Origin of the sequence: Fictibacillus enclensis (assembly GCF_001457035.1) — a bacterium.
In the GTDB taxonomy this organism is placed as follows: Bacteria; Bacillota; Bacilli; order Bacillales; family Fictibacillaceae; genus Fictibacillus_C; species Fictibacillus_C enclensis.
Genome location: NZ_KQ758617.1, coordinates 338,182 through 453,524 on the forward strand (window position 1 = coordinate 338,182; position 115,343 = coordinate 453,524).

Here is a 115,343-nt window from a genome sequence, read left to right on the forward strand (position 1 = left end):
CAACGACAAGCATGGCAAACAGGACAAAGATTGCTCCGGTTACAAAAGGAACATGAGGCGAATACGTTTCTGCCAATTTGTTTGCCAGCCATGGGCCGAAGGCTCCTCCAATAAATCGGACAAAGCTGTACGCTGCTGAAGCGGTTGCCCGTTCAACAGGTGCTACCTGCATCACAGCTGTTGTAATTAATGTGTTATTTGTACCGAGGAACAAGCCGGCCACAATAACAGCAATGATTACCACAATGGCATGATCTGTCCAAATCCCCATGGAAAGCAGGGTCAAAGCAAACAATACAAGCATGGCACACATGGATTTAACAGTACCAAATCTAGCTTGAATCTTCGGTGCTACAAATACAGAAGTAATCGCAAGGCAAAGTCCCCATCCAAGGAAAACGTAACCTAAGCCGTGTTCATCCAAATTCATAACAAATGGAGAATAAGCCATCAAAGTGAAGAATCCGATATTATAGAGAAAAGCCGTAAGTCCTAGTCTGAACAACCCTGGATATTTTAAGGCTTTAATCGGATCAAGGATTGAACTTTTCACTTTTGGTTTCGGTACCTGAGGCATTTTAATCAGTAAAGCAAAAAAGGCGATGACCATCAAGACACTGACACCGTAGAAAGGTCCGCGCCAGGAAATGGAACCGAGTTCCCCTCCAAGAAGAGGCCCGACGGAAATTCCCAACCCAATCGCGGCTTCATAAAGAATGATGGCTTTTGCTGTTCCGCCGATGGATAATCCAACAATGGCTGACAGGGCGGTAGCAATAAACAGGGAGTTTCCAAGGCCCCAACCGCCACGGAATCCAACAATTTGAGAAATCGCGTTGGATGAACCTGCTAATGCTGAAAAGACAATAATAAGTAAAATACCCGTTAATAACGTCCATTTAACGCCAACCCGGCTGGAAACCACACCAGTAATCAGCATTGCAACACCGGTAATCAGGTTATAACTTGAAAATAACAACGAAACCTGGCTCGGAGTTGCGTTAAGCTGCTTGGCGATAGCAGGGAGAATCGGGTCGACCAATCCTAATCCCATAAACGAAATAATCGTGGCAAAAAAGATGACCCAGATGACCAGTGGCTGTTTGTCTGACTGATCCTGGATCTCTAGCGTTTCTTGACGCATGCTGTAAAACCCCTTTTTATCAAATTTAGTTAATAAAGTTAAATGTAGTGCACGCAAAATAAAATCAATACTCACAAATTATAATATAGGTTAACCTTTACGTCAACGTAACTATTTCCTTTTTTATATTGATTTATGTTATTTTAAATATAGAGTTTTGGAATACAACGTTTTTTTAAAGGGAGATTTTTGAAATGACGGGTTTAAAAATAGATGAAGTAGCAAAACAAAGCGGGCTGACAAAACGGACCATCCGTTACTACGAACAGATCGGGCTGCTGTCTTCACCGCCCCGCAGTGAGGGAGGGTTCAGGCTATATTCACAAGACCATGTTAATTTTTTGAAGAAGATTACAAACGCCAAAGAAGTGATGGGTTTTTCTCTGGCTGAACTTCAGGAATTTATTAAGCTCAGCGACATGCTCGAACATCAGCGGCATGACTACAGACAGGTAAAGGGTACAGAATTGCAAAAAGAAAAGCTTGAAAAGGTTCTTCATACTGTAGAAGAGCAGTTAAAGCTTTTGGAGCAGAAAAAGAAGACTATCTTAAAGGTTGAAGGTGATCTGGTTTCTCTCAGGGACCGTGCAAAAGCAGCACTTATTCGTTTTGAAGAGGAAAAATAAAAAAGCCAGCAGACAGGCCGGCTGATGAAACAATTCGTTTAATGGGTTTGTTGGATGACATTTCCCTCTGACGGAATGGGATTTTCCCTGAGTAATCGAGCAAAGTGATACAGGTTGTACCCCATAATTTCGGCATGCTGCAGGGTAAATTCATTTTCATATCCTTTTGCTTCAATATAAGAAGGTCCAGGGCCGGCTTCTCCTACCCAATAGGTGTCAACATTCGGGGGGATAGTAAAGCCGATGTGTGAGAGTGCATAGATCACGGAGCGGCTCACATGTTTTGCCCCGTCCTCATTGCCCGTGACTACAACTCCGCCTACTTTATTATAGAAGATATATTGACCTTGGTCGTTGGTTTCGCTGCTTGCTCCGTAAAGACGTTCGATCAAAACGGTGGTCAGACTGCTTTGCTGACCAAGCCAGATCGGAGAACCAATAACCAAAATATCGGCTTCTTTTACTTTTTCATAAATGACAGGCCATTCATCCTGATCGCTGATCGCCTCTCCCGTAACGCCATATTCGATATTATAATCAGCAAGTGTAACAATTTCTGTTACCATTTCTTTTTTATCAAAAATTTTCACCACTTCATCAATTAAAGCCCGGGTATTTGACGGTTGATTGCTTTTATTTAATGTACAATTAATCACTAGTGCCTTCAAAGTCATTCTGAGTTCACTCCTTGTCCTCCATTTTTACTTCTATATCTGTACCCGTTTTTGTTTTATAAAAACATCGAGCCGTTTTATACAAAACATCAACACAAACAAACCGCAGGCTTCCAATAGGCCGCCTGCGATGGGATATCATTTTTATTTAATTTACGCCAACATTGTTCCAGGCTGTTTTTACTGCATTGTATTCCGTGCTGGTGCTTCCGTATAAATCCGTTGTTGCACTAAGTAATGCGGCACGTGCACTACTGAAATTGGTCGATGGTGTCATGTAGCGGGTCAGTGCTCTGTAATAAATTTTCTCGGCTTTCGCTTTTCCAATAGCAGTAATCGTATTGTAGGCGGCTTTGTTAGGAATTCCGCTGTTCGTATGCACCCCGCCATTGTCGCTTGACGTGTTCACATAACCGCTCATGTGGTCAGGCTGTCCGTAAAGTTTTGGATTGGATAAACTGCGCAGACCGTCTCCTGCTGTGCCTGGTGTATAAACATCTTCTCCCATCAGCCAGTCGTTTGGATCAAGGAAATAGCCGAACACATCGGACATGGATTCATTCAGCGCCCCGGACTGATAAGAGTAATTGAGTCCGGCTGTACGTTCTGTTACCGCATGCGTTAACTCATGTGCTACAACATCAAGAGCTCCTGATAGTGGACGGAAGACCTGTCCATCTCCATCCCCATAAACCATCTGTGAACCATTCCAGAACGCATTGTTATAGCCGGAGCTATAGTGAACAGTAGACCTTATGGTAGAGCCTGCATTGTCAAAGCTGTTGCGGCCATGCGTATTTTTATAATAATCATATACTTTGCCGGCATAGTAGTTGGCATCTACATCCGCGCCCTGGTTGGAGGCGGTCCAAGCGTTGTTTGTATCTGTTGAATAAACACCGGGAAGGCTTGATCCGTTTCTTGCTGTATACGTCTCAATCACACCAGACATGGCTTTAGTAGTGTCATACAAATAGTAGGTGCCGCCAGACAGGTAGGTGTTCAGCGTTTTATTGTCGCCAAGAACACCGTAGCCTGAACCGGTCGTAGGTCCGTCACTATTCACGGCGTTAAAGCTTTTCAGGACTTTGCCGCTGTTCGCATCTACATATACCTGCCAGTTTGCAGGATAAGGATCAATGAATTGAAGCGCCACCCGGTAGGCGAGCTTGAATTGATTTTGGTCCTTGAAGATGATCAGTTTTGACTTTTCGACCGTGTCGCTGAGCTTTGCCCCTTTAAAAGCAAGCGGTTTGTTTTTCTCTTTTTTCGGCTGTTCCCCGATATGTTTCCAGGCAGCATTTATCGCGTTGGTTTTGGTGAGTTTTTTGATTGATTCTATATTTTCAGGAAGGTTGGCATGAACATCTCCATTAATCGCCGTGATTTTTCCTTGTTGATCGGTATGGACCATGAACACTGCTCCATCAACAGGTACTCCATTGATGGATTGGTTGAACACATAATGGGTCATGCCCAGGTTGTCCTTTTCTTTCGAAATGAAATTAAGATGATGAGTTGCATTGAATTGAAATAATTGTTTATTGCTGTCAATAAAGGCGAGGACGTCTTTCTCGGTATGGTATGTACCTTTTGAAAGTTTCCCTGCAATAAAGGAAGGAATGGCTTTGTCCTTGGATGTGGTGACTTGGACTTGAGGAGTAAGGGTTTTGCTATTCTCATGAAGAACAAGTTTTTGTGATTTTGTTCCAGGTTCGTTGGCTGCTGCTGCCTGATAGGCGGAACTGAACAACAGACCGGCAGATAGTAAAGCAATGAAACCTTTTTTCATAAAATACCCTCCTAATGTTCTTTATAGGGGGCGCCCTTACTCACATCATAGCACAGGTGAATATTTACGGTATTGGGAAATAAAGTACGATTTTCTATTAAATTCCTATATCTCCGGCAGGTTGTTTTCCCAAGTGTCAAGACACCAAAAATAGAGTATAATTTTTTGTCATATTTCATCATAAATATTGGTTTGTCGGAAGCCGTTGGAGGAGAATGGTAGAGCGAAGAGGATGAAGAAGATTATGCCAGGAGAGAGGAAGTTCTTCTTGGATTTTAAAAAAAGCTATTAGCCATAGATAAAGGATTTTAAGCGACAGTACGCCGTAATTGGGCAATGCTGTTTTTTTATAATCATGACTTTTTTCCTAAAAATAATATAAAGATATAATTATTCCCATAATCTCTTTAAACGAAACCCGAAATATGTTATAATTTAAATAATCAATAATAAATATTTGGGTTTTTTCGCTTTTAGCCCCTCATATTGGAAAGGGGATTGATGACCATGAATCAATCTAAAATTCAAGAGATGTTGGTCGATTTAAAAGCAAAACAGTACATTGAATCAGAAATAACCCACACACTAAGTCAAAATAAAATTCCTTTACTTTCAATCAGCTACAGCAAAAAAGAACATGTTTTTCAACTAAAATATACCGACAATCAAGAAATCGTTTCATTTGCAAACGTAAGTGCCGCAATGGATGCGATAACCGCAGAATTTTGCAGACATAAATGAACACCGTGCTTTCACGGTGTTTTTTTTTGGATAATAGGCGGGATTATATTACTAGTCTCGGGTTATGGTATAATCAGGCGAAATTAATTATAGAAAGAGGCAAAGCATGCTATCATTCGAAGAAAAAATAGAACTTATTGAAACCCACTTTCCACAATTGACCAGGAAAAATATTTCACTCGGACGAGTCAATTACCACTTGGAAGAAAGTAAAAGAGATAAGAAAATAGTCGTACAGCAGCTGCATCCGAACGGAAATGGCTTTGTTTATGCAGGCCATCTCGACCGCCGGCAAAAGAATGACAAGGAATTGGTTAATATTCGCGACTACAGCTCAGAGGACCTTATTTCACTCATTTCAAATTCTATAGACTATTTAAGCAGCGAAAAACCAGTGGCTGCAACTGAACCGGAAATCCCTGTAAAAGAAACATGGACAGGCGGCGCCGACAATGAAAGGCTTCTTCTCGTACATGAGGATGAACTATGGAATATTTATGCAGGCCTGAATCTTGAAGCGGCGTTTGAATCGTATATAGAAGCACATGATTATCTTGTAGAAGAAGGATTTGAAAAAGTTTCAAGCACCTCCCGCTAGATATCCTTTAATAGGGGAAACTTTTTATAGAGAGATATTTCATTTTACAAGGAGTAATTTAATGAATAAAAATCAAGAATTACATCAATTTCTTTTAAAAAGGGCCAGGAATCTGACCGAGGAATGGTATAATTCTCTCGATAAAACCAGCACTTCCGGCGTGTATACTTCCAATGATCCAACAGTGATAGAAACGCTGAAAGAACAAAATTATGAATTTCATATTCATTTATGCGAGGTTCTTGTAAAGCCTGAGGAGATTTTCTTTAAAGAGTTTGAAGAGTGGATCATAAAAATTGCCAAGGACAATGAGCATCTGCGAACACCTATCCATTTGATCATTAAAGAGTTCATGAGGGTCCGCCAGCAATATTTTGATTATATCAGTGAGTTTGCCGCATTAAACAGGGATACATTGCATCAAGAGGAAATTGATGAATGGAACCGTTTGATGATTAAGGTGTTTGATTCTGTCATGCTGCAATTTATCGAGGAAACCCATAAATATTCCATCGATCGGCTGCGTGCCCAGCAGGAACTGTTAAATGAATTAAGTTCTCCCGTGATTTCATTGAATAATGATACAGCATTGCTGCCTCTTGTTGGGGATGTTGACACAGCGAGAGCCAAATTTATTCTAGAAAATACATTGAACCAGTGTGTACAAAAGCGGATCCACCATTTGTTTATCGATTTATCAGGGGTAGTCATGATCGATACGATGGTAGCTCACGAACTGTTTCAGCTGATCGATGCCCTGGATCTTGTTGGTGTAAAGACAACATTGTCCGGAATCCGACCGGAGATCGCTACAACTGCGGTTCAACTAGGACTGTCCTTTGACCGTGTATCGGTAACCTCAACGCTGGCCCAGGCGATTGATATTAAAAACCAGGGAAAATGAATACTTAATCACATATAACAACAGCATTTACATTTCGTAATGCTGTTTTTTTGAATTTATAAACCAAGAGGGTATGATATACATAAAGAAAAAATTCAGGCTTTATAAGGAGGAACTATGGAATTAAAAGGGATACACCACGTTTCTGCGATTACGGCAAAGGCAGGAAAAAATTACGACTTTTACACAAAGGTACTGGGCATGCGCCTGATTAAGAAAACAGTGAACCAGGATGATACCTCTGTTTACCATTTGTTTTATGGCGATGAAAAGGGCAATGCCGGAACCGAATTAACATTCTTTGAAATTCCGATGGCAGGAAGAAACCATGATGGTGCCAACAGCATTTCGGAAATTTCGCTTCGGGTAAAAAATGATGAAGCTTTGAACTATTGGAAGAACAGATTTGAAAAAATAAACGTGGTACATGAGGGGCCTTCAGATCGATTTGGCCGTCTCTCCCTCGCCTTTAAGGACGATGAAGGACAGCGTCTTTTACTTGTATCAGACGAAACCAATACAGGAGTTTCTGCCGGTGTGCCCTGGGACAAAAGCCCGATTCCAAATGAATACGGCATCACCGGTCTTGGACCCGTCAGGCTGACTGTACGCACGAAAGAGCTTACAGAGGAAGTCATTACGGAACTTTTGGGATTCCGCAAAAAAGGAGAATACCAGTCGTTTCAACCCGGCCAGCCGGATGTTGTGGTATATGAAACAGGCGAAGGAGGCACAGGAGCAGAGCTTCATATCGAAGAACGGAAGGACTTGGCCCCTGAACGCCTTGGAAGAGGCGGGGTGCACCATGTTGCTTTCCGCGTCCATGATGAGGAAGAGCTAAAAAAATGGATAGAGAAAGTCCAGAATGCCAAGTTTCCAAATTCAGGATTTGTTGATCGGTTCTACTTTAAGTCGCTTTACTTCAGGGAATTAAATGGAATTTTGTTTGAACTGGCCACAGACGGTCCTGGATTTGCGACGGATGAAGATCTGGAGCATCTTGGGGAATCACTGGCCCTGCCCCCATTTCTTGAACCCAAACGTCAAGAGATTGAGGCCAGGTTGAAACCGCTGGATACAAAATTAACATAAATTCACGGTATGTGTTTCCTTTCTTTGTATCATATTAACTCTATACAAATGATAAAGGAAGGGATAACGATATGACGACTATATTATATATTACGGCACATCCCCATGATGACACACAATCCTTCAGTATGGCGGTTGGAAAAGCATTTATTGAATCTTACAAACAGGCCAATCCTTCTGATCAAGTTGTTCATCTGGATCTGTATAAAGAAAATATTCCCCACATTGATGTGGATGTGTTCAGCGGCTGGGGAAAGCTTAGAACGGGTTCTACCTTTGATCAGCTATCACAAGATGAAAAGACAAAAGTACAGCGGCTTTCCGAACTGACCGATCAGTTTGTTGCTGCAGATAAATACATTTTTGTAACGCCTCTGTGGAATTTTTCATTTCCTCCCGTTATGAAAGCCTATATTGATTCTATTTGTACGGCAGGAAAGACCTTTAGATATACGGAACAGGGACCTGTTGGACTGCTTACAGACAAGAAGGCACTGCATATCCAAGCCCGCGGAGGCGTCTATTCGGAAGGGCCTGCGGCAGGACTCGAGATGGGCCACCGTTACATCAGTGTGATCATGAACTTTTTTGGCATTCCTTCGTTTGAAGGCTTGTTTGTGGAAGGACACAATCAATTTCCCGAACGGGCAGAAGAGATTAAGCAACAGGCCATCAATAAAGCAAAAGAAATGGCACAAACCTTTTAACTTCATCAAAAATGCGAAGGCGTATTCTGCCTTCGCTTTTTATTTAGGTGGAGAACCATTCTCCTTTTAATGCTTTAATATATCTTTTGGCAGATCGTTGGACCGATTGAGAGGCATTTTCCGCCACAACTCTGTGGAACGCGTTGTATAACCGGTTAAAAGGTATGGACTGTGCAGTGCTGGCCATGCGCTCCACGGTGGAAGCCGGAAGTGGAATCAAGTTTGGATAACTGTACATGAAACTAACCCAATTTCTGTCTGCTGCCACCTGGATGATGTCTCCGGTCAGAAGGACTCCTTTTCCTTCATTTCCTTGAGACCAGTGGACGATTGCTCCACCTTTATAATGGCCGCCCAGCCTGTACAGGGTAAGCCCATCACTCAGCTCGAGCGTTTCGCCGGACCAAAATTTTATCATTGGGCTTGAACGTGTGACCCACTCTTTGTCATCTTCATGGATATAAATGGGTGCTTCAAATGCTTCCGCCCATTCCACCTGGGTGGAATAATAATGAGGATGAGAAAGAGCGATGGCATCAATCCCTCCTAATTGCTTGAGGTACGCTATCGTGTCGTGATCAAGATAGGTCAAACAGTCCCACAACAGGTTGAAATGATTACCCTGTATAAGGTAGGCTGTTTGCGAAATCGCATAAGCCGGTTCGGTATGTATGCTGTACAGGCGTGGTTCATCTTCTTGTATGGTATTTTTAAAATTACGCTCTCTCATCTCTTGCAACGTGATCCATGACTGCCCCTGGGGTGAAACATATTGTCGTTCCTCTGTGCAGATGGTGCAGATTTCAGGAGGGTGTTCTGTTGGCGGATATTGGACCCCGCAGGTGCTGCAAATATACGGCTTCATTCGATCATCCCCTTTTTTTATTTCTGTCTGCTTTGATTATAAAGTAAAAAACCTGTATTGATAAGCAATTACTGGCAATGGGAGCATTACATATTCCACCCCAATATACAAAAACTAACGACAGAACAGGGGTGGTTTGATGAGTCAGACAAAATGCAGCTCTCCCTCCGGCCAAAACAGCCGAGGCGGGAATTTAACATGGTGGCAGCTGTCGTTAATGGGGATCGGATGTACCATAGGAACAGGGTATTTTTTAGGATCTTCAATCGGCATTATGATGACCGGTCCATCCATTGTCATTTCTTTTGTCCTTGCTGCACTTGGCACGTATATTGTTTTTAATGTATTGGCAAAGATGACAGCAGAAGATCCGCAAAAAGGATCCTTTTGCGCCTATGCAAAAAAGGCATTTGGCCATTGGGCTGGGTTCAGCTGCGGCTGGAACTACTGGCTCTCCAATATCCTGGTCATGGGCAGCCAGTTGACGGCACTTTCCATCTTGTCGCGCTTTTGGTTTGAACAAGTACCTTTGTGGGTTTTTGCCTCAGGGTATGCGATTCTTGCTATCATCGTTGTATTAACCGGGACCAATGGCTTTGACAAAGTTGAGAATATCCTTGCCGTTGTAAAAGTGGCGGCTATTTTAATGTTCATTATTATAGCAGGGGCAACGCTTCTTGGCTGGCTGGATGGCGATGTCAAAAAGCCAGGTCTTCCTGACAGCCCAAGCGATTTTTTTCATGATGGATTTCCGGGGTTTTGGTCTTCGCTGATCTACGCATTTTATGCGTTTGGCGGCATTGAGGTCATCGGGCTGATGGCCATGCAGTTGAAAAAGAAAGAAGACGGACCCAAAGCTGGTAAAGTCATGATGTTCGTTTTGGCTGCGATTTATGTGGTGTCCATGGGGCTGGCAGTCACCATGGTTTTTCAAGGGGCGTTTGACGATAAGGAAAGTCCGTTTGTGACCGCTCTTGACGATTACCATCTTGCCTTTTTTCCGCATGTATTTAATGGAGCGATCATTATAGCAGGTTTTTCCACCATGACTGCTTCCCTTTTTGGTGTGACCAACCTTCTTTGTACAATGTCAGAAGATGGTGATGCTCCGTCACTGTTCAGCAAGAAAATTAAAAAATTGAAGGATTTGCCGTTAGCCTCTCTGGGACTTGGGGCCGCAGGTCTCCTTGCTTCCATCATCACCGCATTGTTAATGCCGGGAAAGATTTATGAATACATCACGACTGCAGCAGGAATCCTGCTTCTTTATAACTGGCTGTTCATTATTCTTTCTTCCATGAAAATGTTAAAGCAGAAGATGTGGAGCAAAGTGTTTTCTGTTGTGGGGCTTCTTTTAATTTTGGCGAGCATCAGCGGAACCCTAGCTGAAAAATCGATCCGTCCAGGGTTTTATGTCAGCATCCTGCTTGCCGGCATTATTGGAATCGTGGCTTTTTTTATGCGGAAGGTATGGAAGAGAACCGAAACAAGCTAAATAATCCGGCATAACTGATCTTTTCCTTTGATACATATGAAAGAGGTGCAAAGGAGGAGATGAAGGTGGACCGGCAAACATGGGAAAAAAGCGCAAGGTTTGAGCATCAGTTTTGGCTCCAGGTACTGGGGGATCATGCGCGTTTCTTTTTGGATACCCTGGCTTCGAAGGAAACAAAAGAAATTGAAGCGGCCAAACGATATAAGGAAGGTTTCGACGGACTGCTTCAGCAGGCAAGAGGAAACGCGGATCTCACAAAGCTAACTGCTGCAGCGGAAGAAATGGCGACATCAATCAGGGATTTTAAGCTTCACATGATCAGGAGGCACCTGACAGGAAAAATAAGCATTCATCTTTCACCAACCTTTCTTAATCATATGGTGAATGAGGTGGAAGAGTATTTAGAAATCCTTAAGTATTTAAAAACGGAACAAATGCCGCCGCTCTACCATGAGCTCCATTATCATATGGTATGGCTTCCCGATGCTGCAGGACATGCAGGAGCCATATCCGATACGATGGATGCGGTAGAAAAAGATATAAAAGCGCGAAGCAAGGAATACAGCGTTCATTTTGAACAATTTTATATCAAGGCGGTAGAACTTGCGGGCTATTTAAGGACAAACCTGAAAGAATTTCCGGCCTTGAAGCGCATGAATCAAGAAGTGAAGATGGAGATTATGTTGTTCCGGAAATTTTTAAAAGAAATCGAGGAACTGGAACTTTCGCATGAGGTGCTCGGTACGTTTTCTGCTCTCATGGCCGATCATATGGCAAGAGAAGAATGCTATTATCTCACGAAGGTGGCCATGGCCTCGCAAACGAAAGAACCGGGCTGCAATCCTGCAAAACCAAGGGTGGAAGAAAATTGAAAACCTCCTAAGTGGGGGCTTTTTTTTTATGTTCATGCTATGTTGATCGTATTGAATGTATTATTTTCGCCTAATACAAAATAAAGGAAAAGAAATTGAAATAAGAATGAACTTATTTCATCATTTGGCGTCTTTTTAACTAGAAACCATTTTTCATTAAGGCAGTCTGTCCAGAAACGGGTGAAAAAAATGTGGACCAAGAACTTCAGCAATTAATCGTAAAAGCTAAGAAGGGAGACCAGGATTCCTTTTCTGAACTTATTCAAAGATATAAAGGAAAAGTGTTCCGGCATGCTTTTGCGATGGTCCATGATCAGATGGAAGCTGAAGATATTACTCAAGAAGCTTTCGTCAAAGCCTATTTTTCAATGGATCAATTGAAAGAAGAGTATGCCTTTTCCTCCTGGCTTACAAGAATTGTTACCAACCTTTGTTATGACCGGATAAAGAAGAGGGAGAAACGGCCACAGTTGCAAATCGATCCAGAACAAACAGAGTTAATGGCGGATACCCACTCGGAAGTTGAAAACCTGCAGTTGAGGATCAATTTGCAGCTTGCCATGCAGAAGCTTACACCGGAGCATCGCACAGTGATTGTTTTAAGGGACATCCAGGGATTTTCTTATCAAGAGATTGCAGAAATACTGGAAATACCAGAGGGAACGGTTAAATCCAGAATTAATATAGCCCGCAAAGAACTGAGAAAAGAATTGTTGAGAGGGTGATCGGGATGCATGAAGAAATACATGAACTTCTATCCGCTTATGTCGATGATGAGTTAGGGAAGAAGCAACGACAAGAAGTGGAAAGGCATATGAGTGACTGCGGGGAATGTAGGGAAGAAGTGGCTCATCTATTGGAATTAAAGGCTTTACTGTCATCTGCTTATGAGGAGTTTGATATGAAAAACAGCAACATGGAGCAAACGGTGATGGCCAGGATCCGTTTTGAATCTACACCTGAGACGCTTCTTTCCCGGGGAGGTATGGCTGCAGCTATTGCGGGGGCCATTGTTATGGCCGCTTTTCTATGGTTCGCCTCATCGGTTATTACGAAAGGGATTCATGTGGGGGTTACTCTTACTTCGATTTCCTTTAGTTTAATACGTTCAGCCTTTACCGTGGCGGGGGCTTTGCCAAATCTGCTTGAAGTTTTCTTAGTGCTGGCGCTAATCGTGCTGATAGCATCAGGATGGTCTGTGCGAAGACTACTGGATACAAAGTCAACAGGGTGAGGAGGGCAGCGATGAAAAAGCACCGTATTTTATTAAGCATAACGATTGTTTTCATGATGGCCCTCACACTTGCAGCTCCAACCGTTTATGGTGCTGAAAAGAATGTGATCAAACAAAAAGAAGTGATGGTGCCCGCAAAGCAAAGTGTTGAAAATGTCATTGTTTTTGGACACGATGCGATCGTAAAGGGAAAGGTGAAAACTGCTGTCATTGTTATTAATGGAAATGTAGACATCAAGAAAAAAGCAAAAGTAAAGGAACTGGTCCTTGTCATTGGTGGACATGTCAAACAAGAAGCAGGTTCGAAGGTGACCGATAATATCATCGCCATGAATCTGAACAGTCCATCACAAAACAGCCTTTTTCTTGGGGGGCTGGTCCTGATCAGCGGCTGGCTGCTCAGGCTTATTGCAAGCATTGTGCTGGTTTTCTTAACGGTACTTGCCGGCGTGTCGCTTCACAAACGAACAAACAGCCTGGCAGAAGTAACAAAGGGACAGGCTCCACGTCTGATTTTATCAGGAGCTATTATCAGTGCCGCACTGTTGGTTGTAGGTGTATTGCTCGGTATTACGGTCATTGGAATTCCTGTCTCCATTCTGCTTTTACTTTTACCGGTACTGATATTTATTACGGGGCTGGCCGTCTATAGCCATGAAATAGCGGCCCGATTTTCCGGCTTGGAGAATAAAGCTCCATGGCTTCGATATTTGACTGGTTCTTTTTTGCTGGTGTCCTTGTTCAACTTTCCGATTATCGGCAGTATTTTCTTCTTTCTTCTCTTTTTTCTATCATTGGGAGGAGCATTTAAATTCCTGTTTGAACGCTTTCGAGCTCGTAAATAAGTAAGTTTAAGTCCCTGGCAGGATTTGCCGGGACTTTTTTTAATTTGTAATGAACTTTTTGGACGAACTTCCGTCTTTTTAAGTGTACAAGATTCATTAAATGAAATTTTATTTATAAAATAGGTGATGAAGAATGAGGAAAATATTATTTTTGCCGTTTTTACAGATGCCATCCGGCCATCATCAGGCCGCAGAGGCATTAATCGACATGCTGAAAATCAGAGAGAAGGATATTGTTTTAAAAAAAGTGGACTTGTTAAGCTATATGAATGCTTCCCTTGAAAAGATGGTGACTAAGACCTACTTGAAATGGATTAAACATTTGCCAGGTACCTATGAACTTATATATAAGAACTTTACGTATTCCACTATTCGAAGAGAGTCCTTTAAAGGATACGATCTGTTGTTTTTAAAGGCTATGCACAAGCTTTTGGAGGATGAACAGCCTGATGTGATTATATGCACGCACAGCATCCCGTCCTATCTCGTGAATGAGCTAAAACGAAAAGGGAAATGCCATATCCCTGTAATGAATGTTTATACTGATTTTTTCATTAATGACGTATGGGGAAGACAAGAGATTGATTACCACTTCGTACCCAATCAGGATATGAAAACAATGCTCATGGATGAACACCATATCCCTCAAGATAAAATCATTGTCTCTGGGATTCCGGTTCATGAGCAGTTCAAAAGAAAAGCAACGATTTTATCAAAGGGCAGCAGGAGGAAAGTATTAATCTCCGGAGGGAGCAGCGGATTGGGTGATATTTATGAATTGATTACTGCCGCTCGTTCTTCCAACGCCTTTGATTATTATGTCTTGTGCGGAAAAAACAAAAAACTATATGAAAAGATCCGATCACTGGGTATGGCAAATATACATCCGCTGCCTTATATTTCATCAAGGAGCGAAATGAATGAATGGTATGACAGAGTAGATGCCATCGTTACAAAGCCCGGCGGAATTACGGTGAGTGAAGCACTAAGGAAAAACTTGCCGATATTTGTACATTCCGTACTCCCGGGACAAGAAGAAATAAATCTCGAGTACCTGGAGGAAAAGAATTTGGTCTTCCGGATCGATAAATCATTGCCGCTGGAATTTCAATTGAAACGGGTACTCCGAAATCAACCTGCCATGAAAAATTGGCAAGCTGCCAAAAATGCTTATGAGAAAGGGCTTGAAATGTTATCGCCTGATCAAATTACAAAATTTATCCAATCTTTGCTGGAGCCGGCTTTTACCTTGAGCCGTCAGGCTTAAAATCATTACATCAAGGCAGGAGTATATCGTATGTTCAGATGGAATCAACTAAAGGAAACCCAATATTTAACTGCGGCAGTAATTGTCCTTCTGATCTATCTTTCACCCCTGTTTATTCTTGGGGAAAATGCTCATATCCGCGTCCATGATAATATGGACTCCAATATCACGTGGTACAAGGAACTAAAGGAGAGTGGCCAGCTGCTTGGACCTCTGAATGCTGTCATTCCACAAGTGATCAATGGTGTGCCAAGAGATGCGTTTGATTCGGAATTCAGTGGCATTGTCTGGCTTCATACCCTCTTTCCATCGATGCTCGCTTATGCTTTTTCGCAGGCTATTACGCGGGTGATCGCGTTCATTGGAATGTACTTGCTTTTAAGGAAGCATTTCATAAAGGAAGAGGGATTAGCCGTTTTACGGGTAGGTGCATCCCTGGCTTTTGCACTTACCCCGTTTTGGCCATCGGGTATGCTCAGCACTCTCGGTATGCCGCTTGCATTATGGGCGTTTTTAAATATTCGAAACCGTACCTCCGGGTCGAAAGAGTGGCTGGTTCTTTTTTGTCTTCCTTTCTATTCGAGTTTTGTATTAGGTTTTGTCTTTTTTCTGGCTTTTATGGCTCTTTTATGGATGATTGACGTATATCGCAGCCGGCAGTGGAATGGGAGATTCCTGTTAAGCATCATTTTTATGGCAGGAATGTATTTGCTCACTGAATACAGGCTTGTCTTTTCCCTGTTATTGCCTCAGCCGCCGACCAACAGAAATGAATTTGATGAATCTGTTCTTGATGGGCCTTCATCCATGAAGCTTATGCTGAAAAATTTTCTTTTGGGCCATACCCATGTCATGACCATTCATACGTATTTTATCCTGCCACTGTTGATCATGGTCCTATGGAATTTGATAAAAGAAAACAAGTGGCGGAATGAGAAAACATTCGTTTACCTTATGATCTTAAATGTACTGCTTTCTGTATGGTATGGTTTTTGGTTTTACAAGGGATGGGAGCCGATTAAAGCCCATATTTCGCTTCTGCGGACATTTAACTTTTCACGTTTTCACTTTTTACATCCATTACTATGGTATCTCTTGTTTGCCATAGGGCTGAGAATTTTCTGGAAGGGTGGAGGGAAAGGGAAAAAAGCTGCTGTTGTATTCCTGATCCTCCAGCTGACTCTGCTTTTTACCTTGAACGAAGAAGTGCGGTATCGTATCGCTGGATATCCCTCGTTTAAAGAATTCTACTCTGTGCAGCTGTTTAAAAAAATTGATACGTATATTGGAAAATCAAAAAGTTCCTACCGGGTGGCAAGTCTGGGGCTTCACCCCGCCATCGCGCAATACAATGGTTTTTACACAGTGGATACGTATAACAATTTTTATCCACTTTCCTATAAACATCGGTTCCGTTCCATTATTGCTAAGGAATTGGACAAAAGTCCAAAGCTCAAAAGCTACTTTGATCACTGGGGAGGCCGCTGTTATTTGTATTCAGCGGAACTGGGAGAACATTATGATTATGAGAAAACATCCACAAAACAAATTCATCAGCTTCAATTAAATATCCAAGCCTTTAAGAAGCTGGGAGGCCGGTATATTTTTTCAGCTGTACCTGTTAAGAATGCCAAGCAAGATCACTTGGTATTGAAAAAAGTGTTCACCGATCCACATTCGGTATGGAAAATTTATCTTTACCAGACGAGATGATTGCAGCACGAGCGAAAGGGAGTGGAACTGATGAATCAACCGGTTGTTACCATTGTTGTTCCCTGCTATAACGAAGAAGAAGTCCTGGGTGAAACAACAAAGCAATTAACCTATTTGCTGGAAGATCTGGAAACAGAGAAATGGATTCATCCTCAAAGCAGAATCTTGTTTGTTGATGATGGGAGCAAAGACGGAACATGGGAATTGATTGAAAAAGAAAGTTTAGTGAATGGGTTTGTTACAGGATTGAAATTGTCCCGTAATGCCGGTCATCAGAATGCGTTGTTAGCCGGACTCATGGAGGCGAAGGAAATCTCCGACTGTGTGATATCGATTGATGCAGATTTGCAGGATGATATCCTGGTGATCCGTGATTTTATTTTAAAATATAAGGAAGGATGCGAAATTGTTTACGGCGTTCGTAAAAAACGGGACACTGATACCTTTTTCAAACGGGTAACCGCTAATGGATTTTACGGTTTCATGAATAAAATAGGCATTGATCTTATTCCCAACCATGCAGACTTCCGGCTGATGAGCAAACGGGCACTTGACGAGCTATGCCGCTATGAAGAAAGCAACCTCTTTTTAAGAGGGATTATTCCGCTGATTGGGATGAAAACAGCCAAAGTTTATTATGACCGGAAAGAACGCCTGGCAGGGGAGACGAAGTACCCGTTAAAAAAGATGCTGGCATTTGCTGCCGATGGAATCACCTCGTTCAGTATCACGCCCATTCGTTTTGTTACCGTGAGTGGCTTTATGGCGGTTTGTCTCAGTATGCTTACAGGAGCATACACATTGGTGCATAAAGTAATGGGGAATGCAGCAGCCGGATGGTCTTCACTAATGATCTCCATCTGGCTCATTGGCGGTCTGCAGCTGATGGGAATTGGGGTTATCGGTGAGTATATCGGGAAAATCTTTACTGAAGTAAAAAGGCGTCCGAAATATTCAATTGAAACAAGTCTCAATTTGAATAATGTAGGAAATCAACCGAAAGAAAGGGAAAAAAATGAACTACCAGTGGTTTCAAGATATTAATAATTTGTCCGTTTCTCATCCTGTATTGGATAGTTTTATGATTTTTTTAAGCCAAAAGGCGCTTTATCTCTATGCCCTTGTTCTTTTGGTCCTGTGGTTTACAAATGATTCATATAAAAGATTAGCAATCTATTCAGGAATAACTGGAATTTTGGGGCTGATCGCAAACTATATCATCACACTTTTTTATTATGAACCAAGGCCATTTGTCAGCCATCATGTGCATTTGCTGTTCAAACATGCGGCGGATGCTTCGTTTCCGAGTGACCATACCACAGGTGCGTTTGCTTTATCGTTTGCCGTATTCTTAAGCCACAAAAAGCTTGGAAGTGCAATGCTGGCGGTAGCGGCGTTAACAGGATTATCACGTGTTTGGACAGGACAGCATTATCCTTTTGATGTTGCTGGAAGTATAGTAGTCGCGGGAATCATCAGTATCCTTGTTTATCTGCTGTCCCCTGTTTTTGATCCGTTTGTAAACGTCATTCTTCGTAAATACAATCAAGTTCAATCTACAGTAAAGCAGGCCATTTGGAGCAAATAGCCTGCCGAATACCCTTTCCTTCCTATGGATGAATCGCTAAAATAGGAAAGAAAGGGTTTTTTTAGTATTCAAGAAAGGGAAATTAAGTGTAGGTAAAGATCAGAGCGGGTAGAATGAAAATGAAATCTATACATAACGCATGACACTTTTGATGAGAGAGAGGATCCAATGGGAAGGTTATTCAAATTATTAAAAAACGGTAACAAATCTGCTTTTTTGGCGGCGATTGTGAACACCATTATTGCGATTATAAAAGGCGGCACCTATATTTACACTGGGAACGTAGCCATGTTTGCTGAAACTATGCACAGCCTGGGGGATGCGGCCAATCAATTTTTTGTATTTATTGGTTCTGCATTAAGCAAAAGAGGTGCGACGAACCGCTTTCCAAATGGATTTGGCAGACTGGTTCATCTGGTTCTGCTTGGAGCCGTTATTATTGTAGGCATTATGTCTTTTGAAACGATCAAGGAAGGTTTTTCACATATTTTTCACCCGACAGAATCCACCGGTTTTGTGATAAATGTTGCCGTACTTTGTGCTGCTGTTGTGCTTGAGGGATTTGTTCTCTTTAAGGCCATGAGGGAGATTATGCATGACGTTGGCGACACAACAAGCGGTTTTGCGGTGTTCTTTAAAAGCTTCGGTCACCTGCCAAAAGCCAAACCGGCCACCAAGCTTGTCTTTATGGAAGATCTTGTTGCGACAGCGGGAGGGATCCTGGCAATCGTCGCCATCGTTATTTCCCATTTTACCCCCTTTCATCAGGCGGAAGGAATTGCTTCTATTATTATTGGTCTCATGATGTTCTTTGTTGTAGGCAAAGTGTTTCTCGATAATGCGGCAGGTGTCCTTGGGGAAGCCGATGAAGAGATGGAAGACAAAATCGGGGAACTCGTTTTGCGTGACCCTGAAGTAAAAGATGTGGTGGAAGTCGTAGTTATCAAAGAAGGTGAGGAACTCCACGTAGAGCTTGAAGTAGAAGTGGATCCTGCACTGACCGTTGCCCAGGCCGACGATATTAAAGATCGGCTGGAAGAAAAGATCCTGCAGGAAAAAGGCGTCACCGATGTCACCATCGAATTTGATGAAGATGACGGCGTACAGCGGTGGGAAAAGCAAAACCCTACAGAGAAATCGGAAGAATAAGCTTCATTTTATTAAAAACAAGGGAATTCCGCAGAGGAAATTCCCTTGTTTTATATGTTTACAGAGAAATACAGGCCATAAGCGGAAGTTACTGTCCAGAATCGTCAGGTACTGGCCGGTTTTAAACATTTACTGTCCGGCAGGCTTAAAACATGCCAGGCGGGTAGTAGTAAGGATAAAACACCTGTTGAGCTTGCTGTCCTTGTTGCTGTTGACCACCGGGCATACCGGGGAAAAGTCCAGGGAATTGAGGCATCTGCTGCTGTCCGCTCTGCCCCTGCTGTGATTGTCCGCCTTGCTGTCCTTGTTGCTGTTGACCACCGGGCATACCGGGGAAAAGTCCAGGGAATTGAGGCATCTGCTGCTGTCCGCTCTGCCCCTGCTGTGATTGTCCGCCTTGCTGTCCTTGTTGCTGTTGACCACCGGGCATACCGGGGAAAAGTCCAGGGAATTGAGGCATCTGCTGCTGCCCGCCCTGTCCCTGCTGTGATTGTCCGCCTTGCTGCCCCTGCTGCTGTCCCTGTTGCTGTTGACCGCCGGGCATACCGGGGAAGAGCCCAGGGAATTGAGGCATCTGTTGCTGCCCGCCCTGTCCCTGCTGTGATTGTCCGCCTTGCTGTCCCTGTTGCTGTTGACCGCCGGGCATACCGGGGAAGAGCCCAGGGAATTGAGGCATCTGCTGCTGCCCGCCCTGTCCCTGCTGTGATTGTCCGCCTTGCTGTCCCTGTTGCTGTTGACCACCAGGCATACCGGGGAAAAGCCCAGGAAGCTGAGGCATCTGCTGCTGCCCGCCCTGTCCCTGCGGGAGAAAGCCATGAAAACCAGGTGCCTGCTGGCCTCCGCCCTGGCCTGGGAGTTGAGGAAACATTCGTGGGTTCGAATGCTGCCCATAATATTCATTCATCCAAAAACCTCCTTATTTGCATACAAAATATCCTATTCTTCCTTGTCACACTTGGACACTGATTCCAAAGGCACAGAAGAAAACAGGGCATTGGTCTCAAGAAAGAAAGGGTTCAATTTACGAAAAGGGGGAATTTTCAGAAAGAGGGGAAATTTGTAAGGGGTTTGCACTAGTTAATAAAAGGGAGATGGCATTGTGAAGAAAATAGTAGCCAGTATGGTAATTGTTCTTTTGGCCTGGGGAATTTCCTTTTCTACCGCATCTGCCTCAGCACCCGGGTTTCATCATCCGTCAGACTGGGATAAAAACTCGATTTTACGTAAAGATGCCCGTGGTGTTGAAGTTAAAAACATGCAGTACATCATTAATGTTCTTCGATTTTACACTGACTCCTCCGTCATTGATTCGGATGGAATCTTCGGTCCGAAAACCGAAGCTGCCGTAAAAAAATATCAAAAAACGCATAACTTAATGGTTGACGGCGTTGTGGGTCCTAGAACGTGGGACAGCTTCTCTCAATTTATTGAAAAAAGAGGAACCAACACGTACGGAGCAGGCGGTTATATGGCGCTAAGGATTCATTGGAAGTACGACAGCAGCAATTTCTATGCCCCATCTAAGGCATACATTTATGGTAACGGCGATACATTAACCGATTCGTATCGCTTATATGCCAATTAAGGGAAGGGTACATCCCCGACATATTTTCCTTCACTTTAGAGATCTATGACTCTACAAGGTGTTATCTATAAAAAGAGCTCTTCTTTCCCATTCGAAGGAATGGCTCTTATTCTTTTTTTACTAGCGTGAGGGGCTTCACAATTTTTCAAATGTTCATGTAAGGTTTGCACGTTACATACCTCCAGTAAAACAATCTGCACGGTAATTGAAAGCTATGATGTCTCTATTTGTAGAGCGCCCATTTGGTGCTTTTACAAAAAATAGCCACCTCCAGCATCTCATGCTAAAGGCGGCTCAGTTCATTTCTCTTCCTCGTTTTCCGTTACAATTCCAAGTTCTTCTGCATCCTCAATCCGGTAACTGAGCAAAACGTACTGATAGGTACCAACTTTGTTCGCTTCTTCTTCAGAAGAATAAGAGCGTTCCGGCCAGTCATAGTCTTTTTTATCCTTTTTACCAAGTGCTTTCATGATGACAGGAAAGGATTCACGCCACTCTTTGGCGGTCATGCGGTCACTGGAGGAATTGATGGTAACATGATACGGCATTTCATTGCGTACTACGCCATGTTTCTTTTCTTCCCTCAGCTTGGCAAGCGATTTTTCATATAACTTCAATGCCGGTTCGATGAGCCGGTACGTAAGGGAAAGAGCGACTTCAGGCTGTTCAGCCTGGGCCTGCAGATCTCCACGGTATAATACATCATTCATATTGATAGTTTGATAATATTTTTCTACCAGATTCCCCAGTTGCTTTGTTTCAGCCACTTCCAAAAGCTCGGCATCCTCAAGCTTTTTTACATGGTAATAAAGCCTTGAAGGATGTTCGTTCAACTCAGCAGCCATCTGTTTAACGGTAATCGGCTGTTCGGAAGCGAGATGAAGGATTCTCAGGCGTCTTGGATCAGAAAACATTTTCATTAAATCGATTGACTGTGTTTTCCATTGTGCCACGTTGTATCCCACCTAAACATTGTGTTACTAAAAAGAATACCACAATTTAAGGGATGTACGTGATTAATCGATGGTGCGGATGGTTTTGCTTCTCCAAAGAACAGTGAGGACAAACACGGTAAGGGCAATGCTTGAGTACAAAATAATCATGTCGATTGGAAGTCCGCTAGAGAGCAGAGCAGAAACAAGGGCAAAGGAAAGCGGTATAAATCCCATGGAGGCAGTTGACATCAAACTCTGAACTCTTCCCATCATCCGTTTCTCTGTCATTTCCTGAACCAGAGAAGGAGCAATAATATTGGAAGTGGACAAGCAGACGCCGGCAAGTGACAAAAGAATAATTCCATGCCAAAGGGCGGTCATCTGGCTCAGAAAGATATTTAAGAAAGAAAGGACGGCAATCAGTGAAAGGCTGATGATTGGCCGTTTTCTTTTGATATTCAAGATCCCGGTAAGAAAGGCACCAGCGACCATTCCAAGAGCGAGCGAGCTTTCCAAATAGCTGAGAGACAGAACATCCCCTTTCAAATGCTGATCCACCATCAAAGGAAGACCGATATTCAGAGGCCCGACAAGAAGCAAATTAACGAAAATGGAGGTGGCCATGGTGAGCAGCAGGTAGGGTACTGTCTTGACGTAAACAATTCCTTCCTTAAGCTGCCGGAACACCGGTTCTTTCTGCTTATTGTCAGTTGATGGATGATCAGGATAACGGATTTGTCCGATTAGAATGCTGCTGCAGAAAAGTAAAACAGAAGTACAAACAAAGACACCGAAAAACGAGCCGAACTTAATCATAAAACCTGCAATGACCGGCCCAGTCAATAATGAAAGCTGATTGGTCGTTTGCACAAGAGAGTTGGCACGGACGATCTGTTCTTTTTTTACAAGGGTGGGAAGCATAGACTGGTTAGCCGGCCAGAAAAAAGCGTCGAGAACTCCAAAAAGAAGAGCAAAAACACCAAGGAGATAGAGGTTCATACTGCTGTTCAGGATGAGCAGGGCCAATCCAAGGACCAAAAGTCCCCTGGTTGAATTTGTGATCATAATCACGTGAGAACGTTTTAATCTGTCAGCCATTACTCCTCCAACCGACATGAGCAAAACGCGGGGTATGGTGGTTAGCATCATAATAATCCCAAGCTTGGAAGGAGCTTTTAGTGCCTGAAGAACAAACCATGTTTCTGAGATTAAGTAGATCGAGAAGGACAACCCTGTAAATGTACTGGCTATCCATAAAAATAAAAATTGCCGGTTGGAGAGAAGGCCTCCAAATTTATGTTTTCTTAACGTCTTTGGTTCATGTGCCAAACTGGTCCCCATCATAATTCTCCTTCCAATAAAAATAACATTTATCGTTAAAATTTATTTTAATGGTAAAAAACATTTTAGTGAAGGAAAATCGTTCGACAAAATTTAGAAAGGAATTCAGTGAGGGAACAGAGAAGTTGCTTTTGTAATGAAATACCAGAGAACAGAGGGAAAGCAAATGAAGAACTGGAAAACAATCATGGTCCCCACAGAGCGGGGCGTATTTGAAGTGTTCAGTAAGGGGAGGGGCGCGCCGCTTTGTGTGTCCCATCTTTATTCGGAATTCAATGAAACGGGAGACCGTTTTGCGGACATGTTCACAGAGTCGCATCAGGTATTTTTGATTAACTTAAGAGAAGCGGGAAGGTCTGAAAAGGCGCACGAACCGCATCAGCTAAGCATGATCGAAACGGTGCTTGATCTTGAAGCTGTAAGAGACGAACTCGGGTATCCGACATGGCATTTTGCCGGACATTCTACAGGGGGGATGCTAGGACTCGTGTATGGGATACGACATTCCAAATCCCTTGAATCCTTGATCATAGCCAGTGCTGCAGCAAGAGAGTATGCGTCCTCCTCCCCTTTTTGCATTTATCATCCAGACCATCCGAAATTTGAAAACATGCAGTCGCTAATCGAGCAGTTAAAAACAAATCTATCTGCGGAAGAAAGAAACGATATATCCAGGGAACGGGCAAAATTATCACTACATGAGCCTGGAAGACATGATGAGTATTTTGCAGGGGAAGTCCATAAATCCATGGCCGCGCGCCGGATGGAGTTTTTCTCAAGGGAGATTCTCCTTTTTGATGTAACAAGGCAGCTGCATAAAATCAGTACCCGAACGCTTATCGCATGCGGACAGCACGATGTTCAGTGTCCGATCGGTTTTTCTGAAGAAATGGCGGAACTTATTCCCGATGTGCAGCTGGCTGCTTTTGATAACAGCAATCATTATCCTTTTTTGGAGGAGAAAAAAGCCTTCCAAAACGTGATCAGCAAGTTCTATCAACAAATGACAGTGGGGGAAGACAGATGAAAGTGATTGACGGAACCCCTGAATATATTCTTATTGAACCGACAGAAGGGATGTTGGACATTAACGAGTGGAAAAAGGGCATCTCAACCATCATCCGAAAAGCTGAAAAAGGGAAAGTCAAAAGAGTAGGCGTAACGCTTCACCGTAACCGAGACCATTATGAATCTTGCTCCGATTACTTGATTTCTTCGGGTTTTGAGCATTATGCATCCAAAGTGAATGTATATCGGGACTTGAAAGAAATGGAAAGCTTTCATCCCTACACCTGGAGAACGCTTGAGGACAGGGGGACGACAGAGAAGGCGTTTATGGAGGTGTGGAGAATGTGCAGGCAGGGATCGGATAATGCAGCATCAACCTTGTCGATGGAGCAGCATCTTCAGTCAGTTAAGCAGGAGCTTGGCAGCGGATGGAAATATTCCTGCAGGATTTTTTATAAAGACCATCAGCCAATCGGAATCGCCATTCCCCATATTGAACCGGGTACAACAAATGAAGGGCGGTTGTTTTACTTTGGGGTCTTTCCCAGTGCCCGGTCAAAAGGAACAGGAAGCACACTGCACAGGCAGGTGCTGGGATGCCTAAAAGAAATGGGTGCAGAATATTATATCGGAAGCACTCATCTCAACAATGAAAAAATGCAACGCGTGTTTGAAAAAAACGGCTGTCACATACATGCCTATACGGAAAGCTATTATAAATATTTTTAAAAAACAGCCCTCCATAAAAGGTGGGCTGCTGTATGTTAGTCGGCAGGGTGGCTTTTTAACTGGATACCTTTGATTGTGTTCAGGGCAGCAAGGCCATTGCTTGGACAACCGCTTGACTGTTCCATCGGCATCAGAGAAAAGAATACATAATAAAACGAGAAGTACGGGAATTGGTAAAAGAAAAGATTCGCCTCGAAGATGTCTTTCTGTAAAGCCAAACAAAGCTGCCATCTCCCTTATCATGTTACATGTTTTAACTTTTTTCCTAAAATGGTTCATAGCAAACATGTTATTTCATCCATATGAAAAAAGCCCGGCAGAACAGCTGCCGGGCTTTTGCACATTTATTAACCTTGGAATAGTGCCGAATGAAGAACTTCATTGGCAGCCGAAATAATATTGAACATAAATGCGCCCCACCAAAGCATGCGGCCGCGGGAGGATACTTTGTTCCATCTTGCACCATTGCCATGCTCTTTAAAGTAAATAAGGGCTGCTACTGCCGTAATATTAAAGAAAATCATGCTCCACCGGGCAACAGCCATGTACGCCGGGCTGACCAATCCGCCAGCAAGAAGCAATCCGTTGATTAGAAACAGCATATAGAAAAATGGAAGACTTTTCATGTCATCACTCTCTCCAATTGATGATCAAATCCTCATTTATTCTATCATCCTTACCTTCAATTTGGAACGGGTTTGTGCAATGGTTAACAATGTTGACACAATTAATGGAGAGAGGGAGTATTTACCTTTTTTTCTGAGGAAGATTGATCACATCGGAAGAGGAAACCATGACCATAATGCTTCCACCGTATGCTTTTGCACGGATCAGGATGGGCTGATTATAACGGTTCTGAAAACGGAAGTCAGGACCGTACCAGCTTACCGTTGCATCCCGTCCTTTAGGAACATAGGGAACTCTGCGGGTATGGGAATACCGTTGAACAATGTGGAGTCCGGCACGGTCCACAGCATTAAAAAGGGTAGAAGAAACCTGGCAGATGCCGCCGCCTACTCCTTCCGACAGTTCGCCCCGGATAATCACCGGTGCACGCATATACCCTTTTTCCTTTGTTCGGTTTCCAACAACCCTATTAAAAGAAAAGGTTTCCCCGGGAAAAACAACATGATTATCAATGGCGTTGGCGGCCAATGAAATATTATGAATCCGTGAGGTATTGGAGCGGTTAAAGTAGGTCACATACTGGCCGAGGTGATTGGTTCTTATGTTTCCGAGCAGCTCACTATCCACTCGTGGATGGACCGTCAAGCTTGGAATTTCTATCTTTGAGGGTCCTTTACTAAAGAACTTTGCATAAAATTTTTCCTTGAATGCCTCCCGATAAAGCTTCGAACCATTTTGCCCAGAAGATATTCCACCAGTATCATTGATCCGTGCATTGATAGGCGGCCGGTACACCTGTCCTTCCAGCTTGTCCGTAAAGACCTTAAGCTTTTCGGTATCAAGAACAGGGGTCCCAGGAAGCGGCACCGTGAAATCCTTGCGCTGTATGATGGCGATTGTCTGGCCTTGCTGAACGAGTGAGATGCTGTCCGGCGTGTTGACAGGAACCGGCTGCACAAGCAGAAGCATACCCGTTAACCAAGAAAGTAACATAGTCGAAAACCTCCCACCAATTAGTATGATAAGGGCAACTTTTATTTATGTAAGAGATAAACAGAAGGAAGAAATTGAAAGTAGGAAAATTATCATTTTAAAAAGTTTTAATCTGTTTTTTCAGAAAGTTGTTGACATTCAAATGCATACCTGTTTTAATTACAAGTAATCCGATAAGGATTCCCTTTTATCAAAAACTACATACTCTATCTTATTAAGAGAGGTGGAGGGAATTGGCCCTATGAAACCTCGGCAGCGGACTCTTTTCAATTGAAGAGAACTGTGCCAAATCCAACAAGCCGCAAGCTTGGATGATAAGAGAAGCATGAACCGTACTTCTTCTTTACGTCCTTCTGGCACGTTGGAAGGAGTTTTTTTATGTTTTTTCTATAAAGGGAATTGAACTACTGTACAGATTCTCTAATAAAGTCGACCGGACAACCGGAGACCATTTTGTTTATTAAAATGGCTCCGGTTGTTTTTATTTTTAACAGCTTTATTTAAAAGAGGAGGATGGGGCGAGTGGCATTATTACAGGTCAATGAGGTTGAAAAAAGCTTTGAAACCGTCAATGGCAAGGTTAAAGCGCTGGAAAAAATCCAGCTTGATGTGGAGAAAGGGGAATTTATTACGGTAATCGGGCCGAGCGGGTGCGGGAAAAGCACCCTTTTAAAAATCGTGGCTGGGCTGGATATGGCCCATGAAGGTTCAGTTTTGCTGGATAACCGGAAAGTGACTGGACCGAGCATTGAAAAGGGATTTATTTTTCAGGAACCGCGGCTGTTTCCCTGGCTCACCGCTGAGAAAAATATAGCCGCCAATTTGCCAGTTAAGAACAAGGAGACAAAGGAAAGCGTAAAACAGCTCATCGAACTGGTCCGTTTGAAAGGGTTTGAAAACGCCTATCCAAAAGAGCTCTCCGGCGGGATGGCACAGCGGGTAGCCATTGCAAGAGCCCTTCTTCGAAATCCGAAGGTGCTACTGCTTGATGAACCGTTCGGAGCGCTTGATGCATTTACCCGCTCTCATATGCAAGAGGTCCTGCTCGATATTTGGCAGAACAACCGTACGACCATGCTTTTTGTAACCCATGATATTGACGAAGCGATCTACCTGGCGACCAGGGTTGTCATCATGAATCCAAGGCCGGGGACCATCCGGGAAGTGATTCCGGTTGACCTTCCATATCCGAGAAAGAAAACTGATGCGTCTTTTCAGGAAATCCGCCAGCGTGTGCTGAGTGAATTTGAAAAAGTAGAAGAACACCAGGCAGCAGCGATTTGATTTAAAAGGAGATGAAAAAATGAGCAATCAAACTGGAGTATTAACGCGATCAGGTGTTGAACACCCCCCATCGGTAAAAGAAACCACTGGTAAAAGAAATCGTAAAAAGTTACCTTTGTTCAATTGGATGCGGGGGCTTGCACTTCCTGTTCTTGTCGTTCTGATTTGGGAAGCAGCTGGTGCCTATGGATTGATTTCGGCTACATTGCTTCCAAGGCCCAGCGAAATCCTGGTGGCATTTAAAGATTTAATCGTTTCGGGCGAATTATACGCTCACTTTAAAATCAGTCTTTTCCGGGCGATTCTGGGATTCTTGCTCGGCGGCGGGCTGGGACTTCTTGCAGGGCTGGCTGTAGGTTTTTCAAGCAAAACCGAACTAACATTGGATCCCACGCTGCAGATGATCAGAACCATCCCCTCCTTGGCGGTGATCCCATTGTTTATCCTTTGGTTTGGCTTTGGCGAATTATCCAAAATCCTTCTCATTTCAAAAGCTGCCTTTTTCCCTTTGTATGTTAACGCGTTTCTTGGAATTCGAGGCGTGGATTCAAAACTGTTTGATGTTGCAAAAGTGCTCGAGTTCAGTAAATGGAAGCAGATTACAACGCTTATCCTGCCAGCCGCCTTGCCAAACATTCTTCTTGGCCTGAGGCTGTCATTAGGAGCCGCCTGGCTGGCATTGGTAGCGGCTGAGCTTATGGGTTCCAGTGAAGGGATCGGCTACTTGATCATGGATGCGCGCCAGTTTTCCCAGACGTCCATTGTTTTTGTAGGGATTATTATTTTCGCTGTATTTGGCAAAGCATCGGATTCATTGGTGAGATATTTCGAGAAGAGACTTCTGAAATGGCGTGACAGCTTTATCGGATGATTTGAAAAATAGTGATGGAGGTGCTTTAACATGGTTCAAACAAAAAGACAGCTGCATCTTAATTTATTCCTGACAGGAATGGGACATCATGAGGCTTCCTGGAGACATCCCGGTTCAGAAACAGGCAATAACCTAAAGCTTTCCCATTATGTAAAATTTGCTAAAAAAGCAGAGGAAGCCAAATTCGATTCATTATTTCTGGCAGATCGATATGCGGTATCACGACAAGGCGCTAAATACGGTCTGCAGGGAGGCATCGAACCGCTTACACTGCTGTCTGCCCTCGCCGCTGTAACAGAAAACATTGGATTAATCGCCACAGTTTCAACCAGCTTTAATGAACCTTATAACGTGGCCAGACGATTTGCTTCACTCGATCATATCAGCAATGGCAGGGCGGGATGGAATATCATCACCTCTGGAACAGATGGAGAAGCCCAGAATTTCCATTTCAAAAAGATTCCTTCCCATGGTCTCCGATATGAAAAGGCCCGTGAGTTTCTGGAAGTCACAAGCAAGTTATGGGACAGCTGGGAGGATGACGCAATAATTGCAGATCAGGAAGCAGGAATTTTTGCGGATGATCAAAAAGTTCATGAAATCCACCATAAGGGGAAATTTTTCGCTGTTCGCGGCCCGCTGAATATCCCTCGTTCGCCACAAGGAAGGCCGGTCCTTGTCCAGGCAGGATCTTCAGCCGATGGGATTGATTTTGCAGGACAGTATGCCGAGGTAGTGTTCACAGCCCAGCAAACATTGGAGGATGCACAGCGCTTTTACCAGGAAATAAAAGCCCGTGCCACTGCATTTGGACGGTCGCCTGAATCGGTCAAGGTCCTGCCGGGAATATGCCCGATCATAGGAAAAACAGAAGAAGAGGCCAGAGAAAAAGAAGCACAGCTTCATCATTATACCAATACAGAGTTCAGTCTTCATCAACTGTCAAACCGAGTCGGCGTGGATCTATCAGCCTATCCGCTGGATGGACCGCTGCCTCCGCTTCCTGCAACGGATGGGCATCAAAGCAGAACAAAGCTGATTCAGGAGCTCGCACTTCGTGAAAATCTTTCGATCAAACAGCTTCTGCTTCGTCTGGCTGGTGGAAGGGGCCACTACACCATTGCGGGCACACCAACCCAAGTCGCCGATCTATTGGAGAAATGGTTCGAAAACAAAGCAGCAGACGGATTTAATATTATGCCGCAATTAATGAGAGAAGGGCTTGATGACTTTATCACCTATGTCATTCCGATCCTTCAGGAAAGAGGTTTGTTTCGAAAAGAATACGCCGGAACACTCTTAAGGGAACACCTCGGGCTGAAACGGCCGGATACAGATACGATCAATCTTTCGGCACATGCATGACAAAAAGTGGGATAGGGAGAGGAGAAAAAAGAATGAAACTCAAAAAGAAAACGATAGCAGCAGGACTTATGGCGCTTTTAACGATGATGATTGTGCTTTCAGGATGCAGCAGTGAGAAAAAAACGAACGCCGAACAAAAAGGGGATGTAACGGTTAATATCGGTGTGCAGGGCAGTACGGGGGTACTGCCTTATGCAAGGGAGACCAAAGCCTTTGAGAAAGCCTTTGAAAAAGAGGGTGTGAAAGTCAAATGGAGCGAGTTTGCGAGCGGACCGCCGCACTTTGAAGCACTGGCTTCCGGACGGCTGGACTTTGGTGCCACAGGTGGAACCCCATTGATCGCCGGACAGTCGGGCAATGTGGATTTTAAAGCGATCGCCGTAACCACGGATGGAAAAAAGGGAAATTCGATCATCATTCCTAAAGGAAGCAAAATCAAAGAGCTAAAGGATTTAAAAGGCAAGAAGATAGCCGTCGCGAAAGGAAGCAGCGCCTATAATTTCCTTTATATGGCACTCGACCAGGCGGGACTGTCCGACAAAGATATTAAAGTTGTTCAGCTGCAGCCCGATGAAGCACGACCCGCGCTTGATAATGGTTCAGTCGATGCCTGGTCCACTTGGGAACCTTATGCCACAACAGCCATTTTTCAAACGGGCGCAAAATCCCTGGCTGACGGAGAGGACCTGAATATTAATGCGCCGAGCTTTCTTGTTGCCAGAACCCAATTTACAAAAGACCACCCGGACTTAACGGTGTTGTTTTTGAAAACCTATGAGAGAGTTATGAAGCAATTTATTGATCATCCGGACAAAGTATCTTCCGATATTGCCAAAAAGGAAAAACTTGACCCCAAGATCGTCAGTACCGTTTTAAAGCGGTCAAACTTAATCCTTTCTCCAACAACTCCGGAGTTTGCGAAAGCCCATCAGGAACAGGCAGATTTCCTTTATAAAGCAGGAGGGATAAAGACAAAGCTTGATACTTCAAAAGTCATTGAAAACAAGTTTATTGAAAAAGCGTTAGAGAATAAATAACCACAACAGTTATCGGAGGGATAAAAATGGGTGAAGCATCATTAAAAGAATGGCATAAACCACAAAATTTTTTAGCGTCAGCTACCAAAGAACAGCTGTATCTTGTCAATTTGACCGACCTGGAGTTCAGCGGGGTCTGCAGAGAACGGTACGGTGTGAATAAAGGGCTGTATAACACGATAGAGGACTACTTTTCAAAGCAGGGAATCCGCAATATCCTCTACAGGAGGCTGTATATACTGGAATTTTTAAATGATGTCCAAAGCAGGTATACCGAAGGCAAACGTTCGCATCTGACATTTGGCACAGGAGGGCTTGCCAGAGCGCTGCAAACCTTTTTTATCAACAGGCAAAGAAATGCTTCACTAAAACCACTGAAGAAAAAGGAGGAGTTGTAATGGCTGATATTGTTACGATTTCAGGAAGTCCATCGGTAACGTCAAGGACGGGGATTGTCCTTCACCATTTAAGTGAGCTGGCGCATAATGCGGGCTTGGAAACTGAATCCTATTCAGTGCTGGATATTCCTCCGGAGGATCTGGTGCTGGGGAACTTTAACAGCCCGGCCCTTAAGGCAATAGAAAAGAGTGTAAAGCAGGCAAAAGCGGTGATTATCGGAACACCGGTTTATAAGGCCGCCTATTCCGGAGTTCTCAAATCCCTTTTGGATTTGCTGCCGCGTGACATTCTTTCCGGCAAAAGCGTGCTGCCTATCGCCACCGGCGGGTCGGCTGCCCATTTGCTCAGCATTGATTATGCGCTTAAACCGGTTCTGTATGCAATCGGTGCAAGAAACATATTAAACGGTGTCTATTTAATCGATCAGCAGCTGCAACACAACATTGGGTCAGATGTCAGATTTGATCCCGAAATCGAAAACCGGCTCTTTGTGTCGCTGAATGAGCTGATTGATGAGGTCAAGAAAGACATCTATATTAGAGAATTGGAACTCGATCCCGCTAAAGGCAGGGGGACAGGTGCATGAACGTTTACTGGTTTTTGCCCACACATGGAGACAGCAGGTATTTAGGAACATCAAAGGGAGGGAGGCCGATTACGCTTTCCTATCTCCGCCAGATTGCGCAAGCAGTGGATGGCCTGGGATTTAAGGGGGCGCTTCTTCCTACCGGACATTCATGCGAAGATGCCTGGATCACCGCCTCTTCATTAATACAGGCAACAGATAAAATGAAGTTTCTGGTGGCTGTAAGACCAGGATTGATTTCTCCTTCATTGGCAGCCCGGATGACTTCTACGTTTGACAGATTATCAAATGGCAGACTATTGATCAACGTGGTGACAGGCGGTGATCCGGTGGAGCTTGCAGGCGACGGGCTCCATTTGTCCCATAGCGACCGCTACCGGCTGACCGATGAGTTTCTGGAGGTCTGGAGAAAAGAGCTGGCTGGTGAAAAGGTCGACTTTGAGGGGGAACATCTGAAAATTAAAGGAGCCAAGGTGTTACTGCCTTCGCAGCAAAAACCATATCCCCCGCTTTATTTTGGCGGTTCATCGGATGCGGCGCTGGAAGTAGCGGCTAAGCATATTGATGTCTATCTGACATGGGGCGAGCCTCCTGAGCAGGTGAAAGAGAAGGTTGAGAGAGTCAGAAAACTCGCAGCAGCTCAGGGCAGGACTGTCAGCTTCGGAATCCGTCTTCATGTCATTGTAAGAGAAACTGTGGAAGAAGCCTGGGCAGCTGCAGACTCATTGATTCAATATGTGGATGAGGAAACGATTGCCGCCTCGCAAAAAATATTTTCAAGGTATGATTCCGTAGGGCAAAAGCGAATGGCATCGCTTCATAACGGAAAAATTGAATCTCTGGAGATTAGCCCCAATCTCTGGGCCGGAATCGGTCTGGTTCGGGGAGGAGCAGGTACCGCCCTTGTCGGTGATCCGGATACTGTTGCCGAACGAATGAAAGAATACCAGTCCCTTGGTATCGATCATTTCATTTTTTCCGGATACCCTCATTTGGAAGAAGCCTATCGGGTAGCGGAACTGCTGTTTCCCAGATTGCCTCTCAACCATGGAGAACAACAAGAAAACACCGCTGCTCACCCGGTTGGAGAATTTGTCGCCAACACTTATTTGCCGTTAAAAAGCAAAGCAGAATGACAAGTTAGATAAGCAGAAACAGAACTCAGACAAAAACTCATATTCTTTATGAGTTTTTGCTGCTTACATAAACATGACAACGTTTTTTAATTAATATTGACTTGGAAGGTCTATTTCTATATATTATTTTTAATCATTTAAATTTTCTGTCTCCTAAGGTATCACAACCTCTTCCTATTCGCAAAAAGCTGTAGGAAGAGGTTTTTATTCAAAAATAAATCCGAGTAAACCGATAAGAGATAAACAATAACGTAAACTGCCCATTGGAAAACCGAAGGCACCCTGTCCAAACCAATACATGATTGGAAATGAAGAAGGGAGTAGGTTTTGATGTCAGCATTATTGATTGTAGGCGGAGATCATCTTGGCAAAATAAAAAAGAGGCTCGAGCACGAAGGTGTAGAGGAAATTATACATGTAAGCGGGAGAAAGGCAAGAATGTCACAAAAGGAAATACCAAGCCATGTGGATCTTGTGTTGGTACTGACGGACTATATTAATCATGAATTTTCGACGGCCATCAAGAAAAAAGCGAATAAGCAAGCAATTCCGGTATGCTATTCGAAACGAGCATGGTGTTCGATCCATCAGTCTCTCGAGAAAGCCGATCTTCTTAAACATAAAAAAAAGACTAGAATAAAAATAGCCTGCCAATAAGGCAGGCTGTTAGTCAGTTGAATCTATTTTCACAATCTCAAGCTGGAAGGGGACACATTCTTCCAGCTGTTCTTTGATACGCTCTGCTTCTTCCCAGGATAAAGGCTCATCGCTGTCCGGCAGTGTATCAAGACTGAACGTCCAGCGTCCGCTGGTTTCGATAATTTTATACTCTTTCATTGAATTTTCCCCTTTCTATTTTATAATTCAGTCCGTAAACTAATAATGGGTCTATGTATTATTTCTACATACCCTCTTTATTCCCCTTTTAGTATTGATTTGAAAGATTTGTCATAAGGGGATAATATTAGTTTATATTACATATACATCAATGATGCATCTCGATGGGAAACTCTGGGGATGGGGAGGATGTATATGGCTGTCAGACCACCAATTCTGCAAAGAGGGGACACCATCGGAATTGTGACGCTTGGAAGCCCGTTGGAGCCTGCAAGAATAAATGAAGGCATAAAAACCCTTCGGGGCCTTGGATTCAATACAGTGCTTGGCAAAAACGTGTATACGAGCACGGGCTTTTTGGCAGGAACCGACCAGCAGCGAGCTGCTGATTTGATGGCGATGTTTTCCAATAAAAACGTGAAAATGATTCTCCCTACACGTGGAGGGGTGGGAGTAGCGGGGATCCTTCCGTATTTGAACTTTAATGTCATTCGTCAAAATCCCAAGATTGTATCTGGATACAGCGATATCACGATCCTGCTCAATGTTCTGTACCAGTACGCGGATTTGATTTCTTTCCAAAGCCTGTTGCTCCTCGACTTTAATCTGGAAACTCCGCCATATAATTATAATCAGTTTTTTTTGGCAACCTCCACCTTTCAATCTCCCCGGCAGATTATAAATCCCCCTGGTATCCCTCAAATCAGCCGAGTGCGCGGAAATGTGACCGGAGAGGTGGTTGGGGGCAATCTGACTTCGTTTGTTGATAATTTGGGAACACCCTTTGAGATTGATACAACAGGGAAGATTCTAATCATTGAAGAAACTCATGAGCCGATCAATACCGTTTACCGGTATTTGAACCACCTTAAAATCGCCGGTAAATTTGCAGATTGTGCGGGAATTGTGATGGGGGAATGCACCTCATGTGAACCTGCTTATGGAGTCACCTATGAGCAGTTAATCCGAGAGGTAATGATTCCCCTTGGAAAGCCTCTCATGACTAATGTAACAACCGCCCATGGTTACTATAAAGCAGCGATTCCGATTGGTGCCAGAGCCAATCTGGATACGGTGAACAACAGGTTTACCATTCTTGAGCCTTCAGTTGGCAATGCGTAAAGAAAAAACCAACCGCTGATACCGTTAAAATCAACGGTATCAGCGGTTGGTTTTTAGTTTTGGGAGCCATTCCTTAAGGTCCCATATGTTGAAAATCTTTTTCATGCCCGGTTGATTTGGCGATTTCATAAAGGAGGTTGTTAAATTTTTCGCAATCAAGTCCAAATAGAAAATCCTTTTCATACCCTTTAGTCGTATAAACTGCAAATTCCCATATCGCATCATAATCTCTTGGATTGGCTGATTTAGCAATCAAATCAAGCACATTTAAAATTTGGATTCCGACAATCACGTTATCCTCGGAATAATGACGGATGTATCCAAGGCCGTTATACAGATAATAGCTAAAATCTTTTTCTTGAAGAATGACGCGTAAGTGTCCGTCCACATCCACCAGATAAGGATTCAGATTACCTACACAGGAAATGTAGGATAGCAGTTCTCCAAGTTGATTGATGGCATTAGAGGCAGTCTTTGGGTCATAATTTCCTACAGAACGGATGGCAACCTCAACCAGTTTATTAATGCTAAACTCCATGTCCTGCACTTCCGTCTGCCGTTTTCCAAAGCTGAAAAGTGCCAAATATTTGGGTATGTCAATCTCCGCATCTTCTTTCGACCAGTATGAAAGAATGGGGGTGGAGCTAAAAACATAATCTCCAATGGTATATTCCAGTTTGATGATGATGTCATCTTTTTTTGCTTCTTCCATGATTTCAACAAAGTCAATCAACTGTATATAACCGGATCTGTTAGATGAGATCTGCTTTCCTTCCCGTTTTGTCAGCCGTTCAACATATTCCTTAAGTGGCGCTGTATCTTTTACCTTATAAGGATCAATCTCATTCTGAAGCGACCCCTTCACGATGGACATGGATTCTTTTTTCATTTCGTATGTCATTTTGTTCACCTGAAGCCAGGCTACTGCATGATTGATGAAAAAGATAAACGTTCCCATGGACAAGGAGGCGAGTAGAACCGCCACCAGCGGGACGGTGAAAAAGTGATGAGCAAAGTGTTTGTTTAAAACCAGAAAGGAAAACAGCATGTAGAAAAAGCTGCCCGTGAATATTCCCAGGATCCGTTGTGTAGCTTTGCTCGCTATAAAGTTTTTTAATATCCTCGGTGAAAATTGGCCGGAAAAGGTTGTAAATACGACAAGAATCAAGTTGAAGGTAAATGTAGTCAATGTCAGGGTTGCAGCAGTTAGTGTACTGACCAGTGCTTGTGTAAGATCATAATCTACTGCGAAGACATCCCACATTCTTTCGCCAGTTTGAAATTTATAATCTGCCGTGTAGGAAAGGGCGAGCAATACAAACGAGAAGACGATATACAAAACGGGTGTGAACCATAAGTTCGTCTGGAGCTGGTGGGACAATTCCCTCTCTGAAAGCTGGGTGTATCTTCTTAAGTATTTATCAAGTAACCTGAACCTTGCCATTCAACACACTCCTACGGGAAAAATGTCCCGGTTTTCTTTTGTAATCGATACGGAAACGAAAAAACTATGTCTTTCGTTATGTATAGCAGCTATTGAACCCTAGTACACTTTTACCTTTATCGATAGTTTTTACACTCCCAATTTATGTAATGCACACTTGGTATTTTGGCATGATGGCTATTAAAGGGTAAAATAGAGGGTGTAAGAAAACTGTATTTTATTTTTAATGAGTTAGCTTGAGAGCAGGAGAGAAGGGAGAGAAGGGAAAGGAAAAAGAATTGCCTACCCCCTGTAAAAGGGTAAACCCCTAGAAAGAAAGGGAAGCAATCGATATTTATGTATGTAGGAGCACATCTCAATGTGTACATTTTACTATTTCTTACAAACAACACACGTTTAGAAAGGACTACACTATGAATAAAAAGTTATCATCTTTTCTTGGGCGAAGCGGTGAAGCTTCAAAAAAGAGTGATCAAATTCAGAACCGGGAAAGCTGGTTGAAGGTTATTGTAATCGGAGCTTTTGCACTTTTACTTTTTTATAAGATTGCAACCTCGCCTTTCGTTTTCCGCTTCTCAGACTTTATCTCTCTGTTTGCTTCACTTTTTGCGTTAACCATTTCCGTTATGTACTATAAAAAATTCAACGATCTTGTCCGGAAGCTTGAAGAACGTACGACTGATACGGAACCAATGGAAGAACCAGCAGTGGCAGCTCTTCCTGAAGGTATTGTAAACAAAAACGAGGAAGAACCGGCTGTAGAAACTGTTTTTCTGGAAGAAGGAGAACAACTTCCACAAAAAGACGATGAAGCTGAAGATCCTCCCACGGATAATAAACAATCGGTGGAGGTTCAGGCGGAGCAAGCAGAAGAAAGACAGGAAGCCCTTCACAACCCGGAAGGCGACGCTTCGGATGCCGAGAAGGAAACTCTTGAATCCATTGAAAAAGCAGACGCTCAGCCTGTAGCGGAACCTGAACCATTATTCGAAACAAATGAACCGGATGCCGAGGAAGTAAAAGAAAATTCAGCGGTCAATCGCACTGAGCAAGAAGATTCGGTCAATGACTGGACGTATTATGAGCCAAGTGAAGAAGATATGAAAACACAGATGTTGAAAGAAGAAGAATTGAAACAAATCGAGATGGACAAGACCCAGATTTATCAGCAACTGTACACGAGGGCCAATCTGAATGAAGAGGAAAGAAAGTTCTATCAGGAACAGCTTCAGGAAAAAGAAAAACAGGCTACCAATCTGAAGCAGGAATTGATTCAGTTCACGAACCGGATTTCTCAGGCCATCAACCGTACACCGCAGCTCTTCCAAAAACGGGATTCACGAATCGAAGGTATTGTACGCCTCCTGACTCCCGAATTTGTCAGCGATTCTTCGTTGGGAGAAATCAATGATAAGCTTGATGAATTGGCAGCTACTATTCCCGAAGAAACACTGAGTTCCCTTCAGCGTGAGGGTTATCTGGATGATCGTTATCACTTTACACGGTCAGGATACAGGGAAGCCATTAACGCCAGCAAATTAATTTAAGGATCAAAAAAGAAGTATCCATTTTCCGGATACTTCTTTTTTCTTTGATTTTTAGTTGGTGGTTCGCATAAAACCAAGGTGCTGCAAAGCGAGATGAAGGCTTGAAAAGGTCTTGATGCCCCTAAACTCGACACCGAGAGCGGTCATTGTAAGGGCAAGCTCTGGGCGCAAACCGCTGATTTTGGTTTCAACACCAATAAGCTCCAATGCCTGAATCACCTGATAAATCTTTTGTGCCACCATCGTATCAATGATCGGTACTCCTGATAAATCCAGAATAAGGTTGTTCAATCCAAGGTCCACCGAACTTTTTAAGGCATTGTCCATGAGGATCTGTGCACGGTTTGTATCAATATCCCCAATCATGGGTAAGATGCCTATTCCGTCCCCAAGAAGAACCACTGGAACGGACAACTCATCAATCTCCTTCTCCGCAGTTCTCAAGTTGGAGATGTATTTTTCCATATAAGACGTACTTACCATTTGTACCGCAGTATCCACAACCAGATCAAATCCGGAAATTAGCTCATAAAACATATCGAGATCCAAGTTTTCGTATTTAGCGGCTTTTTTTATAATCAAACCGATTTCGTTTCGGTAAAAATGAACCTCTTCAATCGCATGATCAAGAGGAATATTCAATGAAACAAAAATATCCGCATAATCCTTGCCCCAGTCTTTCAGTTTTTTAGCTGTAATACTCAAAGGAAGCGGGATGGTTTCCCCATATAATTGGATTAGCTGCAACCGCAAGTGCTGAAGTCGGTCTTTATTATTTCCTGCATGCTTATAGTTAAAATGCTCATCCTCGAGAATGGAATTGGATAATGTTTCTTTTTGTTCTAATATCAGCTCACTGATCTCTTGAAGATAAGTAGTTGGTTCATTTTTGATCATTTTTGACATAACAGACTCCTCCTAAAACCTACGCATAGTCTACCCTATATTGTTCGATCATTTTCCGTTTTTTGTAACGTATTGATGAATGACGCTGTTGGTATGTCTAAACAAGGAGAAAACCCTGAGGACAGAAGTTCTATAAATTATATCAACATTCATATACAATTCATGGTTTCACCTCTTTTTTCCTACAGTTTATCCCTCAAAAGCCCCCATTTTTATCGGGTCTCACACATTGGCCCCCAAAATGCAGTATATCCCTTATACCAATGGTCATGACTGATTAGAAATGCCTCTCACTATTGTCATAAATTGTGTATTTTTTCTCAAAGATTGCGCTTTCATACAAAATTTCCTTAATTAAACTGTAAACGTACAGTGATACGTTACACTGTATAATGAGCCCATCAAATAAAAAGGGAGAGAACAACATGTCAACTATTTCTAAGATTATGGAGCACAATCAAACCTTTGTAAAAGATGAAGTGTACAGAGATTTTGAAACAACAAAATTTCCGGATAAGAAGATGGTCATCTTAACGTGTATGGATACAAGGCTCACAGAACTACTGCCTAAGGCGATCGGATTTTGCAATGGTGATGCCAAAATTATAAAGAATGCCGGAGCTCTTATTTCTCACCCCTTTGGAAGCGTAATGAGGAGTATCCTGGTCGCTATCTATGAACTTGGGGCTGAAGAAGTATGTGTAATCGGCCACAAAGATTGCGGCATGTCCGGGCTCCGCCACGATTCCTTTCTTGATAAGGTAAAGGAAAAGGGAATTGATCAAAACCAGCTGGATTTCTTAAGAAGTGCAGGAATAGACCTTGAAAAGTGGCTGACTGGCTTTGACCGTGTGGAAGATAGTGTGGCACACAGTGTGGCGTTGGTTAGAAATCATCCGCTTCTTCCTGAAGGAATAAAAGTACACGGGCTTGTGATTGACCCTCACACAGGTGGATTGACCACTGTTGAAATACAAGAATCTATAACTGTACAGCATTAGAAAAATAGAGATAAGAGAAGAGAGGGAGAGATTGAATGGGTCTTGTTAACCGTTTTAAAAGCTATACACTGGCTGATTTAAGAAAGGATCTGGTGGCCGGTTTTATTGTAGGGATTGTGGCCATCCCCCTGGGAATGGCATTCGCCATCGCATCAGGCGTTCGTCCGGAAAATGGATTGTATACTGTTATCATCGCAGGTATATTGATCTCGCTTCTCGGCGGTTCCCGCTATCAAATCGGGGGTCCAACCGGCGCGTTTGTTCCGATACTGCTCGGGATCGTGATGCAATATGGTTTTCAAAACCTCATGATTGCCGGTTTTATGGCCGGAATCATGCTCGTCATCATGGGGCTTTTAAAATGGGGTTCACTCATCAAATATATACCCAGGCCGGTCATTATTGGCTTTACGGCTGGGATTGCTGTCATCATTTTCTCAGGGCAAATTTCTAATTTCCTCGGTCTGAAAGATGTGGAAAAGCATGAAGAATTTCATCTCAACATGATGGCGATCTGGGATAAGATTTCAACATTTAATGGGAAAAGTGTCCTTGTCGCCCTTGTTTGCCTTGCCTTGTTGATTGCTGTTCCAAAAATCACGAGCAAGATCCCGCCGGCCCTTATCGGACTTCTTGGATCGACCTTAATCGGATTTTTGTTTTTTCAGGGTCAGATTCCGACAATTGGTACTGCCTTTGGTGATATTCCAAACAAGCTGCCAGAATTTGAGTTCTTTGATTTATCGCTTGAAAAGATTATCTATCTTCTTCCTCCTGCGATTGCCATCGCCCTTCTTGGCGGGATTGAATCGCTGTTGTCAGCTATGGTGGCAGACGGCATGAAACAAGGCTACAAACATGACAGCAACAAAGAACTGGTGGGACAAGGTATTGCAAATATGGTTGCTCCGCTGTTTGGGGGGATCCCGGCAACAGGTGCCATTGCAAGAACCGCCACTAACATTAGAAACGGAGCAATTTCCAAAGTCTCGGGCGTTTTTCACGGGGTTGTGGTGCTCCTCGTACTGCTGCTATTTGCGCCTTATGCTTCACTAATTCCTCTCGCGAGCATGGCTCCCATCTTAATGGTTGTCGCCTGGAATATGAGTGAAAAAAAGCAGTTCATGCATGTGCTGAAAACAAAAACAATGGATTCCGTCATTTTGCTGACCACCTTTTTGCTGACGGTATTCACCGACCTGGCTACAGCGGTTATTGCAGGATTGCTTCTTGCTTTTGTCATTTTTATTACGCGGATGAGCCGTGCTCTTCACATTAAGAAGGGAAAAACAGCACTTACCCACTTGTCGGAGGATGAGAAGGAAGGTATTGAAGTTATTACACTGAATGGACCGCTCTTTTTTGGTTCAACCGATGTGCTTGAAGAATCAGTCAGTGCGAAACAAAAAGAAAAGGTTGTCATCCTTAAGCTGCAGGATGTACCCTATATCGATACCAGTGCCGAGGCTGCCTTGTTGAACATCGTGAAGAAGGTGAACAGACAGAATGGAGAGCTGCTGATTGTGGGACTTCAGCCTGAGCCGAAGCAATTGCTGGAGAGGACAGGACTGACGCACGAAATCGGGCACCACCGGTTCTTTGAACGGATGGAAGAGGCACTGGGCACCGCAAAACAACTGATGAAAACAAAAGTATCTAGCCAAATCTCCTGACAGTTCACCGTCTTTTCCACTGATATGGAAAAGGCGGTTTTCTTTTTGGTTTAGTCTTAAGCCATAAAGATAATATTAAAACAATAGTTATTTCTTTTTATACATGGTAAAGTTCCATGTAGTATTATTAATTTTTATACATAATCGTTGAAAAAGAAGGGTTGCGCATGGTATTAGGTAACAAAATGGTCAGAATTGGTATTGAAGTTATATGCATTATTTTTGGAAGCATGCTGGTCGCGGTAGGGTCGAATACCCTTCTTTTGCCCGCCCATTTGCTTTCAGGTGGCCTCATGGGGATTTGTATGATTATTTACAATGTGACGGGCTGGTCGGTAGGAACCCAATATTTTCTCTACAATATTCCATTGCTGATATTGGCTTATATCCACCTGGGCAGGAAATTTATCGTGTATACCCTGCTTGCGGTAGGCTTTGACTCTTTGTTCTTGCATTTGGTCCCGATTAAAATGATGTGGACCCAGAACATTATCCTTGCAGCAATTTTCGGAGGGGTGGTTTCCTTCGCCGGAGGTGCGATCATGCTTCGTGCTGGCGGTTCAAATGGCGGTCTGGACGTATTGGGCAGGGTGATTGCCAAATACAAAAACTTGTCGATTGCACGGTTCGGTCTGATCATGAATTTTATCATCATTACGATATCGGCTGTGATCTTCAACGTACAAGCAGCCATGTTCACCATTCTTTCCATGTATGTTGGCGCCAAAACGTATGATACGATTCTTACGGTTGCGGAGAGAAGTTCTGTCATTATTGTTACGGACAAAGGAAGTGAAGTGTCCGCCGCGCTGAACGAGGCATTTAACCGGGGAGTTACGTTTTGGGATGGTGAAGGTGCCTATTCACATACGAATAAACAAGTCGTGTTTTGCGTTATTGTGAATATTCAATGGTCCGATCTTGTGGATCTTGTGAAAGAAGTGGATGAAACAGCGTTCATAACTGCTGTTCCGGCTCATAAAATCGTAGGTAACTTTAAAAATATATGGTAAAAAAACCCGCTGGGCTGATTTATTGCGCAATGCTTGCAATAAAACGGCTGGCGGGTTTTAATTTTCTTTTCTTTCGGCAAGATGCTTCAACATCGACATTTTATTTTGCCAGAACTGCTCAAAGTAGGAGAGCCATTGCTCCAGCTCTGAGAGTGGTTCGGCCTGAAGGGTATACCGCTTTTCTCTGCCTGTTTTCCTGCTTTGGACCAAACCTGCTTCATCCAAAATAAGCAGATGCTTAGAAACAGCTGTCCGGCTCATAGGGAACCTTTCAGCAATTTCGGTAACGGCAAGTTCCCGTCCGGCCAGCAGTTTTAAAATTTCCCTTCTTGTGGGATCAGCGATGGCCTGGAAGACATCATGCTTTTTCGGTGAGGTGCTCATTTCTTTTCGGCAGTATCTTTCAAGGTCTGCATGATCTTTGCCCAGCCACCGCTCATATTGTCACGGACAGCAGAAACTTTTTGCTGTGCCTTTGGCAGTATGGCATCCGGATGACCCCAGCCAGAATGGGTAAGGGTAAAATGAGTTTTTCCTTCTTCTTTTTCTTTCAGCTCAAATGTAACGACCCAGCCAAATTGATCCCATGCGAAAGAAAGTTTATTTGGCGGCTCCACCAGGAGAACCTTGCAAGGTGAAGGACCGAATGGTGACTGGATATGAAATTCATGGCCGACATGGGGCTCAAAATCATTTGGCATAAACCAGCTGGAAATGCCCTCTGCTGTGGCTGCCAAGTTCCATACTTTTTCAATGGGAGCATCAATTACTTCTTCATACCGTATATCTTTTGTGCGTTCGATTGATTCTGACATCGTGATTCTCTCCTTTTGGTTTTGAATATGAAACCGATTGGTTGTATAAAGTATATACAACCAATCGGTTTCATGTCAATGCGTTTTAATTTTTTACAAAAATTTCATGGTATTGTTTTTCCCGGAAGAGAGAGAATTTAAATATACCAATTGAGGAGGTGAAAACACATGGCTCAACAAGGTGGAAACAACAACGAACTATTGGTTCAAGGTGCTCAACAAGCTATCGACCAAATGAAGTACGAAATCGCTTCTGAATTTGGTGTACAACTTGGTGCTGACCAAACTGCTCGTGCTAACGGATCTGTTGGTGGAGAAATCACTAAACGTCTAGTTGCTCAAGCTCAATCTCAACTTTCTGGATTTGGTGGACAACGCTAATTTTAGCGAAGACGACAAAACAGAATACTCAATGGACAAGGGCTGCCTATCATCATAGGCAGCTCTTATTTATTTCCAGTATGCTGTCATGGCTTATGTTGCATAATACAGTTGTGGAGAAGTTTACAATCGGAGGTTCAAACAACATGTGGTCACAGCAGAAAATGAATCATTTTAAAAATGTGTTGCTTCAAATGAAGGAGAGCCTGAACAACAGGCTGAATGACAATCGTCATTACGGATCAGAATTAGAGCTGATCAAGGAATCGGTCAGTGAACTTTCCAACTATGACAACCATCCCGGTGATACGGGAACCGAATTATTTGAGCGGCAAAAAGACATTGCGTTAAATGATCTGAATGAAACGGAGCTAAAGTCCATAAACGAAGCGCTCAAACGGATTGACAACGGTGAGTACGGTTATTGTAAAACGTGCGGCCAGCCCATAGCTGCAGAGCGCCTGGAAGCTTTGCCTGCAACCGCGTATTGCAAAGAACACAGCCTTGAGCAGACAGGCTCTTACCGCCGGCCGATTGAAGAAGAAGTATTGATGCCTCCTTATGGGAAATTTGATAATGATGATAAGGATGCAACATTCTATGATGCCGAAGATTCTTGGCAGGATGTAGCGGTTTATGGAACAAGTGAAACACCATCCGATTTCTCCGAGAACGGAATGCTCAATTACAATGAGATGTTTGTAGAATCGGAAGAGAATGTCGGATATGTGGAAGACATTGAAGGGTTTATCGCGACCGACATGGATGGAAGTAATACCCGGATCATACCCAATAAGATGCATAAGGATTATGAACGGTTTTTAATGGATCAAGAACAAACCGATGAAGACTCTGATTATGTATAAAACATGAAACAAACTCCTTATCCTCCATTTAGAGGAAAGGAGTTTTTTATCAATGTGCCAGTTTTTTTATTTGATCGATCTCCTCAGCATGAAGGATGCCTGCATCTGACGGTGTTTCAAGAAGGAGAGGAATCTCTTGTAATATGGGGGAACGGATGAAGGATTGAAACTGTTCGCTGGAGATATACCCATTTTTAAAAATATTCGCATGACGGTCTTTGCCTTCCGCGTAAGGATATTTGGAGTTATTAAGATGAATGGCTGTCAGGTGCTGAATATAACCGAGCTGTTCACCATGTTGCACAATTTCTTCCCAGTTGTCGCCGTTCCAAAGACCGCTGGCAAAAGCATGGCATGTGTCAAAGCAAAAGCCAATTTTTTCAGGATAATGCGTCAAATTGCGAACTTGAACGAGTTCCTCCAGTGTAGTGCCCATTGAACCAGGCCGTCCTGCGTTGTTTTCAAGTAAAACCTTACAGCTTCCTTCCCAATCGTTAAGGACTTCGTTCAGCATAGAAATCATGGTTTGGTATGCAGCAAGAGGATCACTGCTAATCGCGCGGTTTCCAAAATGAACGACAACCCCTACGGCACCACAGGCCTCTGAAATTTCAAGGTCATTGGCAAGGGAGCGGATGATGAGATCTTTTTTGTCAGGATGAGGAGTAAGGCTTGTCGGGTACGGAGTATGGGCGATGGAGATGACATTATGCTGATGGCAAAATTTTTTACATTGCTCGGCGTCATCCCGGTTAAATTCTTTTATTGAAAGACTTCTGGGATTCTTCGGAAAAAATTGAAAGGCATTTGCCCCGATCGAAGCAGCGTGTTTGGCAGCCCCGTAATACCCGTTTCGTATACTTACATGACAGCCTAATCTCATGAGGATTACCAGCCTTTCAATCGTTTTTATTAGCGTAAACTACAGGTGATATTTCATTCTGTTTCAAGTTAATTTCATAATATTTCCTCTATGAAGATACCCTCACGCATATCGGGTTCAGCCTGATTCCGAACCAGATGTAAGTCCAACCAGAAAGTAAGAATGAACCTCCTTTTTTTGTTGCAAACTAGGAACAGAAAAAAGGAGGTTTTTAAAGTGGAACAAGCGAAAGTGATTTTACTTAAATTTATTGTTTGCCTCATTGCATTTTCAATTGGATTGGATTTGTTCTTTGATGCAACACTGACCGATATTATTTCCTTTAGTGTCACGACCACGGTGGCTACCTATATCCTCGCTGACCGCATTCTTTTGCCGCGGATCGGCCAAGGAAATACCCTGATGGCTGAATTTTTGCTGACGTACACCATTGTCTGGCTGTTTGGGTCCATCCTTCTGCATGGTTATCTTCAAATCGCATGGGGAAGTGCCATTTCAGCAGTCATCATCACGGCAGGAGAGGTCTATATTCATAAGTTTTTAGCAAAACATTTGCCAAGCGCTAGCAACAGGGAAGGTGTGCCGTCGCATCCGGGCACAACACCTAAACTTCGGTTTGTTACAGAGTTTGCAGAAGACGAAGATCCAACAAAAAGGAAGTAGAATTAAGTGAGTAATTTGGAAGAGGAGCTGTGACAGGCTCTTCTTTTTCTATGTGAATCGGCACATATATCTGGTGAATAACTGGTAGATATGGCATAATTGGAAACTGTTGTAATAGTAGTATAGGGGAGGGAGAAACATGAAAGTACTGATTGGTTCGATCATTGTGGTTCTGGTGATCTGTTTTGGAGTATGGCTCATTTTGTCTCCTTCATTTAAAAAAGTGGGCAATACGGCTCACAAGCTCAGAGAGAATGTACAGGGGGAAGAAAATGGAGAAGAAAAGCAAGAAAGGCCATAACCGCAAAGTACTTGGGGGAATTATCATTGGAGTTGCTTTAATCCTGGCAGTTGGCATTACTTCGTTGTTCATAGAGAAAGTACCCAATGGCTATGTAGGGGTCGTGTACAGCCCGAATGGCGGGGTTCAAGATGATACGTTAGGACAGGGATGGCACTTGGTCGGCTTGTTTGACAAGGTGACGATTTATCCGGTTCGCATGCAGACCGTTAATTACAGCAATATTCAAGTGGCAACATCCGATGGAAAAAGTGTAACCATTGATTTTGCTTACAATTACAGCATCCAGCCTGATAAAGTGGTACAGGTGTTCAATAAGTTCGGTCCGGTGGAAATTGAAGAAATAGAAGGATCTTATTTGCGGACACGGCTGTGGGATGCCGGGCGAAAGGCCATCGCAAAATATTCGGTTATTGATACATACGGTGAGAAATCATCAGAAGCGGCAACTAACGTGCAGAAAATCTTTGCCGAGGATGTTCGTCAGCTGGGCTTTAACGTGAATAATTTGACACTTGGGGTGCCAAAGCCGGATAAATCCACTCAGGCCGCGATTGATAAAAGAGTGGAAGCAGCTCAAGAGTTGGAACGAAAACAAATCGAGCTGAAAATCGCAAAAGCTGAGGCTGAAAAGAAGCAAATTGAAGCCAAAGGGATTGCTGATTATAACGCAATCATCAAGAAATCGATCTCCAAAGAAGTTATTCAAAACAAGTGGATCGAAAAATGGGATGGAAAGATGCCAAAAGCGACCGGAACGAATTCTTTGATTCAGATACCCGTTGACGAAAAATAAGGCAGCACATAATAAAACAAGCCATTCGCTTAAAAGCGAATGGCTTGTTGTTTGATCAACCTGTGTTTCGGAGCCCTGCCGCAATGCCATTGATGGTAAGCAATGCTTCTCTCAGGAGCTCTTCATCGATTTGTTCATTCTCCCGCAGTTTTGAAATTAGCTCAACCTGAAGGAAGCTGAGCGGATCGACATACGGATTTCGAAGACGGATCGATTCTTTAATATTAGGAACATGGTCCATGAGCTGTTCCTGTCGAGTGATAAGCAAAATCGCATCTTTTGTGCGGTTATACTCATTTTCAATTTCCGAGAAAATGCGCTGGGCCATATTCTGGTCATCCACCATTGCGGTATACTCCCTGGCAGCGGTCAAATCCGCTTTCATTAAGGCCATTTGGAGGTTATCGATGGTAGAACGGAAGAACGGCCATTCTTGATACATTTGCTGTAGCAGACGAAGCTGTTCTTCTGTTTCTGTAAAACGCTGAAGTCCTGTCCCCGCCGCATACCAGGCAGGCAGCAGCTGGCGGCTCTGTGTCCAAGCGAATACCCAAGGGATTGCCCGCAAGTCCTCAAAACGTTCGCTTCCCTTACGGCTCATCGGACGTGAACCGATGTTCAGGGAACCAAGCTCTGGAAGAGGAGTTGCTTGTTTAAAATATGTCAAGAAGTCGGGATCATTAAAGACAAGCTCCTGATATTTTTTAAGAGCGGCGGCAGACATCTCGTCCATCATCTTCTCCCATTCCTTGGTGCGGATGTTATTTTGTTCTGCTTCCGATGATATATTAGCGGCGGCCGAAAGAAGGGTGGACGTGGCCTGTTCAAGGCTTCGATAAGAAATGTCATACAGGGAATAGCGTGAGGATAAAACCTCACCCTGCTCCGTAATTTTAAAGCCGTCACCAAGGGTCTCGGCTGGCTGAGAAAGTATGCTTCGATACAATGGTCCGCCACCGCGTCCGAGTGAGCCGCCGCGCCCGTGGAAGAACTTAAGTCTCACACCATATTTTTCGGCGACTTCATGGATTTCCTGCTGAGCTTTATATAATTTCCAGTTGGCTGTCAATGTGCCGCCATCTTTGCTTCCATCGGAATATCCCAGCATGATTTCCTGAACATTGCCGTGCTTCTCAAGCTGTTTGCGATAGAAATCCATAGAAAACAGCTTTTCCATAATGGCGGGGCCTGCAATCAGATCATCAATTGTTTCCAACAGCGGAGCAACGTTTAACTTGCTTTCGATACGGCCGTCCGCGTGAAGCCGGTATACCCCTGCTTCTTTGGCGAGAACAAGCACTTCAAGGAGATCGCTTACGGATTCCGCCATACTGACAAGATAGACTTCAATCGCACGGTCCCCAAACTCTCTGTGGGCTTCCTTGATCATTGTAAATACGTCAATCATTTGCCGGGTTTCTTTTGAATAATCTTCAGTGAAAGGAAGCAGAAGAGGACGGGGATCTTCGAGTACCCCGGTCAGTAATGCTACTTTTTCTTCTTCCTCCAAAGCAGAATAATCATCTGCCAGGCTCACCGAACGGAAGATCTCCGTAATGGCTGCTTCATGCTCGCCGCTATGATTGCGAATATCAAGTGTCGCCAAATGGAATCCGAAAAGCTCTACCTGACGGATCAGCTGGTCAAGATTTTTTAATCGGCTGCCAGCCGGGGAATGCTGCTCAAAGCTTCGCTTGATTTGCAGCAAATCTTCCCTAAATTCATTGGCATGCTGATAGCCTTGCGAATCTTTGCCAACAAGCTTTAACTTTTTCAGCATGATGGCGATTTTCACACGATAAGCCTCATGTTCAACTTTCCATTTTTCATCCTCTTGAAGGAATGCAGCGTCTTTTTTGTTAGCTCCTACAAGTTCTTCAGAAATCTGTACGTGCTTTGTGGACTGGCTCATCTGTTTCATGAGGCTGGTCAGCGCCTGGTGATATTTTCGCAAAGCCAGTTTCCGGTGCTTCGTCAACGTCTCCCAAGTGAGGGAAGGGGTAACATTTGGATTTCCGTCACGGTCTCCGCCAATCCATGAACCAAAACGAAGAATGTTCGGTACATGCCACTCTTCAGATGAATAATGCTTCTGTAGCGTTTCCTGGAGCTCCTCATGAATTTGCGGTAGCACCTCAAAGAGTGTCTCATCAAAATAATAAAGGCCATTCGCCACCTCATCCATAACAGTTGGCTTGCGGTCACGAAGTTCATCGGTCTGCCACAGGATGGTAATCTCATTAAACAGTTTGTCCTGCACGTCCTCACGCTCTCTGGAGGTAAGAACGGTTTGATCCAGCTGATGCAGCAAAAGCGCGATCCGTTTATGGATTTCAAGTACACTTCTTCGTGTAGATTCTGTTGGATGTGCGGTAATGATCAATTCCATAGATAGCTTATCGATCACATTTTTTATAAGATCTGCTTCAACCCCATTTTCTTTGAATGAACTGACGGTCGATTCAAGGGAACCCGGCTGGTTCCCGTCAAGAAGCTGATACTCTCTTCGGCGACGGATTCGGTGATTTTGTTCTGCGATGTTAACCAGGTGGAAATAAATAGCAAAAGCCCGAATGACTTGCTGTCTTTGCGGCAATTGCAGAGCAGCGATTTCATTTTTTAGCTCCTGATAGGATAATTGGTCATTGTTTCGAAGAGACTTGGTCATTTCTCTGATTTTTTCCACTTTATCCAATAAATCCTGTCCGCCTTGCTGTACCAGGACATTTCCCAGCAGCTGTCCGAGGAATTTGACATCCCGGCGCAGCGGAGAGCTATTATTTTCAGCTTTTGCGGATTCTAAAGTTGTAGTCATGACTTCACCTTCCTTAACTGTAATCCCTTACTGTTGAATTCTGTACCATTGTTTGAATATTTTGATTGTATGCATTGTACCATAAAAACACTCTTCTTTCCCAGTGTAAAATAATTGAAAAAGAAATCTGTGTGAGTAAAAAAGAGATAAAAACTAATACAGTTTAGTGTGTAAGCGTATACATAAAAAAACAAAAAAATACCCGGCGGGACAGCCGGGCATCACGTCTAAATATGAAAAGGGGTTGTTGGGATGTCTTTACTATACCAGCTTGTACATCACAATCATGGAATGTGGGATATTTTAGACATTCAACAAAAAGATTCAACAGGTCGTAAGAGAGTTTGTGGGGATTCGAATCAACAGAAAATTTTGGTATGATAAAAAGTAAAAGGGGGTGCATCCGGTTGGAGAATCACAAACGATTGTCCGGGACTTCTTTCACTCATGCAAAGCCTGATAGTAGAAAGGCGATCCTTTGCATGGGGCGAAATATCTAATTGATCGCAAAAAACAGCTTTTCTGGTATTTTGGCTTTGCACCTTATTTTGCTGGAATTCAAAAATAAGGGGCTGGCAAAAATGAAATATTGCAATGCTAGTAAAGTGTTACCTGAGAATCTGATTCTGGAAATTCAAAAATATGTTCAGGGGGAGACCCTGTACATTCCTAAGCGGGAAACTGAGCACCGGAAATGGGGAGTATCGAGTGGCGGGAGGCGGCTGCTTGACCGGCGTAATGCTGCTATCAAAACATCTTTTCGTAACGGAAGCAGCATCGAGCAGCTGGCCGAAGAACATTACCTTTCCACTGAAACCATTAAGAAGATTGTCTATTCTCGAAAAGCATAGTTCAAAGCACTGGTGCATTCTTTCACCAGTGCTTTTATTATGCAAAAAACGCTTCTAAGTCATTTTTTCCATTTTGGACGCTTCTTGACTTTTTTATACTATAAGCAAAAGGCACCAGTAAGGAATGGAGAGATTACGGATGACAGAAGGATTTATTAAAAACGAACAGTTAAATTTCATAAAGAAACAGATTGCCTTGATTAAGGATACGGCTCAAAAACATGTGCCTCCATCTGTTTTGAAGGCGATAATCGATATGGCCAATGCCAAAGTTCTTGACCTTTTTCCAAACGCATCATCAGATCAACAAGAAATGCTGGACCTTTCAAGCCTGAAAACAGATGAGCAGTTTGAGGAGTATATTCAGCATCTTTCCGCTTTTTTGCTGCCTTTTCCAAGCGTGACAGAACAGCAATTGAAAAAAATGTTTCCGAAAAATAAAAAGTTAAAGCTGCCGGATTTATCAATGATCGACCACAAAAAGCTGACGTACATGAGCTGGAACGATCTCAGATCCAACAAAAAGTTTATCGTATATGAATTAGATGGGAAATTGGTCGGCATTGAATGCAAATTTGAGCCGGCGGGTAAGAAGAGCTTTTGCTCATTTTGTAAATGTGCGGGAGAGGTCGCTTATATTTCCACTGTAACCAAAGCAAAAAAATCCAAAAATCCGGATTACTACAAGGCCATTGGTAATCTGATCTGCGCTGATAACAGCGAGTGCAATAAAAAAATTACCAACACTGGTTATTTAACCTCCTTTTTAAAAGAATCATTAGGAATGTGAACTCTTTTTGTAAAAAGAGGAATCTTTGTCGTTTTGTAGAAGGCTTTACTTGCACAAAGCAGGGAAACTTGCGCAAGTAAAGCCCTGTTTTTTTTTTTTTTTCGGCCAGACTATCTATGTTTTAATTTCCTCTGCAGCGTGAAAATACATAGAATATGGTTATTTACCAGGACAGCAGTTAGTAAACAAAAAATAAGGAGCAGGTGAATGATTAGATTTGATAATGTCTCAAAAAAGTACAATGACGGGACCATGGCGGTAAAATCGCTGACCCTGGAGATCAGGGCAGGTGAATTCTTCGTTGTGATTGGGCCAAGCGGGTGCGGTAAAACGACCATGCTCAAAATGATCAACCGGCTGATTAAACTATCAGAAGGAACTCTCTTTATCGATGGAAAGAGAATCAGTGATTACGATATACATGAACTGCGCTGGAATATCGGGTATGTTCTTCAGCAGATCGCTTTGTTTCCTCATATGACTATCCAGGAAAATATTTCGGTCGTTCCTGAGCTCAGGGGATGGAGCAGAGAAAAAATAACAAAGCGAATAGATGAGCTATTGGAAATGGTTGGTTTGGATCCCGATACCTACCGCGGCAGGAAGCCAAAAGAACTTTCGGGCGGCCAGCAGCAGCGCATCGGCGTCATCCGGGCGCTGGCTGCGGATCCGGAAATCATTCTCATGGACGAGCCATTTAGTGCTCTTGATCCTATCAGCCGCGAAAAGCTGCAGGATGATCTTTACGATATGCAGAGGCGCATCAAGAAGACGATTGTATTTGTTACGCATGATATGAAAGAAGCGCTAAAGCTGGGAGACCGCATTTGTATCATGAATGGTGGCGAAATTGTTCAAATTGGAACTCCGGAGGATCTCCTGAAGCATCCTGCTGATGAATTTGTTCGGGACTTTGTTGGCGGTAATGAAAAATCCTATAAAGCAGAAGGGGATCTTTCCCGTCTGGCTGCACCTCTTCCAGCGGATGTAAGTTTTTCTGAATCATTGAAAATGATATCTGCGTCTGCTTCATTAAAAGATGCCCTGTTCCTTTTAAAGGATGAAGAAGAGTTGGGGGTTGAGGAAGAAGGAAAAATAATCGGTACCCTCAGCAGACATGCCGTGATTCGGTACCTTTCGGATCATTTGGAGGAAAGGAGCAGCGGCCATGAATAATTTTTTAAACGTGTTTCAAGAAAGGAAGGGAGAACTGGCAAGCGCCCTTCTTGAGCATATCCAAATCTCATTTATTGCACTATTGTTTGCCGTTCTGATCTCCATACCGCTTGGAATCTATCTGACCAAAAAACCAAAAGCAGCTGAACCTATCATTGGAGTCACAGCGGTTTTGCAGACCATTCCGTCCTTGGCACTCCTTGGGTTGTTAATCCCTTTGTTTGGAATCGGAAAAATTCCGGCCATTATCGCACTGGTCGTGTATGCTTTACTTCCCATTCTAAGAAATACATATACCGGTATTAAAGAAGTCGATCCATCCCTGATTGAAGCCGCGAAAGCAATGGGCATGGACAGCGGAAAGCGACTCATAAAAGTGGAGCTGCCCCTGGCTATGCCTGTGATTATGGCAGGAATCCGGACGGCCATGGTTTTGATCATTGGCACAGCCACCCTTGCTGCGCTGATCGGTGCAGGCGGGCTTGGGGATATCATTCTGCTGGGCATTGACAGGAATAACTCGACACTTATCGTGCTGGGAGCCATACCAGCAGCTTTACTGGCCATTCTCTTTGATGTTCTTCTTAGAAGATTTGAGCTTCTTTCATTTAAACGGTCCATGATGACGTTTGGCATCTTGGGCCTGGTGATCCTCTTGATTGCGATCGCTCCGTCCGCTTTACGGGGGGAACAGAAAGAGATCGTCATTGCCGGGAAGCTGGGCTCCGAACCGGAAATACTCATTAATATGTACAAGCTTTTGATTGAGGACGAAACGGATTTGAAAGTTGAACTGAAACCGGGTCTTGGAAAAACTTCCTTCGTCTTTAACGCACTGAAATCTGGCAGCATTGATGTTTACCCCGAATTTACAGGGACGGCCATTACCGAATTTTTAAAAGAAACCGCATCCAGTACAAACAGAGGCAAGGTATATGAGCAGGCACGAAAAGGGATGGATGAAAAGTTCGATATGCAGTTGCTCCGCCCAATGAAATATAACAACACCTATGCTCTCGCGGTTCCGGAGAAAACGGCAAAACAATATGGACTCACTGCGATTTCCGATCTGAAAAAGGTCAGCCAGAATATGAACGCCGGATTTACGCTGGAATTTGCAGACAGGGAAGACGGATACCGCGGCATCCAGAAAAAATATGACCTTACACTCGGAAATGTGAAGACGATGGAGCCAAAGCTGAGGTACAATGCCGTGAAAAAGGGCGACATCAAAATCGTGGATGCTTATTCCACTGACAGTGAGCTCGAGCAATACCACCTGAAAGTTCTTCAGGACGACAAGCACCTGTTTCCACCGTATCAGGGAGCACCGCTGTTGCGGAAGGAAACGGTGGAAAAGTACCCCGAAATTAAAAAGGCACTGAATAAGCTCGCTGGGAAAATTACAGACGATGACATGAGGGAGATGAACTATAAGGTAAATGTGAAAGGCATGTCACCGGGTAAGGTGGCAAAGGAATTTTTAGAGGGAAAAAATATACTTTGATGAACAAAAAGACCGCTTTGTGAGGAGCGGTCTTTTTAGATATCTTTATTGATGATGGCCATCATCTGGTGGTCTTCCCACTTCCCGTTGATCCTTACAGATTTTACGGCGATTCCTTCTTTATGAAACCCGGCTTTTTCCAGGACGCGAATGGACCCTTTATTTTGGGGCATGACACCGGCCTCGATACGATGCAGTTTAAGTTCATCAAAGGCATAGGAGACCATTTTTTGAACGATCGAGCTCATGTATCCTCTCCCGTTATAGGTCTGGTCCAGGCAGTAGCCAAGCATACAGCTTTGTACAGGCTCCCTTTCAATTTTAAACAGGGAAGCATCCCCGATTAAATCGCCGGTTTCCTTTGAAAAAATACCAAACGTATATTGCTGTCTAAGCTCACGCATCCGCTTAATCATGTTCAGCCGTTCCTGCTGGCCTTCCAGCGTATAGAATTCAGGGTTTCTTAAGGGAGTGATTGTTTGAAAAAACTCCCGGTTCTTAACCTCGAGCTGAAGCATATGTTCGGCATGGCCGGATTCCATCGGCTGTAAAAGGAAGGATTCTATTTTTTTACTCATAGACTCACCTGCCTTTCTTATATCGTAGCACAGGCAAAAGATTTCATGATAGGTTGCTAACATATTTCTTCCTATTATGTCGAAATAAGCTATAATAAGCTTATGTTATTTAGGTGCTTAATATTAAAACACCTATCGATTTAAATATTACTATCTTAATAGGAGAGTAACCATGGACTCTATCAATACCTTGGCAAACTATCTTACCAACCATTCAGCGTCCATTGCTTCAGAAGTCGTTGACGAGATTATTGGGCGGTTTGAATTTCATATTCCGAAAGAGGAAATTATACAGGCAAAACAAATGTATAATGAATTTATTGTGTTTCTGGCAGATTCTCTGGATTGTGAGGAAGGCTCTGCTCCTGAGGTTTTAATGGAGTGGAGCAAAAAGAATGGAGAGACAACTGCCAAAAGCGGGCTTGAGATTTCCCAAATTTTGATGCGGTATCCAGATACACGGATCGTTTTTGCTGATTATATGACCAAGCTGGGGATGGAATATCAGCTTGGCACTCAGGATGTCGTGATGATCATCAAGCGAGTGAACCACATTTTGGATCTGAGTATAAATGAAACGGTTTTTGCTTTTGAACGATATAAAGACCATCTCATTAATGCCGCGCAAAATGAAATCAAAGAATTATCCAATCCGGTTGTTCCGATTCAGGACAAGATTGCTATCCTTCCTCTGATTGGAAAGATAGATGCCGACCGGACGGATCATTTGCTCAACCATGTGGTTCCAAGGATTCAGCAGCTGCACATTCACCATTTAATCATTGATTTTTCAGGAATCGTGAACATTAATACAGAAGTAGCGATGTACATTTTTAATATACAAAGTGTTTTTCAGCTTCTTGGCATTGAAATCCTGATAACGGGGATACGTCCAGAATTGGCCAGCCGGATTGTTCAGGCAGGCATTGATTTTACAACGATTAAGGTATATGGCAATGTAAAGCAGGCTATTGAAAACATCCAATAAAAAAAGGGGACAACACTAAAGGTGTTGTCCCCTTTTTCTACGATATTCATCTACTCCTCAGCTCTGGAAATGTCTTTAATCGCTGAAATGCGCAAAATACGTAGCTGACCGTTTTCATCGATCACTCTCAAGATACGGTTCTTCTCATCCATATAATGGACCATTCCTTTGACTCTGTGCAGATGGCCCCTTTGATAAAAGGTAAACAGCAAGGCAAATGAAAATTCCAAGGCTTGAAGGACCAACTGATCCATTTCCTCCAAATGCTGTTCATCCGGCTCCAGCTCTTCTTCTTCGTAATACTCCTCCAGAAAATAGTTCTTAAGATGTGTTACTGTCTCGGGGAGCATCAAGCTGGTTTTCCATTTTATGTTACCACGGTCCCGAATCACATCACTCATCCTCCTTTCTACCTATAATAACCGAACACACGTTCTTTTTAAACTGGAAAAAATGGACAGTCATGATATAAGGCTGATTTGGAGAAAACTGAGTCTTATATCATGCCCATCCGATTAAAAGGTACTATATACATTGTCACATTCTTCAGCTGTCGGCTGATAAAAACAATGAAGCTTATATCGTGCAACAAACGGCTGGTCATACCAGGTCGGCGGGCAATCGCCCTGAGGCCTGAAATACCAGAGACTATATTTAGCCGGCCAAAAGCGTTCTCCACTAATTGCACGCCTGGCGAGCCGCTTTTCACTGGATCTGGCGGCCTGATAAAAATAGCCATGGGTCACGGCTTCAAATGCGTGGGGCTGGTAAATCATCTGGGGGATGGTTCTGAGGCCTTTAAAGTCGGAACAATTGGCCCGGATTCGGTTGATTCCAACGTTGCCAATCAGCTGCATCCCGCGAACTCCTTCACCTTCACCTTCAGCTCTGAGCAAACGGGCGAGAAGATTAATATCTGAATTACTGGCTTGCACAACAGCCACCGTATCACCTCCATATCGTTCTTTTTTAATATATAAAAAAGAAGGTTGGGCCATAACCACCAAGAGAAGATTTTCCCAGGCAATCAAAAAAGGGCAAGGATGCAGCAGCATCCTTACCCTGATTTTTTTACCATCCCCGCTCATATTGAGGAGGAATATGAAGTTCATTTTTCTTATGCACCGTTTCCGCAGCACGAAGCGGCCAGTATGGATCACGGAGAAGCTCGCGGGCCAAAAGAACAAGATCTGCTTTTTCATTGCGGATGATTTCGTCTGCCTGCATGCCTTGTGTGATCATACCTACTGCCGCAGTTGCAATATCCGCTTGCTGGCGGATTTTTTCTGCAAAAAGGTTTTGGTAACCGGCACCGACGGGGATCGGAGCTTTTGGAACATTACCGCCAGAGCTGCAATCGATAAGGTCTACACCTTCTTGTTTGAGGCGTTTGGAGAGTTCAATGGATTCTTCCAGTGTCCATCCGTCGTCTACCCAGTCGGTAGCTGAAATACGGACAGTAAACGGAAGATTTTCGGGCCATTCTTGGCGCATCACACGAACGGTTTCCAATACAAAGCGGATGCGGTTGTCAAAGCTTCCGCCATATTCATCTGTACGCTTATTGGAAAGCGGGGAGAAAAAGCTGTGAGCCAGATATCCGTGTGCACCATGGAATTCCATCCACTCAAAGCCGGCTTCCCGCGCCCTGATGGTGGCCTGTCGGAAGTTCTCCTGAATTTCCTTGATTTCTTCCACGCTCAGTTCTTTCGGTTCTTTGTATCCGTCATTAAATGGGATGGCACTCGGTCCGACCACATCCCAGCCGCCCTGATCATTTGGAACTCCGGCAGCCGGTGCTTCTTTTTCCTTCCATGGGCTGTAGGTGGATGCTTTTCGTCCAGCATGGGCGAGCTGGATTCCTGGTACGGCACCATGCTCTTTCAAAAAGGCAGTGATGCGTTTAAAGGGTTCGATATGCCGATCCGTATAGATCCCCAGGTCTTCGGGTGAGATGCGCCCTCTTGGTTCTACAGCGGTAGCTTCCACGATCACCAGGCCGGCTCCACCGACTGCACGTGATCCCAAGTGTACGAAGTGCCAATCATTCGGTACTCCGTCTTCGGCACTATATTGGCACATAGGTGAGACACCAATGCGGTTTCGAAGTGTAATATCCTTAATGGTTAGTGGAGAAAAAAGATGTGGCATGGACAAGACTCCTCCTGTGGTTTAAGAATTAAAATCAAAATCATGGTAACACAATCCGAATGGTGCGATAAAACAATGTGCTTAGGATTCGTTCAAAACTCATTGTAGTCTGCCCTCTTTAAGGGAGAGATATAACATAGACATGAAATGACGCAAAAACAGAAAAATAGACAGAAACAGGAAGGAAAATTTTGCATGATTATCGAATGTATTGCTTGAATAGAAAAAGGCAGGTGCGATGTATGTCATACTCAGAAAAACTCATTCAAAAGGTAAAGGAAATGTACATATTGGATCATAAAGCGCGTGTACATATTGATAAAGCCCAGCATTCCATTAACGTCTTTTTTGGTGACATGAAATTTAAATTACGATCTGTAGAAGAAAAAACGGATGAAATTAACATTGTGATTAACGAAGCAGTCCCCGGCATCTTTGCCCAAATCATGATTAAACAAAGTGTTCTCTGCTTTGAACGGTCACCCAATGGAATCATTTATATCCAGTTAAAAAACGAAGATAGCGAGACCAAGCTGGATACACTTCAGTGGGATGGAAGGTGTGTGGCCTCTGAACGGTATAACAAAGAATTTACAATTCCCCTGATCAACAGCTATTTGAAAGAGGCTTTTGATCCTGTTCTTTTTTAGGTAAACAAAAAAGGCAGATCTTTGTAAAAGATCTGCCTTGCTTGTTTTATAATTATTAGAAAGTATGTGCTGCATCCTTAGCGCGTGCAACGCCGTTTTCTTTGATTTCTTGTGCTTTTTCAGGCATGGCTGCTTGTCCTTCAATAAATACGCCATCGAAAGAAGGAACACCGAAGAAGTTCATCATGATGCCAAGGTAACGGTGCCCCATTTCTAGTTCTGCTGCAGGGCCTTCAGAGTAAATGCCGCCGCGAGCTTGAATGTGAATGGCTTTTTTGTCGGTTAGAAGACCTACAGGGCCAAGCTCTGTATACTTGAATGTTTTTCCTGCAACTGCAACGGAATCAAGATATGCTTTCATTACAGGCGGGAATGAGAAGTTCCAAAGCGGTGTTACGAATACATATTTGTCTGCTGCAACGAATTGTTCGCTAAGCTGACCCAAACGTTCCACTTTTTCCTTTTCACTTGCAGATAGTTCTTCAAAGCCTTTACCGCTTTGCAATTTTCCCCAGCCGCTGAATACATCCGCATCGATTTGCGGGATATTTTCTTTATAAAGATCGATATGAACGATCTCATCCTCAGCATTCAGATTTTTATATTCTTCGATAAATGCCTTTCCGGCAGCCATGCTAAAGGATTGAGCCTCATCATGAGGGTGGGCAGTGATATATAATACTTTTGCCATTGTTATTTCCACCTTTTCTTGTAAATTTACAACACAGAACATGTGCATGTGTTATTATCACGCTTAGGATTGAATTTGTGAAGTAGGCACATTTATGTGTTATAGTATAAAAAAAGGTACTGTAAAAGTGGAGGCAGCAAGGATGAAGAAAAATCCCGAGCAATGCCAGGTCGTTGTGGCATTGGATATGATTGTTGGAAAGTGGAAACCGATTATTATACAACATCTGCTGAATGGAGATGTGTTGCGTTTTAATGAACTCAGAAGATTAATGCCTGATATCACTCAGCGAATGCTTACTCTTCACCTGCGTGAACTGGAAGAGCAGGATATTGTCCAGCGAAAAGTTTATCCGCAGATCCCTCCAAAAGTGGAATATTCAATTACGGAATACGGAAAAAGTCTGGAGACCGTCATGGATGCCATGCACGAATGGGGAGCTGCCCATGTGGAACATATGGAGATGAAAAAGAAAGAAGATGCTTTGAGCGAGAAGGAAATCTGACAAGATTTCCTTTTTTTAATAGAATTGACACCTCAAAGGTTTGGTCGATACAGAAAATGGGGAGGTTTAATTGTAAAAAAATAGAGGATGAATTTTTTTGATTTGTGGTTCATGATTAGAAGAAAGGGAGGGATAAGGTTGAATGCAGAATGGTTTTTTCAAGTATCCGAAGAAATATATATTGTTTGCAATGAACAAGGCATGATCCAACAGACGAACTCAGCTTGGAATAACCTCACTGGCTATGAACAACAGGAGATCCTTCACCGGCCATTAATCAGTTTTTTTCCACCTGAACTGCATGAGCAATTTACACGCTGGAGCAGTGGGCTCCGTTCTTCGGAATACGCCCATTTTGATTGCAAGGTTATGGGCAAAACAGGGGATATCAGACATGTGAAATGGACCCATGGAACCATCGTTAATAATCAATTGTTGTATTTAAAAGGTATTCTCTCGCCGATTAGTGATGGAAAAGCCGCGCTTGAACTCCACAAATCCGTCATCGAAAAGCAAGCAACCCTGCGGTTATGATCGATCTTGAAACCAATGTACTGGCTATAAATCCAGCTTTTGAAGAATTGTTTGGCTGGTCACAGGATGAAATGATTGGACGGACATTGCCTAACATGCCCCCGTTGTTGTATCCCAGTTTCCTTCATTATCTGGAAGTGGCCAAAACCGGCCAAAAAATTACAAATCTTGAAACACAGAGACTTAAAAAGAATAGAGAATTGCTAAATGTAAGCGTTACTATTTCTCCGGTTAAAGATGCAAATGGCAATGTAATTGCCTTAAGTGCGGTAACAAGAGATATCTCCAAGCGTAAACAGATCGAGTGGGAATTGGTAAGAAAAACAGCCCAATTGAAGGAAGCCAATAAACGGTGTGAAACGATTCTTGAAAGCATCACGGATGGCTTTTATACATTGGATGAGGAATTACGATTCACATACATGAACAAACCGCTTCAGAAAATGTGGAAAATTCCTGCGGAAGAGCTGCTGGGCAAGGTAATATCGGATGCTTTCCCGGTTGTTCTGCAGCACCCTTTTAAAGAGCATTTCAAAAAAACCATCGAACAACAAGTTGCATGCAAATTTCAAGTGTATTCAGATACATTGGACAAATATTTTGATATTCGGACCTATCCAACGGACAACGGTGTTGCCGTGTTTTTAAAAGACTACACCGAGCTTCAGAACGTTCTCCAGAGACTGCAGGAAAGCCAGGAAATTCTCCGTGAAATAACGGAGAATGCTAAGGAGAGCTTTTGCATCCATTCACCGGACTTCTCCAAAATCTATTTTCTTAGCGCTGGCGGAGAAGATATTTTAGGCAGGCCCTTAGCTGAGATTCTGAATAACCCGGTGCTCGCCTTGCAATGCATTCATCCGGAGGATCAGGAAGCTGTACGCTCTACCGGCGAAAAACGTCCGGAAACGATTATTAACATTGACTACCGGCTGAACCATCCCAAAAGAGGACAGCGCTGGATCCGCTGGCGGCGATATCCTGTATTTCCGGTAAAAGATAAGGTTTTCAAAAACGTCAGCATCTGGGAGGATATCACCGACCTGAAAGAAAAGGAACAACAGATTCAAAAAGCAGAGAAATTTGAGATTGTCAGTCAGTTGGCTGCCGGGGTTGCGCACGAAATTAGAAACCCTTTAACGACGATTAAAGGGTTTCTGCAAATGAACCAGCATAAGGTGAATATCCCGTATGAAGAAATTATCATGTCTGAGCTTGAAACGATTGAGCAAGTTCTTCATGAATTTTTAATCCTTGCGAAGCCGCACCATGAAATAAAACTTGTAAAGAAAAATATAGCGCTTATATTGAAAGACTTGCTGAGACAAATGAAGAATGAGCCCTTTCTGCAAAACATTTCAATAATTCCAGACCTGAATGTTGATCTTCCATTTATCAAATGCGATGAAAAACACATTCGACAGCTCATCTTAAATTTGTTCAAAAATGCTTCAGACGCCATGCCGAATGGCGGTAAGCTTTGGATATCTTCCTTTGCGGATGAACATCAGGTGAATATCACCATCAGAGATAATGGCCAGGGCATGCCGGCTGAGCGTCTTGACCGGGTTGGAGAACCCTTTTATTCCAATAAAGAAAAGGGAATTGGTCTTGGGCTGATGGTATCCAGGAAAATAATGCAGATTCATGAGGGGACCATTGACCTGAAAAGTGAAGAAGGACGGGGAACGACTGTTATCCTGCGGTTTCCACTATAAAAGAAAAGCTGCCGCTCAGCTTCGAAGAAGGTCGAAGCTTTGAGCAGCAGCTTTTTGCAGGTGCGAATCTTTCATGTCATGAGCATAAAGCAGGAGAAAAGCTGTGGTGTAAAGAGCTTTAAACCGGGCAAGTTCTTTGGTCTCGGAAGTGACTTCACCGTAAATTTGATAAAAGCAATCCCGGCCCCTGAAGGAAGAAAGCTGTAAACGATGGACAAATCTACAGCGGGATGGCCCACATGAACGTCGCCCCAATCAATAATACCAGCTATCAGGCCTTCATTATTAACGATCATGTTGCGGATATGCAGATCCCCATGGACAAGGAGGGTTTGTCCGCTAATGTCATGAGTAGAGGTGCGTAAGGCGATTCGTATTAACTCATCAACCTCATTGTACAAACCAAGCGATCTTATTTTCTCTAAAAACTCAAGCAGCCTTGGCTTTCGTTTGTGAACATTCAGCCGGTCCAGTTCATCAAAGGGCACACCTGTTTTTAATGCTTTTTCAACAGGATAAGAGTGAAGCACACCTAGAAAGGTTGCAAGGTGAGCCGCTGATTTCACCCGCTGTTCATAAGATAAATTCCCTGGCGGGTGTCCGGGCAGAAGATGATAGCCTGTAAACGCCCAGGGAAACAGATTGGGTTCCGGACGTCCAAAAAAGCAAGGAGTGGCAATGGGAATAAGCAATAGCTCTGCCAGTAGTGGAAGCAAGGCGTTTTCTGTTTTCAAAAGCGGCACGGCAATGGAGCGGCGCGGAAACCGAAAGACATATTGGTCGTTTACGGCATAGACTGTATTGTCAAATCCTTTGCCAAGCTCAGCCACACGGGCTGGCGATAATTGTGGAAACTGAGCTTCGATGAGCTGTTTGGCGAGCAAGGGGGTAACGACGACCTCAGCATCCCATACATTTCCCATAACAATCCTCCTACTGCGAATAAATTCATAGGATTAAATTATATAATTGATAGGAAAAATGGCAAGCGAAACCCAAAAGACACATTCCAGCCAAAATCATGATGGTTCTCATCACGTTCACGCTCATCAGCTTTTTGGAAAAATGAACGGTGAACACCAGATTAAGGTTCCATAAAAATAAGCCCAGTAGTATCGCAATGCTGCAGAGTACAGAAAAAGCAACTGAATGGGTAGCAGTGAGTACATGCAGGGAAGTACCGAATACTCCAAACCAAAAAATTAAGCTGATCGGATTGGCAATGGAAATCATGAACCCTGTCATATAGGCGCCTTTTGGGCTGATTTCTTTAGAAACTGTATATTCGCTTTCTTTTTTTTGAAAAGCATGACTGAAGCTTTGCCAGCATAATAGCGTTAAAAGAACGATCCCGATTAGATACATACTGATCTGCACACCTGATATTTGCATTAAATTCCCCAGGCCTAAGTTAATGCCTAAAAGCAACAGTACATCTCCTGTCAATCCGCCGAGTCCCACACACCAAGAGGCTAGAAACCCTTCCGTTAACCCCCGTCTCATGACTTCAATATTCATCGGCCCGACCGGTGCGGCCAAACTTAATCCCAATACGATAAAATGAATAAATATCACCCAATCCTTCATTCCCGCCACTCCTTCTTGTCCCTTCACTAATTCTATGCGGGTTGATGGACAGGACATGCCTGACAGTGGATATTTCAAAACACCCCTCATGTTTCATGATATCTAAAATGTGGAAGACAACGGATGTACTTAAAAGAAGTAAGGGAGGATTTTTTAGTGCAACCACATAAGCTTTACATTAATGGTGAATATGTACCTTCCACATCAAATGAGACGATCGATATCCTAAACCCGTCAACCGAAGAGGTGGTATCTTCTATTTATAACGGGACGAAAGAAGATGTTGATAAAGCAATAAACGCTGCGTTTGAAGCGCAAAAGCAATGGGAAAAGGTTCCGAGTTTCAAGCGCGGAAAAGCAGTCCGAAAGCTGGGGGATTTGATTCAGGAGAAAAGAGAAACCTTCATTCAGCTGTTGTCTGAAGAACAAGGCAAACCGTACGTTGCGGCCAGCATGGAGGTCGATACAGCGATTGAGTATTTCCACTATATGTCTGAATGGGCGCGCCGTATTGAAGGGGAAATAATCCCCAGCGACCGGCCAAATGAAAATATATTGATCTACCGCAAGCCAATTGGTGTCGTGGCCGGTATTGTTCCATGGAACTTTCCAGTGTTTATTTTGGCAAGGAAGGTTTCGACCGCACTCATTACGGGATGCTCCATTGTCTTGAAACCCAGCCAGCAAACCCCGAACACGGCAGTCGAGTTTACTAAGCTGATCGACAGCATGAAAGAGGAGATTCCGGCCGGTGTTTACAATTTGGTTACCGGTAAAGGATCGGTGATCGGAAATGCGATGGCCTCCCATCCGAAAGTAGGCATCGTGACGATGACAGGCAGTATTGGTGCCGGGTCAAAAGTTATGGAAGCTGCCTCAAAAAATATTACGAAGGTAAACCTTGAGCTTGGCGGCAAAGCCCCGGCTATCGTAACTCAGCATGCAGATCTTGATTTGGCTGTGGACAAGATCAAGACTTCAAGAATCACGAACGCCGGGCAGGCTTGTACGAACGCAGAACGAGTCTATGTTCATGAAAGTGTGGCTGATGCGTTTGTTGATAAAATGGTTAACGCAATGAGAGATACCACGGTTGGCAAGGCATCAGAAGATCGTACAGAAATGGGACCGCTTGTCAGCCAGGACAGATTGGAAACCGTTCATGAAATGGTGGAGAGTGCCGTGAGCAGTGGAGCCAAGGTGGCAACGGGCGGCAAGCGTGCCGATATGGATAAGGGGTTCTTTTATGAACCGACAGTTATTACGAACGTCACTCAGGAGATGAAAATTATCCAGCAGGAGATTTTTGGACCTGTTTTGCCGGTCGTAACATACAACACTCTTGACCAGGCCATTGAATGGGCCAATGATTCAGAGTATGGATTGTCATCTTCCATCTATACAGAGAACGTGCATGAAGCGATGAGAGCAGCCAATGAATTAAAATATGGAGAAACATTCGTGAACCGTGAAAACTTTGAAGCGATTCAGGGCTATCATGCCGGCCAGAGAAAGTCGGGACTGGGTGGTGCGGACGGCAAGCACGGCATCGAGGACTTCCTCGTGACCCATGCGGTTTATATGGAATACAAGAATGATATTCAGTAATGAAAGTTGAGGAGCCTGGCAGGGAATGCCAGGCTTTTTCATTCATTCTGGAAAAGAAAGCACAATTGTTTAGTATGGACAGGCTGAGAGCATGAAAGCAGCGGGAAGTTTGTGAAGGAATATGTACCTGCATTGTTAAATAAAGCAAAGCTGAAAGAGGATGTTATCGAACTTAAAAAAGAAGGTGTTAAAGTAGAAGAATTATGGCGGGTAGTCCAGAAGGTGTCACTAAAAGGGAATGCCATTTAAGTCCTAGTGGTTTAAAGGAATTATGAAATAGAAAAAAGACGTCCTAAAAGAACGTCTTTTTGGCGTTTTGCGGCGAGAGACAGCACTCCACATTGTGCATTGCCTAAAATCGGCGGGTCAATCTCGTCTTATGCAAAATAAGCTCATCGCAAAAATTAGTATACCATGGTTATTGATGAATGTGAAGAGCAATAATAAACAAATCCAGCTCGATTACTAAAGAAGAACGCTTAGGGGGACTTCATTATGAATTTTGCAAGAGCCATTTTTTCTTCTAAATGGTTTGGATATACATTAATTTTCATGTTAATATTTGGTGGTTACTATAAATATGGAATACTTACTGTCATAGGTGTGGCTGCACTCACATCAACTGCTATATCTTTGATTGCATACAGTATCAAACATATTTCATTAATTGATTTATCCAAAAAGGTAAAGTAACAGCCAAGCTCGTGTACTGCACCACAAATTTTAGACAGCGTCTAAAATTTCGAGGTGCTTTTCTTTTAGGGTGATTTACGAACGTGCAGGTGTATAAACAGGAACGGCACCGAAGTAAGCCGTACATTGTAATGGCAGAATACAAGCAAGTGGAGGAGATTTTTATGAAAAAAGTAAAAACGAATGCGATGAGAATTCTGGACAAGGAAAAAATCGACTATGAATCAATGAATTACAGTACGGATGATGGAAAAATAGATGGTGTGTCTGTCGCCCGCAAAATCGGAAGAGAGCCGGGAACCGTATACAAGACACTGGTCGCACAAGGGGCAGGAAAAGAATATTACGTTTTTGTAATCCCAGTGGAAGCGGAGCTGGATTTGAAAAAAGCAGCAAAGGCAGCTGGCGAGAAAAAAGTAGAGATGCTGGCGGTCAAAGACTTGCTTCCTGTCACAGGATATGTTCGTGGCGGCTGTTCACCGATCGGGATGAAAAAGCTCTATTCCACAATTGTAGAAGAGCAAGCAGCCGAGCTGGAAACGGTCATTGTAAGCGCGGGAAAAATCGGTCATCAAGTAGAATTGTCTCCTCAAAATTTAATGAAGGTAACAAATGGCCGATATGCGAATGTATCTAAATAGTTGGAAAGAGGACCTTACAACATTGTGAGAAAGTTGTAAGTTGTCTCGATGTCAAATCACACACTTTTCTTATAAATTAGAAAGAGAAAAAAGAAAAAGGATATTTTAAAAAATTAAAGGGGGTACTAAATGGATTTTACTCAATTTAATAATGAGACGTTTCGAAGCATTAATCAGCTTGCGGATCCTTTGTCTGCTTTAAATCCCTTTATGGTGTTTATGGCAGAGTATGTGTTGTATATTCTGGGAATCGTGTTATTCGGTTTTGTTTTGACCCGTTCCAAGCGCAATCGGGTGATGGTGGTTTTCGCAATCGTAAGCTGTCTGGTGGCAGAGATCTTCGGGAGGCTGGCAGGGCTGTTCTATTCTCATCATCAGCCGTTTTCCGTACTGCCGGATGTGAACCAGTTGATTGAACACGCCATTGATAACTCCTTTCCAAGCGACCACTCGATTATTTTTTTCTCGGTCTGTATGGTTTTGTTGCTATTCAAAAGGAAGACAGGAGCTATCTGGATGTTCATCGCGTGCTGCGTGGCCCTCTCCCGGGTCTGGGTTGGAGTGCATTACCCCGTGGATGTGGTGACAGGCGGGCTGCTAGGTATTTTTTCTGCAGTATTTGTAGTAAAAACCATGTCCGCTATGCCTTTTGCCAAAATGGATGCTTCAAAAAAGGGAGTCGAATATCTTTAAAATGTAGCGGTTCAATTAAACAACTTGACCGTTTTTTTTGCTATAATAGACGGAATATTTCGCATTGCGAAAGAGAAAGGAAGAACCAAAGTGTCGCTCACCACTGTTTTAATGACCCATGAGAATGTGGATCGCTGTGTTTCGCTTTATCAGCAGGTGTTCAACCGTGAACCCTGGAACGAGAGCTGGACAAATGAAACGGCAGGGGAAAGACTGCGCGATCTTGTGAATACTCCGAAGTTTTTCGGATTTATGTATTATGAAGGAGAAGAGCTGGTGGGATTCATTGCAGGCAACAGCAAGAGAACCTTTCAGGGACTCACGTACTATATCGCGGAATGCTGCGTGAACTCAGAGATTCAAGGAAAAGGCTATGGATCAAGAATGTTAAAACTCCTTGAAGATGAATTAAAAGGAAGAGGAGTACGGAGTATTTATTTGTTAACCGTATCAGAGGGGCTTGCCCAAACGTTTTATGAGAAAAACGGATACCACGTGAACGAAAACCGGCTGGTCATGAATAAAAGCCTTTAAAAGGAGGAAACCACATGATTACCTATCCGTCTTTAGAAAAAGGGACAACAATTGGTGTTACCGCTCCATCCTCAGGTCTGTCTGACGAGCTTCACCCTTTGCTGAATCAGGCAATGGAGAGAATGGAAAAAGAGGGTTACAAGGTGGTTTGCGGAAAAACACCATGGACGCAGCATAAGGCAAAGTCAGCGGATGCAAAAGTAAGAGCCGCAGAATTCAATGACATGATGAAAGGACAGGACATCGATATCATTATCCCTCCCTGGGGCGGGGAGCTGTTGATCGAAATGCTGCCTTTTGTAGATTATTCCATAAAAAAACCAAAATGGATCCTCGGTTATTCTGACATAAGTGTTTTGCTGCTGGCGATTACTTTAACTACAGGAATGGCAACGGCACACGGTACAAACCTGATCGATTTGAGGGGAGAAGAAACGGATGCCATAACAGCGATGTGGGAAACGGTATTGTCCGTACCAGAAGGTGATTCGGTGCTGCAACATTCCTCTAGGAAGTATCAGGAAAAATGGGATCACGAAAATCCTTCGTCTCATGTCTATCATCTGACAGAAAAGACCGAATGGAAAACGGTATCCGGTCAGAATGAACAAATAAAAGGTCGTCTATTGGGGGGATGTATTGATGTCATCCGTCATCTGGTTGGCACTCCATTTGGCCATGTTGAAGGTTTTAAGAAAGAACATATTCCTGGCGAACCATTGATTTGGTATTTGGAAAATTGTGAGCTGAATACGGCCGATCTTCGACGCTCATTGGTGCAAATGAAGCTGGCCGGCTGGTTTGACGGGTGCTCTGGAATCTTATTTGGCCGAAGTGCTGCGAATGAACCAGTGGGCGGCTACACTGTTGAAGATGTTTATCAAGATCTCGCAAAAGAGCTGCAGATCCCGATCATCTATGACATCGACTGCGGACATATGCCGCCGCAGGTTACATTGATTAACGGTGCCTGGGCAGAAGTGGAGGTATCCGGAGGGAAAGGGACCGTCCTGCAGCACTTTAAGCCTTGATCCGCTTTTTTCGATATATTTTAATAAAAATGATAAGATGCTAGAAATATCTATTTGAAAGGATGATAGAAATGGCCATTGATAGTGTTAGACGACATTTCAAACAATTCAACCGTGAACAAGACGTAATGGAGTTTGACGCATCCAGTGCAACGGTGCAAGAGGCGGCTGATACGATAGGCGTTATTCCTGCACGGATTGCGAAAACCCTTTCGTTCAGGGGGGAGGGCGATCAGGCAATCCTTGTTGTGGCAGCAGGAGATGCCAAGATCGATAACAAGAAGTTCCGCCAGCATTTTGGATTCAAGGCCCGGATGCTTTCACCAGAAGAGGTCCTGGACCAAACCGGACATGCGATCGGAGGAGTTTGTCCTTTCGGTTTGAAAAATGATCTCGATGTGTATCTCGATGAATCCATGAAGCGCTTTAAAACGCTCTTTCCGGCATGCGGCAGCTCAAACTCTGCCATCGAGCTTACCTGTGAGGAATTGGTTACATACGCCTCAGCCAAAGAATGGGTGGATATCTGCAAAGGCTGGGAAAGCGAAGAAACCGAAGCAGAAAAAGTAAAAAGCCATTCTTAAAAGTAAGGATCCTGATCAGGATCCTTTTTTTGTGGGATTTTTTAAAATTATCAACTTTTTCCAAGTGTTCTTCGTCTATAGTTATAGAGAGGGGTAGAGGGAGTGAAATTGTGCACATACTGTCATATGATAGAAAGCCAGACTTTACAGCAGCAATGACACAAGAAGAAATGATGGAACAAGTCATGACGGACTATGGAAACGAAGTGCTGTATCTTTGCTATACCTATGTGAAGGAATGGAATCTGGCCGAGGACCTGGCGCAGGATGTTTTTTTGAAGGCCTATGAAAAGGCAGATACGTTCAAAGGGGAGGCCAAGCTGAAAACATGGCTGTACAAGATCGCAGCCAACCACTGCAGGGATTATATTAAAAGCGCGCATTACCGGTATTCGATGGTGACGCATAAAATCCAAATGTATATAAAAGGAACATCTTCTTCTGTGGAAGAAATCGCCGTATACAGAGAAGAGAAGAATAAGCTTTATCGGCACATTTTTAAACTGCCATTGAAGTACCGTGAAGTTATTTTTTTATACTATTATGAAGAACTGACCCTTCAGGAAATCAGCGATACACTCAATGCCAATCTGAGTACGATCAAATCCAGATTAACGAAAGCGAGATTGCTGCTGAAAGATGCGATCAAAGGAGGGAAGTAAAATGGAAGAGCTCAAAGATTTACGGAATCATATGAAGAAAACGGTCTTTAACGGCCATGGTTTTGATAAAAGCAACCGGAGGATCGTCCATCAGCGATACAAAAGCATGAAGATGGAAAAAAGAACAAAACGCCGGCGTCCATTAGTTATGACGGCTGCCAGTCTGGCTGTTTGCGCCTTGCTCTTCTTTTTAACGACCTCCATTGTAACAGATCATAAAGGGAAACTCGATCCTTCTTCAGGAAAAACCATAACGAAAACCGAGATGAAACAACAACAAATTGTGAAAGAGGCGACTAAAAAGGGAGAAGTAGTGTCGTATTTAAATGAAAAGTGGATTCCTGACAGCAAAACCAAAAATCTTGAGTACATGCTGCGTCTCAAGAAAAAAGAAGAGCAGGGCAAGCCTTTTAAGACCACCATCCATTATTTTCTTGGCGACAAGGTTTATCAGAATACAATTGAATATAACGGAAAAAAAATCATTTACAAAAATACGGTGCCTGCTCTTGGCGAGCCGAAAACGTATGAATGCAAAGCCTTCAGTGACTCCACAATACAGCTCGAAGGCTGCACGGGAGTAAAAGAAGGATATGATGTCCTTGTCGTGCCTGTGACGTTATCAGATATGAGGTATGCGGAGGCGAAACAATGAAGAAACTAATCAGCACGTTTATCGTTACGTTAGTAGGAATCATCGTACTCAATTTTGTCTGTTCATGGGCGGCAAAGGTTTCATTTATCGATGTGGCGTTCATCACAGGTCTGGCATCAGCCGTCATACTGAAATTTTTTACGTCAAGCGGAGGGTTCTTCTCCAACTCCGCGAGACTTCAGGCACAGGCGCAGACAGGAATAAAAGAACAAGAGGAGAAAAAGTCTTTTTCTCCCGGTATTTCCTTTTATACAGCAGTTGGCTATACGATCTGTTCGGTCATTGCAACGGCAATATATTATAGGGAGTATTTTCTATAGAAGAAAACTTGAAAGCACTGCGACTGCAGTGCTTTTCGTATTTTGAATTCAGAATAAAAATCTTGTGAAATGCCTGCATATCGACTTCATTTTTCATTTAATCGGGTTATTAAAACGTATTCTCGTCCTTGGCGGTCTGGAGCTTCTCTAACATCTTCAACAGACAATCCTGCATCATTCAGTGTTTTGATTATTTCCCGAAGACTTCTAAAGCGCAACGTTGAATCAGAGGTGATTACCGTACCATCTCTTTCGAAAACATAGGTCCATCGAAAAGACACCAAGGAGTCACGAACTTCAGTAACATCTGCCCATACATTTACAATGCCACAGTGAGGGACATTCAACCGCTGGTAGGTTTTCTCTTTATTCCATTCTAACCATGCTTGTGCCTAAGGCTTTCTTGTTTCAAACACCAATCGTCCACTTGGACGCAAAGTGTCTCGGATGGCAAGTAATGTTTCACTCCACTCTTTATCAGTAAGGAAGACTTGAGCTACATTAGCTGTCATCGTGACAAGACCAACCTTCAAGTGACGGAGATCCAGGGCATTTCCGTGAATCCATCTTACACGGTCAGCGCCTTGTTTTGTTTTAGCCACCTTTAATGAAGCTTCAGCAGGGTCCAGCCCAATAACCTTGATGCCTTTCACTGCCAGACGACAGGCAAACGTTCCGGTTCCACAGCCGATATCAAGTACAGTGTGAGCATCAAATTCATTAACCATAGACTCGTAAAGATCTAAATCAGAACGGTCAGAGTCAAAAGGATCATAAATAGATGCGAGTCTTGGATTCTCAAATATTTCATCAGCCATCAAAAAAAACCCTCCTGTCCAAAACCAAATCCTCCTTAAAGTGCCCCGCCTATATCTATTCTTTTGAGATTATGATTAACCTTTAAGAGTAATCAAATTGACCATAGAATACAAAAAAGGCAAGAAATAATTGGATTATTTTCTCGGAGAACATGATATAGTGAAAGGGGGATTTCCCCGTTAGTATTCAGTAAAAGGAGGCTGCCACGTCATGATTATCAAATGGATGAGAGTCAGATAATGATAGGTGCAGACCTGCTGCTCCGTTACGAGTAAAAGTTCTGCGCCTGCTTGCCCGGCGTTGGATAACAAAAGTACGGAGGGATCGTTATGAAGGAAAAGATAATTTCAATTAATGGAATGGATATTTGTACAGAAAACTTTGGGGAACCGGAAGATCCGCCCATTTTACTGATCATGGGAGCCATGTCTTCGCTTGATTGGTGGGATGAAGATTTCTGCTCAGCATTGGCTGCGGAGGGAAGATATGTTATCCGGTACGATCACCGTGATTTGGGCAAATCTGTTGTGTATGAACCGGGGACGTCCAATTACACCATTACCGACCTGGCTGATGATGCCATCCACGTGCTGGACGCGTATGCTTTGGAAAAAGCTCATGTTGTCGGCATGTCCATGGGCGGAATGGTATGTCAGATTCTTGCCGTTCGGAATCCACAGCGCGTCCAATCACTGACGCTCATTGCTTCAAGTGTGTTTGGAACAGAACAGGAAAAGCTTCCGCCAATGGATCAAAAAATTCTTGATCACCATGGAAAGGGTTCTTCCTTAGACTGGTCCGACCGGGATGCGGTTATTTCGTATCTGGCAGGAGGCTGGAGAACACTGGCCGGCTCCAAGCCCTTTGAAAAAGAACGGATGTACCGGTTGGCAGGAAGAGAAATGAACCGGGCACGGCAGCTGCAAAGCAGGTTCAATCATGCGCTGCTGGGTGGTGGAGAAGAATTTTACGACCGAATGGGTGAGATTGCGGTTCCGGCAGTAGTAATCCATGGTACGGAAGATCCTGCTCTTCCTTTTGAGCACGGGAAGGCGCTTGCGAGGGCCATTCCTCATTCTCAATTGATTTCTCTTGAGGGCTCAGGCCATGAACTGCATCGTACAGATTGGGATACAATCATAGCATCCATTGTAAAAACAAGTTCTCTGATAGAAAATAATAGATAAACTGAAATAGAGCAGCTGTCACTTTTGACAGTTGCTTTTCTTTGGTCCGATGTTTAAAGCGAAGCATACAACGGGAAATAAAAAAGAAACGTTACAGAATCGGAGGAACCACATGTCTATCGCATTGAAGCCAACAGAAAGCATCAGATGCCAAAGCGAATATGATTCCCTTGCCCGTGTCATTGTATGTGAACCACAGTACATGTCCATCTCAGAGGTTATCAATGAAACCCAACGGCATTATGCTGCAGAAAATATAAACAGAAGCTTAGCCTCCGCACAGCATAAAGAATTTGTACTCGCGCTTCGCAATCAAGGTGTGGAAGTTGTTGAATTGCCACCAGATCATCAATATCCGGAACAAGTATTTACCCGTGATATTGGATTTACCATAGATTCCACTGTTTTTCTCTCTACGATGGAAAGCTCTATTAGAAAAGGTGAAGTAGAAATATTGAAGAAATGGCTCATTTCCCAAAAGGCAACGATGCAGCCGTTGCCTGATACGAAAATTGAGGGCGGAGACGTAATCGCCGACAGGGACAATGTGTTTGTCGGGGTAAGCGGCCGGACATCAGATATTTCCATCCAGACATTACGCAACCATCTACCGGAAAAAAACATGATGGCCATTCCTTTTGATAAAAAGTATCTGCATCTGGACTGTGTCTTCAATATTCTTTCTCCCCGGAAAGCATTGATTTACCCTCCTGCTTTTCAAGAAAAAGAACTGAACATTCTATCCAAAATGTACGACACCATTGAAGTAAGCAAGGAAGAACAGTTTACCATGGGCACCAATGTTCTTTCCATTGGGAATAAGAAGGTATTCAGTTTGCCCGTTAACAAGAAGGTTAACAGCCAGCTCCGGGAAAGAGGCTATGAAGTCATTGAAGTGGATTTATCGGAAATCATTAAATCCGGAGGCTCTTTCCGCTGCTGCACATTGCCTCTGGTAAGGTATGCCAATTAGCATGCTTGCCGTTTAACTAACTGGGTATAAGGGAACGACTCCTGTGTAACGATAAATAAATTTTTACTTGGGAGTGGTAAGTTGAAAACAGCCAATCGATACCTATTAGAGAAAGAAGATATGACAAAACCTGAAATCGTGCCAAAATGGGTGATTGAAGAGTATAAGAACTTTCATCAAACGGTAACAGACAAGACCTTTCCCTGCTATTTCGGGATGAGTGCCGAAAAAAGGGGTGAGCTTCGTTACGCATATGTCAGCCAGAACGATTGGTCCAACCTGCCGGGCGCTGTCGAAGAATTCATGGAACTGTTCGATGCGCCGAAACTGATCCGTCACGGATTATTTGTATTTGTGGAGCCGGAAACTGAAGAGAAGTCCATTCCTTACTATAGAGAGTATTTCTGGAACCTGCTTCAATATATGCATGAAGAGGATCATGTTCCCTGGCCAGAGGATAAACCCATCGATCCCGATCACTATTTGTGGAACTTCACGTTTGCAGGAGAGCCATTCTTTGTGTTTGGAAACGCACCTGCCTACAAACAAAGAAAAACGCGGGATCTTGGAAACAGCCTTGTGCTGGGATTTCAGCCCAGACGTATCTTTGAAGGGCTGGAAGGAACGTCAAAGGGAGGAATCATGTCCCGGGAAAAGGTAAGGGAACGGGTAGAGAAATGGGACAACCTGCCAACACATCCCAATATCAGCCATTACGGAGATCCTGAACACAAAGAATGGAAGCAATATTTTATCGGCGACGATGTCAAACCCATTGAAGGCAAGTGTCCTTTTCATCATAAATCAAAAGAAAATTAAAGTGTCAGCATACGCAATGGTGCCGGATCATCGAATTTCCAAGATGGCTGGCACCATTTTTCTTATTTCATGGTACAATGGTAGAAGTTTTACCGCGGAATTTGAACGTTGTGTGTAAAATCATTCGATAATGGGGAAATTTCCCGGCGTTTTCGCTAGGATATAACGTATGTGAAGAGCGTTTTTCGTTTATGAGATTTATAGACAGATAAATGTGAAAGGTGAAGTTTCATTCATGAGATTTTTTAGTTTGCGATTTTTACTGCTGTTGGTTTGTGTCGCTGTCTTGGCAGTAATGCTGCTCTATTATTTTACGAATATTACTATTCCGGGGCAGCGATCCGTTTCAGGTATTGTCCAAAATGTTAAAGACATGGCTTCCATTGAAAAAGAAAATAATGTGTTAAAAGCCAAACTGGAGGAACAGGAAACTCTTTCTGTACAGCAATTGGAGTTAAAGCGGGAAAATAAAAACCTTCAGGCTGTTGTAGATAAAACGAAAGAAGTGGAACAATATAATCCTATGCAGGCGAGTGTGATGCACCGGGATGCAGATCCGGCAAACTGGTATGAAACGGTTATTGTTGACAAGGGAAGCAATGATGACGTTCAGGAGAACATGGCCGTAGTGACCCAGGATGGATTGATCGGCAAGATCACACAGGTTAAACCGACATTTTCTGAAGTAAAACTGCTATCCAGCAAAGATAAGAGATACCGTATTTCCGCGACGATTCAAGGCAAAAAAAATGTAAACGGCATACTGAACGGCTTTGACCCGAGCAATAAGTATTTAATGGTCCGTGACATTCTGAATAAGAATCTTAAAAAGGGTGAAAAGGTAGTCACTTCAGGTCTGGGAGAAATATTGCCTCCGAACCTCGATATCGGAACCATTGTTAAAGTGAAGCCCGATCCTTATGGACTGACAAGCATCGCCTATATTAAGCCAACGGCGGACTTTTATGATATCAATCAGGTGATCATTCTCAGAACAGGGAAAAAAGCATAAAATCATTTCCAAATATATTAAAGGTACATACTTACAAATACTTATTAACTAAAAATACAGGTTTAAACTATTTTTTATAGGATATGTTAAGGATAGTAAGAAAAGTAGTGTACTCTTTAATAAGGAGATGAAACGAATGGCTGCAATTAATTTGGCTGTTATCTATTACAGCTCGACAGGAACGAACTACCAACTGGCGAAGTGGGCTGCCGAAAGTGGAAAAGAAACAGGTGCTGAGGTCAAAGTATTGAAGATTCCTGAACTGGCTCCTCCTGAAGCAATTGAATCCAATGCTGCCTGGAAAGCTCATGTCGAGGAAACGAAACATGTTCCGGAAGTATCGTTAAGCGATTTAGAGTGGGCGGATGCGATTATTTTCAGTGTTCCGACCCGTTTTGGTAACGTTCCGTCACAAGTTAAGCAGTTTCTTGATACGACAGGCGGACTTTGGTTCCAGGGTAAACTGGTTAACAAGGTAGTCAGTGCAATGACTTCTGCTCAAAATCCACACGGCGGACAGGAAGCCACTATATTAGCTTTATACACCACAATGTATCATTGGGGTGCGATTGTGGCCACACCGGGATATACAGATCCTGTACTCTATGGAGCCGGAGGAAATCCTTACGGCACAAGTGTTACCGTCGATCAGAGCGGCAATATGGTTGAAGATGTTCAGGGTGCGGTGAAGCACCAGGCGAAACGTACCGTAAACGTAGCTCAGTGGGTCAAGCAGGGCAACCAATAATTGAAAATGAAAAAGGTAAAAGCTGGTCTCCTACTATGGAAACCGGCTTTTACCTTTTTTACGTTCGGGCAGGTGCACCTCCGCTGCCAGCAGAAGGTGCAGGAGGGGCGGTTCCTCCAGATGGAGGGGCTGCAGCAGGAGGAGCAGGTGTCAATGGAACGGACGCCCCTGTTTCAGGAGGTGCGGTGCTCTGACTGGCAGGCTCAAGTGTACCCTGAATGGGCACAAGAAGAGGGCCTACCACTAGAGAGGTGGGGGGAGTATCGAAGGTGGATCCGGCGGAGATGGATTCAGCATCTCCGATCAGTAAAACAGAAGATATGCTCACACCTATGATATTGAACTCATGAACAGCCAGCATTCGGTTGACAATTTTCACATTCACGGACGTCACCTCTCAAAGGAAAATCCCTATTGCCTCTATGTGTATGGAAGGGACAGAAACTTTATGTATACCGCAAAAAGCAGTTCACCTCATCGTGAACTGCTTTTTGTTCTCAGCTGTTTTTTTTGAAGCCGTAGTCTTCCAAGGTTTTTACGGTTGAAGGTTTTTGTAAGTATTGGTAAAACGCTTTTGCTTCTTTTTTGTGTTTGGTGTCTTTAATGATGCCGACGGGATAAACGATTGGACTGTGGGTCTTTGGATCAGCCGAAGCAACAATTTGTACTTTCTTTGAGATCAGGGCATCTGTTTTGTATACAACCCCGGCATCAACATTTCCGGTTTCCACATAGGAAAGAACCTGGCGAACATCTTTGGCATACACAAGCTTGGACTGTAGAGTATTCCAGAGCTTCATGTTTTTAAAGGATTCCTTGGCATAGGATCCGGCTGGCACGGCTTCAGGTGTTCCAATGGAAATCTTTTTTATGGAAGACTTCGAAAGATCGGTGAATGTCGAGATCTTTGCCTCTGAATCCTTCGGAACAACCAGTACAACATCATTACCGACAAGGTTGATGCCTTCGCTCTTTTTAATCATTCCTTCCTTCACCAGCACATCAAACTTATCTTCTGCGGCGGAAAAGAATAAATCTGCAGGAGCACCTTGAGAAATTTGCTGCTGAAGGGTGCCGGAAGCTCCGAAATTGAAACGGAGCTTAACGTTTGAATGCTCTTTTTCATACGTTTTCTGTATGTCAGTCAGGGCATCTTTAAGGCTCGCGGCAGCAGAGATCGTCAGCTCTGTCGTTTTCTTGCTGCTTGCGTTTTTGTCGTTAGACGGATTCTCTCCGCAAGCGGACAAAATTGAAAATAAAAAAAGAAAGAGAACGAGATAAACCGTTTTTTTCAAGTCCATATCCCTCATTTCAAATAAAGTAAGTTTATTATAACTTATTATAATTAGTTATAACTAGTTATAACTAAGATATTAAGGCGAAAGACAATACATTTTCCCTAAAATTAGATACACTAATAACGTGGAGGGATCGTATGGATAAACCAGTATCATATACCATAGAAGAAGTAGCCGACCGGTTAAGAGTTTCAAAGCTTACCATCTATGATCTGATCAAAAAAGGCGAGCTGCCGGCTTATCGGGTCGGCAGGCAAATGCGAATTGATGACCAAGATCTTGAAACCTATAAAAATAGCTCAAAGACCGTGCAGAAGCCACAAAAAAGCCAGAAGCCTCCATTAAATAGAGAACAGCTGGTCATCAGCGGACAGGATATGGTGCTTGATTTTCTTGGCAAGCATTTAGAACCGAAGCTTGGCACGTCTCCTTTAAGGTGGTATACGGGCAGTCTGAACAGCTTAATGGCCATGTACCAGGGACAGTGCGATATTGTGAGCGTCCATTTATTTGATGGTGAAAGCGGGACCTATAACGTGCCTTATGTGAAGCGCATTTTAATCAGCGAACCTTTTGCCTTGATCAACCTGGTATGCAGAACTGCCGGCATTTATGTGAAAAAGGGGAATCCCCTTGGAATTAAAACCTGGAGTGATCTCGCCAAACCGGGTATAACCATCGTTAACCGTGAAAAGGGAGCGGGTGCACGGGTGCTGCTGGATGAACAGCTGAGGCTCGCCGGGCTATCCCGTGAATATATTTCAGGATACAACACCGAGTACACCAGCCATTTTTCAATTGCCTCTGCCGTTGCAGGCGGACAGGCGGATGCCGGGGTAGGAATTGAGAATGTAGCCAAGATGGCTGAAGTGGATTTTATTCCCATGATCCAGGAACAATACGATCTGGTTGTGCTAAAAGACAACCGAAACCTCCTTAAGCTCGTGAGGGACACCATCACTTCACACGAATTTCAAACCCAGGTTAGCCAGTTAAAAGGCTATAACCTGCACCTCTCAGGAGAAATTGTATATGAAACCTAACTAAACCCAGATATCCGTTCAACGGAAATCTGGGTTTTTATTTTGTTTTATGAACTTAAGGAAGAGTTAAGCTTGCTTCTCTAAACTATCCATAACGGTGGTTCAAGCAGGAATGGTTTTTCTGGAAGTGATCCTGCACTTACGCCACAAAGCCTTGAAAAGATGGTCAAAGCAGGAGAGATTAAATATTTCTTAATTTCAGGAGGCAGCAACCGCCGAATGGGAGGCAGAGGGAATTAGGAGGACTTTTTTAATTTGGTTGAGAAACTTCCCGTGAAATCACCCTCAAAAGAGGGGGTTTTTCGCTCTATTTTCTCAACATGGAAATGTCGAATTTTGCTACTAATGGAGTATATTTTGATTTATCATGGGGGGAGAAACGATTATTTAGGAGTGAAAGACATGAGCCCGGTTTTGAATCAAGAATTAATAGAATTAATTGAACATAAGCGTGATGAAATGATTCATTCAGCCAGGGAGACGGGTTTTCAAAGTGTAGAAACGATTACTCGTGGAAATGAGCTAAATGAACTACTAAACTGCTATCAAAAGCTGCTATCCATTCCAACCCATAATAAAATGTAGCCTTCTTTTACATAGTTTTGATTTGCGAAGTGGCTGCCTGGTATAAGTTGTGGTAATATTTCTACTAGGAAAATATTATCTGCTCTGAAAATTTAAGGGGGAAGCCATTGATCGACGGCAAGAAAGTATTCTTTTACAGAATCAAAAAGGGATTAACACAAAAGGCAGCTTGTGAGGGGATTTGCTCGGTTTCTTATTTAAGTAAAATTGAAAACAACAGCATAACCCCAAGTCCGGAAATTCTGGAATTGTTATGTGAGCGTCTGGGTATTGAATATTCTTATGTTAGTGAAGAAGCCATAAATAATCTGAAGAAGGAAATGCATGTCTGGTATAAGGACATAAAATATAGAAATAAAGAAGCGGCTGACCAAAAGTTTAATCATTTTCAATCGCGTATCATGAATATGGATGACACAGGATTGATTCATCTATTCATGGCAATGTCAGCTCGCTATTATATTTTTATTAATGATATGGTGAATGCCAAAAGATTATTGGACAAATTAAATGAAGTAAGAAAAATATCGACGTCCGAAATTCAATACTACACCATTCAGTTTACAGGACATTATGAATATTTACAAAATAATTACAAAACATCATTGGATTATTTTAAACAAGCCTATCTTTTATCGAGAAAACTTGGAATACAAGATGAAGAATTATTTTATTTGATGGGAAATATTAGTACAAGACTCGGATATTTTTCCCAATCGATATATTATATTAAAACAGCGCTTGAAATTTTTAATGCAGATGCTAATTTTGCCCGCAGCATTGATTGTCATATCCTACAAGGTATGAATTATAGCCGTTTAAGGGATTTTGAAACAGCTCATTCGCATTATACTATAGCACTAAATGCATCACACTTTAATCCAGCTTTACAAGGCATGTTGTCAACCGTCCTGCATAATCTTGGTCATTCCTATTTACAGGCTGAGCAATATGAAGAAGCACTTTCGGTTTCAAAAAAAGGTCTCCGAGAGAAGAAAGGGGAAAATATAGGTAATACGATTTGTCTCATTGCTGATATATATTACCATACAAATAGATGTAAGGAAGCTATGTTGTGGGTGCGAAAGGGATACCAAGCAATCAATAATGAAGCAGTAACCCCAACGTATCTTCGGCTAAAGACGCTGGAATTCAAAATAAATGATCAAATTCATGATGAAGCTTATCAGCAGTTTATCGAAGAGGAAGCATTGCCATTTTTGGAAAAGACGCAGGACCGGCTGCATCTGATCGAAATGTATGAAGAGCTGGCTGCTTATTACTCGGCAAAGTTTTCTTATAAAAATGCCAACCACTATTATGCAAAAGTAAATCAGTTGTATAAAGAATACCTATAGAATGAAGGAGAAAAACAAACCTGTTTTTCTCCTTCATTTTTTATGCGGAAATGTTTGGCTGTATGGACCGGCTTTTCTTTCTCCGAAGGTGCCATTCCGCCCATCCGAGGTTAACCGCCATTGAAAAATAGATGGACAGTGGGAACGATAAAGAGATAGGCAGGCCAGCCAGGGTAAGCAGCGGAAGAAAAACACGGAATGTCACAAAAACGAGTGTCACAGCATAACTGCGAAGCATCCATTCCTGATGGCTGGTCACCTTTTTTTCGCGGATTCGCTTCAAGCCGACAAAAGCGGTCATAAACCAGGCCACATCCAGAACAATAAATCCGATCGAAGAGGCAAGACCGCCTGTGGCATACAACGCCAGATAAATGCCAGCCGGGACACTGACGAAAATGGATATCCCATAGATTCTGCCCATGATTCTGTGGACAGAAATCACCTTCCGGCTGGACCTTAAGAATTGAAAGGGACCTGTAAGCAAGGCGATGGATCCAGTGGCGATGTGTACAAAGAAAAAGACCTGCCACGTGTTGTAAGGAAATCCGGGAATCGAAAGTTTCCCCGAAACAATCCCTGCCTGTTTTGGCCCAAAGACCAGATATTGAACAACGATATACGCAATAAAAAGAGCAACGATTACATAACAACCTGCTACAGCATAATTCTTTCTCGTTCGCCCTGTCACAAAAGCCCTCCCTCTTTTTTGTTATAGATTACCATATAATGTATATAAATGGAATATGACAAAAAAGAAAGCATTCAGCTTCGAATGCTTTCCATTGAATCAATCAACGACCAGATAGGCAATCATGGGACCGTTGTGGGAAATATCTGCGTGTGTTTTACAGATCAGCCGGTAGATGCCCTCCTTTTTAAAGCGAAGATGCAGGACCGTTTCCTTGCCTTTTACCACGTTGCCCTTCACATTCGTTCCCTCGATGTAAAAAGGATGTGCTTTGCCGTTTACACCATAAATGCTCAAGGTCACCGGCTGATCACGCGGGATATAAATCGTCCCTGGATCCCAGCGGTAGGCTTCAATCTCTTTTCCGTTATCCAGCGTAGATTTGAATTCCCCTGTGACCATGTTAATGGTCAGCCGCTTTGCATTGGCCGGTGATCCCGTCGTTTCAACAGCATCAGGCTTTACAACATACCACGTGCCAAGTCCGATACAAATACATAAAATAAACAATAAAATCCATTTTCTCGGAACAAACCATATTTTCAAATGTTCCACCTCCATCAGCTTGTCTTTAGACTATATGTGGACAGGATGGATTTCTTGTTAAAAAAATAGAGGGGAAGCGCAAAGGACAACCCTTTTACAAGAAGAATAGTTAAAGGAATACGGAAAAAAGGGATGAGATAAATGGAAAAGGCGATGAAGGAACAGATGAGAGAGCTGGAGGAGAGCCATTTGCGGCCCGATGTTCGAACTTCATTCGAAAAGCTGGATGAACTGCTTGCCGATGACTTCATGGAATTCGGCAGTACCGGTTCTCCCATACGAAAGGAAGATTGTTTGACAGGAGATCTTGATGTGGATGATTTTTCTCTTTTAAATTTTGAAGCTCGGCTGCTGGCGCCTGACATCGTATTAACGACGTATATCATCCGTAACCGGACAAAAGACCGAAACACATTGAGGAGTTCCTTATGGAAGCACATGGAGGGGAGATGGCAGCTTTATTTTCACCAGGGGACTGTAACTCCGTTGGATCCTTCAGATTCAGCTATTCATTTTAAACCATAAAAAAGGATGGACCTCCAGGAGGCCATCCTTTTGTAGTGCAGTTAGATTTTCACATTAATCTTGGCGTTCTTTTTCAGATCTTGAACTTTTTTAACGAGTTTTTCCTGCTGCTTTTGTTGTTCAAGCTGCTGTTTGATTTGAGGTTTTACTTCTTCTAGTTTTGGTGCTTTTTGATCTTTTCCTGTACTTTGCTTAGCATATTTGTTGTAGTAATCCTGAATTTCCTTGTCTGACACTTTGTCAGCAGGAACTTCTTTTTTAATATATTTTTGGGAAGCAATGCCGTCCGCAATTTGTCCCTTAAGATCTGACTCGCTCAGGTTCGCTTGTTTAAGAGCGGCTGCGAATTTCTTTTCATCTTTATATTGCTTTTTGGTTTGAGACAACTGATCGTTCACTTCTTTATCTGATGCTTTGTATCCTTTTTTCTCTGCATCCTGTAGGATAAGGGATTGTCCAATCAGGCTTTCAACCGTCTGGTCTTTAATTTGCTTTGCAGCGTCTTTGGAGGAAGGGTCTTGTCCCATTTGCTGCATTTGCATTTGTGAAGAAGAAAGCGCCATGTTGTAATCCTTGCCGATGATCTTCTCATCATTTACCGTGGCTACTACTTTCTTGTCATCCACTTTTTGTGCATCCATTTTCTTCTGCATTTCTTTCATTTGCTCTTCTTGCTTTTTCTGATTTTCGGCTTGAGATGTTTTTGCCTTGTCTTTACTATCTGAAGCCTTTTTGTCTTTATCATCCGAACCGCAAGCTGTCAATGCGATGGCAAGCATTGCGATCATTAGTATTGAAATAATCTTTTTCATTATTTCACTCCTTTCAAAATTGCCCTTGGGGCGAATTATAACGGATTTGGCGTGAAAATGGAAATGAAACAGGAATTTGTTTTGCAAATGTAAAGAAGAAGACCCACTCTTGGAGCCTTCTTCTTACAGTCAGATCAAGAACATGGCGACAATAGTGGTCACCACGAGACCAATCGCAACAGGGAGCAGGTTTCTTCTGGCAAGTTCGAAAGGATCGACTCCGCAGATGGCCGCTGCGGGAATCAGGGCCCATGGCACCAGCGTGCCTCCGCCAACCCAAATGGCCGCGATTTGACCGAGGGCGGTCAAGGTAGCCGCTCCAGCACCAATAGCATGGGCAAACAGTGCAGCAATGGACCCGGCAAGCGATATACCGGAGAAGCCCGAGCCGTCGAGACCGGTGATGGCCCCAACACCCGTTAAAGTGACTGCACCGATTTCCTTAGTCATTGGAACAACTGATGCGAGTGATACACCTAGGTCGTTCACAATTCCGTGAGAGTGTTTGGGCAGAAGGTTCCCAATGATGGTGTTAAATCCGGCATCACCCAGGTAAAAGAAGGCAGCAATCGGGATAACGGGACCAAAGACTTTAAAACCGAACTGAAAGCCTTCAATAAGATAGCTTGTTGTTTTCTCCAGTCCTTTTCCTTTGTGCCCTGCCATCGAGATGAGAAGCAGAATGACAACAGAGGTTCCTCCGATCAGTGCGGTCGCTTCGCCGCCCTGTAGTTGAAATAAATACATGGCGACAACATCCAGGGCAAATAAAACAGGAACGAGTAACGCGAAAAAGCGTTTTTGGCTGGAGGAAAGCAATGCAGGGTCTCCATTTTGAAGAGTGCTTTCCTTGGAGGAAGCGGCAGCCGTGGCCAATCCTGTGCCGCTTGTGAGCTTGCCGTTTTTTAAATCACGCTTTAAAAAGTAGAAGGCACAAACGGTCGTTACAGCACCCATGACGATAACCAGAGGGATACTGGCATGGATGACCTGGCTGACGGGGAGGCCGGCAGCGTCTGCCGTCAGTTTGGGTGCGCCCTGAATGACAAAGTCGCCGGACAATGCGATCCCGTGTCCGAAGAGGTTCATGGCCATGGCCACACCGAGAGCAGGAAGTCCGGCCCGGATGGCAACCGGAAGCAGAACGGCTCCCATCAAAGCAACGGCGGGAGATGGCCAAAAGAAGAAGGAAATAACCATCATGAGCAGGCCGATCGTCCAATACGCGAGGGCCGGCGAGCGTATGAGCTTTGAAAAAGGCGAAATCATGACATCATTAATCCCTGTAACAGTTAGTGTTTTACTCATGGCCACAATGATTGAGATGACGAGGATCGTGGAGAGCAGCTCGGTTATGGCATAGGCGAAGCTGTTGAAGATGCTGCTTACCGAGGCGCTTAAAGAGCTTGTAGCAGTCAGTGCAATCAAGAAAATCCCCAAAATGCAAATGAGGGTTGTATCTCTCCTTGCGACCATAAAGCCGATGATGAAAAAGATAAAAAGGACATAAATCCAATGAAGTGCTGTTAGCTCAACGCCCATATCTTTTCTCTCCCTTCCGATTCATGTACCGGGCCAATGGACAGCCGCCCGGTGATTACTAACAGAATATGTAGGGAATGAAAAGTGGTGAGATAAAAAGCTTTCCAAAGATATGGGAACCGATTATAATGGGCACCAAAGCGAGGTAGTTATGAAGACGAGTAAAGAAAAACGCTATGAAACTGATCTGTATATGCCTGTTCGGGACTATTTTATGGAAAAAGGATATGAAGTGTACGGTGAAGTCCATCATTGCGATATCGCCATGATGAAAGAAGACGATCTCGTGATTGTCGAACTCAAGCTCACCTTAAACGTGGACCTGCTTGTACAGGCCACAAACCGGCAACGGCTGACCGACTTTGTTTATATAGCGGTTCCAAAGCCCAAATATAAAAGGAATTCAAAAAAGTGGCATGATGTTTTGCACTTAATCAAAAGGCTGGAACTCGGGCTGCTGCATGTTTCCTTTACCAAAAAAGGCGCGACGGTGGAAACCATACTTAATCCCGGGGCCTTTGACCGCAAGAAAAGCCAGCAGCGATATAAAAAGAGACGGACGAAGCTGCTCGAAGAAATCAAAGGCCGGAATGGGGACTACAATGTCGGCGGAAGCAGCAAGACCAAACTGATCACGGCCTACATGGAAACCTGCATTTACATCGCCTGCCTGCTTCTGGAATTCGGTCCGCTGACCCCCAAGGCACTGCGAGGGTGGGGAACGGGAGACAAGACGCTGTCCATTTTAAGCAAAAACTATTATGGATGGTTTGAAAAAATTTCCCGGGGTATCTACTCCATAAGTGAAAAAGGAAAACAGGAATTGGGAATCTATCCCGATCAGGTGTGCTATTATCAAAACAAAATAATAGAGCTGCAGGAAGAAGCCGAAAAAAGCTGATGTTCTCTTTTCGGTTTTTTTGTGCCTTTTGACCTATCTGTTATGCAAACGCTTTCACTTGTTCCTTTATCGTGGTAAAGTTGTGATAGCAATCCAAAATTTTCATGTTAAAGGGAGGACGGGAATATGAAGGGGATCAAGATCAAGCGGTTTATTTCTCTTGTTTCCATTTTTACAGTGCTGATGGGAATCTTTTTTTCATTCCATTCTGTGCAATCGTTTGCAGAAACGAATTCTTCATCAGGGAAAACAAAAGTAACCATTCATTACAAGCCATCAGAGGGAAATACGAAGGACTGGAACTTATGGGTTTTTCCTGAAGGCGGAGAAGGGAAAGCCTATCCGTTTACCGGGGAGGACAAATTTGGAAAGCTGGCTGAAATTGAGCTCGATGGTACATACAAAAAGGTAGGCTTTATTGTACGCACTGACAGCTGGGAGAAAGACGGAGGCGACCGTTTCATCGATATTGCTGGAGGTGAAGGGGAAGTCTGGGTCAAGTCAGGGGATGACAACACGTATACCGAGCCGCCTGATGGCGAGTACCGTGACTTACCTGCCTATGAAAAGTTCAATGTGAAAGTGCACTATTTCCGTTACGACAATCAATACGACGGATGGAATCTGTGGACATGGCCAGAGAATGGTGAAGGAAAAGCGGTTCAGTTTACAAAGGATGATGCCTTCGGCAAAGTAGCTACAATTGAAATGGAAAACCTGAAGGACGTTCATAAGCTTGGATTTATTGTAAGAAAGAGCATACCAGGCAATGATTGGGCCGAAAAAGAATTCAACGACCGTTATGTAACAAAGTTCAAGGAGGACGGTTCTGCCGAGGTATGGATTGCTCAAGGACAGGAGCGCCTTTATTACGATAAAGATTTGGTGGACCGTACACCGAAAATCGTAAAGGCATCCATCGATGGTTTTCGTGAGATTACATTTGAAACGAATTTTCCGTTTGATATAAAAGAGCATGGCATCAGCCTTACCGGCTGTGCATCCATCAAACAAGTTGTTCCCGCTGACAATCAAGGGGGAGACTTTACAAACAAGGTGAAGATCATCACTTCCAAAGATTTGGATCTCACTAAAGTGTACAAGGTTTCCAAAGAAAACTTTGGAGAGGCAGAGGTACAAACAGGCAAAGTTGTCCGCACGCCGGAATTTGACAATAAGTTCTTTTATGGTGGAGATGATTTGGGCAACAGCTATTCCAAAAAAGAAACAAAGTTCCGGCTTTGGGCACCAACCGCCAGTGAGGCAAAGCTTGTTATGTACAAATCATGGCAGGACGAAAAGGGAACCGATCTGCCTTTGAAAAAAAGCAAACGCGGAACGTGGAAATTAACACTAAAAGGCAATCATGAAGGGCTGATCTATACGTATAAGGTGAAAATCGGCAACCAATGGAGCGAGGCGGTTGATCCCTATGCCCGTGCGGTAACCGTAAACGGCCAAAAAGGAGCCGTCATCAATTTGGATAAAACCGATCCAAAGCACTTCCATAAACGGATGAAAGCTTTCACTCCGGAAGATGCAATCATTTATGAACTTCACGTCAGAGACCTTTCCATGCATCCGAAAAGCGGAATCAAGCATAAAGGAAAGTTCCTGGGAGTTGCTGAGGAAAACACAACAGGACCAGAGGGTGTCAAAACAGGATTGAACCATATCAAGGATCTTGGAGTCACGCATGTACAGCTTTTGCCGATCTATGATTATAAAACCGTAGATGAAACCAAGATCGATCAGCCACAGTTTAACTGGGGCTATGATCCACAGAACTATAACGCACCGGAAGGATCTTACTCAACAGATCCCTATAAGCCGGCTGTGCGGATCAAAGAAATGAAGCAAATGGTAAACATCCTGCATCACAACAACCTGAGGGTGATTATGGATGTTGTGTATAACCATATGTTCTCGGCAGACGAATCGAATTTTCAAAAGCTCGTGCCGGGTTATTACTTCCGGTATAACGATGACGGAACACTGGCAAACGGAACCGGAGTCGGAAACGATACGTCTTCAGAGCGCAAGATGATGAGGAAATTCATTGTGGAATCCGTCAGCTACTGGGCCAAGGAATACAATCTGGATGGCTTCCGATTCGACCTGATGGGTATTCATGATGTAGAAACGATGAATCAAGTCAGAAAGGCATTGAATAAGATTGATCCATCGATCATCGTGCTCGGTGAAGGATGGGACCTCAATACTCCGCTTGATCCGTCATTGAAAGCCAATCAAAAGAATGCCGGAAAAATGACTGGCATCGCCCATTTTAACGATGGAATCCGTGACAGCTTAAAGGGGAGCGTATTTGAAGATACCGACAAAGGGTTCGTGAACGGAAAACCCGATACCGAAGAGGCAATCAAGGAAGGGGTTAAAGCAGGGATCGATTATTCGAGCACGATGGCGACCTATAAGGATCCGGAACAGGTGATCACGTATGTCGAAGCTCACGATAACCACACCCTGTGGGACAAGCTTCAATTGACAAATCCGGAAAGCTCGGTGGATACCCGGAAAAAGATGCATAAGCTCGCGTCATCCATCATCCTGACATCACAAGGTATCTCCTTCCTTCATGCCGGACAGGAATTCATGAGAACGAAAGGAGGCGACCATAACAGCTACAAGTCACCTGATGCGGTCAATCAGCTCGACTGGCAGCGCCGTGCCGATTTCAGAAAAGAGGTAGACTATATGAAAGGCTTGATTAAGCTTCGAAAAGGCCATCCTGCCTTCCGGATGAGAACGGCCGCTGACATCCGCAGTCATATCAAGTTTCTGCCCGCACCAAAAAATACAGTTGCCTATGATCTGAAAGGCCATGCGAACAACGACAGGTCAAAGGATCTGGTCGTGGTTTATAACGCCAACACAAGCGTTCAAACGATCTCACTTCCAAAGATCGGACCATGGCGAGTCCTGGCGAATGGCGAAGACGCGGGGAACAAACCTCTTGGAATCGTAATGGGCAAAACCATTCAAGTACCTGCGCTCAGTACCATTGTTCTGGATGGACGATGAAAATAATGGAAGAAACCGCTGGAGGAATCCGGCGGTTTTTTATCATTCTGTAGTAAAAGTTTTACCTGTTCCTAGTCACTTTTCACAATAGATTACAGAATATTGTTACTATATAATCCGAAGTAGAGATGGTTTTAAGAGGGAGGGACAAAAATGAAAGAGCTAAAAACGAATGTGACGATACAAAACGTATGGGAAGCAAGAAAGAGGATGAGTTCAATAATCAGCAAAACACCGGCTGTTGAATCTTTTATTCTATCAGAAAAGGTGGGCCGCCCGGTCTATTTAAAACTGGAGACCGTGCATGATACAGGGGCTTTTAAGGTACGGGGTGCGGCCAATAAAATCCTCAGCTTGACTGAGGAGGAAAGAAAACGGGGTGTAGCAACGTATTCCACCGGAAATCATGGAATGGCAGTGGCCTATGTCGCTAAAAAGCTGGGAATTAAAGCGACCGTTTGCATCTCGAACCGGGTACCAAAGGCAAAAGTAGATTCATTGAAAAGGCTTGGAGCTTTCATTGAATTTTGCGGAGAGAGCCAGGATGAAGCGGGCGAACGATGTCTGGTGCTGGAAAGGAAGCATGGGTTAACCGTTATTGAGCCCTTTGATGATCCAGAGGTCATTGCCGGTCAGGGCACCATCGGCCTCGAGCTGCTGGAGGATATCCCTGCTTTGAAGGACGTTGTTGTCCCTCTTTCAGGCGGAGGACTGCTGTCAGGAATCGGTATGGCGCTGAAGACGAATGACCCTTCAATCGGGATCACTGGCGTTTCCATGGTAGAATCAGCCGTGATGTATGAAAGTTTACGAGCGGGCAAACCAATTAAGATGCCGGAAAAGGATACGCTTGCCGACAGCCTGCTCGGCGGCATTGGAATGGATAACCGTTACACCTTCGATATGGTCCAGAAATATATGGACCGGGCGGTATTGATACCTGAAGATGAAATCGCACAGAGTATGGCATTCATGATCGACCATCACCGAATGATCCTCGAGGGGGCAGCGGCGACCGGAATTGCTGCGTTGCTGGGAAATCATATTGAGTACAAGGATGGAGCTATTGCCGTTATTATCACTGGACATAATGTGGATCTGACTGTTGTTCAGCGTATATTGAATACGTATAATCCTGCATAATGCTCCCCGCCTGCTGCAAGTTTTGGTATAGTTAACTATATGAATATTTAGAAAATAATCTTGCGGCCAGAGGGGGAGAGCGGTTGAAGTTAGCTGTGAATGATCTGTTAAGCTTGGAAATTATGGAAAATGCCAGGGTGCGTACCGGGAGCTCCCATCTTAGAGAACGGTATGTCCAGTGGATTTCTGCCATTGAAATGCCGGTGGAAAATTTTGTGCGTAAGAACGAAGTTGTCCTTAGTACGGCCATCGGCTGCGGGCATGATGTTCAATTATTTAAAAAGTTTGTGGAGGATATCATCCATTCCGAAGCCTCGGCACTGATTATTGCACTGGGGCGTTATATCTTTGACGTTCCAAAAGAAGTGGTGGAGCTGGCTGAAAAGCATCAATTTATCATTATGGAAATCCCGTGGGAAGTCCGGTTTTCCACCATTATAGAAGAAGTGCTGAGGGAGCTAAACGACATTCAGCATAAAGAACGGGAGAAATCGGAAAAAGCCCAGCAGGAACTCCTCCAGCTGATTCTCAAGGAAACGAGCCTCAGGGAGATTTCCGATTATATTCAAAATCAGATCGGCTGCCCGATCGTCATTACCGACCGTGCAGGAATCATCCAGGACCGTACGGACGCGGGGGATCCGGATGACAAATGGAAGTACTATAACCTGAAGGATGGAATCTCCATAAAAAAAACATCATCCCTTTTGCCACAGGATCCCATGTATCAAAAGTTTCAAATGATTGAGCTCGGCGGTAAGACCATTTTGCGGCTGCCGATCCTGAATGCTTCAGGAGATGTCCAGGGATATTTATTTGTACTGTTCCCAAATGATTGCGAGCTGGAAGAATTTTTAACACAATACCGGGTGAATGTGCTTGAGCATTCGGCTACCACGATCGCGCTTTGGCTGTCGCGCCAAAATGCCATAGAAGAAACCGAAATGCGCCTTCGCAGCGATTTTATACAGGAATTAGCCAAAGGTGAATTTACTTCTGATGAACAAGCGGAGTCCAGAGCCAAACTGCTTGGATTTAATCTTAAGGTTCCTTATGTCTGTATTGCGGGCTATCCCGAGAACCTGGAGCTCTTGTTTAAAAAAAGAAAGCAGTATGACCTTTCGTACGAGCATTGGCTTGACAGCATGATCCGCTACATTGAGGAAGGGAAGAAATTTACTATGCTGCCGGGTCGCTTGAGAAAGAAGTAATGATGACCTATCAGGGAGATAAATTAACCCTTTTTGTGCAGGCAAAAAACAATGAAAACCCTGCTCATCATTTTTTGGACCTGGTGGAAAGGCGGCTGCGGAATTTGCTGCCTGATGTGGTCATTTCTTGGGGAATTGGAGGGGCGCAAGAAACAATCGCAGGATTCAAAACAGGCTTTGACCATGCACAAACGGCCCTGCAAATCGGCAGAAAGAAAAAAGGGGCCGGGCACCGGGTATTATATGAGAATACAAAGGTGGACCGGGTGCTGTTGACCCTGGCCCAAAACAAGGAAATGAAAGAAATCATCGTCTCTGCTATCGAACCGCTCATCCAATATGATCAGCAGCGCAACATGGATTTGATCGGCACCTTCAGCACCTACAATGAGTGCCACGGAAACGTCAGCCAAACCGCCCGCCTGCTTAACCTTCACAGACAGTCTCTATTGTACAGACTGCGCAAAGTTGAAACATTAACAGGCCTTTCTCTCATCGATACCGATGATTTATTTCTGCTCGACCTCAGCATTAAAACGTGGAAACTGGGCATAACTGAAACCCCGGTTCATTCATAATGAAAAAAAGACCCTGAAAAGGTCTTTTTTTCTTAGTCGTCCTCCTTCTTGTAAAAAACATCAAACTGTTCCCAAACATCTTCCAGTTTATTGAAGCGGCCCTACAAATGAATCGAAAAACGTAGGAAGATGACTGGAGGCCAGCAGGACAACATCAGCATGGGGAACAAGGGGCGAGAACGAAATCAATCGTACGCTGGAAGCTTATGATTATGCACTATCCAAAATGAGTTAAATAAATGAGCGGGGACTGTCTATCCTGTCGACGGTCTCTTTTTATGTAATATGATAATTTGGCTAAAATTTTTACAAAAACTTCATACATTTTTGCAGATGAGAGAAAACCATCTTTTCTTCTATACTAGAGTCATAGATTAATTATTCTTAAAATTCAAATAATAACTGCGTTAGAGAGGGTGGGTCCAATGTCATTGGGAACAACTGAATATCAGAAGAGAATTGTGAAAACGAAACAAAGGATGGTGGAAAAAGGAATCGAGGTCCTGCTGATCACGGATCCCGCAAATATGAATTACTTGTCCGGCTATGATGGATGGTCCTTTTATGTTCATCAAATGCTGATCGTCATTGATGATGAAGACCAGCCAATCTGGATCGGCCGGAACCAGGATACAAATGGAGCCAAAGCCACATCCTGGCTTTATCATGAGAACCTGATTCCTTATCCGGATGATTACGTTCAATCCGATACGAAGCATCCGATGGATTTTGTTGCTGATATTTTAAAGCAGATTGGACAGGACAAACGCGCGGTCGGCGTAGAGATGGACAACTACTATTTTACTGCCAAATGCTATGAACAGCTGAGAAAGGGACTTCCGAACGCTGAATTCAAGGATGCAACGCTGCTCGTCAATTGGATCCGCCTGATTAAATCCGATACCGAAATTCAATATATGAAGCGGGCTGCAACGATCGTGGAAAAAGCCATGATGGACGGAATCGGGATGATCAACGAAGGCGTAAGGGAATGTGATGTCGCGGCCAAGATTTTTCATACCCAGATCACAGGAACCAAGGAATTCGGCGGCGATTACCCAGCTATCGTACCCCTGTTGCCATCAGGGGAAAAAACATCCACTCCCCACCTGACCTGGACAGATGACAGATATAAGAAAGGCGACTCCGTCATCCTGGAGCTGGCAGGCTGCTACAAACGGTATCATTCACCTCTTGCCAGAACGGTCAATATCGGACAGCCGTCTGAACGCTTACAAAGTCTTTCCGGGATTGTGGTCGAGGGATTGAATGCGTGCCTGGATATGATCAAGCCTGGCATTGCCTGTGAAGAAATCGAAGAAACGTGGAGAAAGACCATTCATAAAAGCGGGATCGTGAAGGAATCACGCCTCGGTTATGCGATGGGGCTGAACTATCCGCCTGACTGGGGCGAGCATACAGCGAGTATCCGGAAAGGGGACAAAACGATCCTCCAGCCAAATATGACGTTCCATCTCATTCCGGGCATCTGGCTTGACCAGTATGGGTTTGAAGCGAGCGAAGCCCTTCGGGTAACGGCAACTGGCTGCGAAACGTTCGCATCCTTGCCAAGACAGCTCGTGATTAAAGAAGGTGCCCTTGAAACCAACTTCAATTAAAAGGGGAGCTGCAGATGTACATTTTTACAGAACAAGAGTTAAGGCAGCATATATCACTTAACCATGAAGCGCTATCGGTGGTGGAAGACGGATTTTCAAGCCTCGCCGAAAAGAAAGCGGTCATGCCTCCCATCATGCGGGTGGATGTTCATGACCACAATGGTGAAGTGGATGTGAAAACGGCCTATATCAAAGGCAAAGACAAGTTTGCGATCAAAGTGTCTTCCGGCTTTTTTAACAACTATCAGCTGGGTCTGCCGAGCGGAAGCGGTCTGATGATGCTCGTTAGTGCAACTACGGGAGTTCCGGAGGCGCTGTTGCTCGATAATGGATATCTCACAGACGTTCGGACGGCTGCCGCCGGGGCCATCGCATCGAAATACATGGCAAAGGAGGACATCCATACCGTCAGTGTGATTGGCTGTGGCAGCCAGGCCCGGTATCAGGTAAAAGCGCTTCAGTTGGTTCGGAATTTTAAACGGGTGATCGTCTACGGAAGATCACCGGATCGAGTAGCAGCGTATGTGAAGGAAATGACCGAAGAGCTTGGAGTGGAAGTTCAGGCGGCTGAAAGTGCAAAAGAAGCCGTCATCCAGAGCGATCTTGTCATTACAACCACACCGGCAAGCGAACCGGTAATCAAAGCAGAGTGGCTTCATCCCGGACTCCATATCACGGCGATGGGTTCGGACGCAGAGCACAAACAGGAGATTGAAGCAGATGTTTTGGCGAAAGCGGATGTTCTGGTCTGTGATACGGTCGCTCAATGTGAGCGGCTGGGCGAGCTTCATCATGCGCTCTCTCAGGGCGTGATTTCAGAAACAAGGTCGATCACTGAAATCGGTGAGCTTACCTCACGAAAGGTTGCAGGACGCCAAAATGATGAGCAGATTACGGTGTGTGATCTGACAGGCACGGGTGTTCAGGATACGGCGATTGCTCTGTTCGCTTTTCAGGAAATGGTGAACCGGGGACTGGGCCTGAAAATTGAAAATAAAAAACCAGCTCTAAAAAACTAAAGGAGGAGTCATCGTATGACACAGAATGCAAAAGCAGGAACACAATCCGTTTGGGCAGGGGAAAAAGACTATTTGGTGCACGGGGCAACTCAAGTGCCTGTAGTGTTAAGCGTAGCCTATGGCTATGACGATATGGATGAATGGTATGACGTGGCCATCGGCAAGAAAAAGGGACATATTTACGGAAGGAACACGAACCCCACCGTTCAGGCGTTTGAAGATAAGGTAAAGATTCTTGAGGGAGCGGAAGCCGCAACAAGTTTTTCAACCGGAATGGCTGCGATCAGCAACACGCTGTCCACGTTCCTTGTACCAGGGGACCGAATTGTGTCCATCAAGGATACATACGGCGGAACGAATAAAATTTTTACTGAATTCCTCCCCCGCCAGCAGGTAGAAGTGGTTCTGTGTGAAACGGGCAACCACGAGCAAATTGAAGAAGAAGTAGCCAAAGGATGCTCCATTCTTTATCTCGAGACTCCAACCAATCCGACCGTGAAGATTACTGACATCGAACGAATGGCGAAGGCCGGCCGTGAAGCTGGAGCACTCGTGGTGGTGGATAACACGTTTGGAACGCCAATTAATCAAAACCCACTTGCTCTTGGTGCAGATTTGGTCATTCACAGTGCGACCAAGTTCCTTGGCGGACATGCAGATGCACTTGGAGGTGTTGTATGCGGTTCAGATGAACTGGTGGAAAAAATCTATCATTTCCGTGAGATTAACGGAGCGACCATGGATCCGATGGCAGCCTATCTTATCCTGCGAGGAATGAAGACTCTCAAGCTTCGTGTCCGCCAGCAAAGTGAAAACGCAATGGCACTGGCCAAGTTCCTTGAAACACAAGAACTTGTCGAGGGCGTTTATTATCCTGGGCTTGAAACCCATCAAAACCATGAAATAGCGAAGAAGCAGATGAGAGGGTTTGGCGGAATGCTCAGCTTTGCCGTAAAAGGCGGAGTGGAAACGGTACGGGACCTTCTTCCAAAATTGCAATATGCCAACCGGGCGGCAAACCTTGGTGCTGTGGAAACAACAGTCGGGCCGGCACGGACCACAAGCCATGTGGAGTGTACACCGGAAGAGCGGGCAGCCATGGGCATCCCGGAAGGATTAATCCGGATCTCCTGTGGCATTGAAGATATTGAGGACATTATTGCCGATTTCGAACAAGCCTTTCAGCATGTGGAAAGCGGGTTGAAAGTTTAAGAAAATTTTCCGGGTTTGAGGAGATGAGTGATCTATGAAACATCCGGAAAGTATAGGAAGCATGAAAGAAAAGCTTATGACCTGGCGGCGGCAGATTCATCAAAGGCCGGAACTCAGTTTTCAGGAGTTTGAAACGTCAAGCTATATTGCTAATGCTTTGAGACAGATGCCGGGAATGAAGACCAAGACGGGAATAGGCTGGGCTACCGGGGTAGTGGGCACACTCTCTTCCGGTGAAGGGCCCGTGATCGCGATCAGGGCAGATATCGATGCCCTGCCGATTACGGAGGAAAACAAAGTGAGTTACTCTTCCGGAAACGAAGGGGTGATGCACGCCTGTGGCCATGATGCGCATACCTCGATTGTCCTCGGCGTGGCCTCATTGCTCTCGGAACAGTTCGAGCGCGGTGATATACAGGGAACCGTGAAATTTATTTTTCAGCCGGCAGAAGAAAGTATCGATGAAAACGGGCTATCCGGCTCTCCGTATATGATCAGAGCCGGAGCGTATGATGGGGTGGATGCAGCTATTGCCCTTCACATGTGTCCGTGGCTACCCGTCGGTTCCATGCAAGTGAACGACGGGTACAGCATGGCCAATGTCGACGTGTTTCAAGGCAAAATTAAGGGGACCGGCGGACATGGGGCCTACCCGGAGCAGGGCACAGACCCGATATGGATGCTGGGCCCGGTGCTGCAGGCTCTTCATGGCATTGTTGCAAGGAAGCTATCGGCATTGGATTCGGCTGTTGTCAGTATTGGAGAGGTACACGCGGGTTCAGCAAGCAACATCATTCCTACCGAAGTCTCCATAACTGGCACCTTGCGCAGCTATTCCCCGGAAGTGCGGGATAAGCTGGCGGTGGAACTGCAGCGGGCGTTTTCCATTGTTGAACCGCTCGGCGGAGAGTATTCCTTTCGAATCGACCGCGGCGAGCCGGCATTGAAAAACGATCCGGCGGTGAACCAGTGGTTTATTGAGGCGGCTCAACAGTGGTATCCAAAAATCAATATTACAAGAGGGCCTTTCGGAATGGGCGGGGAGGATTTTGGATACGTAACGGAACGGGTACCGGGTGCGTTGTTTTTTCTGGGATGTGCTGAACCTGGCGGTGAGCAAAGGGATTTACATACCCCGATATTTGACATTGATGAGGAGTGCCTGCCGATGGGTACGGCAATCCTGGCACAAACAGCGATCAATTATTTAAAGGGCGAGGCAGTTTTGCCAAACCGTAAAAAGGTGGAGGTCGACATTCATGGCACATAAACTCGCATTTATCGGGTTTGGGACGGTCGGTCAGGGGCTGGCTGAAATTTTAAAAAATAAGAAAGAGCAGTTAAAGATGAATGAACAATTTGAAGCTGAAATTGTCGCCATATCAGATTTTAAAAAAGGTTCCATCTATCACCCAAGAGGCCTTGATATAGAAACCGCGCTTGAAGTGCTCAAGGAAACCGGAAATCTTGAGAACTATCCTTCTTCACCGGGTCTTGTAACGGGATGGGACAGCCTGACGACCATCCGGGAATCCAATGCGGATACCATTGTGGAGGTTTCCTATACCGATGTCCAAACCGGGCAGCCTGCGATTGACCATTGCCGCACTGCCTTTCTGGCCAAAAAGAATGTGGTGATGACAAACAAGGGTCCGGTCGCACTGGCCTATCAGGAGTTATCACAGCTGGCTGAAAAGCAAGGTGTTCATTGGGGTTTTGAAGGCACGGTGATGAGCGGGACACCATCCTTGCGCATGCCAATTGCTGCCCTTGCCGGAAATGAAATCTATGAAATCCGCGGCATTTTGAACGGGACGACCAACTATATCCTGACAAAAATGGAGGATGAAGGCGTTACGTATGAGGAAGCACTGAAGGAAGCTCAGGCGCTTGGATATGCGGAAGCCGATCCGACCAGCGATGTGGAAGGATTTGACGCGCGGTACAAGATTGCCATTCTTGCAAACTATGTCATGAAAGAGCCGCTTTCTGTAGAAGAAATCTCCTGCAGAGGAATCACGAATATTACCCGGCATGATATTGAAACGGCGAAGGCCCAGGGCAAGCGGTGGAAGCTTCTTGCGAAGGTACGAAAGGAAAACGGAAGAGTCATCGCTTCCATTGCTCCTGAAAAGGTGGAGATAACGGATCCGCTCGCATCCATTAAGGGAGCGGTAAATGCCATTGCTTATGAATGTGACCTGTTAGGTACGGTAACCCTGAGCGGAGCCGGCGCAGGCAAAGTGGAAACGGGGTTCTCTCTGCTCATTGATTTGATCAACATAGACCGTGAACGGAAACTGGTAAACATCTAAACGAGAAAGGCGGGAAAATATGACCATTCAGCTTGCTGGCCAAAAGATGTTTGTAGGAGGCTCCTGGGTAAATCGCGAAAACGTCATTGAGGTAAGGGACCCGCAGGATAACACAGTGATTGATACCGTTCCCGCGGCTTCTAAGGAAGATATGCTGTCCTGTATCGAACTGGCAAAAGAAGGAGCAAAGATCGCGGCCGCCATGCCGGTATACGAACGGATGGCAGTCATTCACAGAGCGGCTGATTATATCGAAGCGAACAAGGAAAAATACGCTTCAATCATCGCTCAAGAAGGCTCGAAAACCATCCGGGAAGCGGCAAAGGAGACGGCAAGATGCATTCAGACTCTCCGGATCAGTGCCGAAGAGGCAAGACGTATCCATGGTGAGACGATTCCGTTTGACCAGATGGAAGGCAGCCAAAACCGTGTGGGCTACTATCAGCGGTTTCCCATTGGCATCATCGGAGCGATCACTCCGTTTAATGATCCTTTGAACCTGGTGGCCCATAAAGTGGGACCTGCCATCGCTTCCGGAAATGCCATCATTGTAAAACCTGCTACCGTTACGCCTCTCAGTGCGTTGCTGCTTGCCGAAGCTTTTTCACAAAGCGGCCTTCCGCCCAAAGTGCTGTCCGTGATTACTGGGCATGGAAGCGAAATTGGCGATGTATTGGTCACACACCCGGCGGTCCGCATGATTTCATTTACAGGCGGTGTAGAAGCGGGGGAAGAGATCGTCAAGAAAGCGGGATTAAAAAAGATCAGCATGGAGCTTGGCTCCAATTCCCCTGTTATTGTCCTTGAGGACGCAGATCTTGGAGAGGCAGTGGAATCAACAGTTTCGGGAGCGTTTTGGGCCGCAGGACAAAATTGCTTGAGCGTCCAGCGAATTTACGTCCAGAGGAGTGTGATGGAAAAATTTGAGGAAGAATTCGTCCAACAGACCAACCAGTACCGTGTGGGTGACAAGCTGTCAGAGCTGACAGATATGGGGCCTCTTATTACAGAAAAAGAGGCCATTCGTGTAGAGAATCTCGTAAATGAAGCCATTAAAAAAGGTGCTGAGCTGCTGACTGGCGGAGAAAGAAAGGGTGCCTTCTATTCACCAACGGTATTAAAAAACGTTCCTGAGCATTGCTCCATTGCCAGGGAAGAAATTTTTGGTCCGGTCGTTCTTCTTTTTGAAGTGGAGAACCTGGATGAGGCAATTGAAAAAGCGAATGCAGTCAGCTATGGCCTGCAGGGAGGCATCTTTACCAAGAATATGGATCAAGCCCAAAAAGCCATCGCCAACATGGAAGTCGGAGGCATCATGATCAATGACAGCAGTGATTACCGGATTGACGCTATGCCATTTGGCGGGGTGAAAAAATCGGGTCTTGGAAGGGAAGGCATCAAGTTCGCGATCCAAGAGATGACAGAGCCAAAAGTTGTTTGCTACAAATTATCAAATTGAAAAGTGAAAGAGGGTTTTGGAAAGAGGCAAAATTACGGTAATAAGAGGAGGTACAGTGTGGAAAGAGGACAAATCAATAAGCTGACCAAGGAAGATATCACGGTTGTAGATACGAAAATAGCGAAGAAATCCATATTTGGAACGTCTCTCGGCAATGCCATGGAATGGTTTGATTTTGGGATTTATTCCTATCTGGCAGTAACGATTGGCAAAGTGTTTTTCCCTGAAATCGATCCTTCTGCCCAGTTGATCTATGCTTTTGCAACGTTCGCTGTCGCATTTATTGCCCGGCCGATCGGCGGTCTGGTCTTTGGAATGCTGGGTGACCGTTTAGGCCGAAAGAAAGTCCTTGCTATCACACTGATCATGATGGCCGTTGCCACCTTGAGCATCGGCCTGATCCCCGGTTATGCCACTATTGGTGCAGCCGCTCCGGTTTTACTGCTGGCTGCCCGCCTGGTTCAGGGGTTTTCCACAGGCGGCGAGTATGCTGGTGCCATGACGTTTATTGCTGAATCCACCCCTGATAAAAAGCGGAGCTTTATGTCCAGCTTCCTTGAAGTAGGCACTCTTGTCGGCTTTATTGCAGGCTCGGGCCTTGTAACATTGCTTACTTTTCTGCTGGGATCTGAAACCATGCTGGCATGGGGCTGGAGAATTCCATTTTTCATTGCAGCTCCATTAGGCATGATTGGCTTGTATTTCCGTTCACATCTGGAGGAAACGCCTGCATTTAAAGAAATGAAGGAAACCACCAAGGAAAGAAAGGATCAAGCCTCCCTGAAGAAGATTTTTACAGAACACTGGCGGTCTCTGCTCATCTGCATTGGTGTGGTTTTCTTTTATAACACCATTAACTATATGATTCTTACGTATATGCCATCCTACTTATCAGAACAGATTGGTTTTGGAGAAATGAAAGGCCTTGTGCTCATCCTGTTTGTCATGATCGCGATGATTCCCTGTGTTTTGCTCATGGGACGCTGGGCTGACCGTATTGGCAGGAACCGGCTGATCATAACGGGATTAGTCGGCACAATCGTTCTCAGCATTCCGGCATTTTACCTGATGGATACCGGTTCAAGCGTGGCAGCATTTATTGGTCTATTGGTGTTAAGCTGTTTATTCACAGCCTTCCAGGGGACACTGCCGGCCGCACTGCCATCCTTGTTTTTTACAGAGGTACGGTACGGTTCATTGGCACTTACCTATAATGTATCCACCTCCATTTTTGGTGGTACAACACCTCTTGTGGTCGCATGGCTTGTGAAAGCAACCGGCATAAATATGCTCCCTGCTTACTTTTTGATCGGTGTATGTGTAATTGGTCTCTTTGTTGTCACTCTGTTCGTAAAAGAAACAGGTGGCCGTTCATTGAGAGGCTCCAAGCCTACAGTGGAGCACGAGAGTGAAGCAGCAGAACTCGATTCCCAATCCGCTTTCTGGTGGAAGGAAGAAGTCGCGAAAAGACAAGAACGAGCAGGAATTACCCCTGGATTATTGGGATCTCAGCAGAAAAATGTAAGCAAAATTCAATAATGAAAAAGGCTGCCAGAACATCAGGCAGCCTTTCTGTTTTATATGGTGGGTCACTAGGCTTACTGGATGATTGGAGCGTCAAGCTTGCTTAAGATTAATAAAATTTAGTTTGGGGAATTGGTTTAGTAAAGTAACTAAATTTTTAAGAAATTGAAGGAGGCACGCTGTGGGTAAAGGAGTTAAAAGGAAATTACAAAAAGGGGATATAACAGTAGTAGATAAGAAAATTGCGAAGCAGTCGATTTTGGGAACTTCCCTTGGCAACGCGATGGAATGGTTTGATTTTGGTATTTATTCTTATTTAGCAGTGACCATCGGCAAAGTGTTTTTCCCGGAAGTTGAACCTTCCGCCCAGGTCATTTATGCATTTGCGACCTTCGCGGTCGCATTTATTGCCAGGCCGATCGGCGGAATTGTATTTGGAATGCTGGGTGACCGGCTCGGCAGAAAAAAGGTGCTGGCCATTACATTGATCATGATGGCTATTGCCACATTAGCTATCGGGCTGATTCCTGGTTATTCGTCCATTGGTATAGCGGCACCCATTCTCTTACTGGTTGCCCGGCTCGTTCAAGGATTTTCCACAGGAGGAGAATATGCGGGCGCTATGACGTTCATTGCAGAATCGACCCCTGATAAAAAGCGAAGTGTGATGTCAAGTGTGCTCGAAGTCGGAACACTGGTTGGTTATATTGCGGGCTCAGGCCTGGTTACACTGCTAACGTTCATTCTTGGGTCAGACACCATGCTTGAATGGGGATGGAGGGTACCGTTCTTTGTTGCTGCGCCACTGGGGCTGATCGGCCTCTATTTCCGTTCCCATCTTGAAGAAACGCCAGCATTTAAAGCCATGGAGGAAGAAAAAGAGGAAAGTAAAAGCAAGTCTTCCCTCAAAGAAATATTCGTTAATCACTGGAAATCTCTATTGATCTGTGTGGGGGTTGTATTGTTTTATAATACAATCGTTTATATGGTATTAACCTATATGCCGTCTTATCTTTCGGAACAGCTCGGGTATGGGGAGACCAAAGGATTGCTGCTTATTCTTATCGTGATGGTCATCATGATTCCGTTTGTTATTGGAATGGGTTATTTGGGTGACCGGATAGGGCGGAATAAGATCCTGATTTCAGCTCTGATTTTAACGATCATTTTAAGCATCCCGGCATTTATGCTGGCAGGAAACAGCAATGGGATCAACGCCTTTTGGGGAGTACTGATCCTGGGCTGCCTGCTGACCGCCTTTCAAGGAACACTTCCCGCGACCCTGCCATCTTTATTTTTCACAAATGTACGGTATGGCTCGCTTGCATTAACCTACAATGTGTCCACTTCCATATTTGGAGGAACCACACCGCTGATTGTCGCCTGGCTTGTTAAAGAAACAAATAATAACATGGTACCGGCCTATTATTTAATGGCAGTCTGTATCATCGGAATTATTGTCGTTGCCTTTTTCGTCAAGGAGACAGCTGGCCGCTCACTCCGCGGTTCACTGCCGGTAGTGGAGGAACCGGCGGAAGTAGAAGAAGTGTTGAAAAATCCGGAAGAAGCCCTGTGGTGGGAGGAAGAAGTAACGGATAATACTCCAAGACATGTGAAAAGTATTAATCAATAATCAGTAAAGGCTGCCGAGACTGTTGAGGCAGTCTTTTTTATGTGATAGTTTTGAACCTTCACTTAAAAACAGAAAAGGATTTAAGCCGGACGAGCAGAATAAATGGCGTAGAACAACTTAAAGAGAAAGGGAACGAAATCCATGAAGCTGGAAACAAAGCGATTAACGATCATGCCGTGTACACGTCCGTATGTGGCCTCATTGTCAGAGAATGAATATCCCCTGGGCGGGCATATCATCACACACTTGAAGAAGCTGGATCAGGATCCCGAGGAATACGGCTGGGGCGTGTGGCTGGTAACGGAAAAAGAAACCGGCCGAATTGTGGGAGATATCGGATTCAAAGGAAAGCCGGATGCAGAAAAAAAGGTGGAAGTCGGGTACGGGTTTGATCCATCTGCCCGCCATCAGGGATATGCCACGGAAGCGGTTGAAAGACTGATCCAATGGGCATTCACCTCCGACTGTATCGAAAGGATTATTGCTGAATGCCTCAGTGACAATGGTCCATCGATACGCGTATTGGAAAAGCTGGAGATGAAACGTACCGGACAAGAGGGAGATATGGTGTATTGGGAGCTGAAGAAGGAGGAAAACAATGAGTAAATTTGAACTGTTAGTGCGTGAGATGAGGCACGCGTATGATCAAAGAGATTGGTATGCCCCGTTAAAGCCCGCGCTCGAAGGTTTGTCAGCCCAACAGGCAAGCTGGCGGCCAGAAGGATACGGTGTGAACACGATCTGGGAGACAGCCAATCATTTGCTGTATTACAAGCGACAGCTCCTGCATTATTTAAAAGGTGTGGAGATGTCAAATTGCTCACAAACCAACAACGAAACGTTTAAAGTAGACTCTCCTCATGATGAGGAGGCCTGGCGGCAGACTGTTTTACAGATAGAAGAAGTTCAGCAGGAATTGCTCAATATCGTAGGAACCAAAAATGACGAAGATTTTGATACCCTTCTTGCTGATGGTGATCCAATGGGGAATTATATTTCGAGCCTTGTAAGGCATGATTCGTTTCATACCGGACAGATCATTCAGCTGCGAAAACTCCAGGGTTCATGGCCTTCCAAACGATAAATAGCCTGAAGAAGTCTTTCTTACAGAAAGGCTTATTTTTTTACAATTTATAGGGAAATTTGTGGTAAAATGAGGAATGGAACAGGAGGATGAAAAAACATGGAATTTCTCTTGAATTTGTTTGGACAGGGAAGTTTAATGATGGTTGGATTTGGAAGTTGGTGTGAACTATAAATGGCTCATAATATTGCTTCTTGTTTTGGCCGTTCCTTCCCTTTACTTAGCTGTTGTCCATTTCAGGTATCAGTCAAAAAGTGAGGCGCTGAAATCGGCGATTAATAAGGAAGCAGAAGAACTCAATACAAGAAACTATCAATCTGTACCTGGTGAAAACAGTCCTTATTCGCTTGCCATCACAGATACTCCTCACCAAATTTATGTTTTTAAAATAACAAAACATTTCAGCAGATATCATGCTGACCTGGCTCAAGTGAATAACCTGTATGAAAGCACCACTAAAAATTCGATGGTTTACGATAAAAATAGGCTGGCATTTGGTTTTGACAGTGAGAAGGCGAGGGATAAGGATATTTGGATAGAAGGCGAGAAAATGAAAACGGTCCCGCTGAGTTCTTTTTTTCAGAAAAGCCGTTATGCCTGGAACTATCGCAATCTATCATTTTATTATCCTGTACACCCGCTGCGGACCACTGCGGACCAGCCGGAATATCATTAAAGCACAAACGGAACATGACCTCATCCGTTCTTGTTCTTTTTTTAAACGCATATTATGTAAGCAGTTGGATAAATCTAGTGCTTCTTACCTGTTTGTAATAAAGTTGTAACATTTCCGGGTGATATTCGTATGATTTTCTATGAAAATAGTATAAAATTGGTGTTCAGGATAATATTAACTATTTCAGCATAGGGAATAACATGGAACAATTTAAGGAGAGTTATGATGGAAAAGAATAATTCAGCTTCAAGAATGGAAAGAAGAAAACAGAACAAAAAGCCACCCAAGCGTTTTCGAAAATTCCTAACATACACTGCAGTAACTTTTCTTGTTCTCTTTCTTGTCATAGTCGTTGGCGGCGGCATCACGGTCTTTTCAATGATCAAAAATGCCCCGGAATTGAATGCACAAAACTTAAAGTATGCAAGCTCTTCTACCGTGTATGATATGAACAGTAAAAAGGTCATATCGATCAACGGAAAGGAAAAACGGGATTATGCATCAATCAAGGACATTCCACCCCGCGTGAGAAATGCCTTTATCGCGACAGAGGATGTCCGCTTTTATAAGCACTCAGGGATTGATCCCAAACGTGTAGCGGGTGCGATTATGTCAAACATTACACACGGCTTTGGATCAGAGGGAGCAAGTACCATTACCCAGCAGGTCATCAAGAACTCTTTTCTTTCACCGGAAAAAACGGTAACACGAAAGATTCAGGAGGCCTATCTCGCCTTAAAGCTTGAGCGGGAATACTCCAAAGATCAGATTCTCGAATTCTATTTAAACAAGATTTATTTTGGCCATGGAGCATACGGTGTTAAAACAGCTGCTAAAGTGTACTTTGATAAGTCACTCGATCAACTGACAACCAGCGAGATTGCGCTGCTTGCGGGATTGCCGCAGCGCCCGAACGGCTATGATCCTGTTAAACGTCCGGATCTGGCGAAAGATCGTAGAAATGTCGTTCTGTCACTTATGGAGAAGAATGGATACATTTCAGAGCAGGAAAAAGAGAAAGCACAGTCTGTGCCAATAGAAAAGATGGTTGTTAAACAAAAAGAAGAGACGGGTCCAAGATATGAAGCTTTCCTTCAACAGGTAATTGATGACGCTGAAAAGGAAGGCATTTCTGAAAAAGATTTGTTTGAGGGCGGCCTGAAAATCTACACCACACTGGACCCGGATGCCCAGTCACAGGCTGAAAAAATCCTGAGTACCGACGATTATGTTGTGTACCCGGACAAACAATTTCAGGCAGGTGTCGTACTTCTTGATACAAAAACCGGAGAGATCCGTGCGATTGGCGGAAACCGTCTGAGTGAAAAAGAACAAGTGTCGAGAGGATTCAACTATGCCACAGACACACAGAGACAGCCTGGCTCAACCATTAAGCCGGTGTTAGATTACGGTCCTGCGATTGAATACCTGAAGTGGTCCACGAACACACCAATCAAGGATGAACCGCTTGAAATCAACGGTAAGCAAGTGCAGAACTGGGATAAATCCTACCATGGTACCCTTACGATGAGAGAAGCGCTTGTGCAATCCTACAATATCCCAGCCATTAAAGCCTACCAGGCGGTTGGTGAAGATAACGCGAAGAAGTTTGCCAATAATTTGGGGCTTGGATTGGATAAGATTTACCCGTCGTATGCGATCGGCGGATTTGAAACCGGTGTGTCGCCATTGAAGATGGCAGGTGCATTTTCCGCCTTTGGAAACCAAGGGGTTTATAATCAGCCGACAACCCTTCGAAAGATTGAATATCCTAATGGTAAAGTCCGCGAGATTAAACATAAACCGAAAAAAGCGATGAGCGATTACACCGCATATATGGTAACCGACATGCTGAAGAGCGTAGTGAGCAGAGGAACCGGCCGGATGGCCCAGATTCCTGGACTGGATGTTGCCGGAAAAACAGGAACGACCAACCTGCCGCAAGGTGTGTATGGCAATGGTTCGAGTGACTCCTGGTTTGTCGGCTATACGACCCGCTATACAGCAGCGGTATGGACCGGGTATGACAAGACCGGATCAAACATGTATGTACGAAAAGACGATCAGGTAATCGCCAAGTTGATTTTCAAGCAGCTTATGTCCCATGCTTCCCAAGGGAAAATGACTGCTGATTTTGAAAAACCGGGTTCAGTGGTAGCCCGCGGCTCTGAGCTGTATGTTCAAGGTACCTCTGTACCGGCTTTAGCTCAGCCGAAATACGCAAAGAGTGATGAGGATACATCGAAATCGGATCAAACCGAAGAGGCGAAAAAGGAAGAAGACGCCACTAAAGAAAAAGATAAAAAAGAAGAAGAAAAGAAAACGGATCAAGAGAAGCCAAAGGATGATGGAACAACCACCACGACTCCTGATACCCCGGCAACGCCGCCAAAGGATGATCAGGGCGGCAGCGATCAGGGAGGAAATGGAGACAACGGGCAAGGAGCATCCAATCAGGATGGCGGCAATAACCAGGATGACGGAACCAATCAGGACGGTGGAACGGATCAGGGAGGGGACAACGGGCAGGACGGTGGCCAGCAGGATAAACCTGACACACCAGTCACACCGCCAAAGGACGATAATAAACCAGACAAACCAGCCAAGCCAGAGAAACCAACCGAGCCGACCACACCTCCGAAAAAAGATACGATTCAGTCAAACAGCGTAAGCAGCAACCGCAGTAAAGCCCAATCAGATACGAGCAATTAAACGATAGAAGCAGATTTCCAATTACGGAAATCTGCTTTTTTTATAGGCAGAGTGTGGGATTAGCATAAAAAGGTTTGGGTATATACATAGAGTAGAGATGAACGATTAAAGGAGTGAGCATGTTGGCAGAAAGAAAGACATTAGGATTGTATTTACTGGATTGCTTAAAGAAAGAAGGAATTCAAGAAATTTTCGGTGTACCGGGAGATTACAACTTTTCCCTGCTTGATACGCTGAAAGATTATGAAGGGATTCAATTTGTAAACAACAGAAATGAATTGAACGCTGGCTATGCGGCAGATGCCTATGCCCGGCTGAACGGAATCTCTGCTCTCATAACGACGTTTGGAGTGGGAGAGTTGAGCGCATGCAATGCGATTGCGGGTTCATACAGTGAAAGCGTCCCGGTAATCCACATTGTTGGTTCTCCCAAGTCAGCCATGCAGGAGGAAAAGGCACTTGCCCACCATACGCTGATGGACAGGGACTTTGATGTGTTCAGGAAAGTGTATGACAACCTCACTGCTTATACAGCGGTTTTGACACCGGAAAACGCCGCACGGGAAATACCGGCTGCCATTGAGGTAGCGAAGAAAAAGAAAAAACCAGTGTATCTAAGTGTTGCCATTGATCTGGTCACACAGCCCATCATCCCTTCCGAAAAACAGACCATTGAGGAGGGCACAAAGGACTCTGCTTTAAAAGCGGCGATCGCCCACAGCAATACGTTGCTGGCTGGCGCAAAAAATGCCGTCATTCTGGCGGACATGAAAACGATCAGATACGGCCTGCAGGATCTGGTACAGCAGCTGGCTGAGCAATGGAACGTTCCCGTCACCTCTTCCATGCAGGGGAAAAGCGCCTTTGATGAGAGCCATCCACAGTACATAGGAGTATACGGCGGGGCGTTTGGAGATCAGGAAGTGACAAAGATTGTAGAAGGTGCTGATACGGTCATCGCGGTCGGAGCATTATGGTCAGATGTGAACACATCCAAAAATACCATCAAGCTTGATCCGCTCAAAGTGGTGGAAATACAGCCGGACTCCGTAAAAGTGGGAGAAGCAAGCTATATGAAGATCCAGGCTGCCGATTTTATCCGGGAATTAAGCGGTATAGGATTCAAGCAGGAAGGTAAGCTGCCTGAGACTTCGTTTCCGTATGACACCGTTACAGGAGGAGCAGAGGAACCAATCAGGGCGGCCTCCTATTATCCAAGGATTCAGCACATGCTGAAGGAGAATGATGTCATCGTAACGGAAACAGGCACCTTTTCTTATGGGATGTCACAGGTGAGGCTGCCTAAAGGTGCAACCTATATTGCTCAGGGGGGCTGGCAAAGCATAGGTTACGCGACACCGGCTGCTTTTGGGTCATGCATCGCCGCCAGGGACCGGCGAGTCCTGCTCTTTACAGGGGATGGTTCACTTCAGCTGACCGTCCAGGAAATCAGCTCGATGCTTGAGAATGACTGCAAACCCATCATTTTTGTTTTAAACAATGACGGCTATACGATTGAAAAATACCTGAATGTCCAGGTGAAAGTGGAAAAACAAACCTACAATGAAATTCCGATGTGGAACTATACGAAACTGCCGGAGGTATTTGGCAGAGACGTGTTTACCGCACAGGTAAAAACAAACGCTCAGCTGGATGAAGCCATTTCACAAGTGGAAAAATTAAACGGTGAACAATTCTGCCTGATCGAGCTCATTGTGGACGACCCGATGGATGCACCGTCCTATCTGCAAAAGATGCAGGAGGCAATGGAACAGTAACGCTGTAACCCTTGATTGCAAACTTAAAAACGAGGGTATCATTTAAAGAGAATTCCGATGGAAAGGATGTGGAAGAACATGAGCAAACAATTAAACATACCAAAGGAAGAAGGATTGGACCACAGTTTGGCTCTCATACAGGAAGGATATCAATATATTACGAGCCGCCGGACGAAATTCAAGTCGGACCTTTTTGAAACCCGCCTTCTGGGGCAGAAGGTCGTCTGCATTGGCGGACAAGAGGGGGCCGAGCTTTTCTATGACAACGAAAAGTTCGAAAGGAAAGGGGCCGTGCCGAAGCGGATTCAAAAATCTCTTTTTGGAGAAAACGCGATCCATACGCTGGACGGAGAAGCGCATGAACATCGCAAGCTTTTATTTATGTCCTTGATGACGGAAGAAAGGCTGGAGCTGCTTGCCGAACTGACGAGAGAAGAATGGAGGCTCGCAGCGGCCGAGTGGGCGAAGATGGAACAAGTCGTCCTTTTTGACGAGGTACAGCAAATACTGTGCCGGGTGGCCTGCAGGTGGGCAGGTGTTCCGATTGATGCCATTGAGGTTAAGCCGTTGGCCAGAGATTTTATTGCGATGGTCGATGCATTTGGCGCTGTCGGGCCAAGGCATCAGAAAGGGCGCAAGGCGAGAAAGAAGATGGAAGATTATTTTAAAGGGCTGATTATTGAAATACGTCATAGAAGAATAGAGCCGATTGAAGGCACGGCGCTTCACAAAATAGCATGGCATCGCGATCATAAGGAGAAGCATCTGGACGAACATACCGCTGCAGTCGAGCTATTGAATGTCCTGCGTCCGATCGTAGCGATTACGTACTTAGTAACGTTCGGTGCCCTTGCGCTGTTTGAGCATAATGTGTGGAAGGAAAAGCTGCAGAGCGGTGATGAAGAGAGCGTTCAGATGTTTGCTCAGGAAGTGAGACGCTTCTATCCGTTTGCTCCTTTCCTTGGTACGAAAGTGAAGAATGGATTTGAATGGAAGGGCCATACATTTGAAAAAGGGCAGCTTGTTCTCCTCGATGTATACGGGACTAACCATGATAACCGGCTTTGGGAAGAACCTTATGTGTTCAACCCTGAACGATTCAGGAACTGGAACGGGGGAATGTTTGACCTGATTCCCCAAGGCGGGGGAGATGAGTACACTGGACACCGCTGTCCGGGTGAAATGGCAACCATTCAGGTTATGAAAACAAGCTTTTCGTTTTTAACTAACGAAATGATCTACAATGTACCAGTGGGCCAGGATTTAAGCTACAGTCTTTCTCGAATGCCCACTTATCCGGAGAGCGGGTTCATCATTCAGGGAGTCAGCATAAAAAGCCAAACAACGGTATAAAAAAGAGAAGTAAAGCAGAAAACAGCCCATTTCAGGGCTGTTTTTGTGTGTTTTATAGAATTGAGAGCATTTAGCCTGGGTGAAATCAGGACAGGGAGCCATTTACAAGCCGGTTTGGAAGATTTACTTTCCCAAACGAAGAACTTACTGGCCGAAATTCGAAATTTACTGGCCAAACACAGAATCCTTCTGTCCAACTCCTCATTATGTTAACTGCTTATACTCGTGAAAATTCCTCAACCAGATCTCCAAAGCGGTTCAGCGCATTCACGATAGGCTCTGGTGTCGAAAGGTCGACTCCCGTCTTTTTCAAGAGCTCAAGCGGATAGTCGGAGCTCCCGCTTTTCAGGAACTCCAGGTACGCTTCAAGGGTTTCTAAATCTCCCTCAAGGATCTTTGTTGCGAGATGAATGGCAGAGGCAAACCCGGTTGCGTATTTGTATACATAAAACGGACGGTAAAAGTGAGGAATTCGTGACCAGCCATATTTTACTTCCTCATCGAACATTACGGTTTCTCCGTTGTATTCCCTGAACAGCTGTTCATAGACCTGGCTGAAAACCTCAGCATTCAGCGGCTGCCCCTGTTCGGCAAGCTCATGGGTTTTCATTTCAAACTCTGCAAACATGACCTGCGTAAAGAGCGTGCCCTTGAATTGGTCGATAAAATGGTTCAAAAGATGCTTACGGATTTGAGGATTTTCTTCTTTATTGAGCAGGTAATTGATCAGCAGCACTTCATTGACCGTGGAAGCCACCTCCGCCACAAAAATGCTGTAGCCTGCCGTGATCTTCGGCTGATGCTTGTTGGAATAATAGCTGTGCATGGCGTGGCCCATCTCGTGGGCAAGGGTAAACAAGCTGTCCAAATCGTCCTGATGGTTGAGCAGGACAAACGGATGCACACCGTACAATCCGAGGTTGTAGGCACCAGACCGCTTTCCGGGCGTTTCCCGGACATCAATATACCGTGCGTCTTTAAATTCCTTGAGCTTGATCACATAATCACTGCCTAGCGGGGCGAGCGCTTTCAGCATCGTTTGATAGGCTTCTTCATAAGAGATATCCAGCTTGACGCCAGCAACTAGCGGCGTGCTCAAGTCATATTGGCGCAGTTCATCGAGTCCAAGCTTTTCTTTTCGAAGCGCACTGTATTGGTGCATGGAACCGATGTTTTCTTTGGTCGTGCGAATCAGGTTTTCGTACACTTCCTTTGGGACATTATCACCGAACAGTCCTTTTTCAAGAGCGGACGGGTAGTTTCGGATTTCTGCTACGGCTACATTGTTTTTGATGGCCGCCGAAAGCGTCGAAGCAATGGTATTTTTAAGAGATAAGTAAGGCTTGTAGTAAGCTTTGTAAGCTTCTTTCCGTACATTGCGGTCCTCATCTTCAATTAATTTGGAATACATGCCCCGTGTCAGTTCTACTTTTTCTCCATCTGGCTTTGTGACCTCGCCAAATTGGATGTCGGCATTGTTAATCATGTTAAATGTACCGCTTGGGGAAGAGAGGGCTTCTCCGAGGCGGGAGACAACCTGTTCCTGCTCTTTGCTCAGGATATGGGATTTGTAGCGGAACGAATCAAATAGATCTTCTTCAAAATAGCGCAGTCCTTCTTCTTCTGCGATGTACGCTTTTAGTTGTTCCTCGTCGAGGCTTAAAAGGAAAGGCATGAAGAAGGAGGTAGCCGAACTGATTTTTACCCCGGCATGCTTGGCCCGGTCGAGCAGAGACTGAGCTTGGGAATCACGGGTATCGACATCCACGCTCAGCATGGCATAGACATAAACCTTGTTAAACATGAGAGAAAGGCTTTCCTGCTTTGTAAGAAACTCCAGCAGGGATTTTGCAGAATTAATGTTTCCATCATAATTCTTTAATTCTTGGGCTTGTTCTTTTACCGTTTCGAAATCCTTCTCCCATTCAGGAAGGGAAGGGTAAATATCGTTCAGGTTCCACTTTTCTTGAACGGGTACCTCTTTTCTTGATAGGTAGGTTGTCATAAACATAGCTCCTTCTCCTGTAAGTTATCCTTATTCCTTTAAGTGTATTATAGGCAGGGCAAAATGAGTATCAATATGCTGAATGAGTGTGGGGAAATGTAAGAAAAGCCGGCCGGAACCGTAAAAATTACAGTACCGTATGAGCCGGCTGACGCTTTTCAATAATCTCTTTAATTTTTACAATGGCCTCGCTGCTGTTTTGGACACGCAGGTTGATCCGTTTATTCTCATCATAATTATTTTCATGAAATTCGTATCGTGGATCGTAATAATGCTCCAATAGCAGTCGGACCGCAGCATGATAGTCTCCGCTCTTCAAATCTTCTTCAATTTGGGCAGCAATCGGAGTATGAATTCTCCGTTTAATACGCATGAAAGCTTCCAGGCATTCCTCGTGATGCTCCCATGGAAGGTAATCCTCCAAAATATGGTTCACGCGTTCGCTGATCGGCATGTCGATAAAAATATGCAAGCCCTTTTGTTTCTTCTGAGACACAAACCCGGGCAGAACCACCTTGCCCACTCGTTTGCTTTCGGCTTCCATCAGGATATAAGGTGAAGATTTAAGCTTGTCCAACTCATGAAAGAGAAGGGATTCGAACATTTTTTGGTTGTTGGGCTCAAGGCCGATCTCACCAAAAATCGAACCTCTGTGGCCGGCAAGGCCTTCCAGGTCCAAAACCGGATACTCTTGTTTCGCCAATTCCTGGAGAATCAAAGTTTTTCCTGTTCCAGTATTTCCGTGCAGGACATAAGCTTCGGGTGTGAAATCGATAGCATCAAGCTGTTTGACAATCCATTGCCGATAAGTACGAAAGCCCCCTTGCAGGCGTTGCGCATGAATCCCCATAAGATCGAGTACAGTTGCTGCCGTCCGGCTTCTCATGCCCCCGCGCCAGCAAAACACGGCTTTTGGACCGTCGATCGCGGCAAAGGTTTTAATGAAATGAGGAAGCTTGGCCGAAAAGATTTCAAGGCCTCGTTCTTTAGCCGCTTCCGAGCTATTCTGTTTATAGATGGTTCCCACTTCTGCCCGTTCCTCTTCATTAAAGAGGGGAATGTTCAAACTTCCCGGTATGGTGGAATCTTTATATTCCGATGGAGACCGCACATCGATGAGAGTAATCTCATTATTATTGTAAGCAGCCATTAATTCTTCGATTGCAATATCTTGAAACACTGGCTTTTCCGCCTTTCTTTTTAAAACGTCTATTTAATATTATAAAATATTTTTACATAAAATGCATGTTCGCCCGCATGACAATCCTTTATCTGTCAAAAAACTAATTGCTTGTGATATAATGAGGGGTGTTGAATAAAGACTGTAAATAGTTAAGGTGGGGATAAAATGTCTCAAATAAATCATTCTGTTCAACAAGGGCGTTCCAGAAACAAGGAAGCCATCTGGGCTCTTGTTATTTTTTTGATAGTGGCCGCAGCGGGTCTTCTATATGTGAAGTGGTGGCCGTACCTTCAAAAAGCCATTAGTTCATCTGCTACACATACCATTGGGCCATCCATATTGGGCGATCAGTCAGCTTCAAGTTCGCCATGGGCATCTGCCTGGGATTATGCGAAGGTTTATTTTCTGTCAGTATGGAAAGCCGCCGCACTCGGAATTCTTTTAGGTTCTTTGATACAAGTGCTTCTGCCTTCAAGGTGGCTGCTTAAAGTACTGGGAAAAACAACGTTTGGAAGTACGGTTGCTGGAGGACTGGCATCTATTCCGGGCATGATGTGCACGTGCTGTGCTGCCCCGATGGCAGTCGGCATGCGCAAAAAGAAAGTCTCCATCGGCGCAAGCATAGCGTTCTGGCTGGGCAACCCGACCATCAACCCAGCAACCTTAATTTTTATGACTTTTGTGCTGTCATGGAAATTTACGGTGCTTCGTCTGGTCTTCGGACTCATCCTTGTATTTGGTGTCAGTTATCTTGCCAACCGATTTGCTAAAGACGCTGAACCCGTGAATTTGGAAGATGTACCGGAAAGTGAGACCTTTGAAGAGGAGCAGGGACCATTTTTCACAAGATGGATGAAGAGCCTTGGAGCCATGCTGCTTCATATCGGTCCAGCGTATATTCTTTCCGTCCTATTGCTTGGTGCTGCCCGAATTTGGCTGTTTCCGCAGCTAAGTGAAACGGCGTCAAACAGCTTGTTTGCGATCATCGGTTTTGCGCTCGCCGGAATGCTGTTTGTGATTCCGACGGCTGCTGAAATTCCAATCATTCAGACATTCATGCTTGTCGGGTTGGGTGAAGGACCGGCCGCGGCCTTGCTCATTACGCTTCCTGCGCTCAGCCTGCCTTCATTGTTGATCGTAGCTCGCTCCTATCCAAAGCGTGTGCTTGGGTTTGTTACAGCTTCAGTAGTGGTTTTGGGAGTACTGAGCGGCATTGCAGGTATGCTTTTCCTTTAAGGTTTTTTTGTCACCTCTTTTGCTCTTGCAAGTAGTTGATTTCCGTTCCAACCTTTGAATTCTAACGATAAAAGGCCATCGCTGAATAAGTGGTGGTTTTTTAATATCCGAAAAGCCCATTCACTTTTTTCTGGAAACTGTGATATACTAACAGCAACAAAAAGAAGGAGGTATCCAATTAGACACGATGTGGAACTAATCCCTTTGTCGATCATGAAATTTGATTGCATGGCAAAAGAGCTCTGCGGCTGCGGAGCGGGATGGGATACGTCTGTCTATGGATATACTCG

Annotated in this window: 118 protein-coding genes, 3 pseudogenes and 1 riboswitch (1 of these 122 running past the window's edge); of the genes and pseudogenes, 89 read left to right on the plus strand and 32 right to left on the minus strand. The window is 44.2% G+C overall.

Features of this window, described 5'->3' with window-relative positions; genetic code table 11:
* Window positions 1–1,144, minus strand: partial view of an MFS transporter gene (locus AS030_RS01820; RefSeq protein WP_061967733.1) — the 5' portion only. Its footprint begins 47 nt before the window's first position; 1,144 of the gene's 1,191 nt are visible here — the first part of the coding sequence; the start codon lies at window positions 1,142–1,144; its stop codon lies off the left edge, out of view.
* 194 nt (window positions 1,145–1,338) lie between these two features.
* On the opposite strand from AS030_RS01820, the gene AS030_RS01825 reads away from it, so the two are divergent.
* Entirely contained in the window at window positions 1,339–1,770 is a 432-nt protein-coding gene (locus AS030_RS01825) for a MerR family transcriptional regulator (RefSeq protein WP_061967735.1), read from the plus strand.
* A 38-nt stretch (window positions 1,771–1,808) separates the two neighbouring features.
* Here the strand turns inward: AS030_RS01825 and AS030_RS01830 are convergent, their stop codons facing one another.
* Both AS030_RS01830 and AS030_RS01835 read right to left on the minus strand, forming a co-directional pair.
* Complete coding sequence (locus tag AS030_RS01830; protein WP_061967738.1) at window positions 1,809–2,444, minus strand: flavodoxin family protein; 636 nt, start codon at window positions 2,442–2,444, stop codon at window positions 1,809–1,811.
* A gap of 148 nt (window positions 2,445–2,592) precedes the next feature.
* Entirely contained in the window at window positions 2,593–4,236 is a 1,644-nt protein-coding gene (locus AS030_RS01835; protein WP_061967740.1) for a M4 family metallopeptidase, read from the minus strand.
* Between the two features lie 507 nt (window positions 4,237–4,743).
* On the opposite strand from AS030_RS01835, the gene AS030_RS01840 reads away from it, so the two are divergent.
* The 5 genes from AS030_RS01840 (at window position 4,744) to AS030_RS01860 (ending at window position 8,278) form a co-directional block, all read left to right on the plus strand.
* Window positions 4,744–4,977 (plus strand): hypothetical protein, encoded by a 234-nt coding sequence (locus AS030_RS01840; protein ID WP_061967743.1) that lies wholly within the window; start codon window positions 4,744–4,746, stop codon window positions 4,975–4,977.
* Window positions 4,978–5,083: 106 nt separating this feature from the next.
* Entirely contained in the window at window positions 5,084–5,575 is a 492-nt protein-coding gene (locus tag AS030_RS01845; RefSeq protein ID WP_061967745.1) for a hypothetical protein, read from the plus strand.
* 61 nt (window positions 5,576–5,636) lie between these two features.
* On the plus strand, window positions 5,637–6,479 hold the full coding sequence (locus AS030_RS01850) for an STAS domain-containing protein (RefSeq protein ID WP_061967748.1): 843 nt from the start codon (window positions 5,637–5,639) through the stop codon (window positions 6,477–6,479).
* Between the two features lie 117 nt (window positions 6,480–6,596).
* On the plus strand, window positions 6,597–7,571 hold the full coding sequence (locus AS030_RS01855; protein ID WP_061967751.1) for a ring-cleaving dioxygenase: 975 nt from the start codon (window positions 6,597–6,599) through the stop codon (window positions 7,569–7,571).
* 71 nt (window positions 7,572–7,642) lie between these two features.
* On the plus strand, window positions 7,643–8,278 hold the full coding sequence (locus AS030_RS01860; RefSeq protein ID WP_061967754.1) for an FMN-dependent NADH-azoreductase: 636 nt from the start codon (window positions 7,643–7,645) through the stop codon (window positions 8,276–8,278).
* Between the two features lie 43 nt (window positions 8,279–8,321).
* Here the strand turns inward: AS030_RS01860 and AS030_RS01865 are convergent, their stop codons facing one another.
* On the minus strand, window positions 8,322–9,143 hold the full coding sequence (locus tag AS030_RS01865; RefSeq protein ID WP_061967757.1) for an MBL fold metallo-hydrolase: 822 nt from the start codon (window positions 9,141–9,143) through the stop codon (window positions 8,322–8,324).
* Between the two features lie 139 nt (window positions 9,144–9,282).
* Here AS030_RS01865 and AS030_RS01870 point away from each other — a divergent pair, with 139 nt between their 5' ends.
* The 12 genes from AS030_RS01870 to AS030_RS01925 all read left to right on the plus strand — a co-directional run bounded on the left by AS030_RS01870 (window position 9,283) and on the right by AS030_RS01925 (window position 20,891).
* A complete protein-coding gene (locus AS030_RS01870; protein WP_061967760.1) occupies window positions 9,283–10,638 on the plus strand; it encodes an amino acid permease in 1,356 nt (451 codons plus the stop codon).
* 65 nt (window positions 10,639–10,703) lie between these two features.
* Window positions 10,704–11,510 carry a DUF2935 domain-containing protein gene (locus tag AS030_RS01875; protein WP_240482188.1) on the plus strand — a complete coding sequence of 269 codons (807 nt, stop codon included), beginning with the start codon at window positions 10,704–10,706 and terminating at the stop codon, window positions 11,508–11,510.
* Window positions 11,511–11,701: 191 nt separating this feature from the next.
* Window positions 11,702–12,235 carry an RNA polymerase sigma factor gene (locus AS030_RS01880; protein ID WP_061967765.1) on the plus strand — a complete coding sequence of 178 codons (534 nt, stop codon included), beginning with the start codon at window positions 11,702–11,704 and terminating at the stop codon, window positions 12,233–12,235.
* A 5-nt stretch (window positions 12,236–12,240) separates the two neighbouring features.
* Entirely contained in the window at window positions 12,241–12,744 is a 504-nt protein-coding gene (locus tag AS030_RS01885) for an anti-sigma factor family protein (RefSeq protein WP_061967768.1), read from the plus strand.
* An 11-nt stretch (window positions 12,745–12,755) separates the two neighbouring features.
* Window positions 12,756–13,589, plus strand: a complete 834-nt coding sequence (locus AS030_RS01890; RefSeq protein ID WP_061967771.1) for a hypothetical protein — start codon at window positions 12,756–12,758, stop codon at window positions 13,587–13,589.
* A 133-nt stretch (window positions 13,590–13,722) separates the two neighbouring features.
* Window positions 13,723–14,856: an MGDG synthase family glycosyltransferase gene (locus AS030_RS01895; RefSeq protein ID WP_061967773.1), complete on the plus strand. Its 1,134-nt coding sequence runs from the start codon at window positions 13,723–13,725 to the stop codon at window positions 14,854–14,856.
* Window positions 14,857–14,886: 30 nt separating this feature from the next.
* The gene (locus AS030_RS01900; RefSeq protein ID WP_061967775.1) at window positions 14,887–16,569 is read left to right on the plus strand and encodes a DUF6044 family protein; all 1,683 of its coding nucleotides are present in this window, start codon (window positions 14,887–14,889) and stop codon (window positions 16,567–16,569) included.
* A 30-nt stretch (window positions 16,570–16,599) separates the two neighbouring features.
* Window positions 16,600–17,613 carry a glycosyltransferase family 2 protein gene (locus AS030_RS01905; protein WP_061967777.1) on the plus strand — a complete coding sequence of 338 codons (1,014 nt, stop codon included), beginning with the start codon at window positions 16,600–16,602 and terminating at the stop codon, window positions 17,611–17,613.
* Window positions 17,585–18,157, plus strand: coding sequence for an undecaprenyl-diphosphatase (locus AS030_RS01910; RefSeq protein WP_061967780.1), 573 nt, complete (start codon window positions 17,585–17,587; stop codon window positions 18,155–18,157). Before AS030_RS01905 ends, AS030_RS01910 begins: the two co-directional genes overlap by 29 nt.
* 168 nt (window positions 18,158–18,325) lie before the next feature.
* Window positions 18,326–19,306, plus strand: a complete 981-nt coding sequence (locus AS030_RS01915) for a cation diffusion facilitator family transporter (RefSeq protein ID WP_061967782.1) — start codon at window positions 18,326–18,328, stop codon at window positions 19,304–19,306.
* 282 nt (window positions 19,307–19,588) lie between these two features.
* Window positions 19,589–20,272: a hypothetical protein gene (locus AS030_RS23370; protein WP_156412546.1), complete on the plus strand. Its 684-nt coding sequence runs from the start codon at window positions 19,589–19,591 to the stop codon at window positions 20,270–20,272.
* 133 nt (window positions 20,273–20,405) lie between these two features.
* Window positions 20,406–20,891, plus strand: coding sequence for a peptidoglycan-binding domain-containing protein (locus AS030_RS01925; protein WP_061967786.1), 486 nt, complete (start codon window positions 20,406–20,408; stop codon window positions 20,889–20,891).
* Window positions 20,892–21,190: 299 nt separating this feature from the next.
* Here AS030_RS01925 and AS030_RS01930 read toward each other — a convergent pair whose 3' ends face one another.
* Together AS030_RS01930 and AS030_RS01935 are read right to left on the minus strand one after the other, a co-directional pair.
* Complete coding sequence (locus AS030_RS01930) at window positions 21,191–21,844, minus strand: winged helix-turn-helix domain-containing protein (protein WP_061967788.1); 654 nt, start codon at window positions 21,842–21,844, stop codon at window positions 21,191–21,193.
* A 63-nt stretch (window positions 21,845–21,907) separates the two neighbouring features.
* A complete protein-coding gene (locus AS030_RS01935) occupies window positions 21,908–23,170 on the minus strand; it encodes an MFS transporter (protein WP_082635670.1) in 1,263 nt (420 codons plus the stop codon).
* Window positions 23,171–23,333: 163 nt separating this feature from the next.
* On the opposite strand from AS030_RS01935, the gene AS030_RS01940 reads away from it, so the two are divergent.
* Both AS030_RS01940 and AS030_RS01945 read left to right on the plus strand, forming a co-directional pair.
* Complete coding sequence (locus AS030_RS01940) at window positions 23,334–24,194, plus strand: alpha/beta fold hydrolase (RefSeq protein ID WP_061971431.1); 861 nt, start codon at window positions 23,334–23,336, stop codon at window positions 24,192–24,194.
* Window positions 24,191–24,904 carry a GNAT family N-acetyltransferase gene (locus AS030_RS01945; protein ID WP_061967793.1) on the plus strand — a complete coding sequence of 238 codons (714 nt, stop codon included), beginning with the start codon at window positions 24,191–24,193 and terminating at the stop codon, window positions 24,902–24,904. The genes AS030_RS01940 and AS030_RS01945 overlap by 4 nt, the downstream gene beginning before the upstream one ends.
* Before the next feature lie 35 nt (window positions 24,905–24,939).
* Here AS030_RS01945 and AS030_RS01950 read toward each other — a convergent pair whose 3' ends face one another.
* The 3 genes from AS030_RS01950 to AS030_RS01960 form a co-directional block, all read right to left on the minus strand.
* The gene (locus tag AS030_RS01950; RefSeq protein WP_061967795.1) at window positions 24,940–25,122 is read right to left on the minus strand and encodes a hypothetical protein; all 183 of its coding nucleotides are present in this window, start codon (window positions 25,120–25,122) and stop codon (window positions 24,940–24,942) included.
* A gap of 129 nt (window positions 25,123–25,251) precedes the next feature.
* Complete coding sequence (locus AS030_RS01955) at window positions 25,252–25,530, minus strand: hypothetical protein (RefSeq protein WP_061967797.1); 279 nt, start codon at window positions 25,528–25,530, stop codon at window positions 25,252–25,254.
* 121 nt (window positions 25,531–25,651) lie between these two features.
* On the minus strand, window positions 25,652–26,524 hold the full coding sequence (locus AS030_RS01960; protein WP_061967799.1) for a VanW family protein: 873 nt from the start codon (window positions 26,522–26,524) through the stop codon (window positions 25,652–25,654).
* Window positions 26,525–26,732: 208 nt separating this feature from the next.
* Window positions 26,733–26,845: riboswitch (SAM riboswitch) on the plus strand.
* A gap of 192 nt (window positions 26,846–27,037) precedes the next feature.
* Here AS030_RS01960 and AS030_RS01965 point away from each other — a divergent pair.
* The 8 genes from AS030_RS01965 (at window position 27,038) to AS030_RS02000 (ending at window position 33,859) form a co-directional block, all read left to right on the plus strand.
* A complete protein-coding gene (locus AS030_RS01965) occupies window positions 27,038–27,808 on the plus strand; it encodes an ABC transporter ATP-binding protein (protein ID WP_061967802.1) in 771 nt (256 codons plus the stop codon).
* A 19-nt stretch (window positions 27,809–27,827) separates the two neighbouring features.
* Window positions 27,828–28,679: an ABC transporter permease gene (locus AS030_RS01970; protein WP_061967804.1), complete on the plus strand. Its 852-nt coding sequence runs from the start codon at window positions 27,828–27,830 to the stop codon at window positions 28,677–28,679.
* Window positions 28,680–28,709: 30 nt separating this feature from the next.
* Window positions 28,710–30,044, plus strand: coding sequence for an LLM class flavin-dependent oxidoreductase (locus AS030_RS01975; protein ID WP_061967807.1), 1,335 nt, complete (start codon window positions 28,710–28,712; stop codon window positions 30,042–30,044).
* 32 nt (window positions 30,045–30,076) lie between these two features.
* Window positions 30,077–31,081 (plus strand): aliphatic sulfonate ABC transporter substrate-binding protein, encoded by a 1,005-nt coding sequence (locus AS030_RS01980; protein WP_061967810.1) that lies wholly within the window; start codon window positions 30,077–30,079, stop codon window positions 31,079–31,081.
* Window positions 31,082–31,107: 26 nt separating this feature from the next.
* Window positions 31,108–31,479: a hypothetical protein gene (locus tag AS030_RS23375; protein ID WP_141687007.1), complete on the plus strand. Its 372-nt coding sequence runs from the start codon at window positions 31,108–31,110 to the stop codon at window positions 31,477–31,479.
* Window positions 31,479–32,066: an NADPH-dependent FMN reductase gene (gene ssuE, locus AS030_RS01990; RefSeq protein WP_061967812.1), complete on the plus strand. Its 588-nt coding sequence runs from the start codon at window positions 31,479–31,481 to the stop codon at window positions 32,064–32,066. The genes AS030_RS23375 and ssuE overlap by 1 nt, the downstream gene beginning before the upstream one ends.
* The gene (gene ssuD / locus AS030_RS01995; RefSeq protein WP_061967815.1) at window positions 32,063–33,202 is read left to right on the plus strand and encodes an FMNH2-dependent alkanesulfonate monooxygenase; all 1,140 of its coding nucleotides are present in this window, start codon (window positions 32,063–32,065) and stop codon (window positions 33,200–33,202) included. Before ssuE ends, ssuD begins: the two co-directional genes overlap by 4 nt.
* A gap of 330 nt (window positions 33,203–33,532) precedes the next feature.
* Window positions 33,533–33,859, plus strand: a complete 327-nt coding sequence (locus AS030_RS02000) for a DUF2325 domain-containing protein (protein WP_061967818.1) — start codon at window positions 33,533–33,535, stop codon at window positions 33,857–33,859.
* Between the two features lie 9 nt (window positions 33,860–33,868).
* Here the strand turns inward: AS030_RS02000 and AS030_RS23380 are convergent, their stop codons facing one another.
* Window positions 33,869–34,039, minus strand: a complete 171-nt coding sequence (locus AS030_RS23380; protein WP_156412547.1) for a hypothetical protein — start codon at window positions 34,037–34,039, stop codon at window positions 33,869–33,871.
* 195 nt (window positions 34,040–34,234) lie between these two features.
* Between AS030_RS23380 and AS030_RS02005 the strand changes: the two genes are divergently transcribed.
* Complete coding sequence (locus AS030_RS02005) at window positions 34,235–35,161, plus strand: S66 peptidase family protein (RefSeq protein WP_061967820.1); 927 nt, start codon at window positions 34,235–34,237, stop codon at window positions 35,159–35,161.
* Between the two features lie 73 nt (window positions 35,162–35,234).
* Here the strand turns inward: AS030_RS02005 and AS030_RS02010 are convergent, their stop codons facing one another.
* Window positions 35,235–36,605: a DUF2254 domain-containing protein gene (locus AS030_RS02010; RefSeq protein ID WP_061967822.1), complete on the minus strand. Its 1,371-nt coding sequence runs from the start codon at window positions 36,603–36,605 to the stop codon at window positions 35,235–35,237.
* Window positions 36,606–37,018: 413 nt separating this feature from the next.
* Between AS030_RS02010 and AS030_RS02015 the strand changes: the two genes are divergently transcribed.
* Complete coding sequence (locus AS030_RS02015) at window positions 37,019–38,152, plus strand: hypothetical protein (RefSeq protein WP_061967824.1); 1,134 nt, start codon at window positions 37,019–37,021, stop codon at window positions 38,150–38,152.
* Between the two features lie 51 nt (window positions 38,153–38,203).
* Here the strand turns inward: AS030_RS02015 and AS030_RS02020 are convergent, their stop codons facing one another.
* Entirely contained in the window at window positions 38,204–39,058 is an 855-nt protein-coding gene (locus tag AS030_RS02020) for an STAS domain-containing protein (RefSeq protein ID WP_061967826.1), read from the minus strand.
* A gap of 425 nt (window positions 39,059–39,483) precedes the next feature.
* Here AS030_RS02020 and AS030_RS02025 point away from each other — a divergent pair, with 425 nt between their 5' ends.
* The 3 genes from AS030_RS02025 (at window position 39,484) to AS030_RS02035 (ending at window position 42,745) form a co-directional block, all read left to right on the plus strand.
* Window positions 39,484–40,059, plus strand: coding sequence for a beta-class carbonic anhydrase (locus tag AS030_RS02025; protein WP_061967829.1), 576 nt, complete (start codon window positions 39,484–39,486; stop codon window positions 40,057–40,059).
* Between the two features lie 35 nt (window positions 40,060–40,094).
* A complete protein-coding gene (locus AS030_RS02030; protein WP_061967831.1) occupies window positions 40,095–41,732 on the plus strand; it encodes a SulP family inorganic anion transporter in 1,638 nt (545 codons plus the stop codon).
* Window positions 41,733–41,899: 167 nt separating this feature from the next.
* Window positions 41,900–42,745, plus strand: coding sequence for a YitT family protein (locus AS030_RS02035; protein ID WP_061967833.1), 846 nt, complete (start codon window positions 41,900–41,902; stop codon window positions 42,743–42,745).
* A 57-nt stretch (window positions 42,746–42,802) separates the two neighbouring features.
* Here the strand turns inward: AS030_RS02035 and AS030_RS02040 are convergent, their stop codons facing one another.
* A complete protein-coding gene (locus AS030_RS02040) occupies window positions 42,803–43,129 on the minus strand; it encodes an ArsR/SmtB family transcription factor (protein ID WP_061967835.1) in 327 nt (108 codons plus the stop codon).
* Complete coding sequence (locus AS030_RS02045) at window positions 43,126–43,560, minus strand: SRPBCC family protein (protein ID WP_061967838.1); 435 nt, start codon at window positions 43,558–43,560, stop codon at window positions 43,126–43,128. The genes AS030_RS02040 and AS030_RS02045 overlap by 4 nt, the downstream gene beginning before the upstream one ends.
* Before the next feature lie 168 nt (window positions 43,561–43,728).
* Here AS030_RS02045 and AS030_RS02050 point away from each other — a divergent pair, with 168 nt between their 5' ends.
* Together AS030_RS02050 and AS030_RS02055 are read left to right on the plus strand one after the other, a co-directional pair.
* Window positions 43,729–43,941, plus strand: a complete 213-nt coding sequence (locus tag AS030_RS02050; RefSeq protein WP_061967841.1) for an alpha/beta-type small acid-soluble spore protein — start codon at window positions 43,729–43,731, stop codon at window positions 43,939–43,941.
* 146 nt (window positions 43,942–44,087) lie between these two features.
* Window positions 44,088–44,807 carry a TraR/DksA C4-type zinc finger protein gene (locus tag AS030_RS02055; RefSeq protein WP_061967844.1) on the plus strand — a complete coding sequence of 240 codons (720 nt, stop codon included), beginning with the start codon at window positions 44,088–44,090 and terminating at the stop codon, window positions 44,805–44,807.
* Between the two features lie 49 nt (window positions 44,808–44,856).
* Here the strand turns inward: AS030_RS02055 and AS030_RS02060 are convergent, their stop codons facing one another.
* The gene (locus AS030_RS02060; protein ID WP_061967846.1) at window positions 44,857–45,690 is read right to left on the minus strand and encodes a deoxyribonuclease IV; all 834 of its coding nucleotides are present in this window, start codon (window positions 45,688–45,690) and stop codon (window positions 44,857–44,859) included.
* A gap of 216 nt (window positions 45,691–45,906) precedes the next feature.
* On the opposite strand from AS030_RS02060, the gene AS030_RS02065 reads away from it, so the two are divergent.
* The 3 genes from AS030_RS02065 to AS030_RS02070 all read left to right on the plus strand — a co-directional run bounded on the left by AS030_RS02065 (window position 45,907) and on the right by AS030_RS02070 (window position 47,450).
* Window positions 45,907–46,353 (plus strand): YndM family protein, encoded by a 447-nt coding sequence (locus AS030_RS02065; protein WP_061967848.1) that lies wholly within the window; start codon window positions 45,907–45,909, stop codon window positions 46,351–46,353.
* Between the two features lie 139 nt (window positions 46,354–46,492).
* Window positions 46,493–46,654, plus strand: coding sequence for a hypothetical protein (locus AS030_RS23975; RefSeq protein WP_164988893.1), 162 nt, complete (start codon window positions 46,493–46,495; stop codon window positions 46,652–46,654).
* Window positions 46,626–47,450, plus strand: coding sequence for a prohibitin family protein (locus AS030_RS02070; protein ID WP_061967851.1), 825 nt, complete (start codon window positions 46,626–46,628; stop codon window positions 47,448–47,450). Before AS030_RS23975 ends, AS030_RS02070 begins: the two co-directional genes overlap by 29 nt.
* A gap of 55 nt (window positions 47,451–47,505) precedes the next feature.
* Here the strand turns inward: AS030_RS02070 and ppc are convergent, their stop codons facing one another.
* Window positions 47,506–50,265, minus strand: a complete 2,760-nt coding sequence (gene ppc, locus AS030_RS02075) for a phosphoenolpyruvate carboxylase (protein WP_061967853.1) — start codon at window positions 50,263–50,265, stop codon at window positions 47,506–47,508.
* Window positions 50,266–50,846: 581 nt separating this feature from the next.
* On the opposite strand from ppc, the gene AS030_RS02080 reads away from it, so the two are divergent.
* The 5 genes and pseudogenes from AS030_RS02080 to AS030_RS24755 form a co-directional block, all read left to right on the plus strand.
* Window positions 50,847–51,116 carry a CD3324 family protein gene (locus tag AS030_RS02080; protein WP_061971433.1) on the plus strand — a complete coding sequence of 90 codons (270 nt, stop codon included), beginning with the start codon at window positions 50,847–50,849 and terminating at the stop codon, window positions 51,114–51,116.
* 139 nt (window positions 51,117–51,255) lie between these two features.
* Window positions 51,256–51,906 carry a FusB/FusC family EF-G-binding protein gene (locus AS030_RS02085; RefSeq protein ID WP_061967855.1) on the plus strand — a complete coding sequence of 217 codons (651 nt, stop codon included), beginning with the start codon at window positions 51,256–51,258 and terminating at the stop codon, window positions 51,904–51,906.
* 207 nt (window positions 51,907–52,113) lie between these two features.
* Complete coding sequence (locus tag AS030_RS02090) at window positions 52,114–53,082, plus strand: ABC transporter ATP-binding protein (protein ID WP_061967858.1); 969 nt, start codon at window positions 52,114–52,116, stop codon at window positions 53,080–53,082.
* Window positions 53,075–53,702, plus strand: a pseudogene (locus tag AS030_RS24750) (ABC transporter permease); the annotation flags it as partial. The gene AS030_RS02090 and the pseudogene AS030_RS24750, both read left to right, overlap by 8 nt.
* A 74-nt stretch (window positions 53,703–53,776) precedes the next feature.
* Window positions 53,777–54,589: pseudogene (locus tag AS030_RS24755) on the plus strand (glycine betaine ABC transporter substrate-binding protein); the annotation flags it as partial.
* A 35-nt stretch (window positions 54,590–54,624) separates the two neighbouring features.
* On the opposite strand, the gene AS030_RS02100 reads toward AS030_RS24755, so the two are convergent.
* Window positions 54,625–55,167: a GNAT family N-acetyltransferase gene (locus AS030_RS02100; protein ID WP_061967862.1), complete on the minus strand. Its 543-nt coding sequence runs from the start codon at window positions 55,165–55,167 to the stop codon at window positions 54,625–54,627.
* A 172-nt stretch (window positions 55,168–55,339) separates the two neighbouring features.
* On the opposite strand from AS030_RS02100, the gene AS030_RS02105 reads away from it, so the two are divergent.
* Entirely contained in the window at window positions 55,340–56,155 is an 816-nt protein-coding gene (locus AS030_RS02105; RefSeq protein ID WP_061967865.1) for an STAS domain-containing protein, read from the plus strand.
* A 50-nt stretch (window positions 56,156–56,205) separates the two neighbouring features.
* Here the strand turns inward: AS030_RS02105 and AS030_RS02110 are convergent, their stop codons facing one another.
* The 3 genes from AS030_RS02110 to AS030_RS02120 form a co-directional block, all read right to left on the minus strand.
* Window positions 56,206–56,547, minus strand: a complete 342-nt coding sequence (locus tag AS030_RS02110; RefSeq protein WP_061967867.1) for a YolD-like family protein — start codon at window positions 56,545–56,547, stop codon at window positions 56,206–56,208.
* A 123-nt stretch (window positions 56,548–56,670) separates the two neighbouring features.
* Window positions 56,671–57,099: a cell wall hydrolase gene (locus tag AS030_RS02115; RefSeq protein WP_061971436.1), complete on the minus strand. Its 429-nt coding sequence runs from the start codon at window positions 57,097–57,099 to the stop codon at window positions 56,671–56,673.
* Between the two features lie 127 nt (window positions 57,100–57,226).
* Entirely contained in the window at window positions 57,227–58,306 is a 1,080-nt protein-coding gene (locus AS030_RS02120; RefSeq protein ID WP_061967869.1) for an NADH:flavin oxidoreductase/NADH oxidase, read from the minus strand.
* A 242-nt stretch (window positions 58,307–58,548) separates the two neighbouring features.
* On the opposite strand from AS030_RS02120, the gene AS030_RS02125 reads away from it, so the two are divergent.
* Window positions 58,549–58,956, plus strand: a complete 408-nt coding sequence (locus AS030_RS02125) for a hypothetical protein (RefSeq protein WP_061967871.1) — start codon at window positions 58,549–58,551, stop codon at window positions 58,954–58,956.
* 55 nt (window positions 58,957–59,011) lie between these two features.
* Here AS030_RS02125 and AS030_RS02130 read toward each other — a convergent pair whose 3' ends face one another.
* Window positions 59,012–59,647, minus strand: coding sequence for an FMN-dependent NADH-azoreductase (locus tag AS030_RS02130; RefSeq protein ID WP_061967874.1), 636 nt, complete (start codon window positions 59,645–59,647; stop codon window positions 59,012–59,014).
* A 142-nt stretch (window positions 59,648–59,789) separates the two neighbouring features.
* Between AS030_RS02130 and AS030_RS02135 the strand changes: the two genes are divergently transcribed.
* The 3 genes from AS030_RS02135 (at window position 59,790) to AS030_RS02145 (ending at window position 62,404) form a co-directional block, all read left to right on the plus strand.
* Window positions 59,790–60,152 carry a winged helix-turn-helix transcriptional regulator gene (locus tag AS030_RS02135; protein ID WP_061967875.1) on the plus strand — a complete coding sequence of 121 codons (363 nt, stop codon included), beginning with the start codon at window positions 59,790–59,792 and terminating at the stop codon, window positions 60,150–60,152.
* A gap of 138 nt (window positions 60,153–60,290) precedes the next feature.
* The gene (locus AS030_RS02140) at window positions 60,291–60,686 is read left to right on the plus strand and encodes a PAS domain-containing protein (RefSeq protein ID WP_061967877.1); all 396 of its coding nucleotides are present in this window, start codon (window positions 60,291–60,293) and stop codon (window positions 60,684–60,686) included.
* Entirely contained in the window at window positions 60,683–62,404 is a 1,722-nt protein-coding gene (locus AS030_RS02145) for a PAS domain S-box protein (protein WP_061967880.1), read from the plus strand. The genes AS030_RS02140 and AS030_RS02145 overlap by 4 nt, the downstream gene beginning before the upstream one ends.
* Before the next feature lie 71 nt (window positions 62,405–62,475).
* Here the strand turns inward: AS030_RS02145 and AS030_RS02150 are convergent, their stop codons facing one another.
* Complete coding sequence (locus AS030_RS02150; protein WP_141687008.1) at window positions 62,476–63,327, minus strand: phosphotransferase; 852 nt, start codon at window positions 63,325–63,327, stop codon at window positions 62,476–62,478.
* A 25-nt stretch (window positions 63,328–63,352) separates the two neighbouring features.
* Window positions 63,353–63,991 (minus strand): LysE family translocator, encoded by a 639-nt coding sequence (locus tag AS030_RS02155; RefSeq protein ID WP_061967882.1) that lies wholly within the window; start codon window positions 63,989–63,991, stop codon window positions 63,353–63,355.
* A 156-nt stretch (window positions 63,992–64,147) separates the two neighbouring features.
* Here AS030_RS02155 and aldA point away from each other — a divergent pair, with 156 nt between their 5' ends.
* The 11 genes from aldA to AS030_RS02205 all read left to right on the plus strand — a co-directional run bounded on the left by aldA (window position 64,148) and on the right by AS030_RS02205 (window position 71,412).
* Window positions 64,148–65,599, plus strand: a complete 1,452-nt coding sequence (gene aldA / locus AS030_RS02160; RefSeq protein ID WP_061971438.1) for an aldehyde dehydrogenase — start codon at window positions 64,148–64,150, stop codon at window positions 65,597–65,599.
* Between the two features lie 111 nt (window positions 65,600–65,710).
* Window positions 65,711–65,848 carry a hypothetical protein gene (locus AS030_RS23385; RefSeq protein ID WP_156412548.1) on the plus strand — a complete coding sequence of 46 codons (138 nt, stop codon included), beginning with the start codon at window positions 65,711–65,713 and terminating at the stop codon, window positions 65,846–65,848.
* A gap of 246 nt (window positions 65,849–66,094) precedes the next feature.
* A complete protein-coding gene (locus AS030_RS02165) occupies window positions 66,095–66,292 on the plus strand; it encodes a hypothetical protein (protein ID WP_061967884.1) in 198 nt (65 codons plus the stop codon).
* Window positions 66,293–66,456: 164 nt separating this feature from the next.
* On the plus strand, window positions 66,457–66,933 hold the full coding sequence (ybaK, locus tag AS030_RS02170) for a Cys-tRNA(Pro) deacylase (protein ID WP_061971441.1): 477 nt from the start codon (window positions 66,457–66,459) through the stop codon (window positions 66,931–66,933).
* A 129-nt stretch (window positions 66,934–67,062) separates the two neighbouring features.
* Window positions 67,063–67,626: an undecaprenyl-diphosphatase gene (locus AS030_RS02175; RefSeq protein WP_061967886.1), complete on the plus strand. Its 564-nt coding sequence runs from the start codon at window positions 67,063–67,065 to the stop codon at window positions 67,624–67,626.
* 90 nt (window positions 67,627–67,716) lie between these two features.
* Window positions 67,717–68,160, plus strand: coding sequence for a GNAT family N-acetyltransferase (locus tag AS030_RS02180; protein ID WP_240482189.1), 444 nt, complete (start codon window positions 67,717–67,719; stop codon window positions 68,158–68,160).
* A 14-nt stretch (window positions 68,161–68,174) separates the two neighbouring features.
* Window positions 68,175–69,191 (plus strand): S66 family peptidase, encoded by a 1,017-nt coding sequence (locus AS030_RS02185; RefSeq protein ID WP_061967888.1) that lies wholly within the window; start codon window positions 68,175–68,177, stop codon window positions 69,189–69,191.
* 71 nt (window positions 69,192–69,262) lie between these two features.
* Window positions 69,263–69,775: a YbaK/EbsC family protein gene (locus AS030_RS02190; protein WP_061967890.1), complete on the plus strand. Its 513-nt coding sequence runs from the start codon at window positions 69,263–69,265 to the stop codon at window positions 69,773–69,775.
* A 110-nt stretch (window positions 69,776–69,885) separates the two neighbouring features.
* A complete protein-coding gene (locus tag AS030_RS02195; protein WP_162264536.1) occupies window positions 69,886–70,437 on the plus strand; it encodes a sigma-70 family RNA polymerase sigma factor in 552 nt (183 codons plus the stop codon).
* Between the two features lies 1 nt (window position 70,438).
* Window positions 70,439–71,092 carry a hypothetical protein gene (locus AS030_RS02200; protein WP_061967892.1) on the plus strand — a complete coding sequence of 218 codons (654 nt, stop codon included), beginning with the start codon at window positions 70,439–70,441 and terminating at the stop codon, window positions 71,090–71,092.
* Window positions 71,089–71,412, plus strand: coding sequence for a hypothetical protein (locus AS030_RS02205; protein ID WP_061967894.1), 324 nt, complete (start codon window positions 71,089–71,091; stop codon window positions 71,410–71,412). Before AS030_RS02200 ends, AS030_RS02205 begins: the two co-directional genes overlap by 4 nt.
* Before the next feature lie 392 nt (window positions 71,413–71,804).
* Here AS030_RS02205 and AS030_RS24115 read toward each other — a convergent pair whose 3' ends face one another.
* A complete protein-coding gene (locus tag AS030_RS24115; protein ID WP_240482267.1) occupies window positions 71,805–72,230 on the minus strand; it encodes a class I SAM-dependent methyltransferase in 426 nt (141 codons plus the stop codon).
* 330 nt (window positions 72,231–72,560) lie between these two features.
* Between AS030_RS24115 and mle the strand changes: the two genes are divergently transcribed.
* The 5 genes from mle (at window position 72,561) to wrbA (ending at window position 76,970) form a co-directional block, all read left to right on the plus strand.
* Window positions 72,561–73,418 (plus strand): alpha/beta fold macrolide esterase, encoded by an 858-nt coding sequence (mle, locus tag AS030_RS02215; protein WP_061967896.1) that lies wholly within the window; start codon window positions 72,561–72,563, stop codon window positions 73,416–73,418.
* A 112-nt stretch (window positions 73,419–73,530) separates the two neighbouring features.
* On the plus strand, window positions 73,531–74,391 hold the full coding sequence (locus AS030_RS02220; RefSeq protein ID WP_061967899.1) for a dimethylarginine dimethylaminohydrolase family protein: 861 nt from the start codon (window positions 73,531–73,533) through the stop codon (window positions 74,389–74,391).
* 120 nt (window positions 74,392–74,511) lie between these two features.
* A complete protein-coding gene (locus AS030_RS02225) occupies window positions 74,512–75,210 on the plus strand; it encodes a YqcI/YcgG family protein (protein ID WP_176716380.1) in 699 nt (232 codons plus the stop codon).
* Window positions 75,211–75,445: 235 nt separating this feature from the next.
* The gene (gene mreC / locus AS030_RS02230) at window positions 75,446–76,222 is read left to right on the plus strand and encodes a rod shape-determining protein MreC (RefSeq protein ID WP_061967903.1); all 777 of its coding nucleotides are present in this window, start codon (window positions 75,446–75,448) and stop codon (window positions 76,220–76,222) included.
* 136 nt (window positions 76,223–76,358) lie between these two features.
* Window positions 76,359–76,970, plus strand: a complete 612-nt coding sequence (gene wrbA, locus AS030_RS02235; protein WP_061967905.1) for an NAD(P)H:quinone oxidoreductase — start codon at window positions 76,359–76,361, stop codon at window positions 76,968–76,970.
* A gap of 58 nt (window positions 76,971–77,028) precedes the next feature.
* On the opposite strand, the gene AS030_RS24760 is transcribed toward wrbA, so the two are convergent.
* Both AS030_RS24760 and modA read right to left on the minus strand, forming a co-directional pair.
* A complete protein-coding gene (locus AS030_RS24760) occupies window positions 77,029–77,355 on the minus strand; it encodes a hypothetical protein (protein WP_074440443.1) in 327 nt (108 codons plus the stop codon).
* A 112-nt stretch (window positions 77,356–77,467) separates the two neighbouring features.
* Window positions 77,468–78,265, minus strand: a complete 798-nt coding sequence (gene modA / locus AS030_RS02245) for a molybdate ABC transporter substrate-binding protein (RefSeq protein ID WP_240482190.1) — start codon at window positions 78,263–78,265, stop codon at window positions 77,468–77,470.
* Window positions 78,266–78,405: 140 nt separating this feature from the next.
* On the opposite strand from modA, the gene AS030_RS02250 reads away from it, so the two are divergent.
* From AS030_RS02250 to AS030_RS02260, 4 genes and pseudogenes are all read left to right on the plus strand, one after another.
* The gene (locus tag AS030_RS02250) at window positions 78,406–79,311 is read left to right on the plus strand and encodes a substrate-binding domain-containing protein (RefSeq protein WP_061967910.1); all 906 of its coding nucleotides are present in this window, start codon (window positions 78,406–78,408) and stop codon (window positions 79,309–79,311) included.
* Window positions 79,312–79,425: 114 nt separating this feature from the next.
* Window positions 79,426–79,527 (plus strand): annotated as a pseudogene (locus AS030_RS24885) (mannosyltransferase YkcB-related protein); the annotation flags it as partial.
* 186 nt (window positions 79,528–79,713) lie between these two features.
* Window positions 79,714–79,896: an aspartyl-phosphate phosphatase Spo0E family protein gene (locus tag AS030_RS23905; RefSeq protein WP_162264537.1), complete on the plus strand. Its 183-nt coding sequence runs from the start codon at window positions 79,714–79,716 to the stop codon at window positions 79,894–79,896.
* A gap of 107 nt (window positions 79,897–80,003) precedes the next feature.
* Window positions 80,004–81,254 carry a helix-turn-helix transcriptional regulator gene (locus AS030_RS02260; protein WP_061967914.1) on the plus strand — a complete coding sequence of 417 codons (1,251 nt, stop codon included), beginning with the start codon at window positions 80,004–80,006 and terminating at the stop codon, window positions 81,252–81,254.
* Between the two features lie 40 nt (window positions 81,255–81,294).
* On the opposite strand, the gene AS030_RS02265 is transcribed toward AS030_RS02260, so the two are convergent.
* Together AS030_RS02265 and AS030_RS02270 are read right to left on the minus strand one after the other, a co-directional pair.
* A complete protein-coding gene (locus AS030_RS02265) occupies window positions 81,295–81,945 on the minus strand; it encodes a DUF2306 domain-containing protein (RefSeq protein ID WP_061967916.1) in 651 nt (216 codons plus the stop codon).
* 99 nt (window positions 81,946–82,044) lie between these two features.
* Window positions 82,045–82,491: a cupredoxin domain-containing protein gene (locus AS030_RS02270; RefSeq protein ID WP_074440444.1), complete on the minus strand. Its 447-nt coding sequence runs from the start codon at window positions 82,489–82,491 to the stop codon at window positions 82,045–82,047.
* Window positions 82,492–82,632: 141 nt separating this feature from the next.
* On the opposite strand from AS030_RS02270, the gene AS030_RS02275 reads away from it, so the two are divergent.
* The gene (locus tag AS030_RS02275) at window positions 82,633–83,016 is read left to right on the plus strand and encodes a nuclear transport factor 2 family protein (RefSeq protein ID WP_061967921.1); all 384 of its coding nucleotides are present in this window, start codon (window positions 82,633–82,635) and stop codon (window positions 83,014–83,016) included.
* 41 nt (window positions 83,017–83,057) lie between these two features.
* On the opposite strand, the gene AS030_RS02280 is transcribed toward AS030_RS02275, so the two are convergent.
* Window positions 83,058–83,828: a SurA N-terminal domain-containing protein gene (locus AS030_RS02280; RefSeq protein WP_061967923.1), complete on the minus strand. Its 771-nt coding sequence runs from the start codon at window positions 83,826–83,828 to the stop codon at window positions 83,058–83,060.
* Between the two features lie 129 nt (window positions 83,829–83,957).
* Window positions 83,958–85,370, minus strand: coding sequence for a hypothetical protein (locus tag AS030_RS02285; RefSeq protein ID WP_061967926.1), 1,413 nt, complete (start codon window positions 85,368–85,370; stop codon window positions 83,958–83,960).
* A 151-nt stretch (window positions 85,371–85,521) separates the two neighbouring features.
* On the opposite strand from AS030_RS02285, the gene AS030_RS02290 reads away from it, so the two are divergent.
* The 19 genes from AS030_RS02290 to AS030_RS02375 all read left to right on the plus strand — a co-directional run bounded on the left by AS030_RS02290 (window position 85,522) and on the right by AS030_RS02375 (window position 110,629).
* The gene (locus AS030_RS02290; RefSeq protein ID WP_061971448.1) at window positions 85,522–86,271 is read left to right on the plus strand and encodes a DUF2161 domain-containing phosphodiesterase; all 750 of its coding nucleotides are present in this window, start codon (window positions 85,522–85,524) and stop codon (window positions 86,269–86,271) included.
* Between the two features lie 126 nt (window positions 86,272–86,397).
* On the plus strand, window positions 86,398–89,313 hold the full coding sequence (pulA, locus tag AS030_RS02295; RefSeq protein ID WP_061967929.1) for a type I pullulanase: 2,916 nt from the start codon (window positions 86,398–86,400) through the stop codon (window positions 89,311–89,313).
* Window positions 89,314–89,466: 153 nt separating this feature from the next.
* A complete protein-coding gene (gene eutB / locus AS030_RS02300; protein ID WP_061967931.1) occupies window positions 89,467–90,456 on the plus strand; it encodes a hydroxyectoine utilization dehydratase EutB in 990 nt (329 codons plus the stop codon).
* Window positions 90,457–90,539: 83 nt separating this feature from the next.
* Window positions 90,540–91,667: a PucR family transcriptional regulator gene (locus AS030_RS02305; RefSeq protein WP_240482191.1), complete on the plus strand. Its 1,128-nt coding sequence runs from the start codon at window positions 90,540–90,542 to the stop codon at window positions 91,665–91,667.
* Window positions 91,667–92,245 carry a PucR family transcriptional regulator gene (locus AS030_RS24185; protein WP_240482192.1) on the plus strand — a complete coding sequence of 193 codons (579 nt, stop codon included), beginning with the start codon at window positions 91,667–91,669 and terminating at the stop codon, window positions 92,243–92,245. Before AS030_RS02305 ends, AS030_RS24185 begins: the two co-directional genes overlap by 1 nt.
* Window positions 92,246–92,670: 425 nt before the next feature.
* Window positions 92,671–93,864 carry a M24 family metallopeptidase gene (locus AS030_RS02310; protein WP_061967933.1) on the plus strand — a complete coding sequence of 398 codons (1,194 nt, stop codon included), beginning with the start codon at window positions 92,671–92,673 and terminating at the stop codon, window positions 93,862–93,864.
* A 14-nt stretch (window positions 93,865–93,878) separates the two neighbouring features.
* Complete coding sequence (locus AS030_RS02315; protein ID WP_061967936.1) at window positions 93,879–94,883, plus strand: cyclodeaminase; 1,005 nt, start codon at window positions 93,879–93,881, stop codon at window positions 94,881–94,883.
* 15 nt (window positions 94,884–94,898) lie between these two features.
* Window positions 94,899–96,095: a cystathionine gamma-synthase family protein gene (locus AS030_RS02320; RefSeq protein ID WP_061967938.1), complete on the plus strand. Its 1,197-nt coding sequence runs from the start codon at window positions 94,899–94,901 to the stop codon at window positions 96,093–96,095.
* A gap of 34 nt (window positions 96,096–96,129) precedes the next feature.
* On the plus strand, window positions 96,130–97,365 hold the full coding sequence (locus tag AS030_RS02325) for a M20 metallopeptidase family protein (protein ID WP_061967940.1): 1,236 nt from the start codon (window positions 96,130–96,132) through the stop codon (window positions 97,363–97,365).
* Complete coding sequence (locus tag AS030_RS02330) at window positions 97,355–98,410, plus strand: homoserine dehydrogenase (RefSeq protein ID WP_061967942.1); 1,056 nt, start codon at window positions 97,355–97,357, stop codon at window positions 98,408–98,410. Before AS030_RS02325 ends, AS030_RS02330 begins: the two co-directional genes overlap by 11 nt.
* Window positions 98,411–98,429: 19 nt before the next feature.
* Entirely contained in the window at window positions 98,430–99,869 is a 1,440-nt protein-coding gene (locus AS030_RS02335) for an aldehyde dehydrogenase family protein (protein ID WP_061967945.1), read from the plus strand.
* Window positions 99,870–99,926: 57 nt separating this feature from the next.
* Entirely contained in the window at window positions 99,927–101,408 is a 1,482-nt protein-coding gene (locus AS030_RS02340; RefSeq protein ID WP_061967948.1) for an MFS transporter, read from the plus strand.
* A 166-nt stretch (window positions 101,409–101,574) separates the two neighbouring features.
* Entirely contained in the window at window positions 101,575–103,026 is a 1,452-nt protein-coding gene (locus tag AS030_RS02345; RefSeq protein ID WP_061967949.1) for an MFS transporter, read from the plus strand.
* A 141-nt stretch (window positions 103,027–103,167) separates the two neighbouring features.
* Entirely contained in the window at window positions 103,168–103,632 is a 465-nt protein-coding gene (locus AS030_RS02350; RefSeq protein WP_061967952.1) for a GNAT family N-acetyltransferase, read from the plus strand.
* Complete coding sequence (locus tag AS030_RS02355; RefSeq protein WP_061967954.1) at window positions 103,625–104,110, plus strand: DinB family protein; 486 nt, start codon at window positions 103,625–103,627, stop codon at window positions 104,108–104,110. Before AS030_RS02350 ends, AS030_RS02355 begins: the two co-directional genes overlap by 8 nt.
* 145 nt (window positions 104,111–104,255) lie before the next feature.
* Window positions 104,256–104,786 carry a hypothetical protein gene (locus tag AS030_RS02360; RefSeq protein WP_061967956.1) on the plus strand — a complete coding sequence of 177 codons (531 nt, stop codon included), beginning with the start codon at window positions 104,256–104,258 and terminating at the stop codon, window positions 104,784–104,786.
* 222 nt (window positions 104,787–105,008) lie between these two features.
* Complete coding sequence (locus AS030_RS02365; protein WP_082635678.1) at window positions 105,009–107,498, plus strand: transglycosylase domain-containing protein; 2,490 nt, start codon at window positions 105,009–105,011, stop codon at window positions 107,496–107,498.
* 119 nt (window positions 107,499–107,617) lie between these two features.
* Window positions 107,618–109,276, plus strand: a complete 1,659-nt coding sequence (locus AS030_RS02370) for an alpha-keto acid decarboxylase family protein (RefSeq protein ID WP_061967962.1) — start codon at window positions 107,618–107,620, stop codon at window positions 109,274–109,276.
* A gap of 78 nt (window positions 109,277–109,354) precedes the next feature.
* Window positions 109,355–110,629 (plus strand): CYP152 family fatty-acid peroxygenase CypC, encoded by a 1,275-nt coding sequence (locus tag AS030_RS02375; RefSeq protein WP_061971451.1) that lies wholly within the window; start codon window positions 109,355–109,357, stop codon window positions 110,627–110,629.
* Window positions 110,630–110,846: 217 nt separating this feature from the next.
* On the opposite strand, the gene pepF is transcribed toward AS030_RS02375, so the two are convergent.
* Both pepF and mnmH read right to left on the minus strand, forming a co-directional pair.
* Window positions 110,847–112,634 (minus strand): oligoendopeptidase F, encoded by a 1,788-nt coding sequence (gene pepF / locus AS030_RS02380; RefSeq protein ID WP_061971453.1) that lies wholly within the window; start codon window positions 112,632–112,634, stop codon window positions 110,847–110,849.
* Window positions 112,635–112,761: 127 nt separating this feature from the next.
* Window positions 112,762–113,814, minus strand: coding sequence for a tRNA 2-selenouridine(34) synthase MnmH (mnmH, locus tag AS030_RS02385; RefSeq protein ID WP_061967964.1), 1,053 nt, complete (start codon window positions 113,812–113,814; stop codon window positions 112,762–112,764).
* Between the two features lie 168 nt (window positions 113,815–113,982).
* Here mnmH and AS030_RS02390 point away from each other — a divergent pair, with 168 nt between their 5' ends.
* Window positions 113,983–115,053 (plus strand): permease, encoded by a 1,071-nt coding sequence (locus AS030_RS02390; protein WP_061967967.1) that lies wholly within the window; start codon window positions 113,983–113,985, stop codon window positions 115,051–115,053.
* Window positions 115,054–115,343: the final 290 nt, after the last annotated feature.

Coding starts and splice junctions, on each gene's coding strand:
- pepF (WP_061971453.1), bottom strand. CDS start 112,634: ATGACAACCTACCTATCAAGAAAAGAGGTACCCGTTCAAGAAAAGTGG.
- AS030_RS01870 (WP_061967760.1), top strand. CDS start 9,283: ATGAGTCAGACAAAATGCAGCTCTCCCTCCGGCCAAAACAGCCGAGGC.
- AS030_RS02290 (WP_061971448.1), top strand. CDS start 85,522: ATGAAGACGAGTAAAGAAAAACGCTATGAAACTGATCTGTATATGCCT.
- AS030_RS02185 (WP_061967888.1), top strand. CDS start 68,175: ATGATTACCTATCCGTCTTTAGAAAAAGGGACAACAATTGGTGTTACC.
- AS030_RS02190 (WP_061967890.1), top strand. CDS start 69,263: ATGGCCATTGATAGTGTTAGACGACATTTCAAACAATTCAACCGTGAA.
- AS030_RS01890 (WP_061967771.1), top strand. CDS start 12,756: ATGAAAAAGCACCGTATTTTATTAAGCATAACGATTGTTTTCATGATG.
- AS030_RS02080 (WP_061971433.1), top strand. CDS start 50,847: ATGAAATATTGCAATGCTAGTAAAGTGTTACCTGAGAATCTGATTCTG.
- AS030_RS01980 (WP_061967810.1), top strand. CDS start 30,077: ATGAAACTCAAAAAGAAAACGATAGCAGCAGGACTTATGGCGCTTTTA.
- AS030_RS02040 (WP_061967835.1), bottom strand. CDS start 43,129: ATGAGCACCTCACCGAAAAAGCATGATGTCTTCCAGGCCATCGCTGAT.
- AS030_RS02205 (WP_061967894.1), top strand. CDS start 71,089: ATGAAGAAACTAATCAGCACGTTTATCGTTACGTTAGTAGGAATCATC.
- AS030_RS01910 (WP_061967780.1), top strand. CDS start 17,585: ATGAACTACCAGTGGTTTCAAGATATTAATAATTTGTCCGTTTCTCAT.
- AS030_RS24185 (WP_240482192.1), top strand. CDS start 91,667: ATGATGACCTATCAGGGAGATAAATTAACCCTTTTTGTGCAGGCAAAA.
- AS030_RS23905 (WP_162264537.1), top strand. CDS start 79,714: ATGAGCCCGGTTTTGAATCAAGAATTAATAGAATTAATTGAACATAAG.
- AS030_RS01960 (WP_061967799.1), bottom strand. CDS start 26,524: ATGTTACTTTCTTGGTTAACGGGTATGCTTCTGCTTGTGCAGCCGGTT.
- AS030_RS02350 (WP_061967952.1), top strand. CDS start 103,168: ATGAAGCTGGAAACAAAGCGATTAACGATCATGCCGTGTACACGTCCG.
- AS030_RS01895 (WP_061967773.1), top strand. CDS start 13,723: ATGAGGAAAATATTATTTTTGCCGTTTTTACAGATGCCATCCGGCCAT.
- AS030_RS02165 (WP_061967884.1), top strand. CDS start 66,095: ATGAATTTTGCAAGAGCCATTTTTTCTTCTAAATGGTTTGGATATACA.
- AS030_RS23375 (WP_141687007.1), top strand. CDS start 31,108: ATGGGTGAAGCATCATTAAAAGAATGGCATAAACCACAAAATTTTTTA.
- AS030_RS02060 (WP_061967846.1), bottom strand. CDS start 45,690: ATGAGATTAGGCTGTCATGTAAGTATACGAAACGGGTATTACGGGGCT.
- AS030_RS02315 (WP_061967936.1), top strand. CDS start 93,879: ATGTACATTTTTACAGAACAAGAGTTAAGGCAGCATATATCACTTAAC.
- AS030_RS02145 (WP_061967880.1), top strand. CDS start 60,683: ATGATCGATCTTGAAACCAATGTACTGGCTATAAATCCAGCTTTTGAA.
- AS030_RS01850 (WP_061967748.1), top strand. CDS start 5,637: ATGAATAAAAATCAAGAATTACATCAATTTCTTTTAAAAAGGGCCAGG.
- AS030_RS02030 (WP_061967831.1), top strand. CDS start 40,095: ATGGGTCTTGTTAACCGTTTTAAAAGCTATACACTGGCTGATTTAAGA.
- AS030_RS02020 (WP_061967826.1), bottom strand. CDS start 39,058: ATGTCAAAAATGATCAAAAATGAACCAACTACTTATCTTCAAGAGATC.
- AS030_RS02320 (WP_061967938.1), top strand. CDS start 94,899: ATGACACAGAATGCAAAAGCAGGAACACAATCCGTTTGGGCAGGGGAA.
- AS030_RS01855 (WP_061967751.1), top strand. CDS start 6,597: ATGGAATTAAAAGGGATACACCACGTTTCTGCGATTACGGCAAAGGCA.
- AS030_RS01935 (WP_082635670.1), bottom strand. CDS start 23,170: ATGATGGGGACCAGTTTGGCACATGAACCAAAGACGTTAAGAAAACAT.
- AS030_RS01915 (WP_061967782.1), top strand. CDS start 18,326: ATGGGAAGGTTATTCAAATTATTAAAAAACGGTAACAAATCTGCTTTT.
- AS030_RS02010 (WP_061967822.1), bottom strand. CDS start 36,605: ATGGCAAGGTTCAGGTTACTTGATAAATACTTAAGAAGATACACCCAG.
- AS030_RS02045 (WP_061967838.1), bottom strand. CDS start 43,560: ATGTCAGAATCAATCGAACGCACAAAAGATATACGGTATGAAGAAGTA.
- AS030_RS02105 (WP_061967865.1), top strand. CDS start 55,340: ATGGACTCTATCAATACCTTGGCAAACTATCTTACCAACCATTCAGCG.
- AS030_RS02275 (WP_061967921.1), top strand. CDS start 82,633: ATGGAAAAGGCGATGAAGGAACAGATGAGAGAGCTGGAGGAGAGCCAT.
- AS030_RS02130 (WP_061967874.1), bottom strand. CDS start 59,647: ATGGCAAAAGTATTATATATCACTGCCCACCCTCATGATGAGGCTCAA.
- AS030_RS02250 (WP_061967910.1), top strand. CDS start 78,406: ATGGATAAACCAGTATCATATACCATAGAAGAAGTAGCCGACCGGTTA.
- AS030_RS02025 (WP_061967829.1), top strand. CDS start 39,484: ATGTCAACTATTTCTAAGATTATGGAGCACAATCAAACCTTTGTAAAA.
- AS030_RS01830 (WP_061967738.1), bottom strand. CDS start 2,444: ATGACTTTGAAGGCACTAGTGATTAATTGTACATTAAATAAAAGCAAT.
- ppc (WP_061967853.1), bottom strand. CDS start 50,265: ATGACTACAACTTTAGAATCCGCAAAAGCTGAAAATAATAGCTCTCCG.
- AS030_RS02005 (WP_061967820.1), top strand. CDS start 34,235: ATGGCTGTCAGACCACCAATTCTGCAAAGAGGGGACACCATCGGAATT.
- AS030_RS02070 (WP_061967851.1), top strand. CDS start 46,626: ATGGAGAAGAAAAGCAAGAAAGGCCATAACCGCAAAGTACTTGGGGGA.
- AS030_RS02390 (WP_061967967.1), top strand. CDS start 113,983: ATGTCTCAAATAAATCATTCTGTTCAACAAGGGCGTTCCAGAAACAAG.
- AS030_RS02000 (WP_061967818.1), top strand. CDS start 33,533: ATGTCAGCATTATTGATTGTAGGCGGAGATCATCTTGGCAAAATAAAA.
- AS030_RS01965 (WP_061967802.1), top strand. CDS start 27,038: ATGGGGCGAGTGGCATTATTACAGGTCAATGAGGTTGAAAAAAGCTTT.
- AS030_RS02015 (WP_061967824.1), top strand. CDS start 37,019: ATGAATAAAAAGTTATCATCTTTTCTTGGGCGAAGCGGTGAAGCTTCA.
- AS030_RS02325 (WP_061967940.1), top strand. CDS start 96,130: ATGAAACATCCGGAAAGTATAGGAAGCATGAAAGAAAAGCTTATGACC.
- ssuD (WP_061967815.1), top strand. CDS start 32,063: ATGAACGTTTACTGGTTTTTGCCCACACATGGAGACAGCAGGTATTTA.
- AS030_RS02150 (WP_141687008.1), bottom strand. CDS start 63,327: ATGGGAAATGTATGGGATGCTGAGGTCGTCGTTACCCCCTTGCTCGCC.
- AS030_RS01885 (WP_061967768.1), top strand. CDS start 12,241: ATGCATGAAGAAATACATGAACTTCTATCCGCTTATGTCGATGATGAG.
- AS030_RS01900 (WP_061967775.1), top strand. CDS start 14,887: ATGTTCAGATGGAATCAACTAAAGGAAACCCAATATTTAACTGCGGCA.
- AS030_RS01835 (WP_061967740.1), bottom strand. CDS start 4,236: ATGAAAAAAGGTTTCATTGCTTTACTATCTGCCGGTCTGTTGTTCAGT.
- AS030_RS02085 (WP_061967855.1), top strand. CDS start 51,256: ATGACAGAAGGATTTATTAAAAACGAACAGTTAAATTTCATAAAGAAA.
- AS030_RS02225 (WP_176716380.1), top strand. CDS start 74,512: ATGACAAAACCTGAAATCGTGCCAAAATGGGTGATTGAAGAGTATAAG.
- AS030_RS02330 (WP_061967942.1), top strand. CDS start 97,355: ATGGCACATAAACTCGCATTTATCGGGTTTGGGACGGTCGGTCAGGGG.
- AS030_RS02375 (WP_061971451.1), top strand. CDS start 109,355: ATGAGCAAACAATTAAACATACCAAAGGAAGAAGGATTGGACCACAGT.
- ssuE (WP_061967812.1), top strand. CDS start 31,479: ATGGCTGATATTGTTACGATTTCAGGAAGTCCATCGGTAACGTCAAGG.
- eutB (WP_061967931.1), top strand. CDS start 89,467: ATGAAAGAGCTAAAAACGAATGTGACGATACAAAACGTATGGGAAGCA.
- AS030_RS02365 (WP_082635678.1), top strand. CDS start 105,009: ATGATGGAAAAGAATAATTCAGCTTCAAGAATGGAAAGAAGAAAACAG.
- AS030_RS02285 (WP_061967926.1), bottom strand. CDS start 85,370: ATGGGCGTTGAGCTAACAGCACTTCATTGGATTTATGTCCTTTTTATC.
- AS030_RS23975 (WP_164988893.1), top strand. CDS start 46,493: ATGAAAGTACTGATTGGTTCGATCATTGTGGTTCTGGTGATCTGTTTT.
- mreC (WP_061967903.1), top strand. CDS start 75,446: ATGAGATTTTTTAGTTTGCGATTTTTACTGCTGTTGGTTTGTGTCGCT.
- AS030_RS02175 (WP_061967886.1), top strand. CDS start 67,063: ATGGATTTTACTCAATTTAATAATGAGACGTTTCGAAGCATTAATCAG.
- pulA (WP_061967929.1), top strand. CDS start 86,398: ATGAAGGGGATCAAGATCAAGCGGTTTATTTCTCTTGTTTCCATTTTT.
- AS030_RS01845 (WP_061967745.1), top strand. CDS start 5,084: ATGCTATCATTCGAAGAAAAAATAGAACTTATTGAAACCCACTTTCCA.
- AS030_RS01905 (WP_061967777.1), top strand. CDS start 16,600: ATGAATCAACCGGTTGTTACCATTGTTGTTCCCTGCTATAACGAAGAA.
- mle (WP_061967896.1), top strand. CDS start 72,561: ATGAAGGAAAAGATAATTTCAATTAATGGAATGGATATTTGTACAGAA.
- AS030_RS01970 (WP_061967804.1), top strand. CDS start 27,828: ATGAGCAATCAAACTGGAGTATTAACGCGATCAGGTGTTGAACACCCC.
- AS030_RS02155 (WP_061967882.1), bottom strand. CDS start 63,991: ATGAAGGATTGGGTGATATTTATTCATTTTATCGTATTGGGATTAAGT.
- AS030_RS02055 (WP_061967844.1), top strand. CDS start 44,088: ATGTGGTCACAGCAGAAAATGAATCATTTTAAAAATGTGTTGCTTCAA.
- AS030_RS01945 (WP_061967793.1), top strand. CDS start 24,191: ATGAAAGTGATTGACGGAACCCCTGAATATATTCTTATTGAACCGACA.
- AS030_RS01860 (WP_061967754.1), top strand. CDS start 7,643: ATGACGACTATATTATATATTACGGCACATCCCCATGATGACACACAA.
- AS030_RS01955 (WP_061967797.1), bottom strand. CDS start 25,530: ATGAAAAGTCTTCCATTTTTCTATATGCTGTTTCTAATCAACGGATTG.
- ybaK (WP_061971441.1), top strand. CDS start 66,457: ATGAAAAAAGTAAAAACGAATGCGATGAGAATTCTGGACAAGGAAAAA.
- AS030_RS23380 (WP_156412547.1), bottom strand. CDS start 34,039: ATGAAAGAGTATAAAATTATCGAAACCAGCGGACGCTGGACGTTCAGT.
- AS030_RS02135 (WP_061967875.1), top strand. CDS start 59,790: ATGAAGAAAAATCCCGAGCAATGCCAGGTCGTTGTGGCATTGGATATG.
- AS030_RS02335 (WP_061967945.1), top strand. CDS start 98,430: ATGACCATTCAGCTTGCTGGCCAAAAGATGTTTGTAGGAGGCTCCTGG.
- AS030_RS01940 (WP_061971431.1), top strand. CDS start 23,334: ATGAAGAACTGGAAAACAATCATGGTCCCCACAGAGCGGGGCGTATTT.
- AS030_RS02355 (WP_061967954.1), top strand. CDS start 103,625: ATGAGTAAATTTGAACTGTTAGTGCGTGAGATGAGGCACGCGTATGAT.
- AS030_RS02100 (WP_061967862.1), bottom strand. CDS start 55,167: ATGAGTAAAAAAATAGAATCCTTCCTTTTACAGCCGATGGAATCCGGC.
- AS030_RS02035 (WP_061967833.1), top strand. CDS start 41,900: ATGGTATTAGGTAACAAAATGGTCAGAATTGGTATTGAAGTTATATGC.
- AS030_RS01975 (WP_061967807.1), top strand. CDS start 28,710: ATGGTTCAAACAAAAAGACAGCTGCATCTTAATTTATTCCTGACAGGA.
- AS030_RS02090 (WP_061967858.1), top strand. CDS start 52,114: ATGATTAGATTTGATAATGTCTCAAAAAAGTACAATGACGGGACCATG.
- AS030_RS01825 (WP_061967735.1), top strand. CDS start 1,339: ATGACGGGTTTAAAAATAGATGAAGTAGCAAAACAAAGCGGGCTGACA.
- AS030_RS01840 (WP_061967743.1), top strand. CDS start 4,744: ATGAATCAATCTAAAATTCAAGAGATGTTGGTCGATTTAAAAGCAAAA.
- AS030_RS01865 (WP_061967757.1), bottom strand. CDS start 9,143: ATGAAGCCGTATATTTGCAGCACCTGCGGGGTCCAATATCCGCCAACA.
- wrbA (WP_061967905.1), top strand. CDS start 76,359: ATGGCTGCAATTAATTTGGCTGTTATCTATTACAGCTCGACAGGAACG.
- AS030_RS02120 (WP_061967869.1), bottom strand. CDS start 58,306: ATGCCACATCTTTTTTCTCCACTAACCATTAAGGATATTACACTTCGA.
- AS030_RS02200 (WP_061967892.1), top strand. CDS start 70,439: ATGGAAGAGCTCAAAGATTTACGGAATCATATGAAGAAAACGGTCTTT.
- AS030_RS02370 (WP_061967962.1), top strand. CDS start 107,618: ATGTTGGCAGAAAGAAAGACATTAGGATTGTATTTACTGGATTGCTTA.
- AS030_RS02125 (WP_061967871.1), top strand. CDS start 58,549: ATGTCATACTCAGAAAAACTCATTCAAAAGGTAAAGGAAATGTACATA.
- AS030_RS02050 (WP_061967841.1), top strand. CDS start 43,729: ATGGCTCAACAAGGTGGAAACAACAACGAACTATTGGTTCAAGGTGCT.
- AS030_RS02220 (WP_061967899.1), top strand. CDS start 73,531: ATGTCTATCGCATTGAAGCCAACAGAAAGCATCAGATGCCAAAGCGAA.
- AS030_RS24115 (WP_240482267.1), bottom strand. CDS start 72,230: ATGGCTGATGAAATATTTGAGAATCCAAGACTCGCATCTATTTATGAT.
- AS030_RS02310 (WP_061967933.1), top strand. CDS start 92,671: ATGTCATTGGGAACAACTGAATATCAGAAGAGAATTGTGAAAACGAAA.
- AS030_RS02280 (WP_061967923.1), bottom strand. CDS start 83,828: ATGAAAAAGATTATTTCAATACTAATGATCGCAATGCTTGCCATCGCA.